The sequence below is a fragment of the Arenimonas metalli CF5-1 genome, from assembly GCF_000747155.1.
GTDB lineage: Bacteria > Pseudomonadota > Gammaproteobacteria > Xanthomonadales > Xanthomonadaceae > Arenimonas > Arenimonas metalli.
In genome coordinates, this window is sequence record NZ_AVCK01000063.1 from 1 (window position 1) to 112333 (window position 112333).

At 69.7% G+C, this 112333-nt stretch carries 106 protein-coding genes, 11 tRNA genes, 1 pseudogene and 1 riboswitch (2 of these 119 running past the window's edge); of the genes and pseudogenes, 48 read left to right on the forward strand and 70 right to left on the reverse strand.

Annotated elements, in window-relative coordinates; translation table 11 throughout:
• A partial coding sequence (locus N787_RS14515; protein WP_052575464.1) for a BrxR family transcriptional regulator occupies window positions 1–799 on the forward strand: 799 nt, incomplete at its 5' end.
• Here the strand turns inward: N787_RS14515 and N787_RS12915 are convergent.
• From N787_RS12915 to N787_RS13020, 22 genes are all read right to left on the reverse strand, one after another.
• Complete coding sequence (locus N787_RS12915) at window positions 778–2328, reverse strand: hypothetical protein (RefSeq protein ID WP_156969040.1); 1551 nt, start codon at window positions 2326–2328, stop codon at window positions 778–780. The genes N787_RS14515 and N787_RS12915 overlap by 22 nt on opposite strands.
• Window positions 2329–2584: 256 nt before the next feature.
• A complete protein-coding gene (locus tag N787_RS12920; protein WP_034215000.1) occupies window positions 2585–4531 on the reverse strand; it encodes a SurA N-terminal domain-containing protein in 1947 nt (648 codons plus the stop codon).
• An 83-nt stretch (window positions 4532–4614) separates the two neighbouring features.
• Window positions 4615–4691 (reverse strand) — tRNA-Asp (locus tag N787_RS12925).
• 14 nt (window positions 4692–4705) lie between these two features.
• Window positions 4706–4780: transfer RNA gene (locus N787_RS12930), tRNA-Val, on the reverse strand.
• 11 nt (window positions 4781–4791) lie between these two features.
• Entirely contained in the window at window positions 4792–5064 is a 273-nt protein-coding gene (locus tag N787_RS12935) for an HU family DNA-binding protein (RefSeq protein WP_034215002.1), read from the reverse strand.
• Between the two features lie 209 nt (window positions 5065–5273).
• Window positions 5274–7709, reverse strand: coding sequence for an endopeptidase La (lon, locus tag N787_RS12940; RefSeq protein WP_052575466.1), 2436 nt, complete (start codon window positions 7707–7709; stop codon window positions 5274–5276).
• Between the two features lie 140 nt (window positions 7710–7849).
• Complete coding sequence (clpX, locus tag N787_RS12945; RefSeq protein ID WP_034215004.1) at window positions 7850–9145, reverse strand: ATP-dependent Clp protease ATP-binding subunit ClpX; 1296 nt, start codon at window positions 9143–9145, stop codon at window positions 7850–7852.
• A 114-nt stretch (window positions 9146–9259) separates the two neighbouring features.
• Window positions 9260–9883, reverse strand: a complete 624-nt coding sequence (clpP, locus tag N787_RS12950; RefSeq protein ID WP_034215006.1) for an ATP-dependent Clp endopeptidase proteolytic subunit ClpP — start codon at window positions 9881–9883, stop codon at window positions 9260–9262.
• Window positions 9884–9908: 25 nt separating this feature from the next.
• The gene (gene tig / locus N787_RS12955) at window positions 9909–11210 is read right to left on the reverse strand and encodes a trigger factor (RefSeq protein WP_034215008.1); all 1302 of its coding nucleotides are present in this window, start codon (window positions 11208–11210) and stop codon (window positions 9909–9911) included.
• An 85-nt stretch (window positions 11211–11295) separates the two neighbouring features.
• Window positions 11296–11380: transfer RNA gene (locus N787_RS12960), tRNA-Leu, on the reverse strand.
• Window positions 11381–11412: 32 nt separating this feature from the next.
• Window positions 11413–11488 (reverse strand) — tRNA-Lys (locus N787_RS12965).
• Window positions 11489–11541: 53 nt separating this feature from the next.
• Window positions 11542–11618 (reverse strand) — tRNA-His (locus N787_RS12970).
• Between the two features lie 38 nt (window positions 11619–11656).
• Window positions 11657–11733: transfer RNA gene (locus N787_RS12975), tRNA-Arg, on the reverse strand.
• 71 nt (window positions 11734–11804) lie between these two features.
• Window positions 11805–11881 (reverse strand) — tRNA-Pro (locus N787_RS12980).
• 135 nt (window positions 11882–12016) lie between these two features.
• A tRNA-Arg gene (locus N787_RS12985) sits at window positions 12017–12093 on the reverse strand.
• Between the two features lie 137 nt (window positions 12094–12230).
• Window positions 12231–12323, reverse strand: a tRNA-Ser gene (locus N787_RS12990).
• 55 nt (window positions 12324–12378) lie between these two features.
• Complete coding sequence (csrA, locus tag N787_RS12995; protein ID WP_034215010.1) at window positions 12379–12597, reverse strand: carbon storage regulator CsrA; 219 nt, start codon at window positions 12595–12597, stop codon at window positions 12379–12381.
• A gap of 144 nt (window positions 12598–12741) precedes the next feature.
• On the reverse strand, window positions 12742–15474 hold the full coding sequence (gene alaS, locus N787_RS13000; RefSeq protein WP_052575467.1) for an alanine--tRNA ligase: 2733 nt from the start codon (window positions 15472–15474) through the stop codon (window positions 12742–12744).
• A 96-nt stretch (window positions 15475–15570) separates the two neighbouring features.
• Window positions 15571–16065: a regulatory protein RecX gene (locus tag N787_RS13005; RefSeq protein WP_034215015.1), complete on the reverse strand. Its 495-nt coding sequence runs from the start codon at window positions 16063–16065 to the stop codon at window positions 15571–15573.
• A gap of 28 nt (window positions 16066–16093) precedes the next feature.
• Window positions 16094–17128: a recombinase RecA gene (recA, locus tag N787_RS13010; protein ID WP_034215017.1), complete on the reverse strand. Its 1035-nt coding sequence runs from the start codon at window positions 17126–17128 to the stop codon at window positions 16094–16096.
• A gap of 182 nt (window positions 17129–17310) precedes the next feature.
• Window positions 17311–17967, reverse strand: a complete 657-nt coding sequence (gene lexA / locus N787_RS13015; RefSeq protein WP_034215020.1) for a transcriptional repressor LexA — start codon at window positions 17965–17967, stop codon at window positions 17311–17313.
• 56 nt (window positions 17968–18023) lie between these two features.
• Window positions 18024–18530: a CinA family protein gene (locus tag N787_RS13020; RefSeq protein ID WP_052575468.1), complete on the reverse strand. Its 507-nt coding sequence runs from the start codon at window positions 18528–18530 to the stop codon at window positions 18024–18026.
• A 117-nt stretch (window positions 18531–18647) separates the two neighbouring features.
• On the opposite strand from N787_RS13020, the gene N787_RS13025 reads away from it, so the two are divergent.
• The 4 genes from N787_RS13025 (at window position 18648) to N787_RS13040 (ending at window position 24394) form a co-directional block, all read left to right on the forward strand.
• Entirely contained in the window at window positions 18648–19016 is a 369-nt protein-coding gene (locus tag N787_RS13025; RefSeq protein WP_034215022.1) for a BlaI/MecI/CopY family transcriptional regulator, read from the forward strand.
• The gene (locus N787_RS13030) at window positions 19006–20205 is read left to right on the forward strand and encodes a TonB family protein (RefSeq protein WP_034215024.1); all 1200 of its coding nucleotides are present in this window, start codon (window positions 19006–19008) and stop codon (window positions 20203–20205) included. Before N787_RS13025 ends, N787_RS13030 begins: the two co-directional genes overlap by 11 nt.
• A gap of 132 nt (window positions 20206–20337) precedes the next feature.
• A complete protein-coding gene (gene mutS, locus N787_RS13035; RefSeq protein ID WP_034215026.1) occupies window positions 20338–22920 on the forward strand; it encodes a DNA mismatch repair protein MutS in 2583 nt (860 codons plus the stop codon).
• A 166-nt stretch (window positions 22921–23086) separates the two neighbouring features.
• Window positions 23087–24394 carry a metal-dependent hydrolase family protein gene (locus tag N787_RS13040; RefSeq protein WP_034215029.1) on the forward strand — a complete coding sequence of 436 codons (1308 nt, stop codon included), beginning with the start codon at window positions 23087–23089 and terminating at the stop codon, window positions 24392–24394.
• Window positions 24395–24401: 7 nt separating this feature from the next.
• Here N787_RS13040 and N787_RS13045 read toward each other — a convergent pair whose 3' ends face one another.
• From N787_RS13045 to ffh, 6 genes are all read right to left on the reverse strand, one after another.
• On the reverse strand, window positions 24402–24806 hold the full coding sequence (locus tag N787_RS13045; RefSeq protein ID WP_034215032.1) for an RNA-binding S4 domain-containing protein: 405 nt from the start codon (window positions 24804–24806) through the stop codon (window positions 24402–24404).
• Between the two features lie 86 nt (window positions 24807–24892).
• Window positions 24893–25249, reverse strand: a complete 357-nt coding sequence (rplS, locus tag N787_RS13050) for a 50S ribosomal protein L19 (protein ID WP_034215033.1) — start codon at window positions 25247–25249, stop codon at window positions 24893–24895.
• Window positions 25250–25364: 115 nt separating this feature from the next.
• Window positions 25365–26123, reverse strand: coding sequence for a tRNA (guanosine(37)-N1)-methyltransferase TrmD (trmD, locus tag N787_RS13055; protein WP_034215035.1), 759 nt, complete (start codon window positions 26121–26123; stop codon window positions 25365–25367).
• A 14-nt stretch (window positions 26124–26137) separates the two neighbouring features.
• Window positions 26138–26644, reverse strand: coding sequence for a ribosome maturation factor RimM (gene rimM, locus N787_RS13060; RefSeq protein WP_034215038.1), 507 nt, complete (start codon window positions 26642–26644; stop codon window positions 26138–26140).
• 34 nt (window positions 26645–26678) lie between these two features.
• Window positions 26679–26933, reverse strand: coding sequence for a 30S ribosomal protein S16 (gene rpsP, locus N787_RS13065; RefSeq protein ID WP_034215040.1), 255 nt, complete (start codon window positions 26931–26933; stop codon window positions 26679–26681).
• A 126-nt stretch (window positions 26934–27059) separates the two neighbouring features.
• Window positions 27060–28433 (reverse strand): signal recognition particle protein, encoded by a 1374-nt coding sequence (ffh, locus tag N787_RS13070; RefSeq protein WP_034215043.1) that lies wholly within the window; start codon window positions 28431–28433, stop codon window positions 27060–27062.
• 107 nt (window positions 28434–28540) lie between these two features.
• On the opposite strand from ffh, the gene N787_RS13075 reads away from it, so the two are divergent.
• Entirely contained in the window at window positions 28541–29338 is a 798-nt protein-coding gene (locus N787_RS13075; protein ID WP_034215045.1) for a cytochrome C assembly family protein, read from the forward strand.
• Window positions 29339–29487: 149 nt separating this feature from the next.
• Here N787_RS13075 and radA read toward each other — a convergent pair whose 3' ends face one another.
• The 9 genes from radA to murJ form a co-directional block, all read right to left on the reverse strand.
• Window positions 29488–30882: a DNA repair protein RadA gene (gene radA / locus N787_RS13080; RefSeq protein ID WP_034215047.1), complete on the reverse strand. Its 1395-nt coding sequence runs from the start codon at window positions 30880–30882 to the stop codon at window positions 29488–29490.
• A 66-nt stretch (window positions 30883–30948) separates the two neighbouring features.
• Complete coding sequence (locus N787_RS13085) at window positions 30949–31752, reverse strand: metallophosphoesterase family protein (protein ID WP_034215049.1); 804 nt, start codon at window positions 31750–31752, stop codon at window positions 30949–30951.
• Entirely contained in the window at window positions 31749–32726 is a 978-nt protein-coding gene (locus N787_RS13090) for a diacylglycerol/lipid kinase family protein (RefSeq protein ID WP_052575469.1), read from the reverse strand. The genes N787_RS13085 and N787_RS13090 overlap by 4 nt, the downstream gene beginning before the upstream one ends.
• Before the next feature lie 92 nt (window positions 32727–32818).
• Window positions 32819–32894, reverse strand: a tRNA-Thr gene (locus N787_RS13095).
• A 37-nt stretch (window positions 32895–32931) separates the two neighbouring features.
• Window positions 32932–33882, reverse strand: a complete 951-nt coding sequence (gene ispH, locus N787_RS13100) for a 4-hydroxy-3-methylbut-2-enyl diphosphate reductase (RefSeq protein WP_034215051.1) — start codon at window positions 33880–33882, stop codon at window positions 32932–32934.
• Window positions 33883–33889: 7 nt separating this feature from the next.
• Complete coding sequence (lspA, locus tag N787_RS13105; protein WP_156969050.1) at window positions 33890–34402, reverse strand: signal peptidase II; 513 nt, start codon at window positions 34400–34402, stop codon at window positions 33890–33892.
• On the reverse strand, window positions 34399–37176 hold the full coding sequence (ileS, locus tag N787_RS13110) for an isoleucine--tRNA ligase (RefSeq protein WP_052575486.1): 2778 nt from the start codon (window positions 37174–37176) through the stop codon (window positions 34399–34401). Before ileS ends, lspA begins: the two co-directional genes overlap by 4 nt.
• Window positions 37177–37235: 59 nt before the next feature.
• Complete coding sequence (locus N787_RS13115) at window positions 37236–38192, reverse strand: bifunctional riboflavin kinase/FAD synthetase (protein WP_034215056.1); 957 nt, start codon at window positions 38190–38192, stop codon at window positions 37236–37238.
• Window positions 38193–38215: 23 nt separating this feature from the next.
• Complete coding sequence (murJ, locus tag N787_RS13120; RefSeq protein ID WP_034215058.1) at window positions 38216–39775, reverse strand: murein biosynthesis integral membrane protein MurJ; 1560 nt, start codon at window positions 39773–39775, stop codon at window positions 38216–38218.
• 152 nt (window positions 39776–39927) lie between these two features.
• Between murJ and rpsT the strand changes: the two genes are divergently transcribed.
• Window positions 39928–40197, forward strand: coding sequence for a 30S ribosomal protein S20 (rpsT, locus tag N787_RS13125; RefSeq protein WP_034215061.1), 270 nt, complete (start codon window positions 39928–39930; stop codon window positions 40195–40197).
• 118 nt (window positions 40198–40315) lie between these two features.
• Here rpsT and cgtA read toward each other — a convergent pair whose 3' ends face one another.
• From cgtA to rplU, 3 genes are all read right to left on the reverse strand, one after another.
• On the reverse strand, window positions 40316–41389 hold the full coding sequence (cgtA, locus tag N787_RS13130; protein WP_034215063.1) for an Obg family GTPase CgtA: 1074 nt from the start codon (window positions 41387–41389) through the stop codon (window positions 40316–40318).
• A 148-nt stretch (window positions 41390–41537) separates the two neighbouring features.
• On the reverse strand, window positions 41538–41798 hold the full coding sequence (gene rpmA / locus N787_RS13135; RefSeq protein WP_034215066.1) for a 50S ribosomal protein L27: 261 nt from the start codon (window positions 41796–41798) through the stop codon (window positions 41538–41540).
• Between the two features lie 18 nt (window positions 41799–41816).
• Complete coding sequence (gene rplU, locus N787_RS13140; RefSeq protein ID WP_034215068.1) at window positions 41817–42128, reverse strand: 50S ribosomal protein L21; 312 nt, start codon at window positions 42126–42128, stop codon at window positions 41817–41819.
• A 288-nt stretch (window positions 42129–42416) separates the two neighbouring features.
• Here rplU and uvrA point away from each other — a divergent pair, with 288 nt between their 5' ends.
• Together uvrA and N787_RS13150 are read left to right on the forward strand one after the other, a co-directional pair.
• Complete coding sequence (gene uvrA / locus N787_RS13145) at window positions 42417–45353, forward strand: excinuclease ABC subunit UvrA (RefSeq protein WP_034215071.1); 2937 nt, start codon at window positions 42417–42419, stop codon at window positions 45351–45353.
• The gene (locus tag N787_RS13150; RefSeq protein WP_034215075.1) at window positions 45350–45748 is read left to right on the forward strand and encodes an acyl-CoA thioesterase; all 399 of its coding nucleotides are present in this window, start codon (window positions 45350–45352) and stop codon (window positions 45746–45748) included. Before uvrA ends, N787_RS13150 begins: the two co-directional genes overlap by 4 nt.
• A 3-nt stretch (window positions 45749–45751) precedes the next feature.
• On the opposite strand, the gene N787_RS13155 is transcribed toward N787_RS13150, so the two are convergent.
• Together N787_RS13155 and ltrA are read right to left on the reverse strand one after the other, a co-directional pair.
• Window positions 45752–46120, reverse strand: a complete 369-nt coding sequence (locus N787_RS13155; protein ID WP_169742312.1) for a copper chaperone PCu(A)C — start codon at window positions 46118–46120, stop codon at window positions 45752–45754.
• Window positions 46121–46295: 175 nt separating this feature from the next.
• Complete coding sequence (gene ltrA / locus N787_RS13160; protein ID WP_034215081.1) at window positions 46296–47987, reverse strand: group II intron reverse transcriptase/maturase; 1692 nt, start codon at window positions 47985–47987, stop codon at window positions 46296–46298.
• A gap of 911 nt (window positions 47988–48898) precedes the next feature.
• Here ltrA and N787_RS13165 point away from each other — a divergent pair.
• From N787_RS13165 to N787_RS14520, 3 genes are all read left to right on the forward strand, one after another.
• A complete protein-coding gene (locus N787_RS13165; protein ID WP_034215084.1) occupies window positions 48899–50368 on the forward strand; it encodes a DUF4139 domain-containing protein in 1470 nt (489 codons plus the stop codon).
• A gap of 10 nt (window positions 50369–50378) precedes the next feature.
• Entirely contained in the window at window positions 50379–51128 is a 750-nt protein-coding gene (locus N787_RS13170; RefSeq protein ID WP_034215086.1) for an enoyl-CoA hydratase/isomerase family protein, read from the forward strand.
• Window positions 51129–51253: 125 nt separating this feature from the next.
• Window positions 51254–51514: a hypothetical protein gene (locus tag N787_RS14520; RefSeq protein ID WP_052575472.1), complete on the forward strand. Its 261-nt coding sequence runs from the start codon at window positions 51254–51256 to the stop codon at window positions 51512–51514.
• Here the strand turns inward: N787_RS14520 and N787_RS13180 are convergent, their stop codons facing one another.
• The 3 genes and pseudogenes from N787_RS13180 to N787_RS13195 all read right to left on the reverse strand — a co-directional run bounded on the left by N787_RS13180 (window position 51515) and on the right by N787_RS13195 (window position 53946).
• Window positions 51515–52366: a sulfurtransferase gene (locus N787_RS13180; protein ID WP_034215089.1), complete on the reverse strand. Its 852-nt coding sequence runs from the start codon at window positions 52364–52366 to the stop codon at window positions 51515–51517.
• A pseudogene (locus N787_RS13185) lies at window positions 52363–53165 on the reverse strand (CoA pyrophosphatase). The gene N787_RS13180 and the pseudogene N787_RS13185 overlap by 4 nt, the downstream one beginning before the upstream one ends.
• Window positions 53166–53214: 49 nt before the next feature.
• Window positions 53215–53946: an FKBP-type peptidyl-prolyl cis-trans isomerase N-terminal domain-containing protein gene (locus N787_RS13195; protein ID WP_034215099.1), complete on the reverse strand. Its 732-nt coding sequence runs from the start codon at window positions 53944–53946 to the stop codon at window positions 53215–53217.
• A 161-nt stretch (window positions 53947–54107) separates the two neighbouring features.
• Between N787_RS13195 and N787_RS13200 the strand changes: the two genes are divergently transcribed.
• The 6 genes from N787_RS13200 to nth are packed head-to-tail and all read left to right on the forward strand — an operon-like array spanning window position 54108 to window position 59401.
• Entirely contained in the window at window positions 54108–54890 is a 783-nt protein-coding gene (locus N787_RS13200; RefSeq protein ID WP_034215102.1) for an enoyl-CoA hydratase-related protein, read from the forward strand.
• A 15-nt stretch (window positions 54891–54905) separates the two neighbouring features.
• A complete protein-coding gene (rsxC, locus tag N787_RS13205; RefSeq protein WP_034215105.1) occupies window positions 54906–56411 on the forward strand; it encodes an electron transport complex subunit RsxC in 1506 nt (501 codons plus the stop codon).
• Complete coding sequence (locus tag N787_RS13210; protein ID WP_034215108.1) at window positions 56408–57454, forward strand: RnfABCDGE type electron transport complex subunit D; 1047 nt, start codon at window positions 56408–56410, stop codon at window positions 57452–57454. Before rsxC ends, N787_RS13210 begins: the two co-directional genes overlap by 4 nt.
• Window positions 57451–58122 carry an electron transport complex subunit RsxG gene (rsxG, locus tag N787_RS13215; protein ID WP_052575474.1) on the forward strand — a complete coding sequence of 224 codons (672 nt, stop codon included), beginning with the start codon at window positions 57451–57453 and terminating at the stop codon, window positions 58120–58122. The genes N787_RS13210 and rsxG overlap by 4 nt, the downstream gene beginning before the upstream one ends.
• Window positions 58119–58757: an electron transport complex subunit E gene (locus tag N787_RS13220; protein WP_034215111.1), complete on the forward strand. Its 639-nt coding sequence runs from the start codon at window positions 58119–58121 to the stop codon at window positions 58755–58757. Before rsxG ends, N787_RS13220 begins: the two co-directional genes overlap by 4 nt.
• Window positions 58754–59401 (forward strand): endonuclease III, encoded by a 648-nt coding sequence (gene nth / locus N787_RS13225; RefSeq protein WP_156969042.1) that lies wholly within the window; start codon window positions 58754–58756, stop codon window positions 59399–59401. Before N787_RS13220 ends, nth begins: the two co-directional genes overlap by 4 nt.
• A gap of 77 nt (window positions 59402–59478) precedes the next feature.
• Here nth and N787_RS13230 read toward each other — a convergent pair whose 3' ends face one another.
• Window positions 59479–60789 (reverse strand): OprO/OprP family phosphate-selective porin, encoded by a 1311-nt coding sequence (locus N787_RS13230; RefSeq protein ID WP_052575476.1) that lies wholly within the window; start codon window positions 60787–60789, stop codon window positions 59479–59481.
• Between the two features lie 286 nt (window positions 60790–61075).
• Between N787_RS13230 and pstS the strand changes: the two genes are divergently transcribed.
• The 7 genes from pstS (at window position 61076) to N787_RS13265 (ending at window position 69493) form a co-directional block, all read left to right on the forward strand.
• On the forward strand, window positions 61076–62092 hold the full coding sequence (pstS, locus tag N787_RS13235; RefSeq protein WP_034215114.1) for a phosphate ABC transporter substrate-binding protein PstS: 1017 nt from the start codon (window positions 61076–61078) through the stop codon (window positions 62090–62092).
• Between the two features lie 92 nt (window positions 62093–62184).
• Window positions 62185–63150, forward strand: a complete 966-nt coding sequence (pstC, locus tag N787_RS13240; protein ID WP_034215117.1) for a phosphate ABC transporter permease subunit PstC — start codon at window positions 62185–62187, stop codon at window positions 63148–63150.
• Complete coding sequence (gene pstA / locus N787_RS13245) at window positions 63150–64013, forward strand: phosphate ABC transporter permease PstA (protein WP_034215120.1); 864 nt, start codon at window positions 63150–63152, stop codon at window positions 64011–64013. Before pstC ends, pstA begins: the two co-directional genes overlap by 1 nt.
• Window positions 64006–64821, forward strand: a complete 816-nt coding sequence (gene pstB, locus N787_RS13250; RefSeq protein WP_034215123.1) for a phosphate ABC transporter ATP-binding protein PstB — start codon at window positions 64006–64008, stop codon at window positions 64819–64821. The genes pstA and pstB overlap by 8 nt, the downstream gene beginning before the upstream one ends.
• Before the next feature lie 15 nt (window positions 64822–64836).
• Complete coding sequence (gene phoU / locus N787_RS13255; protein ID WP_034215126.1) at window positions 64837–65526, forward strand: phosphate signaling complex protein PhoU; 690 nt, start codon at window positions 64837–64839, stop codon at window positions 65524–65526.
• 143 nt (window positions 65527–65669) lie between these two features.
• Window positions 65670–65769: riboswitch (glycine riboswitch) on the forward strand.
• Window positions 65770–65813: 44 nt separating this feature from the next.
• The gene (gene gcvP / locus N787_RS13260) at window positions 65814–68699 is read left to right on the forward strand and encodes an aminomethyl-transferring glycine dehydrogenase (RefSeq protein ID WP_034215129.1); all 2886 of its coding nucleotides are present in this window, start codon (window positions 65814–65816) and stop codon (window positions 68697–68699) included.
• Complete coding sequence (locus tag N787_RS13265) at window positions 68699–69493, forward strand: alpha/beta hydrolase (protein ID WP_052575477.1); 795 nt, start codon at window positions 68699–68701, stop codon at window positions 69491–69493. The genes gcvP and N787_RS13265 overlap by 1 nt, the downstream gene beginning before the upstream one ends.
• Window positions 69494–69529: 36 nt before the next feature.
• On the opposite strand, the gene arsB is transcribed toward N787_RS13265, so the two are convergent.
• Window positions 69530–70591: an ACR3 family arsenite efflux transporter gene (gene arsB / locus N787_RS13270; protein ID WP_034215132.1), complete on the reverse strand. Its 1062-nt coding sequence runs from the start codon at window positions 70589–70591 to the stop codon at window positions 69530–69532.
• Between the two features lie 63 nt (window positions 70592–70654).
• Here arsB and N787_RS13275 point away from each other — a divergent pair, with 63 nt between their 5' ends.
• From N787_RS13275 to cysK, 11 genes are all read left to right on the forward strand, one after another.
• Window positions 70655–71077, forward strand: a complete 423-nt coding sequence (locus N787_RS13275; RefSeq protein WP_034215134.1) for an OsmC family protein — start codon at window positions 70655–70657, stop codon at window positions 71075–71077.
• A 57-nt stretch (window positions 71078–71134) separates the two neighbouring features.
• Window positions 71135–71473 (forward strand): ArsR/SmtB family transcription factor, encoded by a 339-nt coding sequence (locus N787_RS13280; RefSeq protein WP_034215138.1) that lies wholly within the window; start codon window positions 71135–71137, stop codon window positions 71471–71473.
• Between the two features lie 25 nt (window positions 71474–71498).
• On the forward strand, window positions 71499–72500 hold the full coding sequence (locus tag N787_RS13285; RefSeq protein WP_034215140.1) for an ArsJ-associated glyceraldehyde-3-phosphate dehydrogenase: 1002 nt from the start codon (window positions 71499–71501) through the stop codon (window positions 72498–72500).
• Window positions 72497–73738, forward strand: coding sequence for an organoarsenical effux MFS transporter ArsJ (gene arsJ / locus N787_RS13290; RefSeq protein WP_245594024.1), 1242 nt, complete (start codon window positions 72497–72499; stop codon window positions 73736–73738). Before N787_RS13285 ends, arsJ begins: the two co-directional genes overlap by 4 nt.
• Window positions 73739–73880: 142 nt before the next feature.
• Entirely contained in the window at window positions 73881–74396 is a 516-nt protein-coding gene (locus N787_RS13295; RefSeq protein WP_034215249.1) for an RNA polymerase sigma factor, read from the forward strand.
• Window positions 74397–74441: 45 nt separating this feature from the next.
• Window positions 74442–74870, forward strand: a complete 429-nt coding sequence (locus tag N787_RS13300; protein WP_052575478.1) for an HvfA family oxazolone/thioamide-modified RiPP metallophore — start codon at window positions 74442–74444, stop codon at window positions 74868–74870.
• 7 nt (window positions 74871–74877) lie between these two features.
• A complete protein-coding gene (locus tag N787_RS13305) occupies window positions 74878–75735 on the forward strand; it encodes an HvfB family MNIO-type RiPP peptide maturase (protein WP_034215142.1) in 858 nt (285 codons plus the stop codon).
• A complete protein-coding gene (locus N787_RS13310) occupies window positions 75722–76474 on the forward strand; it encodes an HvfC family RiPP maturation protein (protein ID WP_034215145.1) in 753 nt (250 codons plus the stop codon). Before N787_RS13305 ends, N787_RS13310 begins: the two co-directional genes overlap by 14 nt.
• A 13-nt stretch (window positions 76475–76487) precedes the next feature.
• Window positions 76488–77141, forward strand: coding sequence for an HvfX family Cu-binding RiPP maturation protein (locus N787_RS13315; RefSeq protein WP_052575479.1), 654 nt, complete (start codon window positions 76488–76490; stop codon window positions 77139–77141).
• A 45-nt stretch (window positions 77142–77186) separates the two neighbouring features.
• Window positions 77187–77807 (forward strand): ribonuclease T, encoded by a 621-nt coding sequence (rnt, locus tag N787_RS13320; RefSeq protein WP_084590815.1) that lies wholly within the window; start codon window positions 77187–77189, stop codon window positions 77805–77807.
• A 28-nt stretch (window positions 77808–77835) separates the two neighbouring features.
• Window positions 77836–78789, forward strand: coding sequence for a cysteine synthase A (gene cysK, locus N787_RS13325; RefSeq protein WP_034215150.1), 954 nt, complete (start codon window positions 77836–77838; stop codon window positions 78787–78789).
• Between the two features lie 109 nt (window positions 78790–78898).
• On the opposite strand, the gene N787_RS13330 is transcribed toward cysK, so the two are convergent.
• The 3 genes from N787_RS13330 to rnr are packed head-to-tail and all read right to left on the reverse strand — an operon-like array spanning window position 78899 to window position 82364.
• A complete protein-coding gene (locus tag N787_RS13330; RefSeq protein WP_034215154.1) occupies window positions 78899–79192 on the reverse strand; it encodes a CBU_0592 family membrane protein in 294 nt (97 codons plus the stop codon).
• Window positions 79189–79941 carry a 23S rRNA (guanosine(2251)-2'-O)-methyltransferase RlmB gene (gene rlmB / locus N787_RS13335; RefSeq protein WP_034215157.1) on the reverse strand — a complete coding sequence of 251 codons (753 nt, stop codon included), beginning with the start codon at window positions 79939–79941 and terminating at the stop codon, window positions 79189–79191. Before rlmB ends, N787_RS13330 begins: the two co-directional genes overlap by 4 nt.
• Window positions 79938–82364, reverse strand: coding sequence for a ribonuclease R (gene rnr / locus N787_RS13340; protein ID WP_156969052.1), 2427 nt, complete (start codon window positions 82362–82364; stop codon window positions 79938–79940). The genes rlmB and rnr overlap by 4 nt, the downstream gene beginning before the upstream one ends.
• 170 nt (window positions 82365–82534) lie before the next feature.
• Here rnr and N787_RS13345 point away from each other — a divergent pair.
• Together N787_RS13345 and N787_RS13350 are read left to right on the forward strand one after the other, a co-directional pair.
• Window positions 82535–82619, forward strand: a tRNA-Leu gene (locus N787_RS13345).
• Window positions 82620–82714: 95 nt separating this feature from the next.
• Window positions 82715–84790, forward strand: coding sequence for a tetratricopeptide repeat-containing sulfotransferase family protein (locus N787_RS13350; protein WP_156969046.1), 2076 nt, complete (start codon window positions 82715–82717; stop codon window positions 84788–84790).
• A 30-nt stretch (window positions 84791–84820) separates the two neighbouring features.
• Here the strand turns inward: N787_RS13350 and bla are convergent, their stop codons facing one another.
• The 7 genes from bla to miaA all read right to left on the reverse strand — a co-directional run bounded on the left by bla (window position 84821) and on the right by miaA (window position 91861).
• Window positions 84821–85681 carry a subclass B3 metallo-beta-lactamase gene (gene bla, locus N787_RS13355; RefSeq protein ID WP_156969054.1) on the reverse strand — a complete coding sequence of 287 codons (861 nt, stop codon included), beginning with the start codon at window positions 85679–85681 and terminating at the stop codon, window positions 84821–84823.
• A 71-nt stretch (window positions 85682–85752) separates the two neighbouring features.
• Window positions 85753–87045 (reverse strand): adenylosuccinate synthase, encoded by a 1293-nt coding sequence (locus N787_RS13360; RefSeq protein WP_034215165.1) that lies wholly within the window; start codon window positions 87043–87045, stop codon window positions 85753–85755.
• A 169-nt stretch (window positions 87046–87214) separates the two neighbouring features.
• The gene (gene hflC, locus N787_RS13365) at window positions 87215–88090 is read right to left on the reverse strand and encodes a protease modulator HflC (protein ID WP_034215166.1); all 876 of its coding nucleotides are present in this window, start codon (window positions 88088–88090) and stop codon (window positions 87215–87217) included.
• A gap of 1 nt (window position 88091) precedes the next feature.
• A complete protein-coding gene (gene hflK / locus N787_RS13370) occupies window positions 88092–89204 on the reverse strand; it encodes an FtsH protease activity modulator HflK (RefSeq protein ID WP_052575480.1) in 1113 nt (370 codons plus the stop codon).
• A 39-nt stretch (window positions 89205–89243) separates the two neighbouring features.
• Window positions 89244–90557, reverse strand: a complete 1314-nt coding sequence (gene hflX / locus N787_RS13375) for a ribosome rescue GTPase HflX (protein ID WP_052575481.1) — start codon at window positions 90555–90557, stop codon at window positions 89244–89246.
• Window positions 90558–90584: 27 nt separating this feature from the next.
• The gene (hfq, locus tag N787_RS13380) at window positions 90585–90857 is read right to left on the reverse strand and encodes an RNA chaperone Hfq (protein WP_034215168.1); all 273 of its coding nucleotides are present in this window, start codon (window positions 90855–90857) and stop codon (window positions 90585–90587) included.
• Between the two features lie 98 nt (window positions 90858–90955).
• Window positions 90956–91861, reverse strand: a complete 906-nt coding sequence (gene miaA, locus N787_RS13385) for a tRNA (adenosine(37)-N6)-dimethylallyltransferase MiaA (RefSeq protein WP_052575487.1) — start codon at window positions 91859–91861, stop codon at window positions 90956–90958.
• Window positions 91862–91989: 128 nt separating this feature from the next.
• Here miaA and N787_RS13390 point away from each other — a divergent pair, with 128 nt between their 5' ends.
• Window positions 91990–93066 (forward strand): alkane 1-monooxygenase, encoded by a 1077-nt coding sequence (locus N787_RS13390; protein WP_034215172.1) that lies wholly within the window; start codon window positions 91990–91992, stop codon window positions 93064–93066.
• A gap of 119 nt (window positions 93067–93185) precedes the next feature.
• Here N787_RS13390 and folP read toward each other — a convergent pair whose 3' ends face one another.
• From folP to rlmE, 3 genes are all read right to left on the reverse strand, one after another.
• A complete protein-coding gene (folP, locus tag N787_RS13395) occupies window positions 93186–94082 on the reverse strand; it encodes a dihydropteroate synthase (RefSeq protein WP_034215174.1) in 897 nt (298 codons plus the stop codon).
• 97 nt (window positions 94083–94179) lie between these two features.
• On the reverse strand, window positions 94180–96090 hold the full coding sequence (gene ftsH, locus N787_RS13400; RefSeq protein ID WP_034215175.1) for an ATP-dependent zinc metalloprotease FtsH: 1911 nt from the start codon (window positions 96088–96090) through the stop codon (window positions 94180–94182).
• Window positions 96087–96719 (reverse strand): 23S rRNA (uridine(2552)-2'-O)-methyltransferase RlmE, encoded by a 633-nt coding sequence (gene rlmE / locus N787_RS13405; RefSeq protein ID WP_034215176.1) that lies wholly within the window; start codon window positions 96717–96719, stop codon window positions 96087–96089. The genes ftsH and rlmE overlap by 4 nt, the downstream gene beginning before the upstream one ends.
• Before the next feature lie 81 nt (window positions 96720–96800).
• Here rlmE and yhbY point away from each other — a divergent pair, with 81 nt between their 5' ends.
• Both yhbY and N787_RS13415 read left to right on the forward strand, forming a co-directional pair.
• On the forward strand, window positions 96801–97106 hold the full coding sequence (gene yhbY / locus N787_RS13410) for a ribosome assembly RNA-binding protein YhbY (RefSeq protein WP_034215177.1): 306 nt from the start codon (window positions 96801–96803) through the stop codon (window positions 97104–97106).
• 13 nt (window positions 97107–97119) lie between these two features.
• On the forward strand, window positions 97120–97494 hold the full coding sequence (locus N787_RS13415; protein ID WP_034215178.1) for an Mth938-like domain-containing protein: 375 nt from the start codon (window positions 97120–97122) through the stop codon (window positions 97492–97494).
• Between the two features lie 80 nt (window positions 97495–97574).
• Here N787_RS13415 and N787_RS13420 read toward each other — a convergent pair whose 3' ends face one another.
• From N787_RS13420 to surE, 3 genes are all read right to left on the reverse strand, one after another.
• A complete protein-coding gene (locus N787_RS13420) occupies window positions 97575–98540 on the reverse strand; it encodes a peptidoglycan DD-metalloendopeptidase family protein (protein ID WP_034215179.1) in 966 nt (321 codons plus the stop codon).
• 86 nt (window positions 98541–98626) lie between these two features.
• Window positions 98627–99304: a protein-L-isoaspartate(D-aspartate) O-methyltransferase gene (locus N787_RS13425; protein ID WP_034215181.1), complete on the reverse strand. Its 678-nt coding sequence runs from the start codon at window positions 99302–99304 to the stop codon at window positions 98627–98629.
• Entirely contained in the window at window positions 99301–100080 is a 780-nt protein-coding gene (gene surE / locus N787_RS13430) for a 5'/3'-nucleotidase SurE (protein WP_034215183.1), read from the reverse strand. The genes N787_RS13425 and surE overlap by 4 nt, the downstream gene beginning before the upstream one ends.
• A 90-nt stretch (window positions 100081–100170) precedes the next feature.
• Between surE and N787_RS13435 the strand changes: the two genes are divergently transcribed.
• Entirely contained in the window at window positions 100171–100752 is a 582-nt protein-coding gene (locus N787_RS13435; protein WP_052575482.1) for a Smr/MutS family protein, read from the forward strand.
• A 4-nt stretch (window positions 100753–100756) separates the two neighbouring features.
• On the opposite strand, the gene truD is transcribed toward N787_RS13435, so the two are convergent.
• From truD to N787_RS13470, 7 genes are all read right to left on the reverse strand, one after another.
• Window positions 100757–101785, reverse strand: a complete 1029-nt coding sequence (gene truD, locus N787_RS13440; protein ID WP_034215184.1) for a tRNA pseudouridine(13) synthase TruD — start codon at window positions 101783–101785, stop codon at window positions 100757–100759.
• Window positions 101782–102264, reverse strand: a complete 483-nt coding sequence (ispF, locus tag N787_RS13445) for a 2-C-methyl-D-erythritol 2,4-cyclodiphosphate synthase (protein WP_034215186.1) — start codon at window positions 102262–102264, stop codon at window positions 101782–101784. Before ispF ends, truD begins: the two co-directional genes overlap by 4 nt.
• A gap of 89 nt (window positions 102265–102353) precedes the next feature.
• On the reverse strand, window positions 102354–103040 hold the full coding sequence (gene ispD, locus N787_RS13450; RefSeq protein ID WP_034215187.1) for a 2-C-methyl-D-erythritol 4-phosphate cytidylyltransferase: 687 nt from the start codon (window positions 103038–103040) through the stop codon (window positions 102354–102356).
• Complete coding sequence (gene ftsB / locus N787_RS13455; protein WP_034215189.1) at window positions 103037–103372, reverse strand: cell division protein FtsB; 336 nt, start codon at window positions 103370–103372, stop codon at window positions 103037–103039. Before ftsB ends, ispD begins: the two co-directional genes overlap by 4 nt.
• Window positions 103373–103382: 10 nt before the next feature.
• The gene (gene eno, locus N787_RS13460; protein WP_034215191.1) at window positions 103383–104669 is read right to left on the reverse strand and encodes a phosphopyruvate hydratase; all 1287 of its coding nucleotides are present in this window, start codon (window positions 104667–104669) and stop codon (window positions 103383–103385) included.
• Window positions 104670–104812: 143 nt separating this feature from the next.
• Window positions 104813–105649, reverse strand: coding sequence for a 3-deoxy-8-phosphooctulonate synthase (gene kdsA / locus N787_RS13465; RefSeq protein ID WP_034215193.1), 837 nt, complete (start codon window positions 105647–105649; stop codon window positions 104813–104815).
• A gap of 3 nt (window positions 105650–105652) precedes the next feature.
• Window positions 105653–107368: a CTP synthase gene (locus tag N787_RS13470; protein WP_084590810.1), complete on the reverse strand. Its 1716-nt coding sequence runs from the start codon at window positions 107366–107368 to the stop codon at window positions 105653–105655.
• A gap of 174 nt (window positions 107369–107542) precedes the next feature.
• Here N787_RS13470 and parE point away from each other — a divergent pair, with 174 nt between their 5' ends.
• Window positions 107543–109432, forward strand: a complete 1890-nt coding sequence (gene parE, locus N787_RS13475) for a DNA topoisomerase IV subunit B (protein ID WP_034215195.1) — start codon at window positions 107543–107545, stop codon at window positions 109430–109432.
• Window positions 109433–109799: 367 nt separating this feature from the next.
• Window positions 109800–110366: a hypothetical protein gene (locus N787_RS14525; protein ID WP_052575483.1), complete on the forward strand. Its 567-nt coding sequence runs from the start codon at window positions 109800–109802 to the stop codon at window positions 110364–110366.
• 82 nt (window positions 110367–110448) lie between these two features.
• Window positions 110449–111087, forward strand: coding sequence for a hypothetical protein (locus tag N787_RS13485; protein WP_034215196.1), 639 nt, complete (start codon window positions 110449–110451; stop codon window positions 111085–111087).
• Window positions 111084–111545, forward strand: coding sequence for a hypothetical protein (locus N787_RS13490; protein ID WP_034215198.1), 462 nt, complete (start codon window positions 111084–111086; stop codon window positions 111543–111545). Before N787_RS13485 ends, N787_RS13490 begins: the two co-directional genes overlap by 4 nt.
• Window positions 111545–112333, forward strand: the 5' portion of a protein-coding gene (locus tag N787_RS13495) for a COG1361 family protein (RefSeq protein ID WP_034215200.1). Its footprint extends 3 nt past the window's final position; 789 of the gene's 792 nt are visible here — the first part of the coding sequence; it begins with the start codon at window positions 111545–111547; the stop codon falls past the right edge of the window. The genes N787_RS13490 and N787_RS13495 overlap by 1 nt, the downstream gene beginning before the upstream one ends.
• Window position 112333, forward strand: partial view of a carboxypeptidase-like regulatory domain-containing protein gene (locus tag N787_RS13500; RefSeq protein ID WP_156969048.1) — a 1-nt sliver only. 1985 nt of this gene lie beyond the right edge of the window; only 1 of the gene's 1986 nt is visible here; its start codon straddles the right edge of the window (only 1 of its three bases is visible, at window position 112333); the stop codon falls past the right edge of the window. The genes N787_RS13495 and N787_RS13500 overlap by 4 nt, the downstream gene beginning before the upstream one ends.

Sequence of the window (112333 nt, forward strand, 5' to 3'; positions counted from 1 at the left end):
GCTGCAGCGCAAGGACATCTGCGAGGCTTTCGGTCTCACGCTCAACCATGTCACGCGGGAAATCACCGCTTATCGCAAGCTGCACAAGAACAACCTGGTCTACGATCCCGAGACCCGGGCCTGGCGGATCGGGCCGAGCTTCAAGCCAGCCTACGCCACCGGCGACCCCGGCGAATACCTGGCGATGTTGCATGCCTACGCCCTCAGTGGCGAGGCCGCGGTGATGGTGACGGCAGGCCCCGCCGTGAAGGCGGAAACCTTGCCTCCGGTGGCGGGCAAGATCGATCGCGCTGTCCTCAAGGACATCATCGGTGGGCTGCGCCGTCACGGTGGAGTGCTAGTGAAATACCAGTCGTTCTCCGACCCCGAACCTACGGAGCGAACCCTCTGGCCCCACGCGCTCGTCTTCGCGAACGAGCGCTGGCATGTCCGGGCCTATGACAGCCGCAAGCAGCGATTCTCTGACTTCGTGCTGGCCAGAATTCTCAAAGCCCGCCCGGCCACCGAGGCCGCGGCGCCGGCGTCAGCGGCGGATGACCGCGACTGGCAGACGCAGGTCACGATCGATGTCTTCCCTTCCCCGGGTCTATCCGCCTCGCAGCAGGCGGTGGTCGCGCGTGAGTTCGGCATGCGTCGTCAGGGCGAGCTCTGGAGCTGGAAAGTGTCCATGCGTCAGTGCCTGGTCAAGTACTTCCTACTGGCGCACCGCCTCGACCTGCCGGCCAGCGCCGCGCCCCACCGACGAGTGGCTCTGCGCGACCCGAAGCTGGCCAAGGACTATGCCTTCACGGACGACTGATCGCCGGGGAGGAACGCGATGATGTCCTCCAAGGTCATGGGCCGGGACGCAAGGCCCAACCGCATCGCCGGCGTTTTGCGGTCCTCCCCGACCAGGACGAAGTTGTACGTGACCCGGAAGATCTCAAGCAGCCGCATGACGACCGTGGGGTTGTAGACGGCATAGCCGTGCCACCGGGTGTTGGAGCTCGGCGAAAAGATGGGGCGTTCGAGCACGGAGAGCCGGCGCCGCACCTGCATGAAGAAGCGGTCAAGCGCGTGCATTCTCACATCCAGCAGATAATCGGCCAGGGTCGAAGGGTCCAGATCACCTCGGTCCGACAGGTAGCACATGGCCTTGGCCGGCTCGCCCATATTGGGCATTGGATGCGGCACCCACCGTTTCACCACCGGCAGGCCTAGAAACTCTGGGTGACCGATCGCAGACAGCAGCAGCTGTTTGGCGACGTCAAACTTGCGCATCCCCGGGTGTGCGGCTTGCGCTTTTGCCAAGGCGGCTTCGCTGGCGGCCAGGAGTCGCTTCTTCTGGTCCACAGATAGAGACTTATCGATCCTTACCCAAAAGGCTTCGACCGTTCCCGCCTTGACCCGAGGCCCGAACGCGGCGAAGCATCCGCCGTGCAGGCCGGGGTCCCGGTCGAGATAGAAGTGAAGCTGCTCAATCTCCGGCAGCAGCTGCCCAATGCGGTAGAAGTGGGCGTAGATCGTATAGGGCGAGTGGATGCGGACGCCGCGCGAGGGCAAGCGAGACTCCTCTGGCAAGGGATCCTCGGCCTCGTTCGGTCCATCCTCGAACGGCAAGAAGATGCGTGCGTACTTTCGAAACGCCGGCCGTTTCGCGGGATCGCCGCACGCTTGCGCGGCCATTTCCAGATCGTGCACGTCGTAACGCGGATCGTAGTCGAGATGGAGGCCAAGCACGAAACCTGATGAGGTCTCGGCGCTGGCCACCGCGCCCATCTGGGTGACCCGCCGGTCGAACTGGCTACTCCAGTTGAGGACGTGCTCCTGCCGATCCACTGCAATGCCAAGACGGGTCTTCTTCAGTGACTGCAACCGCTCATCATGCGCCGCGGCAACGCGCAGACACTGCTCATGAATGAATCCGATCCTCTGGTAGATGACAGGCGCCGTCACTTCCGCGACCTCGCAAATGCGGCGCATCGGGGACTTGTTGATCAGCAAGCGATAGATGATCGCCGTCTTGCCTGGCAGCCGTTGCCGAAGTGAAGATCGGATCGGGACAGTGAAGGTCTTGGCGCACGCCTTGCACCGGAAACGCCTCGACCCGGCGGCTGTGGTTCCGAAGGCCTGATAGCGCGTGGGTGGCGATGTGTCGGCCAGCCCGTTGTGAGTACAATTTTCGTTGCGGCAGGCTATCGAGCTAACCTGGGCCGGGGCGTGGGTGATCCGCTCCAGCTCTTCCACGACCGCCCGATTACTCTTGATGGCGTTCGTTTCGTTGCAGAGCTTGCATCGCAAGCCAGCCGTGTTCTTGCCCGACCCCACGGCAATGTAGTTGTCGACCACCTTCGGGTTCGGGCCCCTATCAACCCGAGCCAACGGGAGGACGCCGAAGTTCGCACAGCGCGGGTTGCGGCAGGAGTTCACCTGCACCCCCTGAACCATTTCGGGGCAACGTTCGCTCGTCGGTGGAATAGCGCGCAAAAAAGAACCCCCAGTCGGAATCGACCTAGGGATTATAGAGCCGGGAACCTATACCGTCAACACGTTAACGTAACGGCTGGGGGATTCCCGGGCCTTTTCCTTGGGTTCGGACGCGGGATCAGAGCCGGTCTTCGGCGACCCGCACCGTGTAGACCTTGCGCAGCGCCTTCGTGTACTCCTGGAACTCGACCAGGCCGCGGGCCTGCGCGAACTGGCCGAGGATCAGCGTGCGGGTGGCGTCGTCGAGCGTGGCCAGGTCGCCCGGGGTGACCGCGGTCACCTCGAACAGCACCTGGCGGTCCGCACCGACCTTGGCGATGCCGAACGAGGGCTTGCCCTCCTCCGGCGCGGCCACGCGGAAGGCCTCGGCCAGCAGCGCCGGCGGCAGCCCGGCCTGGCGGGGAATGTTCTCGAGCTCGGCCACGGTGCGGCCGACCTCGGTGGCCAGCGCATCGAGCGTCTCGCCGGCACGCGCACGCTCGAGCAGCGCCTCGGCCTGGGCCTGCGCGGCCTGGGCCAGGCGGTCGGCGTTGAGGTCGGAGAGCACGCGGTCCTTGACCTCGGCGAACGGGATCGCGGCCTCGGGCACGTGCTCGACGACATGGATGACCACGATGTGGTTGGGTCCGATCTCGATCGCGTCGCTGACCTGGCGCTCGGTCTTCTGCGCGTCGCTGAAGGCGGCCGCACGCACCGCCTCGATCGCCGACAGGCCCTGGTCCAGGCCCCCGCGGCCAAACAGCCCGGTGCGCTGCACCGGCAGGCCCAGCGCCTCGGCCGACGGCGCGAGCGCGGTCGGATCCTTGTAGGTGCGCTCGATCAGTCGGCCGCTGAGCTCGCTGAACAGACGCTCGGCTTCGTTCTCGAAATACTCGGCCTCGAGCTCGGCGCGCACGTCCTCGAACGGGCGCTCGGAACCCGGGGTGAGCTCGCGCAGCTGGATCACGTGCCAGCCATCCGGGGTGCGCACCGGGTCGGTGACCTGCCCGGCCTCGTCCAGCGCGAACAGCGCCTGCTCGAAGGCGGCATCGAACAGCCCGGCCTCGACGACGCCCAGGTCGCCGCCCTCGGCCTTGGAGCCGAGGTCGTCGGAGTTCTCGCGCGCCAGCGCCGCGAAATCGGCGCCCGGCGCCCGGGCCTGCGCGGCCAGGGCAGCGGCGCGCTCGCGCGCGGCGTCGTTGGTGGCCTGGTCGGCATCCACCGCGGCCGCCACCAGGATGTGCGAAGCGACGCGCTGCGGCTCGGTCACGTAGCGGGAGCGGAGCTCCGCGTAGCGCGCGCGCAGCGTGTCCTCGTCGACCGTGGTGGGGACATCGAGGCTGGCGCCGTCGATCTCCACGTACTCCACCGCCACCTTTTCCTCGCTGCGGTACAGCGACGGGTTGGCGTCGTACCAGGCCTGCAGCTCCGCATCGGTCGGCGGCTCGGCCGGCAGCGACGGCGTCGGCAGGTCGAGCAGGCGCAGCGTGCGGGTCTGCTGGCTGAGCTTGAGGAAAGCCTCGAGCTCGGCGTCGCTGGCGATCGCGCTCCCGATGATCTGGTTGGGCAGCATGCGGCTGGCGAGGTCGGCACGCACGGACGCCATGAACTGGGCGTGGGTCAGGCCCTGCCCCGCCAGCGTCAGCCGGTACTGGTCCGGGCTGTACACGCCGTTGACCTGGAACTGCGGCAGCGCCTTGAGCTGCTCGGCGACTTCCTGGTCGGAGATGGTCAGGCCCTCGCGCTCGGCGACCAGCGCCATCAGCGCGTCATCCACCATGCGGTCGAGGATATTGCGCTTGGATTCGATCGACTCGAACGCGGCGCTGTCGAAGGCCTCGCCCTGCTGCTGGCGCGCCTCCTGGCGGGCCTGCTCGAAGCGGCGGCGGAATTCCTCCTGGGAAATCTCGCGCTCCTGTTTGCCGAAGACCCAGAACTTGGCGGGGCCCTCGACCTTGGCGGCGTAGGTCTCGATTTTCGGCGAGAAATACGCCTCGAGGCCGAAGAACGCCATCGTGATGATGACGGCGCCGAGGATGAGGTAAGCGATCCAACCCGAGGACTTGTCGCGAATGCGCTGCAGCATGTGGGCTTTGCCGTTCGAAGGTGGAGCCCGGTTTCCCGGGCCGGAAAAAACGAAGGCGCCCTTGTGGGGCGCCCTCGAGGATATGGCGGAGTGGACGGGACTCGAACCCGCGACCTCCGGCGTGACAGGCCAGCATTCTAACCGACTGAACTACCACTCCGCTGAATCACTTACTGGTGGGTGCTGAGGGTTTCGAACCCCCGACCCTCGCCTTGTAAGGGCGACGCTCTACCGCTGAGCTAAGCACCCCTACAAGACGCTCAGTTTACAGCATCCTTTAGGGCTTTGCCAGCCTTGAACGCAGGATTTTTCGAAGCCTTGATTTTGATGGTGTCGCCGGTCTGCGGATTGCGGCCCTGGCGGGCGGCGCGCTTGCGGACGGAGAAGGTGCCAAAGCCCACCAGAGTGATGGTTTCGCCCTTCTTGAGCGCCTTCTTGATCACTTCGATCATGGCGTCGACAGCGCGGCCGGCGTCAGCCTTGGACAGCTCGGCGCCATCGGCGACGGCACTCGTAAATTCGGCTTTGTTCATTATTGACTCCCTGGGCGGGGGGTTACCCGCATTCTGAAAAACCGGACCGGCCCGGCAATGGCCTGGGGCGCGGCTCCGATCCACCTGTGCCAGCGCACCCGGAGGTTTCCGGTGCGAAGGTTGGATGATTTATACCAGTCGCATTTTGACCGCGCAATACGCGAAAGCCAGATATTTCGCGGGTTTCAGGGGCTTGCGGCGCTTCGCGATCAGTGCGTCATCGCGGCGCCGCCGGCGTCTTTACCACCCGGTTCGCTGCTGGCTTCCGGGGCGGGCTCGGAGCCCGCGCCCGGGGACAGCGGCCGCACCAGGGCGACATCCAGCACCTCGTCGATCCACTTGACCGGAATGATCTCAAGGCCTTGGGTGACGTTCTTGGGGATGTCCGCAAGGTCCTTCTTGTTCTCGTCCGGGATCAGCACCGTACGGATGCCGCCGCGCAGGGCCGCGAGCAGCTTCTCCTTGAGGCCGCCGATCGGCAGCACGCGGCCGCGCAGGGTGATCTCGCCGGTCATGGCGACGTCAGCGCGGATCGGGACGCCCGAGAGCACCGAGACCAGGGCCGTCACCATCGCGATGCCCGCGCTGGGGCCGTCCTTCGGGGTCGCGCCCTCGGGCACGTGCACGTGGGTGTCGAACTTGTTGTGGAATTCGGTGTCCAGGCCCAGCCGCTCGCTGCGCGAACGCACCACGCTGTAGGCGGCCTTCACCGACTCCTGCATCACGTCGCCAAGCTGGCCGGTGAGGATCAGCTGGCCCTTGCCGGGCAGCAGCGTGGCTTCGATCTGCAGCAGGTCGCCGCCGACCTCGGTCCAGGCCAGGCCGGTGACCAGGCCCACTTCGCTCTCCTGCTCCGCGCGGCCGAAATCGTAGCGCTGCACGCCCAGGTACTTGTCGAGGTTCTTGGGGGTGACGCTCATCGACAGCGGCTTGCCGTTCTTGCGCGGGCCGGCCAGCGCGATCTCCTTGACCACCTTGCGGCAGATCTTGGACACCTCGCGCTCGAGGTTGCGCACGCCGGATTCGCGCGTGTAGTAGCGCACGATGTCGCGCACCGCCGCCTCGCTGACCTTGAGCTCGGACGGCTTGAGGCCGTTGGCCTTGAGCTGCTTCGGGATCAGGTACTTCTCGGCGATGTGCAGCTTCTCGTCCTCGGTGTAACCCGGGATGCGGATCACTTCCATGCGGTCGAGCAGCGGGCCCGGGATGTTGAGCGAGTTCGAGGTCGCCACGAACATCACTTCCGACAGGTCCAGGTCGACCTCGAGGTAGTGGTCGTTGAACGAGTGGTTCTGCTCCGGGTCCAGCACTTCGAGCAGGGCCGAGGACGGGTCGCCCCGGAAGTCCATGCTCATCTTGTCGATCTCGTCGAGCATGAACAGCGGGTTCTTGCTGCCGACCTTGCTCAGGTTCTGGACGATGCGGCCCGGCATCGAACCGATGTAGGTGCGCCGGTGGCCGCGGATCTCGGCCTCGTCGCGCACGCCGCCGAGCGACATGCGCACGAACTTGCGGTTGGTGGCCTTGGCGATGGACTGGCCGAGCGAGGTCTTGCCCACGCCGGGCGGGCCGACGAGGCAGAGGATCGCGCCCTTCATGTTCTTCACCCGCGACTGCACCGCGAGGTACTCGAGGATGCGCTCCTTCACTTTCTCCAGGCCGTAGTGGTCGGCGTCGAGCACGTCGAGCGCGGCCTTGAGGTCCTTGCGCACCTTGCTGCGCTTCTTCCACGGCACGCCGACCAGCCAGTCGATGTAGTTGCGCACGACGGTGGCCTCGGCCGACATCGGCGACATCTGCTTGAGCTTGTTGAGTTCGGTGCGGGCCTTGGCCTCCACGGGCTTGGGCATGCCGGCGGCCGCGACCTTCTTGGCGAGCTCCTCGAGTTCGTTCGGCGCCTCGTCCAGCTCGCCGAGCTCCTTCTGGATCGCCTTCATCTGCTCGTTGAGGTAGTACTCGCGCTGGCTCTTCTCCATCTGCGACTTCACGCGGCCGCGGATGCGCTTCTCGATCTGCTGCACGTCGATCTCGCCGTCCACCAGGCCGATCAGCATTTCCATGCGCTGGCCGATGTCGAGGGTCTCGAGCAGCTGCTGCTTGTCCGACAGGCGCGCGCCGAGGTGGGCCGAGATGGTGTCGGCCAGCCGGCTGGGCTCGTCGATGCCCGACAGCGTGGTGAGCAGTTCGGGCGGCAGCTTGCGGTTGGTCTTGACGTACTGTTCGAACAGGGTCATCAGCGAGCGCTGGGTGACCTCGAGCTCGCGCGCATCGCGCTCGTGCAGCGAGTCCACCTCGACGCCGGTGGCGGTGAGCGCGCCCTCGCGGTCGCCGTAGCCGTCGATCGCCACGCGCGCGGAGCCCTCGACCAGCACCTTGATGGTGCCGTCGGGGAGCTTGAGCAGCTGCAGCACCTGCGCCAGCGTGCCGACCGAGTACAGGTCGTCGGCGGCCGGGTCGTCGGTGTCCGGGCTCTTCTGCGCGATCAGCAGGATTTGCTTGTCGCCGGCCATCGCCAGGTCCAGCGCCTTGATCGAGCGGTCACGGCCGACGAACAGCGGGATGACCATGTGCGGGTAGACCACCACGTCGCGCAGCGGCAGCACGGGCAGGTCGAGGCGGTTCGGGACGGGGGTCTTGTCTTCCATGGGATTGGCTCCGTCGGGGGCCGGGGGCCCCGCTATGGCTCAGGTTATGGGGGCCGCGGGCGCCGCTTGCAAGTTTTTCTTCCGGAAAAGAAACGGGCCGGAAAGACCGGCCCGGGATTCAAGCACTTGCAGCGTCCGGCTCAGTCGCCGGAGGCCGCCTTGGGCGCCGCGGCGGGCGCCGGGCTGCTGGAGTAGATCAGGTAGGGCTCGGTGGCATGGCTGATCACCGACTCGTCCACGACGACCTTGCTGACGTTCTCGAGCGACGGCAGGTCGTACATGGTGTCGAGCAACACCGACTCCATGATGGTGCGCAGGCCGCGGGCGCCGGTCTTGCGCTTGAGCGCGCGCTTGGCGATCGCCATCAGGGCATCCGGGCGAACCTCGAGCTCGACGCCCTCCATCTCGAACAGCTTCTTGAACTGCTTGGTGATGGCGTTCTTGGGCTCGGTGAGGATCTTGATCAGCGCGGTCTCGTCGAGCTCCTCGAGCGTGGCGACCACCGGCAGGCGGCCGACGAACTCGGGGATCAGGCCGAACTTGATCAGGTCCTCGGGCTCGACCTCGGCCAGCAGCTTGCCGACCTCGATCTTGCGCTCGGCGCTCTTCACCTTCGACGAGAAGCCGATGCCGCCGGCCTCCGTGCTGCGGGCCTGGATGATCTTGTCGAGGCCGGCGAAGGCGCCGCCGACGATGAACAGGATGTTCTTGGTGTCGACCTGCAGGAATTCCTGCTGCGGGTGCTTGCGGCCGCCCTGCGGCGGCACCGAGGCCACGGTGCCCTCGATCAGCTTCAGCAGCGCCTGCTGCACGCCCTCGCCCGACACGTCGCGGGTGATCGACGGGTTCTCGGACTTGCGCGAGATCTTGTCGATCTCGTCGATGTAGACGATGCCCTGCTGCGCCTTCTCGACGTCGTAGTCGCACTTCTGCAGCAGCTTCTGGATGATGTTCTCGACGTCCTCGCCGACGTAGCCCGCCTCGGTGAGGGTGGTGGCGTCGGCGATGGTGAACGGCACGTTGAGCAGGCGCGCGAGGGTCTCGGCCAGCAGGGTCTTGCCCGAGCCGGTGGGACCGATCAGCAGGATGTTGGACTTCGACAGTTCGATGTCGTCGTTCTTGATCCGGCTCTCGATGCGCTTGTAGTGGTTGTACACGGCGACCGAGAGCGTCTTCTTGGCGCGCTGCTGGCCGATCACGTACTGGTCGAGGACCTCGAGGATCTCGCGCGGCTTGGGCAGGTGGCTGCGGGCGGCGTGCGCCTTCTCCTCGAGCTCCTCGCGGATGATGTCGTTGCACAGCTCGACGCATTCATCGCAGATGAACACGCTGGGGCCCGCGATCAGCTTGCGAACCTCATGCTGGCTCTTGCCGCAGAACGAGCAGTACAGGATCTTGCTGCTGTCGCCGGTACGGCCCTGGCGGTCTTCGGTCATGCTCTGGTTGCCCTGGTGGAATGGGTCGGAATCGAGAATATCACAGGCCGCCAATGGTCAAGCCCCGACCCGGACGGGGCCGGATCGGGGCATGAAGGCGGCGTTCGGGGCCGGTCAACCGGCCTGGACGGTGTCGTCGGGCCGCGAGCTGATGACCGCATCCACGACGCCGTAGGCCTTGGCCTCTTCCGACGACATGAAGTAGTCGCGCTCGACGTCGCGCTCGATCTTGTCGATCGGCTGCCCAGTGTTGTCGGACAGCTCCTTGTTCAGGCGCTCGCGCAGGAACAGGATTTCCTTGGCCTGGATCGCGATGTCGCTGGCCTGGCCCTGGGCGCCGCCCGAGGGCTGGTGGATCATGACGCGCGAGTTCGGGAGGATGTAGCGCTTGCCCTTGGTGCCGGCGGCCAGCAGGAAGGAACCCATGCTGGCGGCCTGGCCGACGCAGATGGTGCTCACGTCCGGCTTGATGAAGCGCATCGTGTCGTAGATCGCCAGGCCGGCGGTGACGATGCCGCCGGGCGAGTTGATGTACAGGCTGATGTCCTTCTCGGGGTTCTCGGCCTCGAGGAACAGCAGCTGGGCGACGATCACGTTCGCCATGTAGTCGTCGATGGGGCCGACCAGGAAGATCACGCGCTCCTTGAGCAGGCGCGAGTAGATGTCATACGCCCGCTCGCCGCGGCTGGTCTGCTCGACCACCATCGGCACCAGGTTCAAGCCCTTGATCGGTTCCATGCGACGTCCTCCGTTTTGGCCGATCTTACGCGGCCGGGCGCATCAGTTCGGTGAAGCTCAGCGCCTGCTCGGTCGCGTCGGCCCGCTCGGCGATCCAGTCGATCACCTGCTCTTCCATCACGCGGTTCCGGAGGCCCTGCATGAGGTTGGGGTCGTTCTTGTAGAGTTCAACGACCTGCTCCGGCTCCTCGTAGGTCGAGGCGATCAGCTGCAGGGTCTCGTTCAGGCGGCGGCCGTCGAGCTTGAGGTTGTTCTGGCGGGCGACCTCGCCGACCAGCAGCGCCGCGGCGACGCGGTTGCGGGCGGCCGGCATGAACATCTCCGGGTCGGCCTTGGCGTTGGCCTGGCCCTGCTGGCGGGCCTGCTGCTCGGCGGCAGCGGCCATGTTGCGGGCCTCGGCCTGGACCAGGCGCGGCGGCAGCTCGACGCTGCTGTACGCGGCCACCAGCTTGGAAGCCACTTCCGCGCGCAGGCGCGCCATCAGCGTGCCCTTGAGCTCGCGCTCGAGGTTGGCGCGCACTTCCTTGCGGAACTGCTCGACCTTGCCGTTCTTGATGCCGAAGCTCTTGACGAAGGCTTCGTCGATCTCGGGCAGGTGCGGCTCGGAGACCTTGTGCACCTTGAGCTGGACCTTGGCGGACTTGCCGGCCAGCTCGGTGGCGCGCCAGTCAGCCGGGAAGGTCATGTCGACCTCGCGCTCGTCGCCGGCGGACATGCCGGCCAGCGCGGCCTCGAGTTCGGGCAGCATCACGGCCGAACCCAGCACGGTGTTGCCCTTGTCGCTGCCCTCGGCGGGCATGCGCAGCTCGCCGCTGGTGGCGACGGTCTCGACCGCCAGCAGGTCACCCGGCTGCGCCGGGCGCTCGACCGCGACCCAGGTGCGGCGCTGCGCGCGCAGGGTCTCGATCATGCCGTCGATGTCGGTGTCCTCGATGGACGAGGTGGTGCGCACGACCTTGAGCTGCTTCGGGTCGATGGTGCCGAAATCAGGCACGACCTCGAAGGTGGCGGTGAAGCGGATCTCGCCCTCGGCGGCGGCCGGGTCGGCCTTCAGCTCGGGGTTGCCGGCGACCAGCAGCTTCTGCTCGCGCAGGGCCTCGCCGAGGCTTTCGCGGACCAGCTCGCCGTAGGCCTCGCTGCGGACCTGCGGCCCGAAGCGCTGCTCGATGACCTTGGCGGGCACCTTGCCCTTGCGGAAGCCCTTGATGTTCGCTGTGCGCGCGATCTCGACCAGGCGCTTGCCGACGACGCCGTCGAGGCGCTCCGCCGGCAGGGTGATGGTGAGGCGGCGTTCCAGGTTGGCGGTGTTCTCGAGCGAAACTTGCATGTCAACTCCTGACCGCGCCGTTCCCGGGCGCGAAAATGAAAAAACCCGCAGAGCCCCGAATCATCCCCGCGCCTCCGTTGCCGGATGGTGCGAAAGGAGAGACTCGAACTCTCACGGGTTGCCCCACTGGAACCTAAATCCAGCGCGTCTACCAGTTCCGCCACTTTCGCATTGCCGCGCGGTGACGATTCAATCGGGAAGATGGTGGGCCGTGTAGGATTCGAACCTACGACCTATTGATTAAGAGTCAACTGCTCTACCAACTGAGCTAACGGCCCGTTATCTTCCCGCCGAAGCGGCTTGCGACGCGACATTATGCCGCGCTTGGAACTGGGGTGGAAGACGGGACTCGAACCCGCGACCCTCGGAATCACAATCCGATGCTCTAACCGACTGAGCTACATCCACCACATTGTGAACCTTAACCCGTTCCACCCCTCCCGGCCTGGCGCGCCCGGCAGGAATCGAACCTGCAACCGCCGGCTTAGAAGGCCGGTGCTCTATCCAGTTGAGCTACGGGCGCCTGCCGGGATGATACCGACCGCGTCCGCCCGCTTCCATGCGCGGTTACCGCAGGTGCCGGGAAAGCTGGCCTGGTCGGGGCAGAGGGATTCGAACCCACGACATCCAGCTCCCAAAGCTGGCGCTCTACCAGGCTGAGCTATACCCCGGCGGTGAAGCCCGGCACCCGGGAAGGCGCGCCGCACGAGTTACAACTTTACGGCCGCCCCGGCGGGAGGTGCAACGCACCCCCTGCCTGGGCCACCGAACAAAAAGGGTGCCGAAGCACCCTGTTTGCCGAAGAGTGGCGCGCCCGGAGAGATTCGAACTCCCGACCACCAAGTTCGTAGCCTGGTGCTCTATCCAGCTGAGCTACGGGCGCGCAGAAGCGAAATTATGGGGGACGCTGGCGAAGCCGTCAATGCCTTTGGTGAAACAAAATCCGAAGGCGACCCAAGCACACCTTTGTCCGTCGTTGCCGGGTGGAAAAAACGCCGCCTTTCGGCGGCGGATTCGACCTGGCGGAGTGAGAGGGATTCGAACCCTCGATCAGGCTTTTGACCCGATACTCCCTTAGCAGGGGAGCCCCTTCGGCCACTCGGGCATCACTCCGTTACGGACACCGACCCCACCCTCTCGGGCGAAACCGGCCGCATAGGATAGCCTTTCAATCGGGCTTCGGTAAACCCGCATCTGCGGCGGCGCCGGAGGGCGCATCGCCGTCGTCCTTTTGGATGCGCTGGAAGATTTCCTCGCGATGCACGGCCACGTCCTTGGGCGCCGTGATGCCGATCCGCACCTGGTTGCCCTTGACGCCCAGCACCGTCACGGTGACCGAGTCACCGATCATCAGGGTCTCTCCCACCCTACGCGTCAAAATAAGCATTGCTCTCCCTCCCGATACGTCCCTGCACCGGCCCGCGCGACCCGATGGCTGCGCGCGGTTCCCAGCCGCAAGATGGCGGCGTTTTCCGATGGTAGTGCGCGGCCGGGCGGGGCGCAATGAAACGCGCCCCGCGCGCGGCAGGACTCAGCCCAGGCGATCGGCCACCCAGGCCGGCACGCCCTGCAGGGCCGCCACCAGCGCCGGGCCGTCGGGACCGCCGCCCTGGGCCATGTCCGGGCGTCCGCCGCCCTTGCCGCCGATTTGCGCGGCGACATGGGCCAGCAGCTCACCGGCCTTCACCTTGCCCAGCGCGGCACCCTGCACGCCCGCCACCAGCGAGGCTTTCCCGCCATCGGCCGAGGCCAGCACGATCACGGCGTCGCCGAGGCGCGACTTGAGCTGGTCCACGGCATCGCGCAGCGACTTGGCGTCGAGGCCCTCTAGACGCGCCGCGACCACCTTGGTACCGGACACCTCGGGCGCGGAGGCCGCCAGGTCCGAGGTGGCGCCGGCGGCGGCCTTGGCCTTGAGCGATTCAAGCTCGCGCTCGAGCTTCTTCTGGCGGTCGAGCAGCTGGCGCAGCTTGTCGACCACGTCGCCGGCATTGCCGCCGAGCAGGCTGGCGGCCTCCTCGAGGCGACGCTCTTCGGCGGCGATGTGCGCCAGCGCGCCCTCGCCCGTCACCGCCTCGATGCGGCGCACGCCGGCGGCCACGCCGCCTTCGGAAAGGATCTTGAACACGCCGATGTCGCCGGTGTGGTGCACGTGGGTGCCGCCGCAAAGTTCGGTGGAGAACTCACCCATGCGCAGCACGCGCACGTGCTCGCCGTACTTCTCGCCGAACAGCGCCATTGCGCCGAAATCCAGCGCTTCCTGCATGCCCATGTGGTGCACTTCGGCCTCGGCGTTGCGGCGGATCTCGGCGTTCACCATGGCCTCGATGCGGGCGAGGTCGGCGGCCGGGATCGCCTGGAAGTGCGAGAAATCGAAGCGCAGGCGGTCGGGCGCGACCAGCGAGCCCTTCTGCGTCACGTGCTCGCCCAGCACCTTGCGCAGCGCGGCGTGCAGCAGGTGGGTGGCGGAATGGTTGAGCACCGTGGCCTGGCGCCGCGCCTCGTCCACGCGCGCCGAAAGGCGGTCGCCGACCTTCAGCGTGCCGCCCGCGAGGCGGCCCAGGTGGCCGTGGAAGGTGCCCGAGAGCTTGAGCGTGTCGCGCACGTCGAAGCGACTGCCGGCCGGATCGAGCAGCTGGCCGGCATCGCCGACCTGGCCGCCGGACTCGGCGTAGAACGGCGTGCGGTCCAGCAGCACGACGGCCTCTTCGCCCACCGCGAGCTGCTGCACGGGCTTGCCCTCGCGGACGATGGCGACGATGCGGCAGCCGTCGGCGTCCAGCGACTCATAGCCGAGGAACTCGGTGGGCCGCAGGGTGGCGATCAGGTCGGTCGGCAGCGCGGTGACGCCCGAGAACTTGCTGGCGGCGCGGGCGCGGTCGCGCTGCTGCTCCATCAGCGCCTCGTACTCGGCCAGCGCGCCGTCGGCCAGGGCCCAGCCCTTGTCGGCGTTTTCGCGCAGCAGGTCGGCGATCAGGTCCGGCGGGCAGCCATAGGTGTCGTGCAGCTGGAACAGCTGCTCGCCGCGGATGCGGTTGCCCGAGGCCGCCAGGTAGTCCTGCAGGCGCGCCATGCCGGCATCAAGCGTCTGCGCGAACGCGGCCTCCTCGCCCTTCAGCGCCTGTTCGACCAGCGTCTGCTTGGCGGCCAGCTCGGGATAGGCCTCGCCCATCACCTCGACCAGCGGCTGCACCATGCGCCAGAACTTGCCGTCGGCGCTGAGCCCGTCGAGCTTCCAGAAATGGCGGATGGCGCGGCGGATGATGCGGCGCAGGACATAGCCGCGGCCCTCGTTCGACGGCAGCACGCCGTCCACCACCAGGAAGCTGCAGGCGCGGATGTGGTCGGCGATCACGCGCAGCGACTTGTGCTCGAGGTCGGTGGTGCGGGTGAGCGCGGCGGCGGCCTTGATCAGGTGCTGGAACAGGTCGATCTCGTAGTTGCTGTGCACGTGCTGCAGCACGGCCGACACGCGCTCCAGGCCCATGCCGGTGTCCACGCAGGGCGCCGGCAGCGGCACCAGGGTGCCGTCGGGCTGGCGGTCGTACTGCATGAAGACGTTGTTCCAGATCTCGATGAAACGATCGCCGTCCTCGTCCGGGCTGCCCGGGGGCCCGCCGGCGATGTGGTCGCCGTGGTCGTAGAAGATCTCCGAGCACGGGCCGCAGGGGCCGGTGTCGGCCATCTGCCAGAAGTTGTCGCTGGCGTAGGGCGCGCCCTTGTTGTCGCCGATGCGGATGATGCGCTCGGGCGGCAGGCCGACGACCTTGTTCCAGATGTCGAAGGCTTCGTCGTCGGTGTGGTAGATCGTGACGAGCAGGCGCTCCTTGGGCAGCTTCCAGACCTCGGTCAGCAGCTCCCAGGCATAGGTGATGGCGTCGTGCTTGAAGTAGTCGCCGAAGCTGAAGTTGCCCAGCATCTCGAAGAAGGTGTGGTGGCGCGCGGTGTAGCCGACCTGGTCGAGGTCGTTGTGCTTGCCGCCGGCGCGCACGCAGCGCTGCGAGCTCACCGCGCGCACGTAGCTGCGCTTCTCGGCGCCCAGGAACACGTCCTTGAACTGCACCATGCCGGCGTTGGTGAACAGCAGGGTCGGGTCGTTGCCCGGCACGAGCGGGCTGGAGGGCACGATTTCGTGGCCCTTGGATCGGAAGAACTCGAGGAAATCCCGGCGGATCTGGTGGCTGGTCTTGGTCATGGACGGCGAAAGGCTCTGGGAACTCGGAAGCGGGGCCGCGGCGCGACCTGCCCGCCCTGCCCTGCACATGCGGGGCGGAGCCGGGGATCACAAGCCAATGGCGTGGCCGCCAAGATTAGCAGCCCGGGGCCGGGGTCCGGACGCTTGGGCCGGGCGACCAGCGGGTCAGAAGCCGTCGGGGTCGTCCGGCTCTTCCGCCCGGCCGCGCACGGCACCGTAGGCGCCGCCTTGGTCGAATCCCCGCCGGAGCAGGAAATCCACGGCCTTGCGGCGCCTCGCGGGATCCGCCAGGTCGACGGGCCGGAAGCGCTTGTCGATCAATGCCCTGGCCGAGGCCGCCCAGTCGGTCTCGCAGGCGTCGAGGGCCTGCAGCACGGCCTCCGCCGGCAGGCCATGCCCGGCCAGCTCCTGGCGGATGCGCACCGGGCCATAGCCCGAATGCGCCCGGTCACGGGCGAAGGCCGTGGCAAACCTCAGATCGTCCTGGTAACCGAGGCCGGCCAGTTTCTCGATCGCCGCCTCGGCCTCTTCGGGATCGGCGCCGCGCAGCCCGAGCTTGCGCTTGAGGTCGCGGCGGGAGTGCTCCCGCCGCACCAGCAGCTCCAGCGCTTTCTGGTAAGCGTCCGGCTTCGGACGCTCGGGGCGGTCACCGAATCCCATGCGCTCGCCCCGCGTCCCGCCTTCCGGCTCAGGCCTCGGCCGGCTCGGCGTTCTCGTCACCGATCACCAGGCCAGGCACGAACTTGTCGCGCAGCTTGCCCTCGAGGTCCTTGGCCACGGCCGGGTTGTCCTTCAGCCACTGGCGGACGTTCTCCTTGCCCTGGCCGATGCGCTCGCCGTTGTAGCTGTACCAGGCGCCGGCCTTTTCGATCAGCTTGGCGTCCACGCCCATGTCGATGATCTCGCCCTCGCGGCTGATGCCCTGGCCGTAGAGGATCTCGGTGACAATGACCTTGAACGGCGGCGCCATCTTGTTCTTGACCACCTTGATCTTGGTCTGGTTGCCGATCACTTCCTCGCCCTTTTTCACCGAGCCGATACGGCGGATGTCGAGGCGCACCGAGGCATAGAACTTGAGCGCGTTGCCGCCCGTGGTCACTTCCGGGCTCTGGCCCGGCATCATCACGCCGATCTTCATGCGCAGCTGGTTGATGAAGATGACCATGCAGTTGCTGCGCTTGATGTTGCCGGTGAGCTTGCGCAGGGCCTGGCTCATCAGGCGGGCCTGGAGGCCCGGCAGCTGGTCGCCCATCTCGCCCTCGATCTCGGCGCGCGGGGTGAGCGCGGCGACGGAGTCGACGACCACCATGTCCACCGAGTTCGAGCGCACCAGCATGTCCGCGATCTCGAGCGCCTGCTCGCCGGTATCCGGCTGGCTGACCAGCAGGTCGTCGATGTTGACGCCCAGCTTGACGGCGTAGGTCGGGTCGAGCGCGTGCTCGGCGTCGATGAAGGCCGCGGTGCCGCCGGCCTTCTGGCACTCGGCGATGGCCTGCAGGGTGAGCGTGGTCTTGCCCGAGGACTCGGGGCCGTAGATCTCGATGACGCGGCCCTTGGGCAGGCCGCCAATGCCCAGCGCGATGTCGAGCATCAGCGAGCCCGTGCCGATGACTTCGGCCGGCTCGGTGCTCTTGTCGCCCATGCGCATGACGGCGCCCTTGCCGAACTGCTTCTCGATCTGGCTCAGGGCAGCGGTGAGGGCGCGCTTCTTGTTCTCGTCCATCGTCGGGTTCCTCGGGGGTTTGTTTTCAGGTGTTGCGAGGTTAGAGGGGCGGGGTCTCACGGACTGAGAACCGGCGGCTGGCCCTGAATCTGCGGGACCGGCGGCTTCCGCGGCAGCCGTTTCCGCCTCGATGCGCTGTAGGGAAAGCGACTTCTTCGGGCCGGACTTCTTGCCACCGAAGCTCAACGGTTCGGCCTTACGAGGCCGCAGTACAGTCCTTCGATCGCGAAGTCCTGGTCGGGCTTCACCACGATGGGCGCGTAGTCGGGGTTGCGGGGCAGGAGGCGGATGCCGTCCTTGCCAATCTTGAGCAGCTTCACGGTGATTTCCTCATCAATGCGGGCGACGACGATCTGGCCGCTGCGCGCGTCGTTGGTGCGGTGCACGCCGATCAGGTCGCCGTGCAGGATGCCTTCGTCGCGCATGGAGTCGCCCTTCACCTTCAGCAGGTAATCGGGCGCGGGCGAGAAGAAGACGCGATCGAGCAGGACCATGTCGTGAAGGCCGGCGTCGGCGCCGATGGGCAGGCCGGCCGCGACCTGGCCGAGCACGGGCAGGCGAAGGAGGTCGTCCCCGGCCGCGGGGACGAGGTCCGCGGCCGGGGACGACACGTTCTGGGGGGACGCCGCCGGCGACACCAGGCGGATGCCGCGGGCCTGCCCCGGCACGCGGCGGATGGCGCCGGCCTGCTCGAGGGCTTCCAGGTGGTACTGGGCCGCGCGCACGCCCTTGAAGCCGAAGGCATGGGCGATCTCGACCTGGGACGGCGGCACGCCGTCGGCCTCGATGCGCTCGGTGATCATGGCCAGGATGGCCTGCTGGGTGTCGGTGATGTCCATTAGTAGTAATACTACTAACGAACCTCCCTGCCCTGTCAAGCGGTTTTTGGCGCGGACTAGCGGGCCAGCTCCAGCAGGCCGCGCAGCGCGGCTTCGACCGTCTGCCGGCGCACGGCTTCGCGGTCGCCGTCGAAGTGGAACAGTTCGGCCTTCGGATAGCCGCCGCGCCGCTTCCAGCCCAGCCAGACGGTGCCGACGGGCTTGCCGGGGCTGCCGCCGCCGGGGCCGGCGATGCCGGTCACCGCCACCGCGATGCTCGCGCCTGAGGTGACCAGCGCGCCGGACACCATTTCCACCACGGTTTCCCGGCTCACCGCGCCGTGTTCGATCAGGGTTTCCGGCCGCACGCCCAGCAGCGCCTGCTTGGCCTCGTAGCTGTAGGCCGCCATGCCGCAGTCGAACCAGGCCGAGCAGCCCGGGATGTCGGTGATCATCTTGGCGATCCAGCCGCCGGTGCAGCTCTCGGCCGTGGCCAGCATCAGGTGCCGGGCCTGGAGCGCGGCGCCCACCTGTTCGGCCAGGGCGTGCAGCAGGTCGTCTTCGGGGAGCGGTCGGGGGTCCATGCGCCAAGCCTAGTCCGCGGCGCCGGACGTGGCTACCGGTCGCCGCCCGGGCGAGTCGCTTGACATGGCCGTTTACACCTGTAGTCTGGAGACAGGATTACAGGCGTAGACAAACCCATGCAGATCAGTGAAGCCGAAAGCGTCGTGATGGAAGTGCTCTGGCGCGGCAGCCCCCGCAGCTCGGAGGAAGTGATCGCCGAACTGGCCCGCGACCAGGACTGGCAGGTCTCCACCATCAAGACCCTGCTGGGTCGCCTGGTGAAGAAGGGCGCGGTGAAGGCGGCGAAGGACGGCCGGCGCTTCAGCTACTCGCCCGTGCTGACCCGCGAGGCCTGGGTCCGCGGCCAGAGCAGCAACCTGCTCGATCGTCTGTTCGACGGCCGGCTGGCGCCGCTGATCGCGCACTTCACCGAGAGCCACAAGCTTTCGCGCAAGGACATCGCCGACGTGAAGCGGCTGCTGGAGGAACTCGATGATGGCAAGTGATGCCCTGGCGGAGCTGCTGCAGGCCACGGCCGCGATCACGTTCGCGCTGGTCCTGGTGCTGGGCCTGCGCAACCCGGTGCGCCGATGGCTGGGGGCGCGGGCCGCCTACGGGCTGTGGGCCGTGGTGCCCCTGGCCGTGGTGGCCGTGCTGTTGCCGGCGCGGCGCGCCGAGCTTGCTCCCGCCGCCTTCGGCGAGGCCCGCGGTTTACTGGCGACCTTGCCCGCCGCCGCCGAGGCCAGCGCCCTGTTGACGCCTGGATTGCTGGCGCTGTGGCTGCTCGGCGCCACGTCGCTGGCGCTGCTGATGCGGGTGCGCCAACGCCGATTCACCCGCGGCGTGGCGCGCCAACCGGAACGCGACCATGACCTGTCGGGGTGGGCGGCGCCCGCCGTCGTTGGCCTGCTCCGTCCGCGCATCGTGCTGCCGTCCGACTTCAGCGCCCGCTACACGCCCGACGAGCAACAGCTGGTCATCGCCCACGAGCAGCTGCACATCGAGCGCGGCGACATCCCCGCGCAGGCGCTGGCCTCACTGCTGCGCTGCCTGTTCTGGTTCCACCCGCTGGTGCACGTCGCCGCGACGCGCTTCCGCTTCGACCAGGAACTGGCCTGCGATGCGGCGGTACTGGCGCGATTCCCGGGCGCGCGACGCCGCTACGGCGACGCCATGCTCAAGACCCAACTGGCCGGTTTCGGCCTCCCCGTGGGCTGCCACTGGCAGTCCTGCCATCCCCTGAAGGAGAGAGTCCGCATGCTCAAGCAAACCCTTCCCGGCCCGCGTCGCCGCGGCGTCGCCTCGGCATTGGTCCTCGCGTTGGCCGCGGCCACGAGCCTGGCTGCCTGGGCCGCGCAACCGGCGACGCCCGCGCCCGAGGCCAAGCCCCTGAAGGCCCTGACGAACGATGATGTCCTGGATCCCCCGAAGTATCCGGCGGAGGCGATCGCCAGGGGCCTGGGTGGCCTGGTGGTCCTGGACGTGCTGGTGGGCGTGGATGGCGTGCCCAAGGAAATCAAGGTGCACCAGCCGTCCACCGACGGCGTGTTCGACCAGGCGGCCGTCGATGCGGCCTGGAACTGGCGCTTCAACGCCGGCCGGAACGGTGCGCGAGGCGAGAAGGTGGAGGGCTGGGTCCGCGTCCCGGTCAACTTCAGCCCCGACAAGCCGGCCGACGAGGCGACCGCAGGCTGAGCCACGCGGCCGGGCCGGCCCTGCGGCCCGCCCGGCCACGGCATCCCGCGGGGCAGGCCGCGGGCGCATGCGGCACAATGCAGCGGTCTCGACGGCCGGTCCTTCGCCGTCCTCCCCTTACTGCCTGCCTTCATGTCCACGCCTGATCCGAACAGCCCCGCCCACACGCCGCTGATGCGCCAGTTCTTCGCCGCCAAGGCGGAGCATCCCGACATCCTGCTGTTCTTCCGGATGGGCGACTTCTACGAGCTGTTCTACGACGACGCCCGCAAGGCCGCGCGCCTGCTCGACATCACCCTGACCCAACGCGGCGCCTCGGCCGGTTCACCGATCCCGATGGCCGGCGTGCCGGTGCATGCAATGGAGGGTTACCTGGCGCGGCTGGTGGCGCTGGGCGAATCGGTGGCGATCTGCGAGCAGATCGGTGATCCCGCCGCGTCCAAGGGCCTGGTCGAACGCAAGGTCGTCCGCATCGTCACCCCCGGCACCGTCACCGACGAGGCGCTGCTGCAGGAGCGGCGCGACACGCTGCTGCTGGCGGTCTCGCGCGGGAGGCACGGCTATGGCATCGCGTGGGCCGACCTCGCGGGCGGCCGTTTCCTGGTCTCGGAAGTCGCCACCGAAGACCAGCTCACCGCCGAACTCGCCCGCCTCGATCCCGCGGAAATCCTGCTGCCCGACGAGGATGGCTGGCCAACCGCCGTCACCGCGCTGCCCGGCCTGCGCCGCCGGCCGCCGTGGGGCTTCGACGCCGACGCCTGCCGCCGCCAGCTGCTGCGCTTCTTCGCGCTGCACGACCTCACCGGCTTCGGGCTGGAGGACAAGCCGCTGGCGATCGGCGCCGCGGGCGCCCTGCTGGCCTACGTCGAGGAGACCCAGAAGCAGCGCCTGCCGCACCTGACCGCCATCGCCTTCGAGTCGGCCGACGACGGCATCGCCATCAACGCCGCCACCCGCCGCCACCTCGAGCTCGACAGCCGCACCGACGGCCGCGTCGAGCACACGCTGCTGGGCGTGCTCGACGCCAGCATCAGCCCGATGGGCGGCCGCCTGCTTCGCCGCTGGCTCAATCGCCCGCTGCGCGACCGGCAGGTGCTTGGCGAGCGCCACCACGCCGTCGCCACCTTCATTGCCTCGGCTGCCGGCGACGAGCTCCGCGAGCGCTTCCGCGGACTGGGCGACGTCGAACGCATTCTTTCCCGCGTGGCCCTGCGCTCGGCGCGGCCCCGCGACCTGTCCACGCTGCGCGACGGACTGGGCATGCTGCCTGCGCTGCGCGCAGTACTGGCGCCGCTGGATTCGCCGCGCCTGCAGGCGCTGGCGGCCGAGCTCGGCGAACACGCGGGCCACGCCGCCCTGCTGGCCTCGGCCATCATCCCGCAGCCGCCGGTGCTGCTGCGCGACGGCGGCGTCATCGCCGGGGGCTTCGACGCGGAACTCGACGAGCTGCGCACGCTGTCCACGAACGCCGACCAGTTCCTGGTCGACCTCGAGGCCCGCGAGAAGGCCGCCACCGGCATCGCCACGCTGAAGGTCGGCTACAACCGCGTGCACGGCTATTTCATCGAGATCAGCAAGGGGCAGTCGGACCGGGCGCCCACGCACTACACGCGCCGGCAGACCCTGACCGGCGCCGAGCGCTACATCACCGAAGAGCTGAAGGCCTTCGAGGACAAGGTGCTCAGCGCCCGCGAGCGCTCGCTGGCGCGCGAGAAGCTGCTTTACGAGCAGCTGCTGGACGCCCTGAACGAGCAGCTGGAATCGCTCAAGCGCTGCGCCGCGGCGCTGGCCGAGCTCGACGTGCTGGCCGCCTTCGCCGAACGCGCGCAGGCGCTTGACTGGTCGCAGCCCGAACTCACCGACGCGCCCGGCCTCCGGATCGAACGCGGTCGCCACCCGGTGGTCGAGGCCGTGCGCAGCGAGCCCTTCGAGCCCAACGACCTGGTGCTGGACGACGGCCGCCGCATGCTGGTCATCACCGGCCCGAACATGGGCGGCAAGAGCACCTACATGCGCCAGAACGCGCTGATCGTGCTGCTGGCCCACGTGGGCAGCTTCGTGCCCGCGGCGCGCGCGGTGATCGGGCCGATCGACCGCATCCTCACCCGCATCGGCGCCGGCGACGACCTGGCGCGCGGGCAGTCGACCTTCATGGTCGAGATGGCCGAGACCAGCTACATCCTCCACCACGCCACCGCGAACTCGCTGGTGCTGATGGACGAGATCGGCCGCGGCACCTCAACCTACGACGGCCTGGCCCTGGCCGAGGCCTGCGCGCGGCACCTCGCGCACGCCAACCGTGCCTACACGCTGTTCGCGACCCATTATTTCGAGCTGACCGCGCTGGCCGAGCCCGGCAGCGGCATCGCCAACGTGCACCTGGACGCGATCGAGCACGGCGACAAGCTGGTGTTCATGCACGCGGTCAAGGACGGCCCGGCCAACCGCAGCTTCGGCCTGCAGGTGGCGGCGCTGGCCGGTCTGCCGCGCACGGTGGTCGAGCAGGCGCGGCGCACCCTGGTCGAACTTGAGCAACGCGGCGCGCCGCACGCGGTGGCGGAGATGAGCCCGGTGGCGCTGGAATCGCCGCAGCAGTTCGGGCTGTTCGCGCCGGCGCCCTCGCCGGCGCTGGAGGCGCTGGCCGCGATCGATCCGGACGAGCTCACGCCGAAGCAGGCGCTTGAAGCGCTGTACCGGCTGAAGCTGCTGCGCTGACGCGATCGCGCTGAAGCCGCGGCGCCGACAGGTTTTGCGGCGGGACGCTCACGGCACCCCGGTCCCCGCGCCGGCCCGCGAAACGCGACCGACGTCAACGGCCCGGGGACACGAGGTTTGCTAGGGTGGCCTCTTCCCCGCCACCTGAACCTCCCGGAGCGCCTGCATGACCCGCCGAACCCTCGCCCTCGCCGTTTCCCTGTTCGCCGCCTCGCTGGGAGCGCAGGCCCAGACCGTGGTCGTGCAGGCCGGCCAACTGCTCGATCGCCCGGGCCAGGCGCCGCGGGGCGCCGCGACGCTCTTCATCCGCGACGGCAAGGTCGAGCAGGTGCGCGACGGCCACCTCGACGCCGCCGCCTTCGGCGCGCCGGCCGACACGCGCGTCGTCTACCTGCGCCGGCACTTCGTGCTGCCCGGCCTGATCGACAGCCACGTGCACCTGACCAACGACCTCGGCGGCCTCGCCGGCCAGCTGGCCGAAGTGCAGCGCAGCCCCGCCGACAACGCGCTCGAAGCCGCCGCCAACGCCCGCAAGACGCTGCTGGCCGGCTTCACCACGGTGCGCAACCTGGGCGACGGCGACGGCGAGATCCGCGCACTGCGCGATGCCATCGCCGCGGGCAAGCTGCCCGGCCCGCGCATCCTCACGGCCAACACTTCGATCTCGGCCACGGCCGGCCATGGCGACCCGCGCCTGGGCTACCGCGCCGACCTGCACGACGCGCTCGACACCGGCGGCAACGTCTGCGACGGCGTCGAAAGCTGCCGCCGCGCCGTGCGCCGCCAGGTCGCGGAGGGCGCCGACGTGATCAAGCTGCTGATCACCGGCGGCGTGAACAGCCGCATCGGCGCCGGCCTCGGCGCGCAGATGTTCGAGGACGAGGCGCGCGCGGTGGTCGAAACCTCGCGCATGTACGGCAAGAAGGTGGCGGTGCACGCGCACGGTGCCGACGGCATCAACCTCGCCCTGCGCCTGGGCGTGGACTCGATCGAGCACGGCACGCTGCTGGACAAGGAAGGCCTGCGCCTGTTCCGCGAAAGCGGCGCGTATTACGTGCCGACCCTGTCGACGGTGAACGGCTATCGCGAGCGGCTCGCCGCCAACCCCGACGCCTACCGGGGCGACGTGCTGGCCAAGATCCGCTGGCGCATCGACATCACCGGCAAGGCGCTGGAGAACGCGGTGCCGGCCGGCGTGAAGATCGCCTTCGGCACCGACGCCGGCGTCAGCCTGCACGGCCGCAACGCCGACGAATTCGAACTGATGGTGGCGCACGGCATGACGCCGGCGCAGGCGATCGTCGCCGCCACCCGCAACGCGGCCGACCTGCTCGGGCTGGGCGATCGCATCGGCAGCCTCGAGCCCGGCAAGCAGGCCGACCTGATCGCGGTGTCCGGCAACCCGCTGGAGGACGTCACCGTGCTGAAGAAGGTGGACGTGGTGATGAAGGGCGGCGAAGTCCAGGCGCCCTGAGCGCGCCTCAAAGCGCGTCGAGGTCACCCAGCGCCTGGATCAGCCGGCGCGCGCGTTTGTCCGGCTTGCCGGCGGGCGCGCGGTAGCCGGCGTTGGCGGCGCGCCGCTCCTCGGCGAGCCGCAGGCGCTGTTCGCGCGAGGCCTCGGATTCCGCGTACAGCGCCTGCGCCACCGGCGCCGGGCCGCGTCGCTCGCTCAGCCCCAGCACCTGCACTTCGAAAAGATCCTCGCCGCGGCGCAGCGTCAGCTGCTCGCCGCCCTTGAGCAGGCGCGAGGCCTTCGCGCCCTGCCCCTGCACTTCGACCTTGCCGCCTTCGATCGCCTGCTTGGCCAGCGCGCGCGTCTTGTAGAAGCGCGCCGCCCACAGCCAGATGTCGAGCCGCACCGCGGCCAGCGTTTCCGGTTTTTCCATGCCCTGATCCTAGCGCCTCGCGGTCGCGGCACACCAATGCAAACGGCCGCCTTTCGGCGGCCGTTCGGGGTGCAGCCAGGCGGCGATTACTCGCCCTGGTAGCCCAGGTCTTCCTTGATGCGCGCCTTCTTGCCTTCCAGGCCACGCAGGTAGTACAGCTTGCCGGCGCGGACCTTGCCGCGGCGCTTCACCGTCAGCGAGTCAATGATCGGGCTGTGGGTCTGGAAGACGCGCTCGACGCCGAAGCCGTGCGAGATCTTGCGCACGGTGAAGGCGGAGTTGAGGCCGGCGTTCTTGATGGCGATGACCACGCCTTCATAGGCCTGGACGCGCTCGCGGTTGCCTTCCTTGACCTTGACGTTGACCACGACGGTGTCGCCGGGACCAAACGCGGGCAGCTTGCGCTGCGACTGCTCTTGCTCGAACTGCTGCAGGAAATTCATGGTTACACGCCTCTGATATTTATTGGATGTGCGCGCCAGAGGCCCGGTGACCGTGCTTGGCTTTGGAAAAGTTAGCGGGTAAGTATAGCCCGCCAAGCCCTTGAAGGGGAAGGGGTTAGGCGCCCGCGGGGTTTTCGGCCCGCCAGGCGGCGATGAACTCGGCCAGCAGGGCCCGGTCGGCCTTGTCCAGGCGGGCCCGGGCCAGCAGGTCCGGGCGCCGCAGCCAGGTCCGACCCAGGCTTTGCTGGCGGCGCCAGCGGGCAATGGCCGCGTGGTCGCCCGACAGCAGCACCGGCGGCACGCCCTCGGTGCCCGTGGCCTCGGACCGGGTGTAATGCGGGCAGTCCAGCAGGCCGTCCTCGAAGCTGTCCTGGGTGGCGGAGTCAGCGTGGTTCAGGGCGCCCTCCTGCAGCCGGCCGACCGCATCGACCAGCACCGCCGCGGCGAGTTCGCCGCCGGACAGCACGTAGTCGCCGATCGACAGCTCCTCGTCGACCTCGCGGTCGATGAAACGCTCGTCCAGGCCCTCGTAGCGACCGCAAAGCAGGATCAGGCGGGGCTCGGCGGCCAGTTGGCGCACCTTGGCCTGGGTCAGGCGCTCGCCCTGCGGGCTGAGGTAGATGACCCGCGCCGGAGCCGGATCGGCCGCCCGCGCCGCGGCCAGGCAGGCGCCCAGCGGTTCGGCCAGCATCAGCATGCCGGGGCCGCCGCCGAAGGGACGCTGGTCCACGCGCCGGTAGTTGTCGGTGGCGTAACCACGCGGATTCCAGCCGTGCACGGCCAGCAGGCCGCGCTCCTGCGCGCGCCCGACCACGCCCAGCGCAGCGGATTCGCGGATGAAATCGGGGAACAGCGTGACGACGTCGATGCGCACGGCGCGTCCTGGCGTCAGAAATCCGCGTCCCAGTCGACCACGACCAGGCCGGCGTCGAAGTCCACGGACTTCACGTACTGGTCGATGACGAAGGGGATCAGGCGTTCGCGCTCGCCCACCGCGACCAGCACGGGGTTGGCGCCGGTATCGAACAGGTGCGAGACCTGGCCGAAGTCCACGCCCTCGAGATTGCGGACCGCCAGGCCCTCGAGGTCCACCCAGTAGTACTCCCCGGGCTTGGGTGCCGGCAGCTGGCTGCGCAGGACCCAGATCTCGGCGCCCTTGAGCGCCTCGGCCTGCTCGCGGTTCTCCACGCCCGGGAAGCTGGCGATGACCAGCTTGCCGGTGTCGCGGCCGCGCACGCCGGAGACTTCGCGCTCGGCATTGCCGGCACGGAGGATCCAGGGCTGGTACCTGAAGATGGCGTCGCGGGGATCGGTCCAGGAGAGCAGCTTGAGCTCGCCCCGGACGCCGAAGTCGCCGGCGACCCTGCCCAGCAGGATGCGGCGATCGGTGCTCATGGCATCAGGCCTCGCGCGGGGCGAGGCCCGGGGCTCAGGCCGAAGCCTGGGCCGAAGCTTCCTTGAACAGCACGCGGACCTTGTCGGTCAGCTGCGCACCGTTGGAGATCCAGTGCTTCACGCGCTCGGTGTCGAGCTCGACGCGCTTTTCGGTCGGGGTGGCGATCGGGTTGTAGTAACCCAGGCGCTCGATCGAACGGCCGTCGCGCTTGTTGCGCTGGTCGGTGACGATGATGTGGTAGAAGGGGCGCTTCTTCGCGCCGCCGCGGGTCAGACGGATCTTGACCATGTCGATTTGCTCTGTAGTTCTGGGACAGGAAGCCCGGCCGCAACCCGGTCGGGGGAATCGCGAATTCTAACCCCTTGGCCGCCCGAAGGAAACCCCGGCGGCTGAACCGGGGTCCGGCGGCCCGCCTCAGCGACCCGGGAACCGCCCCGGGAAGCCGCCGCCCATCAGGCCCTTCATGCCCCGCAGCATGCCCTTCATGCCGCCCTGGGACAGCTTGGACATCATCTTTTCCATCTGCTGGAACTGCTTGAGCAGCTTGTTCACGTCGGCCGGGGTGGTGCCCGAACCCCGGGCCACCCGGGCCCGGCGCGAGCCGTTGAGCAGGCCGGGGTTGCGCCGCTCCTTCTTGGTCATCGAATTGATGATGGCCACCATTCGGGGGATTTCCTTGCCGGTGACCTGGGCCTTCACGTGGTCCGGCACCTGGCCCATGCCCGGCAGCTTGTCCATGAGGCCCGACAGGCCGCCCATGTTCTGCATCTGCTCGAACTGGTCCTTCATGTCGTTGAGGTCGAACTTCTTGCCCTTGGCGACCTTCTCGGCCAGCTTCTGGGCCTTGTCCTTGTCGACCTGCTGCTCGACCTGCTCCACCAGCGACAGCACGTCGCCCATGTCGAGGATGCGGCTGGCGGCGCGGTCCGGGTGGAAGACGTCGAGGCCGTCGGGCTTTTCGCCGACGCCGACGAACTTGATCGGCTTGCCGGTGATGTAGCGGACGCTGAGCGCGGCGCCGCCGCGGGCGTCGCCGTCGGTCTTGGTCAGCACCACGCCGGTCAGCGGCAGCGCCTCGCTGAAGGCCTTGGCGGTGTTGGCGGCGTCCTGGCCGGTCATGGCGTCGACCACGAACAGGGTCTCGACCGGCTTGACCTCGGCATGCAGCGCCTGGATCTCGGCCATCATCGCCTCGTCGATGGCGAGGCGGCCGGCGGTGTCGACGATCAGCACGTCGACGAAACTCTTGCGGGCGTCGTCGATCGCCGCGCGGACGATGTCGACCGGCTTCTGGTCGGCGCTCGACGCGAAGAACAGCACGTCCACCTGCTGAGCCAGCGTGCGCAGCTGCTCGATCGCAGCCGGACGGTAGACGTCGGCCGACACCACCATCACCTTTTTCTTCTTGCGTTCCTTCAGGTGCTTGGCGAGCTTGCCGACCGTGGTGGTCTTGCCCGCGCCCTGCAGGCCGGCCATCAGGATGATCGCCGGCGCCGGCACGTTGAGGTTGAGCTCGGCGGCGGCCGAGCCCATCACCGTCGCCATCTCGTCGCGCACGACCTTGATCAGGGCCTGGCCCGGGGTCAGGCTGGTCAGCACTTCCTGGCCGACGGCGCGCACCTTGATGCGCTCGATCAGGGCCGAGACCACCGGCAGCGCCACGTCCGCCTCGAGCAGGGCGATGCGCACCTCGCGGGTGGCCTCGCGGATGTTTTCCTCGGTCAGCCGGCCGCGGCCGCGAAGGCGCTGGAGGGTGCCGGACAGGCGTTGGGTGAGCGACTCGAACATGGGTCTGGGCGTCTGGCGTTGGGGCGCGAAGTATAGCGCGGGCGCCTGCGCCAGCCCTCCAGTCGAGAATGGTTCTCACCTTTCACGGGCTGTGCGACACTCGCCGGATGACCGCCCTCGCCTTCGCCCTGATCGCCTCCATCCTTTACCTGCTGGCCAGCCACCAGCTGGCCGGGCACGCCCAGCAGCCGCATCCGACCCCGCGGCGCTGGCTGCTGCTGGCGGTACCGGCGGTGCTGCTGCACGCCGGCGTGCACGTGCTGGCCTGGCGCCTGCTGGGCGGCGCGGACCTGCATTTCTTCGCGGCGCTTTCGCTGGTCGGCCTGGGCATGGCCGCGCTCACCACGGGCCTGGGCCCGGCGCAGCGCATCGAGGCGCTGGGCATCATCGTGTTCCCGCTGGCGGCGGCCACGCTGCTGGCCTACGCCGGCCTGGGCGGCGGCATGCCGCAGCGCGAGCTGGGCTGGCCGCTGCAGCTGCACGCGCTGCTGGCGCTGCTGGCCTACGCCACGCTGGCGGTGGCGACGCTGCTGGCGCTGATGCTGTGGTTCCAGGACCGCGCGCTGCGCCAGCGTCATCTCGGCGGCTGGCTGCGCGTGCTGCCGCCGCTGACCCAGATGGAAACCCTGCTGTTCCGCTGCCTGGGCGTCGGTTTCGCGCTGCTCAGCCTCACCCTGCTCACCGGCGTGCTGTTCGTGGAGAACCTGTTCGCGCAGGACCTCGGCCACAAGACCGTACTGTCGATCCTGTCCTGGGGCGTGCTGGGCCTGCTGTTGTTCGGCCGCTGGCGCTGGGGCTGGCGCGGCCCGCGCGCGGTGAAGCTGACGCTGCTGGCGATGGGGCTGCTGCTGCTGGCCTTCTTCGGCAGCAAGTTCGTCTACGAGCTGGTGCTGGGGCGGAGCTGAGTTTTTTGACGCGGATTTACGCGGATAAACGCGGATAGAGCAAAGGCGGGAGTGGTTCGACGCGCACCATCCCGTTTGCGAAAGCCCAATCCATTTTGCTTTTGCCCTATCCGCGTTTATCCGCGTAAATCCGCGTCAAAAGGCCCTGGCTAGTCCGCCGCCGCCTCCAGCGCCTCCGACAGGCGCTCGACGGCGATTACTTCCATGTCCTTGAAGGCGCCCTTCTTCGGCGCGTTGGCCTTGGGCACGATGGCGCGGCGGAAGCCGTGGGTGGCGGCTTCCTTCAGGCGCTCCTCGCCGTTGGGCACCGGGCGGATCTCGCCGCTCAGGCCGACCTCGCCGAAGGCGACGGTCTTCTCGGCCAGCGGCCGGTCGCGCAGCGACGACAGCACCGCCAACAGCACCGGCAAATCGGCCGCGGTTTCCTGCACGCGGATGCCGCCCACCACGTTGACGAAGACGTCCTGGTCGCCGGTCACCACGCCGCCATGGCGGTGAAGCACCGCCAGCAGCATCGCCAGCCGGTTCTGCTCCAGGCCCAGCGCCACGCGGCGCGGATTCGACAGCGGCGAGCTGTCCACCAGCGCCTGCACTTCGACCAGCAGCGGACGCGTGCCCTCGCGCGTCACCATCACCGCACTGCCGGCCTGCGCGGTGCTGCTGCCGGACAGGAAGATGGCCGAGGGATTGGGCACCTCGCGCAGGCCCTTGTCGCCCATCGCGAACACGCCGAGCTCGTTCACCGCGCCGAAGCGGTTCTTGAACGCGCGCAGCACGCGGAAGCGGCTGCCGGATTCGCCTTCGAAATACAGCACCGCATCGACCATGTGCTCGAGCACGCGCGGGCCGGCGATGCCGCCCTCCTTGGTGACGTGGCCGACCAGGAACACGCTGGTGCCGGTTTCCTTGGCGAAGCGCACCAGCCGCGCGGCGCTCTCGCGCACCTGGCTGACCGAGCCGGGCGCGGCGGTGAGCAGCTCGCTCCAGAGGGTCTGGATGGAATCGGCGACCAGCAGCTTCGGCGCCGGGCGCGCGGAGGCGGACTGGCCGAGGATCTTCTCGACGCAGGTTTCGGCCAGCGCATGCAGGTTCTCCAGCGGCAGCCCGAGCCGCTGCGCGCGGCCCGCGACCTGGGCCAGGCTTTCCTCGCCGGTGACGTAGAGCGCCGGCACCTTCGCCGACATCAGCGCCAGCGCCTGCAGCAGCAGCGTGGACTTGCCGATGCCCGGGTCGCCGCCCACCAGCACCACCGAGCCTTCCACCAGGCCGCCGCCGAGCACGCGGTCGAGCTCGCCGATGGTGGTGGACACGCGCACTTCGGCGTCCTGGCTGACGTCCTTGAGCGCGACCACGCCGGCCGCCTCGGGCCGCCCGGCCCAGCCACCCTGCCGCGCCGGCCCCGACCCGCCCTTGCCGGCGCTGGCCGGCTCGACCACGAATTCGCTGAGCGTGTTCCAGGCGCCGCATTCGCCGCACTGGCCCTGCCATTTACTGGAGGACGCGCCGCAGTCGGTGCACACGTACGCGGTCTTTGCCTTGGCCATGCCTGGGATCCGGGGAGATTCGAAGCCGACACTCTAACGGGGCCGGCTCGCAGGAGGTGAGACGAATCAGCCGCGGTCGAGGGTCAGCGCGAAGGATTCACCGCATCGGAAGCCGGCGGCCGGGTCGTGGTCCCAGCGCTCGACCCGCGCCGCGGCCGATCCCGCCGTGAAGTGGACCAGGTTCACCGAGTGCGGCAGCTCGCCCCGCACGCGGCTCGACACCGCCGTGCCGGCCTGCACGCACCAGGCCCGCCGCGCGAGCCCGGGATAACGATGCGAAAGCGGCCGCACGAACGGCAGGTGGATGTGGCCGCCCATCACGATATCGGCGCCGGCGGCGACCCAGGCGGGTGCCGCCAGCGCGTGGCCGCGCGCGAGGTCCACTTCACCCGTTGGTTCCGGCACGTCCAGCGGCTGGTGCGTGACCACGATCCGCAGCTGGCCGGCGCGGGCGGCGGCCAGTCGCTCCGCAACGCGTGCGAGCTGCTGCGGCGAGACTTCGCCGTGCTTGTGGCGGTAAGCGCGGGTGGTGTTCACCCCGATCACCAGCCAGTCGGGCGTGTCGAGCACGGGCTCGAGCTCGTCGCCGAAGGCCTGCCGGTGCCAGCGATACGGCGCCAGCAGGCGCGTGGGCAGGTCGAACAGCGGGATGTCGTGGTTGCCGGGAATCACCAGCTGCCGCGGGATGCCGAGCCGCGCGCAGAACGCGGCGGCCGCGCGGAACTGGGCACGTCGCGCGCGCTGGGTGATGTCGCCCGACAGCACCAGCACGTCGGGCCGGCAGTCCCGCGCCAACGCGACCAGGGCCTCGACCACCGGCGCCTGCTCGGTGCCGAAGTGCGGGTCGGACACCTGCAGCAGCAGGCTCATTCGACCGCCACCCGCAGCTCCGGCGGCGGCAGCATCAGCGGCAGCGGCTCGGGGGCCACTTCGAACACCAGCGGCGAACGCATCCACACGACCTCGCCATCGACCGCCACCTTGATGCGGCGCCGGCCGCGCGGCGCGACCGTCATGCGCCGGAACACGAAGCTCTCGATGTTCTCCGCCGCGCCCAGCCGGCCGAGCGCACCGCGCAGCGCCAGGCCCAGCAGCGCCAGCCGGCTGGCCGGCTTGATCATCAGACCGGCCAGCTCGCCCTGCCCCAGCACCGCGGCTTCGTCGATGCCGATGCGCGCGAGCTGCAGCGCGTTGTTGCCGACGAACAGCGTGGACGTGCGCACGCGGCGGTGGTCGCCGCCGGACGCGATGTCGAGCGCGAGGCGGCGGGCGCCGGAGGCCAGCGTCCGCAAGCCCGACAACAGCGCCACGCCGCGGCTGCGCCCGTATTCCTGCTTGGCCGCCTCGCGGTCCTCCAGCAGTTTCGGGTACAGCCCCAGGCTGGCGTTGACCAGGAACACGCGGCCATTCACCCGCCCGACCTGCACGGGCACCACCGACGCCTGCAGCAGGCCGCGCATCGCCGCCTCGAGATCCTGCGGGATGCCGTGCGTGCGGCCGAAATAGTTGAACGTGCCCTGCGGCAGCACCGAGTAGGCGCAGCCGCTGCCCAGCACCGCCTGCGCGACGGCATTGAGCGTCCCGTCGCCGCCCACCGCCACCACGATGCCGCCGTCGGCGCGGGCCCGGGCAACCGCCTCCGCCGCCACCCGGTCGATCGGGTCGGGCCCGGCAACGCGCAGGAACGAATGGCGGCGGCCCGCCGCCTGGCACAGGCGGGCCAGCGTGTCGCAGGTGGCATCGGCGTCCTGCTGGCCCGAGGCGCCATTGATCACGATGAAAAGCGGCGCATCCGGCGCGGGCCTCGTGCGGATGCGATCGGTGGCGGCGAGGGGGGCGTCCATGCCCCGGAGACTAGGGGGCTGCGCGTTAGCCTTCGATAAACGACCCACGGGCGCCACCAACTAAAAACCCGCCGGGCGGCGGGCTTTTGATGTGGTGCCGGAAACAGGAGTCGAACCTGCGACCTACGCATTACGAATGCGCCGCTCTACCAACTGAGCTATTCCGGCGTGAGGCGCGGATTCTAGGCCTTGGGGCCGGGCCGGGTCAATTTACCAGGCTGATCCGGAGCTCTTTCGGCAGGGCGAAGACCACGTTCTCGGGCTCGCCCTCGAGGTGCTCGACCTGGCCGGCGCCGAGTTCCTGCAGCCGGGCCACCACGCCCTGCACCAGCACCTCGGGGGCCGAGGCGCCGGCGGTCAGGCCGACGCGGGTGGCGCCGTCCAGCCAAGCCGGATCGATGCACTCGGCGCCGTCGATCAGGAAGGCGCGGGCTCCCTGCTTCTCGGCCAGCTCGCGCAGGCGGTTGGAGTTCGAGGAGTTCACCGAGCCCACCACCAGCACCACCTCGCAGCGGCCGGCCAGCAGGCGCACGGCGTCCTGGCGGTTCTGGGTGGCGTAGCAGATGTCGTCGTGCTTCGGGCCCTGGATGGCCGGGAAGCGGGCCTGCAGGGCGGCGATGATTTCCCGGGTGTCGTCCACCGACAGCGTGGTCTGGGTGGTGTAGGCCAGGTTGTCGGGCTGGGTGGGCGTGAGCGTGGCGACGCCGGCGACGTCCTCGACCAGGTGGATGTGGTTGTCGCCGTGCTCGCGACGCCACTGGCCCATCGTGCCCTCCACTTCCGGGTGGCCGGCGTGGCCGATCAGCACCACGTCGCGGCCGGCGCGGCAGTGGCGGGCCACTTCGATGTGGACCTTGGTGACCAGCGGGCAGGTGGCGTCGAACACCTTCAGCCCGCGGCGCTCGGCCTCGGCGCGCACCGCCTGCGAGACGCCGTGGGCGCTGAAGATGACGGTGGCGCCGGCCGGCACTTCGTCCAGCTCCTCGACGAACACCGCACCGCGCTGGCGCAGGTCCTCGACCACGAAGCGGTTGTGCACCACTTCATGGCGCACGTAGATCGGCGCGCCCAGCGACTCGATGGCGCGCTTCACGATCTCGATGGCGCGGTCGACGCCGGCGCAGAATCCGCGGGGGTTGGCGAGCAGGATGTCCATGCGCGGATTATCCCTTGCCCTGGGCCGCCGGGGGCGTGTTGAAGCTGAACAGCACCAGGCCGATCGCGCCGCCGACGATGCAGGCATCGGCCACGTTGAAGGCCGGCCAGTGCGGCAGCTGGGTGAAGCCCAGGTACCAGTCGACGAAATCCACCACGTAGCCGTAGCGCACGCGGTCGATGACGTTGCCGAGGGCGCCGGCGATCACCAGCGCGAACGGCAGCGCGGTGCGCCAGTCCGCGCGCGGCGTGCGCGCCAGCCAGGCCACCAGCACGCTGCTGATCACCAGGGCCAGCACGGTGAAGAACCAGCGCTGCCAGCCGCCCGCGTCGGACAGGAAGCTGAAGGCGGCGCCGTAGTTGTGCACCAGGGTCCAGTTCCAGAAGCCGTCGATGAAGGGCACGGGCTTGAGGTATTCGAGCCGCGTGACCGCGATCCACTTGGTGACCTGGTCCAGCACCAGCAGCACGGCCGACAGGCCAAGCCAGGCCAGCGCGTTCGGGCGCGGGCCGGCCATCAGAACCACCGCCGGGTTTCGCCGGTGCCGTTGACGTTCTCGACGCAGCGGCCGCACAGGCCCGGGTCGTCGGCGTGGCTGCCGACGTCGGCGCGGTAGTGCCAGCAGCGCACGCACTTGGCATGGGACGTCGACACCGCGTGGATCCAGGCGCCCTCGCGCGGTTCCACCGGCACCGGCTTGAGGTCGAAGCGCGAGGTGATGAAGAAGAAGCGCAGCTCGTTGGCCATCGGCGCCAGCTTCTGCGCCAGGTCATGCTCGACGAAGACCTCGACCTCGGCCTCCAGCGACGCACCGATCGCGCCGTCGGCGCGCATCGGCTCGAGCACCTTGCTGACCGCCTCGCGCATCGCCAGCAGGCGATCGAAGTCCGCCGGCGCCAGCGCTGCATCCGCCGGCATCGGCGCCAGCCCGTCGTACCAGGTGGTGAACAGCACGTTGCCCTCGCGCCCGCCCGGCAGGTGCTGCCAGATTTCGTCGGCGGTGAAGCTCAGGAACGGCGCCACCCAGCGCGCGAAGGCCTCGGCGATGCGGAACATCGCGCTCTGCGCCGAGCGGCGGCCGACGCTGTCCACCGGCATCGTGTACAGGCGATCCTTGGTCACGTCGAGGTAAACCGAGCCGAGGTCGTTGGTGCAGTAGTTCTGCACCATCGCCACCACCGCGGCGAAGTCGTAGCGCGCGTAGGCGGCCTTGATCTCCTCCTGCAGCGAATGGGCGCGGTGCACGGCCCACTGGTCGAGCAGCAGCAGCTTGTCGTTCGGCAGCAGGTTCACGGCCGGGCCGAAGCCGTTGAGGTTGCCCAGCAGGAAGCGCGCGGTGTTGCGGATGCGGCGATAGGCGTCGGCGGTGCGCTTGAGGATGTCGTCGGACACCGACATCTCGTTGCGGTAGTCGGCCGAGGCCACCCACAGGCGCAGCACGTCGGCGCCGAGCGCGTCGTTGACCTTCTGCGGCTCGACCACGTTGCCGATCGACTTCGACATCTTTCGGCCCTGCGCATCGACGGTGAAGCCGTGCGTCAGCACCTGGCGGTACGGCGCGGCGCCGTCCATCGCGATGCCCGTGAGCAGCGAGCTCTGGAACCAGCCGCGGTGCTGGTCGGAACCCTCGAGGTAGAGATCGGCCGGCTTGCGCAGGCCATCGCCTTCGCGCGCGGCCAGCACGCCCTCGTGGGTGACGCCGGAATCGAACCAGACGTCGAGGATGTCGGTGACCTTGAAGTAGTCGTCCGCCTCGGCACCCAGGAACTCGGCCGCATCGACCGCGAACCAGGCATCGGTGCCCTGCTGCTGCACGCGGTCGGCGACCTGGCGCATGAACTCGACCGAGCGCGGATGCGGCTCGCCGCTGACCTTGTGCACGAACAGCGCGATCGGCACGCCCCAGGTGCGCTGGCGGCTGATGCACCAGTCCGGGCGGCCCTCGATCATGCCGGCGATGCGGGCCTCGCCCCACTCCGGCACCCAGCCCACCTGCCTGATGGCGGCCATCGCGTCGCGGCGCAGGTTCGCCTGCTCCATCGAGATGAACCACTGCGGCGTGGCGCGGAAGGCCACCGGCGACTTGTGGCGCCAGCAGTGCGGGTAGCTGTGCTCGAGCTTGCCCGAGGACAGCAGCACGCCGCGCTCGGCCAGCAGCGCGGTGATGGTGTCATTGGCCTTCCAGATGAACTGGCCGGCGAACAGCGGCGTGCCCGGCAGGTAGACGCCGTTGCCGCCGAGCGGGTTGATCTCGGCCGGCGAGTACTTCTCCAGCAGGCCGTACTTCACGCCCACCACGAAGTCTTCCTGGCCGTGGCCGGGCGCGGTGTGCACGGCGCCGGTGCCGGCGTCGGTGGTGACGTGCTCGCCGAGGATCAGCGGGATCTCGCGCTCGCAGAACGGATGCCGGAGGCGCAGGTTCTCCAGCGCGGCACCGGTGGCGCGGCCCCGCACCGTCACGGCGTCGATGCCGTAACGCTTGAGCGCCCCCTCGGCCAGCGCCTCGGCCAGCACCAGCCACTGGCGGCGGCCGGCGCGCGCCGGGCCCTCGACCAGCACGTAGTCGATTTCGGCGCCCAGCGTGACGGCGATGCTGGCGGGCAGCGTCCACGGCGTGGTGGTCCAGATCGGCACGCCGACGATGGCGTCGCCCGCATCCACGCCGAACGTCGCCGCCAGGGCCTTCGGGTCCAGCGCGTCGTAGGCCACGTCGACCATCGGCGAGACCTTGTCGGCGTACTCGATCTCCGCCTCGGCCAAGGCCGAGCCGCAGTCGAAGCACCAGTGCACCGGCTTCACGCCGCGGCTCAGGTGCCCGCGCTCGATGATCTTCGCGAGCGAGCGCAGCATGTCCGCCTCGAAGGCGAAATCCATGGTGCGGTAGGGGTTGTCCCAATCGCCGAGGATGCCCAGGCGCTGGAAATCCTTCGACTGGCCGGCGATCTGCTCGGCGGCGTATTCGCGGCACTTGGCACGGAAGGCGCCGGCGTCGAGCTTGTCGCCGACCTTGCCGTGCTTCTTCTCCACCACCAGCTCGATCGGCAGGCCATGGCAGTCCCAGCCCGGCACGTAGGGCGCGTCGAAGCCCGAGAGCAGCTTCGACTTCACCACCATGTCCTTGAGGACCTTGTTCACCGCGTGGCCGATGTGGATCGAGCCGTTGGCATACGGCGGGCCGTCGTGCAGTACGAACAGCGGCCGGCCCTTGGCCTTCGCGCGCACCTGCGCGTACAGGCCCTGCTGCTGCCAGCCGGCCAGCATCGCCGGCTCGCGCTTGGGCAGGTCGCCGCGCATCGGGAATGCCGTCTCCGGCAGGCTGATGGTGTGCTTGTAGTCCTTGCCGCCGTTATCGGTCACGCCAACGCTCCGCTGTCCTGCCTATCGTGGCGCAAAACGCGCCGGGCTTGCGCCGAATCCTGGTCCATCTGCCGGACCAGGGCGGGCAAGTCATTGAATTTTTCCTCGTCGCGCAGCTTGGCGACGAACTCCACCTCGAGCCGGCGCCCGTACAGGTCGCCCTCGAAGTCGAACACATGCGCCTCGAGCAGCGGCTCCACGCCCTGCACCGTCGGCCGCGTGCCCAGGCTCGAGACGCTGGCCATCGGCCGCGGCCCGATGCCGTGCACCCACGTGGCGTAGATGCCCGACAGCGCCGGGCGCTTGCCGGCCAGACGGATATTGGCCGTGGGATAGCCCAACGTGCGGCCCAGCTGCTTGCCGCGCACCACCTTGCCGCTGATCGCGTAGCGCCGGCCCAGCTCGCGCGCGGCGCCGTCGAGGTCGCCCGCGGCCAGCTGCTGGCGCAGCGCGGTGCTCGACACCCGCTCGCCCGCGGCCACCACCGGCGCGATCGCGCCCGCGCTGAAGCCGTGCGATTCGCCCAGCGACTGCAGCAACGCAAGGTCACCGGCACGGCGGTGGCCGAAGCGGAACTCGGGGCCGACCCAGACGTCGCGGGCCGACAGCCGTTCCACCAGCACCCGCCGCACGAAATCCTCCGGCGACATCGCCGCCATCGCCGCGTTGAAGCGCAGCAGGCCGACCACGTCCATGCCCAGGGCGCGCAGCCCTTCGAACTTCGCGCGCGGCAGCGACAGGCGCGCCGGCGCCTGGTCGCGCCCGAAGAATTCCCGCGGCAACGGCTCGAAGCTCAGCGCCACCGCGGCCAGCCCGGCGGCGCGCGCACGGGTCCGCACGTGGCCGACCAGCGCCCGATGCCCCTGGTGGAGGCCGTCGAAGGCACCGATGCAAACCACGCTGCCCTGCGGGCAAAGTGATTCGCCCTCGACGTCCCGGAACAGCCTGCTCATGCCCGAATTATAGCCAGCTGCGGTCACGGCCCGCGCAGTTGCCGCGGCCGCCAGCCGCTGGCGAGCAGGCCGAGGCCGTACGCCGCGGCACCCGCGGCGACCACGCCCAGCATCAGCAGCCAGCGCAGCTCGCCCGACCAGGCCCGCCAGTCGCCCACCGCGTGGTTGGCGGCCAGCACCGCCGCCGCCAGCGCCAGGCTGGCCACGCCGATCCGGAGCAGGTGCCGTCCCCAGCCCGGGGACAGGCTGAAGCTGGCCTCGCGGCGCAGCGCCCGCCACAGCAGCCAGGCGTTCGCCAGCCCGGCCAGGCCGGTCGCGAGGGCGATGCCGGCGTGGGCGCCCGGCACCTTGCCCAGCCACAGCGGCGTCACCAGCGCAGCGGTCAGGGCCACGTTGATGAGCACGGTGCGGATCGCGGCCTTCATCGGCGTGCGGGTGTCCTGCCGGGCGTAGAACGCGGACAGCAGGACCTTGCTGGCCATGAAGCCCGGGATGCCCAGGCTCATCGCCACCAGGCTCAGCGCGGTCATCCGGCTGTCGGCGGCGCTGAATTCGCCGCGCTCGAAGATGGTGGCCGACAGCGGCTCGGCCAGCAGGGCCAGGCCCAGCGCCGCCGGGATGGCCAGCAGCAGCACCGTGCGCAGGCCCCAGTCGAGCGCGGAGGCATACCCTTCGGCGTCGGCATCGGCGCTGCGGCGCGAGAGGTGCGGCAGGATCACGGTGGCCAGCGCCACGCCGAACAGGCCCAGCGGGAATTCGATCAGCCGGTCCGAGTAATAGAGCCAGCTCTGGCTGCCGTCGACCAGCAGCGACGCGAAGATGGTGCCGACGATCAGGTTCAGCTGGGCCACCGACGAGGAGAACAGGGTCGGGAGCATCAGGCGGCCGACCTTGCGCACGCCCGGATGGTTGAGCTTCAGGCGAAGCCGCGGCCGCAGGCCGAGCCGGCCCATCGCCGGCCACAGCAGCACCAGCTGAAGCACGCCCGCCGCCAGCACGCCCCAGGCCAGGGCGGTGATCGGGGTCTCGAGCCGCGGCGACAGCCAGATCATCGCCGCGATCACGGCCAGGTTGTGCAGCACCGGCGTCACGGCCGGCAGGGCGAAGCGCTGGAAGGAATTCAGCACCGCGCCGGCCAGCGCCGTCATCGAGACCAGGGCGAGGTAAGGGAAGACGATCCGCAGCAGGTCCGACGTGAGCTGGAACTTGGCCGGATCGTCCAGGCTGCCCGGGGCGATGGTGGCCACCACCAGCGGCGCCGCCAGCATGCCCAGGCCGCTGACCACCAGCACCGCGGCGCAGAGGGCGCCGGCGACGTGGTCGAGGAAGTCCTTCAGGGCCGCCGGGTCGTTCTTCTGGCGCAGCTCGGACAGCACCGGCACGAAGGCCGAGGCGAACGAGCCCTCGGCGAAGATGCGCCGCAGGTAGTTCGGGATGCGGTAGGCCACGGCGAAGGCATCGACGATGCCGCCGGCGCCGAACAGCTGGGCCTGGACCACGTCCCGGACGAAGCCGGCGATCCGGGACAGCAGGGTCATGGCGCTGAACACCGCCGTGGACCGCAGCAGGCCGCCCCGGCTCATGCCCTGCCCCCGGCCGGCGCGAGGGGTAATTGACTCAAGCTACTGAATCCCCCATAATTTCGGGTCTTTCCAGCTCCACCCCTGCCGGCACCCCAAATTTCCCGCCGGTTTCCAACGACCCGGCTAACAACCCTCGATTTCAGGAGCCCTCCGTGGCCAACATCAAGTCCGCCAAGAAGCGCGCCAAGCAGACCGTCGTCCGCAACGCCCGCAATGCCAGCCAGCGCTCCATGCTGCGCACCGCCGTGAAGAAGGTCATCAAGGCCCTGGAAGCCAAGGACGCCGCCGGCGCCGAAGCCGCCTTCGCGACCGCCCAGCCGATCCTGGACCGCTACTCGGCCCGTGGCCTGATCCACCGCAACAAGGCCGCCCGCCACAAGAGCCGCATCAGCGCCCACATCAAGGCCCTGAAGCAGGCCTGATCCCGCGGCGCCCCCGGGCGCCCGGCCGATCGGCGAGAAAAGGCCGGCGAAAGCCGGCCTTTTTGCTGCCTGGAATTTGTCGCGGCCGGCGGTGCCGGCGTGCTGCTGCAGGCCGGCCTCAGGCATTGCGGGACATCTCCGCGCGCGCGGCCGCGTCTTCGGCGGCCTCCAGTTCGGCGGCCTTCTTGTCGTCGAAGAACTGCTGGATCTTGAGCACGATCGGCCAGGTGCCGTCGCGGCCGATGGCCGAGGCCATGAACCACGGCTCCTTCCAGTCCAGCGCCTTCACCACGGCCTCGGCGCGCGCCTGGCGCTCGTCCTCCGGGATCAGGTCGCACTTGTTGAGCACCAGCCAGCGCGGCTTCTCGAGCATGGCCGGGTCGTACTTGCGCAGCTCGTTCTCGATCGCGCGCACCTGCTGCACCGGATCGACGCCATCGTCGAACGGGGCCATGTCAACGAGGTGCAGCAGCACGCGGGTGCGCTGCACGTGGCGCAGGAACAGGCTGCCGAGGCCGGCGCCGTCGGCCGCGCCCTCGATCAGGCCGGGGATGTCGGCGATCACGAAGCTGCGGTCCATCTCGACGCTGACCACGCCGAGGTTCGGGTACAGCGTGGTGAACGGGTAGTCGGCCACCTTCGGCGTCGCGGCCGAAACGGCGCGGATGAAGGTGGACTTGCCGGCGTTCGGGAAGCCCAGCAGGCCGACGTCGGCCAGCAGCTTAAGCTCGAGGCGGATCTCGCGCTCCTCGCCCGGGGTGCCGGTGCCGGCCTTGCGCGGCGCGCGGTTCACCGAGCTCTTGAAGTGCACGTTGCCCTTGCCGCCGACGCCGCCCTGCGCCACCAGCAGGCGGTCGCCGTGGTCGGTGAGGTCGCCGATGATCTCGTCGGTCTCGACGTTGATGACCTCGGTGCCGACCGGCACGCGGATCACCACGTCCTCGCCCGCCTTGCCGAAGGCCTGGCGGCCCATGCCGTTCTGGCCGCGCTGGGCGCGGAACTGGCGCTGGTGGCGGAAGTCGATCAGGGTGTTGAGGTTCTCGTCGGCCTCGAGCCAGACGCTGCCGCCGTTGCCGCCGTCACCGCCGTCGGGGCCGCCGAGCGGGATGAACTTCTCGCGCCGGAAGCTGATGCAGCCGTTGCCGCCGTCGCCGGCGATGACCAGGATCTGGGCTTCATCTACGAATTTCACTGGGTGCTTCCCGGGCGGCGGAACGGGACGTTCGCCGCGATTGTGGGCCGTCCGCGCCGCGCCGTGAAGGGCGCGGGCCGGGACCGGCAGGATACTGAAACGAAAAGCCCCGCCGAAGCGGGGCCCTTCAGGCGGTGCCGGGCGGGGTTCAGGCCGCCGGGACCACGCTCACGGTGCGACGCTTGTTCGGACCCTTGACCGAGAAGTCGACCACGCCGTCCACCAGGGCGAACAGGGTGTGGTCGCGGCCGAGGCCGACGCCCATGCCCGGGTGGAACTCGGTGCCACGCTGGCGGACGATGATGTTGCCCGCTTCGATGGCCTGGCCGCCGTAGATCTTGACGCCCAGGTACTTCGGGTTCGAATCGCGGCCGTTGCGGGACGAGCCTACGCCTTTTTTCTGTGCCATGACGTTATCTCCTCGGGCTTAGCCGGCGATGCCGGTGATTTCGATTTCGGTGAAGTACTGCCGGTGGCCCATCTGCTTGCGATGGTGCTTGCGGCGGCGGAACTTGACGATGCGGACCTTGTCGAGGCGGCCGTGCGACTTGATGGTCGCGGTGACCTTGGCGCCGGCGACGGTCGGGGTGCCGACGGTGACCTTGTCACCATTGCCCACCATCAGGACGCTTTCGATGTCGAAGGACTTGCCTTCTTCGAGGTCGAGCTTCTCGACCTTCAGGGTCTCGCCCTGCATCACGCGGTACTGTTTACCGCCGGTAACGATGACTGCGTACATGACCGGGATTCCTCTGTAGTTATTTTGACCAATGCCTGCCCGCGGTCAACGGACAGAAGCGGAATTATGGTCAAAAACCCCTTTCCGGTCAAACCTTTCGATGAAAAGCGGTACCGGGTTCATTTTCTCCCGCCGGTGAGACGCAGTCTCATTGGCGGGAGAAAATGAACCCGGCACCGCTTTTTGCTGCTAAGCCCTTGATGGGCTTGGGGGAACGGGGAGTCACGGTGTGCCGACGGCGGGCTGGTAGACTGCCGGGTTCCTCCCTCCGGAGCCGCCCCCAGGCGCATGGACACGATCCGCATCCGCGGTGCCCGCACCCACAACCTCAAGAACATCGACCTGGACCTGCCCCGGGACAAGCTGATCGTGATCACCGGCCTGTCCGGATCCGGCAAGTCCTCCCTGGCCTTCGACACCATCTACGCCGAGGGCCAGCGCCGCTACGTCGAGTCGCTCTCGGCCTACGCCCGGCAGTTCCTCAGCGTGATGGAAAAGCCCGACGTGGACCACATCGAGGGCCTGTCCCCGGCCATCTCGATCGAGCAGAAGTCCACCTCGCACAACCCGCGCTCGACCGTCGGCACCATCACCGAGATCTACGACTACCTGCGCCTGCTGTTCGCCCGCGTCGGCAGCCCGCGCTGCCCGGACCACCACTACCCGCTCGAGGCCCAGACCGTCGGCCAGATGGTGGACCAGGTGCTGGCCCTGCCCGCCGAGCGCCGCTACATGCTGCTGGCCCCGGTCATCCGCGACCGCAAGGGCGAGCACGCCCAGGTCTTCGACCAGCTGCGCGCCCAGGGCTTCGTGCGGGTGCGGGTGAACGGCGTGCTGCACGAGCTCGACGCCGTGCCCACCCTCGCCCTGCGCCAGAAGCACACGATCGAAGCCGTGATCGACCGCTTCAAGCCGCGCGAGGACCTCAAGCAGCGCCTGGCCGAAAGCTTCGAAACCGCGCTCAAGCTCGGCGACGGCCTGGCCCAGGTCCAGGACCTGGATGACGAAAGCGCCCCGCCGCTGCTTTTCTCGTCCAAGTTCAGCTGCCCGGTCTGCGACTACGCCCTGCCCGAGCTCGAGCCGCGCCTGTTCTCGTTCAACTCGCCGATGGGCGCCTGCCCCACCTGCGATGGCCTGGGCATCACCCAATTCTTCGATCCCGCGCGCGTGGTCGTGCACCCGGAGCTCAGCCTCGCCGCCGGCGCCGTGCGCGGCTGGGACCGCCGCAATGCCTACTACTTCCAGCTGATCGCCTCGCTGGCCAAGCACTACGGCTTCGACCCCGACACCCAGTGGCAGGAGCTGGCCGAACAGGTGCGCCAGGCCGTGCTGTACGGCAGCGGCGACGAGATCGTCACCTTCACCTACCTCACCGAATCCGGCGGCCGCACCCAGCGCAAGCACGCCTTCGAAGGCATCCTGCCCAACCTCGAGCGCCGCTACCGCGAGACCGAGTCGCAGGTGGTGAAGGAGGAGCTGGCCAAGTTCATCTCCGACCGCCCCTGCCCGGACTGCGGCGGCGCGCGCCTGAACCGATCCGCCCGCAACGTGCTCGTGGCCGACCGCAACCTCTCGCAGCTGACCCAGCTGCCGGTGGACGAGTCGCTGGAGTTCTTCTCGCACCTGAGCCTGGCCGGCTGGCGCGGCGAGATCGCCGCCAAGATCGTCAAGGAAATCCGCGACCGCCTGCGCTTCCTGGTCGACGTCGGCCTCGACTACCTCACGCTCGAGCGCAAGGCCGACTCGCTCTCCGGCGGCGAAGCGCAGCGCATCCGCCTGGCCAGCCAGATCGGCGCCGGCCTGGTCGGCGTGATGTACGTGCTCGACGAGCCGTCGATCGGCCTGCACCAGCGCGACAACGAGCGCCTGCTCGGCACCCTCACCCGCCTGCGCGACCTCGGCAACACCGTGATCGTGGTCGAGCACGACGAGGACGCCATCCGCCTCGCCGACCACATCGTCGACATCGGCCCCGGCGCCGGCGTGCACGGCGGCGAAGTCATCGCCCAAGGCAGCTACGAGGACGTGCTGAAGGCCCCGCGCTCGATCACCGGCGCCTTCCTTTCCGGCCGCCGACGGATCGAGATCCCGAAGCAGCGCCACAAGCCCAACCCGAAGATGATGCTGCGGCTGCTCGGCGCCAGCGGCAACAACCTCAAGGACGTGGACCTGTCGATCCCGGCCGGCCTGTTCACCTGCATCACCGGCGTGTCGGGCTCGGGCAAGTCCACGCTGATCAACGACACGCTCTACCACCTGGCCGCGAACGAGCTCAACGGCGCCTCGCACACGCCGGCGCCGTATCGCGAGCTGCAGGGCATGGACCTGTTCGACAAGGTCGTGGACATCGACCAGAGCCCGATCGGCCGCACGCCGCGCTCGAACCCGGCCACCTACACCGGCCTGTTCACGCCGCTGCGCGAGCTGTTCGCGCAGGTGCCGGAGGCGCGCGCCCGCGGCTACTCGCCGGGCCGCTTCAGCTTCAACGTGCGCGGCGGCCGCTGCGAGGCCTGCCAGGGCGACGGCCTGATCAAGGTCGAGATGCACTTCCTGCCCGACGTGTACGTGCCCTGCGACGTCTGCCACGGCAAGCGCTACAACCGCGAGACGCTCGAGATCCGCTACAAGGGCTACACCATCCACGACGTGGTGGAGATGACGGTCGAGGACGCGCTCAGGCTGTTCGAGCCGGTGCCCACCCTAGCGCGCAAGCTCGAGACCCTGGTGGACGTCGGCCTGAGCTACATCAAGCTCGGCCAGTCGGCTACGACGCTGTCGGGCGGCGAGGCCCAGCGCGTGAAGCTGTCGAAGGAGCTCAGCCGCCGCGACACCGGCCGCACGCTCTACATCCTCGACGAGCCCACCACCGGCCTGCACTTCCACGACATCGAGCACCTGCTGGCGGTGCTGCACAAGCTGCGCGACGACGGCAACACCATCGTCGTGATCGAGCACAACCTCGACGTGATCAAGACCGCCGACTGGGTCATCGACCTGGGCCCGGAGGGCGGCCACCGCGGCGGCCGGATCCTGGCCGAAGGCACGCCGGAGCAGATCGCCGGCGTCGCTGCCTCGCACACCGGCCGCTTCCTGGCCAAGATGCTGGCGCCCGACGCGGTGCTGCCGACGAAGAAGGCCGCCACCCCCAAGCCCACCGGCCTGCCGCCCCGCGCGGCCGCGAAGAAATCCGCGCCGGCCAGGAAGACTCCCAGGAAGAGCGCATGAACCCGACCGTCCACACCCTCGACATCGAGTCGCGCTGGCGCGACATGGACGCGTTCAACCACGTCAACAACGCCAGCTACCTCGGCTACATCGAGGAAGCGCGCGTGCGCTGGTTCAAGTCGCTGTCCAGCGACTGGGCCGGCGAGACCTCGGCGCCGGTGATGGCCTCGGTGACGGTGAACTACCGCCGCCCGGCGCACTGGCCGGAGACGCTGCGGATCGAACTGTTCGCCGAGCGCGTGGGCGGCAAGAGCCTCACGCTCGGCCACCGCATCCTGTCGGCGGCCGATCCGTCCATCGTGTACTGCGACGGCCACACCGTGCTGGTCTGGATCGAACGCAGCGGCCAGTCGGTGCCGCTGCCGGACAACGTGCGCGCCGCCTGCGGCGGCTGAGCCTCAGGGCGCCGCGGGCGCCTCGCGCCGCACCGGGAATTCCGCGAACACGCGCCGCCCGTCCGCCAGCACCAGGCGGATGCGCGCGACGTCGCCCCCGGCCAGCGGCCGCAGCGGACGCATCAGCATCAGGTGCAGCCCGCCCGGCTCGAAGCGCAGCACGTCGCCGGGCGCGACAACCAGTTTTCCCGCCGACCGCATCCGGCTGACGCCGTCCTCGACCACGGTGCGGTGGATCATCGGCATGCCGAAGTCCTTGCTTTCGACGCCGGCCACCTCGACCGCCGCCTCGCAGGGATTGCGCAGCACCAGGTAGCCGGCCAGCGACGTGGCGCCGGGCGGCGCGGCGCGCACCCACGGCGATTCGATCACCGGCGTGCAGTCCGGCGTGGCCCCAACGGCGGCTGAAGCCGACAGGACTGCCATTAACCCCAGGGCAAGGCGCAGTGCGTGTCGGGTGGGAGGGCTCATTTGCATGAGCCCTCCCCCCTAAGAACCGTACGTGCGAGTTTCCCCGCATACGGCTCAAGCCTGTGATAAGCCTTCGTTAGAAGGCCGGCTTCACTATCTTCAAACCAAGCTGGTGAACACGGGTATGGCATATGGGATGCAATAGTACGCGATTGATCAGACTGTCTGAACCACCCTCCACCCTAGGGATGAGGTGGTGGTCGTGCCAGCCGGTTTCTCGCGTAATCGCCCCTTCACACAGCGCACACCGACCGAACTGCGAGCGATACAAGCTCATCCACTCCTTTCGGCGACGCATGCTGTTCAGCATGCGTGCCTGATGAAGCGTCTCACCGTACAACTCATCGGCCGGGTCGAAGGGGTTGTAGCTACCCTTGACCTTTTTATGGCGCCGGATCGGCGTCTCGGGCAGCTTGTACAAAGCCAACCGAACCTTGCGACCATCCGCCTTGTTCACTGTGGTGGCGAACACCCAGCTCCGAAAGCCTTCTGACCGGAAATACCGCTTCCTCAGCCAGGCAACCTTCTTGCCGGGATGCCGCCGCTTGACCCACCGCCAGATCGCCCTGAACAACAGATGATCCATGCGGCTGAACGCCTCCTTCGCGACCACGGGGCAGTGGTAGTTGGCCCAACCCCGCAACAACGGATTCAACAGGCGGATCAACGTCTCCTGCCGAACCGTTTTGTGGCTGCTGATAGCCTCCTTGACCTTGCGATAGAACGCTTCCGCGTTCTTCTTGCTCGGCTTGATGAGCAGAGTCCCCGAGTATTTCCGGAAGTTCCACCCCAGGAAGTCGAACCCGTCGTCTATGGTGACGATGCGCGTTTTCTCCGGAGCCAGCTGAAGTCCCCGTTGTTGCAGGAACCCAACCACCCACGGCTTCACTTCATTCTCAAGCAGCTCTTGCGAGATACCGGTGATCACGAAGTCATCCGCATACCGCACCACATTGATTTTCAGGTTCTTGGCTTTCGTCCTGCCCAGCTTTGCACCGAGGTGCGCAACCAGACCCGACTCCAGCCCATTCAGCGCCATGTTCGCCAGCGTGGGACTGATAATCCCACCCTGAGGCGTACCGGCCTCGCTTGCCTGCAACATTCCTTTGTAGATCACGCCAGCTTTCAGCCACTTCCGAAGCACCGCGGTGTCCATCGGGACATTGCGGAGCAGCCAGTCGTGGTTGATGTGGTCGAAGCACCCCTTGATGTCCGCCTCCAGCACCCAGCGAGCAGAAGTCCGCCGGGACATGGTGATGAACAGCTGGCCTATGGCGTCATGCGTCGAACGATTTCGCCGAAAGCCGTAGCTGTTCGGATCACTCGTTGACTCTGAGACCGGTTCCAGCGCCAACAGGTGGAGCGCTTGCATGGCCCGATCCAACATCGTCGGGATACCCAGCGGACGCTCTTTCCCATTGGCTTTCGGAATGAAAACGCGACGTAACGGCTTTGGCCGGTACCCGCGCCGCTCCAACTTACCAACTGCTTCCATGCGCTTTTCAGGTGTATTCCACAGCTCACGATCGACACCACTGGTCCGTGAACCCTGGTTTTCAGTCACTCGCCGCACGGCCAATGCCTTGCCGCAGAACGAGCGGGTCAGCAAGCGTTGCAGGACTTTCACCCGCCGCCACTTGCCTTCCTGTGTTGCCTTCGTGATTCGAGTCTGTATTCCTCGGACGTTCCTCTCGACCAGACGCCAATCAATGGCGTGCCAGCTTTGCGGCGCGTCGGAGCGTGCAGACTCTTGAGAGAGTACTTCCATGCTTCGCTCCTTCCAGACACCCGGACGACGACGCACGAAAGCCCCTTGGGGCAATGCGCCCCGTCAGGGAGTAGTGATACGGACCCGAGGTGCAGGTCCGCGTGGTAGAGGTCAATCAGTCAGAACACGATTCCAGACCAGCCGAAAGTGGGCTTATCCGCGCCATTACAGCGGGGCGTTTGCTTTCTTCGGCCTCCCTTACCCGCACTCCTAACAGCGTTCCTTGCGGTCGGCCTGCCTGACGGCAGGAGGGCGGGCTTACCACGTTCCTCGCGAGTCACACGACTGAGGCAGGGTCTGTCTATTCGCCGGTGGTCTTTATCGGTGACGCACCCCGTCCATGAAGCGGGATGACCGACCACGAAATACGCGTTCAGCAGCTTGCGTATCGCCATAGTTACGACGTTTATCGACAGTTCAGATTTCTTACCCGTTTCAGCCAGTCCGGCCTCTCATCCAGCCTGCTGCTGCCAGAATCTGCGCAAAACCTCACGGCCTTGGCGCACCAAAAAGGGAGACTTATTCAAGCGGGCTTCGCACCCCTCCGTTGCCGGAAACGCACGCCGCTCTAGACTACCGATGGTCACGCATCGGGTCTCACTTCCCGTCATCCAGACGGGTGAGACAATGACTCACGAAGCACGAGCTCGTGATGTTGGTGGATAACTGCATTGCGCAGAAATCGCTTATTTTTGCGGGTCAACAGCAGGGCTGCGGGGAAATTCCATGCACCCCGAACCTCACCGTTGCGGTGTGGTCAGAAAGTACTTTCCCAACCTCACTCGCAAATTTTTAGTAGAAACGTACCGCTAGTGTGGACGGTTTAAGCCCCGTCGGTGCTAGAGCGATCACGAGCTCTCGTGTCGCACTCATGGGCCTATGATAATCCCACGCGCCTCAAGGAGTTGTTGATGAAACGCACCCTGCTCGCCGCCGCCATCACCCTGGCCACCGCCACCGCCGCGCACGCCGCCGACACCCGCCTGACCGTCTACAGCGGCGACTACGATGCCGTGGTGCAGTCCGACGCCCAGCCAGGCGGCCCCGGCTACGCGCTGGTGGCCTCCAGCCTGCGCTACGAGCTGGCCAGCGGCAGCAACCCCGTGTCGCTTGGCGGCCTGCCCGCCGCACTCGACGCCAGCTCGGTGCGACTGCGCCCGCAGGGCGACGCCCAGGTGCGCAGCCAGCGCTTCGACTTCGCGCTCGCCGGCCAGGACGACCTGCTGCGCCGCGCGCTCGGCCAGACCGTCACGGTCGAGCAGTCCGTCGGCGATGCCCGGCAGTCGTACACGGGCGTGCTGCTGGCGGCCGGCAACGGACTCACCCTGCGCCTGCCCGACGGCCGGGTGAAGGTGCTGGCCAACTATTCGAACTTCGAACTGCCGCGCCTGCCCGCCGGCCTGGTGAGCGAGCCCACGCTGAGCTGGGAGCTCGTCGCCAACCGCGCCGGCCGGCAGGCCTTCGACCTCGGCTACGCCACGGCCGGCCTGGCCTGGCGCGCCGACTACCAGGTGGACGTCGCCGGCGGCGCGCGCGCCTGCCGCATGGATCTCGAAGGCGCCGCGATGGTGGCCAACCGCGCCGGCGCCGACTTCAACGGCGTGGCGCTGACGCTGGTGGCCGGCGAACCGAACCGCACCCAGGCGTCGGGCCCGCGCATGGCCAAGGCCTATCGCACCGAAGTGATGATGGACGCGATGGCGCCCGCCGCGCCCGAGCCGCAGGCGTCCGGCGAGTACCACGCCTACCGCATCCCGGGCAGCGCCGACCTGCCGCAGGGCAGCGTGCAGCGCATCCCGCTGCTGCCCCCGGCGCGCGGCGTCGCCTGTGAGCGCCATTACGAAACCCGGGCGCCGATCGGCACCTGGCGCCCGCCGCAGCCGATGATCGACGCCAATTTCAACGCGGTCGAAGGCGAGCAGCCGGTCATCGCCAGCCTGGGCTTCACCAACGCCAAGGCCGCCGGGCTGGGCGCGCCGCTGCCGGCGGGCCGTGTGCGCGTGTTCGACGGCGGCAACCTGCTCGGCGAGGCGATGCTGGGCCACACGCCCGCCAACGCGGAGGTCGAGCTCGCGCTGGGCACCGTGTTCGACCTCACCGCCGAGCGCAAGCGCGAGGCATTCAGCGTCGACCGCGCCGGCCGCCAGATGGAGGAACGCATCAGCGTCGTCGTCCGCAACGCGAAGGCCGAGGCCGCCACCGTGCGCATCCACGAGGCGATGCCGCGCTGGAGTGACTGGGACATCACCAGCACCAGCGTGCAGCCCGGCGAACGCGACGCCCAGTCCGCATGGTTCGACCTGCCGGTGCCGGCCAACGGCGAGGCGCGCCTGACCTACACGGTGCGGTATCGTTGGGCCCCCGACGTACGCATCGACTGAAGGCCCGGCCATGATCGAACTCCACCGCCACGGACCCATCCACGAGATCCGGCTGGCCCGCCCGCCGGTCAACGCGCTGACGCCGGAACTTCTGGCCGCGCTGCGCACCGCGGTGCAGGCGGCGCCGGCCGACGGTGCCCGCGCCATCATCCTCACCGGCGGCAGCAAGGTGTTCTCGGGCGGCATGGACGTGCCGCACCTGATGGGCCTGGACCGCGCCGCGCTCGGACCGGGCTGGGCCTCGCTGTTCGCCGCCGCGCGCGCGATCGCCAACTGCCCGGTGCCGGTGGTGGCCGCGATCGGCGGCCACAGCCCGGCCGGCGGCTGCGTGCTGGCGCTGTGCTGCGACTACCGCATCATGGCCCGCGGCCCCTTCCGCATCGGCCTGAACGAAGTGCAGGTCGGTCTGGTCGCGCCCGACGCCATCCAGCACCTGATGCGCCGCGTGGTGGGCCCGTATCGCGCCGAGCGCCTGCTGGTGTCCGGTGCGCTGGTGGAATCGGAGATGGCGCAGGCCATCGGCCTGGTCGACGAACTCACCGACGCCGAACACGTCCTGGTGCGCGCCAGGCACTGGCTCGAGGAGCTGCTGGCGCTGCCGTCCGCCGCGATGCTGGCCACGCGCCGCATCGCCCGCGCCGACCTGGTGGCCGCGCTGGAGGGCTTCGACGACCGCCAGCTCGACGGCTTCATCGACGCCTGGTACGCCCCCGACACGCAGGCCGCCCTGCAGGCGCTGGTGGCCCGGCTGAAGAAGTGAGCGCGCGGCCGTCATCCCGCTGGCTGTGGCTGGCCGCCTGCCTTTGGCTGGTGGCCTGCGCGAAGCCGGTGCCGGTGGACTACGCCAACTAAGTCGGCCACTGGCGCGGCGACGGCACCCTGCTGGTGATCCGCGCCGACGGCCACGCCGACTACGAACGCGTGACCGGCAAATCGCGACTGAGCATCGAGGGCGCCTGCCACTCGTTCACCGAGCGCGGCTTCAAGATCGGGATGGGGCTGCTCAGCGCCAGCTTCGAAGTGAGCCAGCCGCCGCGGCGGGTCGATGGCCGCTGGCGGATGACGGTGGACGGCGTCGAGCTCACCCGCGTGGACATCCTGCCGGTGGTGCCCGCCCGCGGAGCGGACGACAGCCTCCGGCTCTGATCAGCCGCCGGTGGCCACCGGCCGCGCGCGATCGCTGACCCAGCCGCTCCACGACGGCGCATAGAGACGCGCCCCCGGCAATCCGGCGTGCGCCATCGCCAGCGCGTTGTGGCAGGCGGTCACGCCCGAGCCGCAGGACAGCACGACCTCGGACGCGGCGCGCCCGCCCAGCAGCGCCTTGAATTCAGCGGCAAGCACGTCCGCGGGCTTGAAACGACCGCCGGCAAGATTCGCGCCGAAGGGGCGGTTGAGCGCGCCCGGGATGTGTCCCGCCACGGGATCCAGCGGCTCGACGTCGCCGCGGAAACGCTCGGGCGCGCGCGCATCCAGCAGCCAGCCCGCGGGATCGGCGAGGCGCGCGACGATTTCGTCGGTGCCGACGATCTGGCGAGCGTCGAATTCCGCCGCGTACCGGCCGGGCGTGGGCGGCACTACCTCGGCAGACACCGGCAGGCCCTGCGCGGTCCACGCCGCGAACCCGCCATCGAGCACCGCCACCCGCGCGTGCCCGCACAGCCGCATCAGCCACCAGAAGCGCGCCGCCGCCATCGCGCCGTCGCCGGCGTCGTAGGCCACGACCTGGTGCGCGGGCGTGATCCCCAGGCGCACCAGCAGCGCACCGAACGCCGACGCCGCCGGCAGCGGGTGGCGGCCGAGCGCGGGCGGCTTGCCGTGGTCGCTGAGGTCGCGGTCGAGGTGGGCGTGCGCGGCGCCGGGAAGGTGCGATTCGCGCCAGGCGCGCTCGCCCCCGTCGGCGTCGGCGAGCGAATGCCGGCAGTCCACCACGACCAGGTCGGCGCGGCCGAGCTCGGCCGCCAGCGCTTCGGGCGAGACCAGGGTTTGCCAGTTCACGCCGCCTGCTCCAGGCGCTGGCGGAAATTGACCAGCATCGCGGCGGTGGCGCCCCAGATGCGGTGGCCTTCGTAGCGGTACTCGAGCAGGCGGCGGCGACGGCCCTGCCAGTCCACTTCGAGTTCATGCACGTTGGCCGGATCGAGCAGGAAGCCCAGCGGCACTTCGAAGGCTTCCGCGACTTCGGACGGATCCACGACCGGCTGGTAGTCATCGCCCACCGTCGCCACCACCGGATAGACGTGGAAGCCGGTGATGGTCACGAAGGGATCGAGGTAGCCCAGCGGCGACGAGTGCGAGGAGGCCAGCCCGACTTCCTCTTGCGCTTCGCGCAGGGCGGCGGCGACCGGATCGGTGTCGCTGGCTTCGATGCGCCCGCCGGGGAAACTCACCTGCCCCGCGTGCAGCCTCAGCGCTTCGGTGCGGCGGGTCAGCAGCACGCGCGGGCCGGCGGGGCGCTGCACCAAGGCCACCAGCACGGCGGCCAGGCGCAGGGGCACGTCCAGCGGCAGCAGGTCGGCGAGTTCGGCGTGGTTCCAGCCGGGCCCGGACGGGGGCTGGTCGAGCGGATGCAGCGCGCGGGGCAGGCGTTCGAACGGATCGAACGGCGGGCTCACACCCGTTGCGCCTCGCGACGCGGCAGGACGACATCCATGAGCTGCAGGCGCTCGTCGTCGTTCATCTGCGACCAGCGCGCGATCTCGGCGCTGGTGCGGTGGCAGCCTTCGCACAGGCCTTGGGCATCCAGGGAACAGATCCCGACGCAAGGGCTGAGGACGGCGCGGAAAGGGGTTTGCATGCAGGCGACGCCAGTCCGCCGCGCCCCGGGGGCGCGGCGGACCGCGGGATTACTTGATGCCAACCAGCTTGATGTCGAGGATCAGGGCCTGGCCCGGACCCAGCGGGCGCGGGTTGTCGCCGAAGGCCTTGTTCGGCGGCACGAACACTTCCCAGCGCGAACCGGTCGGCATCATCATCATCGCCTCGCGACCACCCTCGATCGGGAACTGCGAAAGCTCGAACGAAGCCGGCTGCGGGTTCGGGTTGTTCTGGGCGTAGGTGTTGAAGAACTCCTGGCCCGTGGTGATCGAACCGCGGTAGTGCACCTGCACCGTGCTGTTGGCCGTCGGCTTCGGGCCGGTGCCGGTCTCGATGATGCGGTACTGCACGCCGCTCGGCAGGGTCACGACGCCGGTCTTGGTGCGGTTCGCGGCCAGGAAGGCCTCGGACTTGGCGCGGTTTTCGCGCGCGGCGGTCTCGAGCTCGGCGCGCATCTTGGCGCCCATGCGCTGCTGCAGGCCGGCCAGCTGCGCTTCCATCTGCGGCTGCGGGTAGGCGGCCGGCTTCTTGGCATAGCCGTCCTGGATCGCGCGGATCACGGCGTTGATGTCGATGTCGTTACCCAGCTGGGCGAGGCCGGCACCCTGGTCGTAACCGACGGCGTAGCTGAGGACGGCCTTGTCCAGCGGCGCCGGCGCGGGGGCCTGCTGCTGGGCGGGGGCCGGGGCGGTCTGGGCAACGGCGACGCCGGCTCCGAGACCAAGGGCCGCCAGGGAGGCAGCCAACAGACGCAACTTCATCAGGAAATCTCCGGTGGTGGAAAGGGGGCGCTGTGGCGTCCCAAAGGCCGCGCTAGGATATCCCCCGCACGGCTGAACCGCTACTGACACGGGCCAGTCGCCCTCGTCCGACCCGCGCGGACGCCAAGAGTTCCCTGAATCCCCGCCCGAACGGAGCCCCCATGACCTTCCGCAACCTGCTCGTCGAGGACGCCGGCGCCGTCCGCCGGATCACGCTCAACCGCCCCGACAAGCTCAACGCCCTGAACCACGAGACCCTGTCCGAACTGCACGAGGCCTTCGCCGCCGCCGCGGGCGACGCCGCCGTCCGGGTGGTGGTGCTGACCGGCGCCGGCCCCAAGGCCTTCGTCGCCGGCGCCGACATCGCCGAGATGAACGGCCTGACCCCGGCCCAGGCGCGCGACTTCTCCCGCCATGGCCAGCGCCTGATGAGCCGCATCGAGCAGCTGGGCAAGCCCGTGGTGGCGATGGTGAATGGCTTCGCGCTCGGCGGTGGCCTGGAGCTGGCGATGGCCTGCCACCTGCGCATCGCCGCCGACACCGCCAAGGTCGGCCAGCCCGAGATCAACCTCGGCCTGGTGCCTGGCTTCGGCGGCACCCAGCGCCTGTTGCGCCTGGCCGGCCGGTCGGCCGCGCTGGAGCTGTGCCTGCTGGGCCAGCCGATCGACGCCGCCCGCGCCGCGGCCCTCGGCATCCTGACCCGCGTGGTGCCGGCCGCCGAGCTCGAGGCCGAGACGATGAAAGTGGCGAACCAACTGGCCAACGCCGCGCCGCAGGCACTGCGCGGCATCCTGGACGCGGTGCTGGTCGGCGGCGAAGCCGCGCTCGACGCCGGCCTCGAGTTCGAAACCCAGGTGTTCGCGGTCACCTTCAGCACCGAGGACATGAAGGAAGGCACCAGCGCCTTCCTCGCCCGCCGCAGCCCGACCTTCAGCGGCCGCTGAGGGCGACCACTGGCCGTGCGCCTGCACTCCTTCCCCGGCGGCCTGCGCCTGCCCGGCCACAAGGACGCATCGCGCGCGGGCGGACTGCAGGCGGTGCCGATGCCGCCCGAGCTCCACCTGGCGCTGCAGCAGCACGCAGGGCTGCCCGCCCTGCCCTGCGTTTTGCCGGGCGAGCGGGTGGCGCGCGGCCAGTGCCTCGCCCGCGCCGACGGCGAATTCAGCGCCGACCTGCATGCGCCCTGCGCCGGCCGAATGCTGGCGATCGCACCGGGTGACCCGTCCGCCCCGCCGGGCCGCCAGGGCGCGCACCTCGTGCTGGCCTGCGAGGGCGATGACACCGTCGCGCCGTGGCCCGCGCTCGATCCGGCGACCGCCTCGCCGGACGCACTGCGCGAGCGCATCCGCGCCGCGGGGCTGGTGGGATTGGGCGGCGCCGGCTTCCCGACCGCGGAAAAGCTTTCGGTGGGCCGCGACCTGCTGGTGCTCAACGGCGCCGAGTGCGAACCCTGGATCGCCTGCGACGACGCGCTGCTGCGCCACCACGCCGAGGAAGTCGTGCTGGGCGGAAGGATGCTGGCGCGCATCGTCGGCGCGCCGCGGGTGCTGCTGGCGATCGAGGACAGCATGCCGGAGGCGCTCGCGGCGGCGCGCGCCGCCTGCGACGCGCATGGCGAGGGCGTCGTCGAGGTGGTGTCCGTACCGACCATTTACCCGGAAGGCGGCGAGCGCCAGCTCATCCGCGTGCTCACCGGCCGCGAGGTGCCGCGCGGCGGCCTGCCGCGCGACCTCGGCGTGATCGTGCAGAACGTCGGCACCGCGCGCGCCGCGTGGCGGGCCGTGGCGCACGGCGAACCGCTGCTCGAACGCATCGTCACCGTCACCGGCCCGGGCGTCGCGCGACCGGGCAACTTCATCGTGCCGCTGGGCACGCCGGTTTCGCACCTCGTGGCGCAGGCCGGCGGCTACACGCCGCAGGCGCGCCGCCTGCTGCTGGGCGGGCCGATGATGGGCCTGGCGCTGCCGCACGACGGCTTCGCGATCGGCAAGCCCGACAACTGCGTGCTGGTGCTGGGCGACGCCGAGCTGCGCCCCGCCGGCGACGAGATGCCCTGCATCCGCTGCGGCGACTGCGCCTCCGCCTGCCCGGCCCGCCTGCTGCCGCAGCAGCTGCTATGGCAGGTGCGCGCCGACCGGCTCGACGACGCGCGCGAACAAGGCCTGTTCGACTGCATCGAATGCGGCTGCTGCGACCTGGCCTGCCCCAGCCACATCCCGCTGACCGCGCACTTCCGGCACGGCAAGTCGGAGCTGCGCGCCCGCGCCGTTGAAACCGAACGCGCCCACGCGGCGCGCGAGCGCTACGAAACGCGGCTGCAGCGCCTGCAGCGCGAAGCCGCCGAGCGCGAGCAGCGCCTGGCCGAGCGTCGCGCCGGCGCGGCGAGCGCCGACGCGGTGGCGGCCGCGTTGGAGCGCGCTCGCGCCCGCCGCGCCGCCGGCACCGAGGGCGGCACCGACGCATGAAGACCTTCGACACCGCCCCCGCGCCGCACCTGCCCGCGCGCCGCAGCGTGCGCGAGTTGATGGGCCTGGTGCTGCTGGCACTGGTGCCTGGCACGGCCGCGCACGCCTGGTTCTTCGGGCCCGGCGTGCTGGTGCAGGCGCTGCTGGCCGTCGCGTTCGCGCTGGCCTTCGAGGCGGCGATGCTGAAGCTGCGCGCGCGGCCGCTGCGTCCCTTCCTCGGCGATCTGAGCGCGCCGCTGACCGCGGTGCTGTTCGCGCTTTCCCTGCCGCCGCTGGCGCCGTGGTGGGTGGCGGCGATCGGCCTGTTCGCGGCGATCGTGTTCGCGAAGCATCTTTACGGCGGGCTGGGCCACAACCTGTTCAATCCGGCGATGGTGGGCGTGGCGGTGGTGCTGCTGTGCTTCCCTCGCGAGTTCACCCAGTGGCTGCCGCCGGCCGGGCTGGACCCGGCGCTGGTGGCGCCGGGGCTGCTGGATTCGCTGCGCGCCATCCTCACCGGCGAACTGCCCGCGCCGTGGCGCTGGGACATGCTGGCGCAGGCCACGCCGCTCGACACCGTGCGCACCCTGGCCAACGAAGGCGCGACCCTGGCCGAGATCCGCGGTGCGCCGCTGTTCGGCGACTTCGGCGGCCGCGGCTGGGAGTGGGTGGCGAATTTCTACGCGCTGGGCGGGCTGTTCCTGCTGTGGAAGCGCGTGATCCCCTGGCAGGTGCCGGTGGCGACGCTGGGCACCGTGGTGCTGGTGGCGCTGCCGTTCTGGCTCTACGACCCGGACCTGCACCCCTTCCCGCTGCAGCACGTGTTCTCGGGCGCGCTGGTGCTGGCGGCGTTCTTCATCGCCACCGATCCGGTGAGCGGCTGCACGACGCCGCGCGGGCGGCTGCTGTTCGGCGCCGGCGTGGCGCTGCTGACGCTGGTGATCCGGCGCTGGGGCGCGTTCCCCGATGGCGTGGCGTTCGCCGTGCTGCTGATGAACTGCGCGGCGCCCTGGCTCGACCGGGTCTCGCGCCCGCGCATCTTCGGCGAAGGCAAGGCGCCGTGAACGAAGCCACCCGCGAATCGCTGCGCGCCGGCCTGCAGCTCGGGCTGGCGGCGCTGGTGGCCACCGCCCTGCTGGCGGGCACCTATTTCCTGACCCGCGACCGCATCGGAGCGGCCGAGCACCGCGCGCGCATGCAGGCGCTGGAAGTGGTGCTGCCGGCCGCGCGCTACGACAACGACCTGCTCGCCGACACTGTGCAGGTGCAGGCGCCTGCGTGGCTCGGCGACGAGGCCACCACCGTGCATCGCGCGACGCTCGCCGGCGCGCCCAGCGCGCTGGTGTTCGAAACCGTGGCCCCCGACGGCTACGGCGGCCCGATCCGGCTGCTGCTGGCGATCGCCACCGACGGCCGCGTGCTGGGCGTGCGGGTCACCACCCACCGGGAAACCCCGGGCCTGGGCGACGACATCGAGGCCGGGCGCAGCGACTGGATCACGCGCTTCCAGGGCCGCGCGCTCGGCGACCCGCCCACCGCCGGCTGGGCCGTGCGCAAGGACGGCGGCGACTTCGACCAGTTCGCGGGCGCGACGGTGACGCCGCGCGCCGTGGTGCGTGCCGTGCATCGGGCGCTGCAGTTCACGCAGCGCCACGGCGACGCGATCCGCGCCGCCGCGCCGGGCGATACACTGCGCTTTCCCACCGCCCCCGACGCCCCGCGCGCCCGATGAGCTCGCCCCGCGCCATCCTCGAGTACGGCCTGTCCAGCGGCAACACCGGGCTGGTGCAGCTGCTGGGGCTGTGCCCGCTGCTGGCGGTCTCGAACAACGCGGTGAACGCGCTCGGCCTCGGCCTGGCCACGGTGCTCGCGCTCACCTGCACCAATGCCGCGGTCGCCGGCGTGCGGCGGCTGACGCGGCGCGACGTGCGCATCCCGGCTTTCGTGATGATCATCGCCGCCGTGGTCACCTCGATCGAGCTGGCGATGCGTGCCTGGCTGCCGGAGCTGCACGCGGTGCTGGGCCTGTTCATCCCGCTGATCGTCACCAACTGCGCGCTGATGGGGCGGGCCGAGGCCTTCGCCTCGCGCCACTCGCCCGGGCTGGCGGCGCTCGACGGCTTCGCGATCGGGCTCGGCTTCCTGTGGGTGCTGCTGGCGATCGGCGCCGTGCGCGAGCTGGCGGGCGAAGGCAGCCTGTTCGCCGGTGCCGGCGCACTGCTGGGCCTGCCGGCGCTGGAAGTCTCGGTGCCGGGCTACCCCGGCTTTCTGCTGGCGGTGCTGCCGATCGGCGCCTTCGTGGTGCTGGCGGTCCTGGTGGCGATCCGCCAGGCCTGGCGACTGCGCCGCGCGGAGGCCGCGCGATGATGAAGGCGGACCAGCGCCGCGAACTGTTCGCGCGCCTGAAGGAGCTCAACCCCAAGCCCACCACCGAGCTCGAGTACTCGACGCCGTTCGAGCTGCTGGTCGCGGTGACGCTGTCGGCGCAGGCGACCGACGTGGGCGTGAACAAGGCGACCCGCAAGCTCTTCCCGGTCGCCAACACGCCGGCCGCGATCCTGGCGCTGGGCGAGGACGGGCTGAAGAAATACATCTCGACGATCGGGCTGTTCAACGCCAAGGCGGCGAATGTGATCGCCGCCTGCCGGATCCTGGTCGAACAGCACGGCGGCGAGGTGCCGCGCGACCGCGAGTCGCTCGAAGCCCTGCCCGGCGTCGGCCGCAAGACCGCCAACGTGGTGCTCAACACCGCCTTCGGCGAGCCCACCATCGCGGTGGACACCCACATCTTCCGCGTTTCCAACCGCACCGGCCTGGCGCCGGGCAAGACCGTGCGCGCGGTCGAGGACAAGCTGCTCAAGGCCGTGCCGGCCGAATACCGCCTCGACGCCCACCACTGGCTGATCCTGCACGGCCGCTACGCCTGCAAGGCCCGCAAGCCCGACTGCCCCCAGTGCGTCATCCGCGACCTCTGCCGCTACCGCGACAAGACCCCGCCAGGCCGGGACTGAAAGCTTCTTGACGCGTCAAAAAAAACACCCCCGGCCAAGGCCGGGGGTGTCCGGGAACCCATCCCTTTACGCGCGGATCAGAAGTTGAACTGGGTGCGGATCGCGTACTGGCCGGTTTCGTCGCCGGTCACTTCGTTCTCGCCCTGGGTGTAGTTGAACATCAGGCGCAGGTTCGGGTTGATGTAGTAGTTCACGCCCAGGATCATCGAGGTGGCCTCGCGATTGACGAGGTCGTTGTTCTCGATGTGGTCGTAGCGCGCGGTCAGCTCCCACAGGCCGTCTTCGCCGACCTTGGGCGAGCCGAACACGCCGGTGCCCGGCTTGTAGGTCTTCACGCCGCCGTTGAGCATCCAGCTGCCCTGCACGTAGAAGGTCTCGACGTCCTGGTCCGCGCCGATCGGCTGGGCGAAGGTGGACGTGACGTACTCGGACTGGAAGAACAGCGGGCCGTACTGGCCGGCCAGCTCCAGGCCGTAGGCGTCCACGGTGTCACCGCTGGCGCCGGTGGTGGTGGCGATGGTCTGCGACGGGCCGCGGCGGCCGGCGTAGTTGGCCGAGGCGGCGAGGTTGCCCGAACCGGCGTTGGCGTTCTCGTGGCTGATCCAGCCGCCCACGTGCAGGATCCGGTCGCCGTTCATGATCGGCGCCCAAGTGCCGCGGCCGGCGAAGCCCATGCCCTCGGTGCGCGAGCTGGCGGCGCCGCGCAGGTTGAAGGCGGTGGCGCCCAGCGAGTAGTTCAGGCCCTGGACCTGGTAGCCCACGCCCTGCTGGAACTGGCGGCCGCTGAACAGGCCGGTGGCGGAGGCAAACGGGCGCTCCATCACCAGGATCTCGTTGGAGCTGGTCAGCTCCTCCATCGAACGGTAGGGCTTGAAGTGGCCGATCGTGAGCTTGCCCGGGCCGAACTGCTTGGCGATGTAGAGGTCGCGCAGGCCGTCGAGGTTGCTGCCGGCGGCGAAGTCCTGCTCCATCTTGTATTCCCAGCCCCAGGCGGTGCCGCCGAGGGTCAGGCGGGCGCGGCGGAACTCGGTGGTGCCGGTGGTGGCGGCGATGTCGCGGTCCCAGGCGTAGCCGTCGAAGTGGATGCGGCCGCCGGCGCTGAAGGAGAAGGCGTTGTCGGCCGAGGTGACCTTCAGGCCGCCCTTGGTCTCGACCTTGGGCTGGGTCATGGCCTGGGCCTTGAGGGCCTCGGCGGTGTCGAGGTTGATGCCGGTCTGGGCCTCGTCACGGGCCTCGAGGTCGTCGATGCGGGCCATGAGGGCCGCGACCTGCGCACGCAGTTCGGCGATCTCCTGCTCGCTGGCGCCGGCATTCTGGGCGAGGGCGGTATCGGTGCTGAGGCCGGTGATCGCGAGGGCGACGGCGGCGGCCAAGGTGGTCAGACGCATGACGGTAACTCCTGGTAGGTAATGTTCAGTCCGGCGCAGCGCCGTGATCGACGGCCCCTGCCCCGGACCGTTACGGGGCGGTTAAGCGTGCACAGGCTGCTCCCGGGATGTGACGGCCCGTTGTGCTTTTCATGACAGCCGGGTTACGGCCCCGGGGCCGACCCAAGCGTCACTGTCATACGCCTGTCATGTTCGAGCAACAGGCTTGTCACCCAAGCGACCTGTAATGGCCGCCATCGGGGGACCCCCTCCGACGCCGTCCATACCATCCCGAGGAGTCGTTACCGTGCTCAAGAACTTCAAGCGCAGCCTGGCCACCCTGGCCCTCGCCGCCAGTCTCACCACCGCCGCCCAGGCCGCCGACATCACGGGCGCCGGCGCGACTTTCGTGTTCCCGGTCATGTCCAAGTGGTCGGCCGACTACAACGCCGCCACCGGCCACCGCATCAACTACCAGTCCATCGGCTCGGGCGGCGGCATCGCCCAGATGAAGGCCAACACCGTCGACTTCGGCTCGACCGATGCCCCGCTGAAGCCGGAAGACCTGGCCGCCTCCAACCTCGTGCAGTTCCCGCTGGTCATGGGCGGCATCGTGCCGGTCGTGAACCTCGCCGGCGTGCAGCCGGGCCAGATCAAGTTCACCGGCCCGCTGCTGGCCGACATCTACCTGGGCAAGATCACCAACTGGAACGACCCGGCGATCGCCGCGATCAACCCGGGCCTGACCCTGCCGACCCAGCGCATCACCGTCGTGCACCGCTCGGACGGCTCGGGCACCACCTTCAACTACGTCAACTACCTGTCCAAGGTCAGCCCGGAGTGGAAGACCAAGGTCGGCGAAGGCACCTCGGTGCGCTGGCCGGTGGGCGTGGGTGGCAAGGGCAACGAAGGCGTGACCGCCTACGTGAAGCAGATCAAGGGCGCCATCGGCTACATCGAGCTGTCCTACGCGCTGACCAACAAGGTCTCGTACGGCCAGCTGCAGAACGCCGCCGGCAACTTCATCACCCCGTCGAATGCCTCGATCCAGGCTGCCGCCGCCAGCGCCGAGTGGACCAAGGCCAAGGATTTCTTCCTGGTCGTGACCAACGCCCCGGGCGAGCAGGCCTGGCCGATCACCGCCACCAACTTCGCGCTGCTGTCGAAGCGCCCGAAGAACGTCGAGAACAACCGCCACGCCCGTGAGTTCTTCGCCTGGGCCTACGCCAATGGCGCCCAGCAGGCCACCGACCTCGGCTACGTGCCGCTGCCGGCCCCGCTGGTGGAGCAGATCAAGGCCTACTGGGCCGCGTCGCTGAAGTAATCCGCCGCACCCGGACGCGCGCGCCCTCACCGGCGCGCGCGTTCTTGTAAGCAAGACCGCAACGCCGCGCCCCACCCCAGAGAACGCCGCGAATGACCACCGCCACCGCCAAGCCCGCCCCGCCCTCGCGCTTCATCGACGGCGCCGGCGACTGGATCTTCCGGAACATCGTCGCGATCGCCGGCTGGTTCGTGCTGATCACGCTGTTCCTGGCCGCGATGTCGATGTACTGGGGCGGCCGCGAGGCCTTCAGTGAATTCGGCTGGGGCTTCCTGACCTCCACCGACTGGAACCCGGTCACCGAGGAATACGGTGCCCTGGTCGCGATCTACGGTACCGTCGTCACCACCGCCATCGCGATGATCATCGCCGTGCCGGTGAGCTTCGGCATCGCCCTCTTCCTCACCGAGGTGGCGCCGGCCTGGATCCGGCAGCCGCTCGGCGCCGCCATCGAACTGCTGGCCGGCATCCCCTCGATCATCTACGGCATGTGGGGCCTGTTCGTGCTCGCGCCGATCCTGGGCAACCACGTCTATCCCTGGCTGGACGAGAACGTCGGCACCCTGCCGGGCATCGGCTTCCTGTTCGCCGGCCCGCCGCTGGGCATCGGCATGCTGACCGCCGGCATCGTGCTGGCGATCATGGTCATCCCCTTCATCTCCTCGGTGATGCGCGAGGTCTTCCTCACCGTGCCGACCCGCCTGAAGGAGTCGGCCTACGCGCTCGGCTCCACCACCACCGAGGTGGTGTGGGACATCGTGGTGCCCTACACCCGCTCGGCGGTGATCGGCGGCATCTTCCTCGGCATGGGCCGCGCCCTCGGCGAGACCATGGCCGTCACCTTCGTGCTCGGCAACGCCCACCGCATCTCGGCCTCGCTGCTCGAGCCGGGCAACTCGATCGCCGCCTCGATCGCCAACGAGTTCGCCGAGGCCACCACCCCGATGTACCAGTCGGCGCTGCTGGCCCTGGGCTTCCTGCTGTTCGCGGTCACCTTCATCGTCCTGGCCATCGCCAAGCTCATGCTCATGCAGCTCAAGAAGCGGGAGGGCAACTGATGTCCGCCGTCGCCGACCGCCTGTTCCTCAAGCGCCGCATCATCAACGGCCTCACCCTGGTGCTGTCCGGGCTGGCCGCGCTGTTCGGCCTGTTCTGGCTGGTGTGGATCCTGTGGACCACGTTCACCAAGGGCGTGGACGCGATGAGCCTGCAGATGTTCACTGAGATGACCCCGCCCCCGGGCCAGGACGTCGGTGGCCTGAAGAACGCCATCGCCGGCAGCCTGCTGATCAGCGGCCTGGCCGTGCTGCTGGGCGCGCCGGTCGGCGTCGCGGCGGGCACCTACCTCGCCGAATACGTGAACCACCGCAAGCTCGGCGAGGTGATCCGCTTCGTCAACGACATCCTGCTGTCGGCGCCGTCGATCGTGCTGGGCCTGTTCGTGTACACGCTGGTGGTGCGGACCACGGGCGGCTTCTCCGGCTTCGCCGGCGCGGTGGCCCTGGCCTTCATCGTGCTGCCCGTGGTGGTGCGCACCACCGACGAGATGCTGCGCTTGGTGCCGACCCAGATGCGCGAGGCGGCGCTGTCGCTGGGCATCCCGCAGTGGAAGGTGACCACCCAGATCCTCTACCGCGCCGCGGCGCCGGGCATTGTCACCGGCATCCTGCTGGCGCTGGCGCGCATCAGCGGCGAGACCGCGCCGCTGCTGTTCACCGCCTTCAACAACCAGTACTGGAGCATGGACCTGACCGGCGCGGTGCCCAACCTGCCCGTCACCATCTTCCAGTTCGCGCTCAGCCCGTTCGAGTACTGGAACCAGCTGGCCTGGGCCGGCGCCTTCCTGATCACGGTCTTCGTGCTGCTGGTCAGCCTCACCGCCCGTTATTTCCTGCTGCGCAAGAAGATGAGCCATGACTGACGTTTCGATCGCCTTCAACACGGCCGTGAAGGTCGCCGACGAGCTGGCGCCGCGCGCGGCCAAGCTCGAGGCCCGCAACCTCGCCTTCCACTACGGCGACTTCGCGGCCCTGCGCGACATCAACCTGGTGGTGCCGGAGAAGCGCGTCACCGCGCTGATCGGCCCTTCGGGCTGCGGCAAGTCGACCCTGCTGCGCATCTTCAACCGCATCTACTCGATCTACCCGGGCCAGAAGGCCAGCGGCGAGGTGATCCTGGACGGCGAGAACATCCTCGACGCCAGGTACCCGCTCAACAAGCTGCGCAGCAAGATCGGCATGGTGTTCCAGAAGCCGGTGCCGTTCCCGATGTCCATCTACGACAACATCGCCTACGGCATCGGCCACTACGAGAAGCTCTCGCGCGCCGACATGGACGCACGCGTCGAGGGCGCGCTGCGCCAGGCCGCGCTCTGGGACGAGGTCAAGGACAAGCTCAAGCAGAACGCGCTCGGCCTCTCCGGCGGCCAGCAGCAGCGCCTGTGCATCGCCCGCGCGGTGGCGCTCAAGCCCGAGGTGATCCTGTTCGACGAGCCGACCTCGGCGCTGGACCCGATCGCCACCGGCAAGATCGAGCAGCTGATCTCCGAGCTCAAGCAGCAGTTCACGATCCTGATCGTGACCCACAACATGCAGCAGGCGGCCCGCTGCTCCGACTACACCGCCTTCATGTACCTGGGCGAGCTGGTCGAGCACGGCGTCACTTCCACCATCTTCACCAAGCCGACCAAGCAGCAGACCGAAGACTACATCACCGGCCGTTTCGGCTAAGGACAGGACACCGCCATGAACGACCACATCGTCAAGAGCTACGACAGCGAGCTCAAGCGCCTGGACGGCGAGATCAAGCGCATGGGCGAGATCGCCACGGCCCAGCTCGACGCCGCCGTGGACGTGTTCCAGCGCCGCGACAGCCAGGCGGCGATGCGCGTGGTGGCCAACGACGAGGCCATCGACGCCCTCGAGCACGAGGTCAGCCACGACGTGCTGCGCCTGCTGGCCCTGCGCCAGCCGATGGCCCGCGACCTGCGCGAGGTCTATGCCGCCCTGCGCATCTCGGCCGACATCGAGCGCATCGGCGACTATGCCGCCAACGTGGCCAAGCGCAGCATCGTCCTGAACCAGACCGCCCCGGTCTCGGCCGGCCGCGGCCTGCCGGCCCTGGCCCACCTGGCCAACACCCTGGTCCGCGAGGCCCTGGCCGCCTACACCCTGCGCGACGCCGAGCGCGCCATGGCCGTGCGCAGCCGGGACGCCGAGCTCGACGCCCAGTACACCGGCCTGTTCCGCGAGCTGCTGACCTACATGGCCGAGGACCCCCGCCAGATCACGGCCTGCACCCACCTGCTGTTCATGGCCAAGAACATCGAGCGGATCGGCGACCACGCCACCAACATCGCCGAGAACACCTGGTTCCTGGTCCACGGCGAGCAGCCCGAGGGCGAGCGCGAGAAGCGCGACCTGACCTCCCAGTAAGGGCCCCGGGGGCTTCATGCCCCCAAATTCACCCGGCCGGGGGGTAGAATGGCGGGGCTCGATGCGTGGTGCGGGAGAGGGTGGCGCAAGCCACCGCCGAAGGCGTAACGCCCGTAATCGCTCAGGACCCGGAACCGTACCGCGCGAGCAACTCTGGAGAGACCGGAACCGACCGGCGCCGAAGGGGCATGGGACCGCAGGACGCGGCCCAAAACTCTCAGGCAAAAGGACAGAGGGGCGCCCCCGTGCATCCGTGCGCGGCCCTCCCCTATCGGTCCGGACCTGCCATGACCCGCGAAAGCCTGCGCTCCCTCGAGCACCACGACGCCTTCCTCGAACGCCACATCGGCCCGAACGACGCCGAGATCGCGCACATGCTGCGCGTGGTCGGCCAGCCCAGCCTCGACGCCCTGACCGACGCCATCGTGCCGGCCAGCATCAAGTCGCCCGGCCCGCTGGCCCTGCCGGCCCCGGTCACCGAGGTCGAGGCGATCGCCAAGATCCGCGCCATCGCCGACAAGAACCAGGTCTTCCGCAGCTTCATCGGCCAGGGCTACTACGGCACGCACACGCCGAACGTGATCCTGCGCAACATCCTCGAGAACCCGGCCTGGTACACCGCCTACACGCCCTACCAGGCCGAGATCTCCCAGGGCCGCATGGAGGCGCTGATCAACTTCCAGACCATGTGCGCCGACCTCACCGGCATGGAGATCGCGAACGCGTCGCTGCTCGACGAGCCGACCGCCGCCGCCGAAGCCATGACGCTGGCCAAGCGCTCGTGCAAGAGCAAGTCCAACCTGTTCTTCGTCTCCAGCGGCGTGCACCCGCAGACCCTGGAAGTGCTGCGCACCCGCGCCGAGCCGCTGGGCATCGAGCTGGTGGTGGGCGACGACGCCGATGCCGGCAACCACGACGTCTTCGGCGTGCTGCTGCAGTACCCGAATACCTTCGGCCAGCTCAACGACTACCAGGCCCTGGCCGACGCGGTGCATGCGCGCGGCGGCCTGGTCGCGGTGGCCACCGACCTGCTCGCACTCACCCTGGTGAAGGCGCCGGGTGAATGGGGCGCCGACATCGTGGTCGGCAACACCCAGCGCTTCGGCGTGCCGTTTGGCTTCGGCGGTCCGCACGCGGCCTTCATGGCCTGCAAGGACGCCTTCAAGCGCTCGATGCCGGGCCGCCTGATCGGCGTCTCCATCGACGCCGAGGGCAAGCCGGCCTACCGCCTCACCCTGCAGACCCGCGAGCAGCACATCCGCCGCGAGAAGGCCACGTCCAACATCTGCACCGCGCAGGTGCTGCTGGCGGTGATGGCCTCGATGTACGCCGTCTACCACGGCCCCGAAGGCCTGACCCGCATCGCCCGCCGCACCCACCGACTGGCCAGCCTGCTGGCCGCGGCGCTGCGCGGCGCCGGCATCACCGTGGGCCCGGATTTCTTCGACACCCTGCACGTGGTCGGCATCGACGCCGCCGCGATCCACGCCAAGGCCGAGGCCGCGCGCATCAACCTGCGCCGCATCGACGCCAGCAGCCTGGCCATCAGCCTCGACGAAACCAGCACCCGCGACGACGTGGTCGCGCTGGCCGCGCTGTTCGGCGTGAAGGCCGACGTGGACGCGCTCGATGCCAATACCCCGGACGCGCTGCCGGCCTCGCTGGGCCGCACCAGCAAGTTCATGCAGCACCCGGTGTTCAACACCCACCACAGCGAGCACGAGCTGCTGCGCTACCTGCGCCAGCTGTCCGACAAGGACCTGGCCATGGACCGCACCATGATCCCGCTGGGCAGCTGCACCATGAAGCTCAACGCCACCGCCGAGATGATCCCGGTGACCTGGCCCGAGTTCGGCAATATCCACCCGCTGGCCCCGGCCGCGCAGGCCGAAGGCTATCGCCAGCTGATCACCGAGCTCGAGGCGATGCTGGTCGAGTGCACCGGCTACGACGCCGTGAGCCTGCAGCCGAACTCCGGCGCGCAGGGTGAATACGCCGGCCTGCTGGCGATCCGCGGCTACCACCGCAGCCGCGGCGAGGCCCACCGCGACATCTGCCTGATCCCCGATTCGGCCCACGGCACCAACCCGGCCAGCGCGCAGATGTGCGGCATGACCGTGGTGGTGACCAAGACCGACGCCAACGGCAACGTCGACGTGGAAGACCTGCGCCGCGCCGCCGAGAAGTACAGCGACCGCCTGGCCGCGCTGATGGTCACCTACCCGTCCACGCACGGCGTGTTCGAGGAGGACATCGTCGAGATCTGCGAGATCATCCACAAGCACGGCGGCCAGGTGTACACCGACGGCGCCAACATGAACGCGCTGGTGGGCGTGGCCAAGCCCGGCAAGTGGGGCTCGGACGTCTCGCACCTGAACCTGCACAAGACCTTCTGCATCCCGCACGGCGGCGGCGGCCCGGGCGTCGGCCCGTGCGCGGTGAAGTCGCACCTGGCGCCGTTCCTGCCGCGCCCGCTCAACGACGCGGCGCTGCGCACGCAGGGCCTCGGCGCCGGCGACGTGGGCATGGTCTCGGGCGCTACCTTCGGCTCGGCCTCGATCCTGCCGATCAGCTGGATGTACGTGGTGATGATGGGCGCCGAAGGCCTGCGCCGCGCGACCCAGGTCGCGCTGCTCAACGCCAACTACATCGCCACCCGCCTCGCCCCGCACTACAAGACGCTCTACACCGGCCGCAACGGGCTGGTGGCGCACGAGTGCATCCTCGACCTGCGCCCGCTCAAGGACGCCACCGGCATCGGCGCCGAGGACGTGGCCAAGCGCCTGATCGACTTCGGCTTCCACGCGCCCACGCTCAGCTTCCCGGTCTCGGGCACGCTGATGGTGGAGCCGACCGAGAGCGAGTCGCAGCACGAGCTCGACCGCTTCATCAACGCCATGATCCAGATCCGCGACGAGATCCGCGCCGTCGAGGAAGGCAAGCTCGACCGCGAGGACAACCCGCTCAAGAACGCGCCGCACACCGCCACCTCGGTCACGGCCAGCGAGTGGACCCACGCCTACCCGCGCGAGCTGGCCGCGTTCCCGCTGCCTTCGCTCAAGCTGGTGAAGTACTGGCCGCCGGTGGCGCGCGTGGACAACGTCTACGGCGACAAGAACATCATGTGCGCCTGCATCCCGGTGGATGCCTACAAGGACGAGGCCGAGGCCTGATGGCAACGGGCAAGCGCGGCGCCAGGAAACTCCTTCTCGCCGCGCTTGCCCTGCCGCTGCTGGGCTACCTGGCCCTGTGCGGGCTGATGTACGGCCAGCAGCGGGACTTCATTTACTACCCGCAGGCCACGCGGCTCGACCCGATCCACACCGATTTCGAGCTGCGTCGCCCGGACGCCACGCTCCGCGGCTGGCTGCTCCAGCCGGGCGAGCGCGATGCGCTGGTTTACTTCGGCGGCAATGCCGAGGCGGTGGAAGGCATGCGCACGCGGCTCACGCGCTGGTTCCCCGACCGAAGCATCTACCTGGTCGCGTACCGCGGCTACGGCGCCAGCGACGGCTCGCCCAGCGAGGTGGCGCTACTCGCGGATGCGCTCGCCGTGTTCGACCACGCCCGGCGCCGGCACCCCGACGGCGAAGTCACCGTGATCGGCCGCAGCCTCGGTTCGGGCGTGGCCAGCTACGTGGCCGCCGAACGGCCGGTGTCGAAACTCGTGCTGGTGACGCCGTTCGACAGTCTCGCCGCCGTCGCCGCCGGCCACTACCCGTGGCTGCCGGTGGACTGGCTGATGCAGGACCGCTATGACTCGGACCAGCACCTGCCGCGCTTCAAGGGGCCGGTGCTGGTGATCCGCGCCGGCAACGACCGCGTGGTGCCGCCCGCCCGCACCGACGCCCTGATCGCCGCCCTGCCCAACCCGCCCGACGTGGTGGCCGTCGAAGACGCCAGCCACGACACCGTGCTGTCTGATCCGGCGCCGGGCGAGGCCATCGTCCGCTTCCTGGCGCGCTGACCGGCCCCAGCCATGGCCTGCCGGCCTCCGGGCCCGCTAGGTCGCCGCCACGCGCGCCGCGCGCTCGTACCAGCCCTTGCTGCGGTTGATGCTCCGCACCAGCCACAGCATCACCGGCACCTCGATCAGCACGCCGACCACGGTGGCGAGCGCCGCGCCGGAGTCGAATCCGTAGAGGGCTATCGCCACGGCCACGGCCAGCTCGAAGAAATTCGAGGCGCCGATCATGGTCGAGGGACCGGCGATATCGTGCCGCACCCGCAGCCTCCGGTTCAGGCCGTACCCCAGCGCCGCGATGAACAATGTCTGCAGCAGGATCGGCACCGCCAGGATCGCGATGACCAGCGGCTGGGCGACGAGCGCCTTGCCCTGGAATGAGAACAGCAGCACCAGCATCGCCAGCAGCGCGAGGATGGACAGTGGGTTGAACCTCGCAAGCGCCGACTCGAGTGCCGCGGGGCCCGTCCGAAGCAGGCGCGCGCGGAGGGCCTGCGCGATCGCCAGCGGGATAACGATGTACATCAGCACGGACAGCAGCAGCGTGTCCCAGGGTACGGGAATGGAGGACACGCCCAGCAGCAGCGCCACGATCGGCGCGAACGCGAACACCATCACCAGGTCGTTCACCGCGACCTGGGTCAGGGTGAAGTTGGCGTTGCCGCGGCACAGGTTGCTCCAGACGAACACCATGGCGGTGCAAGGCGCCGCGCCCAGCAGGATCAGGCCAGCCATGTAGCTATCCAGTTGCCCGGCCGGCAGGTAGCCGGCGAACACGTGCTTCACGAACAGCCAGCCGAACAGCGCCATCGAGAACGGTTTGACCGCCCAGTTCACGAACAACGTCACCGCCATCCCGGCACGTTGCTCGTAGATCTCCCCCAGCGCGCCGAAGTCGATCTTCATCAGCATCGGGATGATCATCACCCAGATCAGCAGGCCGACCGGCAGGTTTACCCGGGCCAGCTCCATGCCGCCGACGGCCTGCGCCAGGGCCGGCACCTCGAGGCCCAGCAGCGTGCCCAGGCCCATGCAAAGGAAAACCCAAACGGTCAGGTAGCGCTCGAAAAAGCCGATGGAGGCGGGACGGGATTCGGACATGGGGTCAAGCTAGCAAAGATCGGCAGGCACTATCATGGGACCAGTCCACCGGAGCGGCGACGCATGGAAACCAACAAGCCGAAGCTCACTTTCCTGGTCGCGGCCAGCCGCGAGGACGCGCACGGCAGCCACGCCGACTGCAAGGACGCCCGGATCACCCTCGACACCGACCTCGCCGGCCGCCGCGACGCGTTCAACCCGGCCGAACTGCTGCTCGCTGCCCTGTCCGCCTGCATGATCAAGGGCATCGAGCGCGTGGTCCCGATCCTGAAGTTCCAGCTCCGCGGCGTGGAGGTCCGGGTCGAGGGCGTTCGCCAGGACGTGCCGCCGAAGCTGGAGTCGATCCGCTACGAGATCGTCGTGGACACCGACGAGTCGGACCACCGGCTGGCCCTGCTGCACGAGAACGTGCGAAAATACGGCACCGTGTTCAACACCGTGGCCCCCGGCACCGACCTGTCGGGCAGCCTGCGCCGCAAGGACTGAGGACCCGGGCCGCGCGACTGCCAAGAATCCGTCACATTGTTCTACTATTCTCGAACAATGGAAACTAACTCCGCCCTCGCCGCCCTCTCGGCCCTCGCCCAGCCCCATCGACTGGCCGTCTTCCGCCACCTGGTGCAGCTCGGTCCGGACGGGGCGTTCGCCGGGGACCTGGCCGCCCATCTGGCCATCCCGCCGAACACCCTGTCCTTCCACCTGAAGGCCCTGCAGCAGGCCGGGCTGATCCAGCCCGAGCCGCTCGGCCGGAACATCCGCTACCGGGCCGACTTCGAAGCCATGCGCGGGCTGGTGGGCTTCCTGACCGAGAACTGCTGCGGGGGCGACGCCGCCCTTTGCGCGCCCGCGGACGGCCCGGCCAAGGCCTCGGGCTGCTGCTGACCCCTTTCCCCTCAGAGACCCCACCATGACCCTCAAGATCGGCATCAACGGCTTCGGCCGCATCGGACGCCTGGCGCTGCGCGCGGCCTGGCATCAGCCCGACGTCGAGTTCGTGCGCATCAATGACCCGGGCGGCGACGCCGCCACCCTCGCCCACCTGCTCAACTTCGACTCGGTGCACGGGCGCTGGCAGCGCGAAGCCGGCCATGACGGCGATTCGATCGTGATCGACGGCCAGCGCATCGCGGTCACCCGCAACAAGGCCATCGCCGACACCGACTGGTCCGGCTGCGACGTGGTGATCGAGGCCAGCGGCAAGATGAAGACCACCGCCGCGCTGCAGGCCTACCTGGACCAGGGCGTGAAGCGCGTTGTCGTCACCGCGCCGGTGAAGGAAGCCGGCGTGCTGAACGTGGTGATGGGCGTCAACGACCATCTGTTCGATCCGGCGAAGCACCGCATCGTCACCGCAGCGTCCTGCACCACCAACTGCCTGGCGCCGGTGGTGAAAGTCATCCACGAAAACCTCGGCATCCGCCACGGCAGCATCACCACCGTGCACGACCTCACCAACACCCAGTCGATCCTCGACCAGCCGCACAAGGACCTGCGCCGCGCCCGCGCCTGCGGCATGAGCCTGATCCCGACGACCACCGGTTCGGCCACGGCGATCACCGAAATCTTCCCGGAACTGAAGGGTCGCCTGAATGGCCACGCCGTGCGCGTGCCGCTGGCCAACGCCTCGCTCACCGACGCCGTGTTCGAGGTCGAGCGCGCCACCACCCGCGAGGAAGTGAACGCGCTGTTCCAGGCCGCCGCCGACGGCCCGCTCAAGGGCATCCTCGGCTACGAAACGCGCCCGCTGGTGTCGATCGACTACCGCACCGACCCGCGCTCCTCGATCGTCGATGCCGACTTCACGATGGTGGTGAACGGCACCCAGGTGAAGGTGTTCGCCTGGTACGACAACGAATGGGGCTACGCCAACCGCACCGCCGAGCTGGCGCTGAAGGTGGGCCGCGCGTGAGCGAAGCCGCCGCCCGCACGATGGCGCGCCAGTACCTGGTCATCACCGGGAACTACTGGGCCTTCACCCTCACCGACGGCGCGCTGCGGATGCTGGTGGTGCTGCACTTCCACCAGCTGGGCTACTCGCCGCTGCAGGTGGCGATGCTGTTCCTGTTCTACGAAGTGTTCGGCGTGGTCACCAACCTGGTCGGCGGCTGGCTCGGCGCGCGGCTGGGCCTGAACCGCACGATGAACCTCGGCCTGTTCCTGCAGATCGGCGCGCTGGTGATGCTGGCGGTGCCGGCGGCGATGCTGACCGTGCCCTGGGTGATGGCGGCGCAGGCGCTGAGCGGCATCGCCAAGGACCTCAACAAGATGAGCGCCAAGGGCGGCATCAAGCTGCTGGTGCCGGGTGCGGAACAAGCGCGGCTGTATCGGTGGGTGGCGGTGCTGACGGGCTCGAAGAACGCGCTCAAGGGCGTCGGCTTCTTCCTCGGCGGCGTGCTGCTGGCGGCGCTGGGCTTCGACGGCGCGGTGATTGCGATGGCGGCGGCGCTGGGCGCGGTGTGGCTGCTCAGCCTCGTGCTGCTGCAGAAGGATCTGGGCAAGGCCAGGGCCAAGCCGAAGTTCACCGAGCTGCTGTCCAAGAGCGCGGCGATCAACCGGCTGTCGGCGGCGCGGCTGCTGCTGTTCGCGGCGCGCGACGTCTGGTTCGTGGTGGCGCTGCCGGTGTACCTGGCCACCGCGCTGGGCTGGTCGCACGCGGCGATCGGCGGCTTCCTGGCCACCTGGATCATCGGCTACGGCGCGGTGCAGGCGCTGGCGCCGGCGGTGACCGGCCAGCGCGGCGGGCATCCTCCCGGCGGCGGCGCGGCCTTCGGCTGGGCGCTGGGCCTGGCGGTGCTGACCGCGGGCCTGGCCTGGGCGCTGGGCGCGGGCTGGCCGGCGCAGACGGTGCTGGTGGCCGGGCTGCTGGCCTTCGGCGCGGCCTTCGCGGTCAACTCCGCCCTGCACAGCTACCTGATCGTGGCCCATGCGCGCGAGGACGGGGTGTCGCTGGACGTCGGCTTCTACTACATGGCCAATGCCGGCGGCCGGCTGCTGGGCACGGTGCTGTCGGGCGCGGTGTACCAGCAGCTCGGACTGGCCGCCTGCCTCTGGTTCTCGGCGGCGTTCCTGGTGCTGTCGGCGGCGGTGGTGCTGGCCCTGCCCCGGCCAGCCGGTGGCACGGTCGACCCGGGCGGCGCCGCCGACTGACCCCGGGCGAGCCCTGAAACTGAACCCGGAATAAATTTGGCACCACCCCCGCCGCACCCTCCGCCGCGGCGGTAGTCTCTTAGGGGTCATGACGACTTCATTGTCCTCCCCGATGCTCGTGACGACCTTGCCGGCGGTGACCATGCAAAACCAGGCCTGGCTCGACGACCTCGATGCCGCCCGCGCCGGCGACCGGCCGGCGCTCGAGCGCGTGCTCACCCGCTCGCGCCAGGACCTGCGCCGCTACGCCGAGCACCACTGCGTCGTGAACGACGTCGAGGACGCGGTGCAGGAGTCCCTGTTCACCGCCTCGCGCCGCCTGGTCGACCTGCGCCAGCTCGAGTGCTTCGCGTCCTGGCTGTTCCGCATCGTCAAGCGCGAGTGCAACCGGCTCAAGCGCGGCATGCGCACCTTCCTGCACGAGCCGATCACCGAGGACATCGCCGCGGTTTGCGTGATCGAGCACCGCGGCCTGGCCCGCGACCTGGCCGCCGCGCTGGAGTCGCTGCCCGCCCACTACCGCGAGATCGTGCTGATGCGCGACCTCGAGGGCCTGACGATCGAAGAGCTCTCGGAACGCCTCGGCCTCACCCGCGAGGCCACCAAGGCCCGCCTGCACCGGGCGCGTTCACTCGCGCGCGAATACCTGAAAGACTGAACCCACCCCGCGGGCCCGCCCGCAACCCACAGAGAGAGAAGCACCATGTCGAACAAAACCTCCAAATCCGTCGTGATGGTCGCCGGTGCCCTGGTCCTGGGCAGCATGGCGCTGGCCAACTCCGCGTTCGCGATGAGCCCGCTGGGCCAGGGCTATGCGCTGGCCGCCAGCGACCACGGCGACCACGCCGAGGGCAAGTGCGGCGAAGGCAAGTGCGGCGAAGACAAGGCCGAGGGCGAAGGCAAGTGCGGCGAAGGCCACTGCGGCGCCGAGAAGGGCGAGCACGAGGGCAAGTGCGGTGAAGGCCAGTGCGGCGCCGACAAGGCCGAGGGCGAAGGCAAGTGCGGCGAAGGCAAGTGTGGCGAGGGCAAGTGCGGCGCCGGCATGGCCGAGGGCGAAGCCGCGGCGGAAGGCGAAGCCAAGGCCGACCACGAAGGCAAGTGCGGCGAAGGCAAGTGCGGCGGCCAGGCCTGAGATCGGAATGACGGCCATCCCCTCCCTCTCTCCGGTGGCCGCCGGCCTCGGCCTGCGGCGGGCCCTGATGGGCCCGCTGCAGGCCGCTGCGCCGGGAGACTTCGATTTCCTCGAGTGTGCCCCCGACAACTGGATCGGCGTCGGCGGGCGCTTCGGCGAGGGCCTGCGCGAACTCAGCGCGAAGCACCCGCTGGTCTGCCACGGGCTGTCGCTCTCGCTGGGCGCGGTCGAACCCTTCGATGAAACCTACCTGCTCAAGCTGCGCCGGTTCCTGGACGAACACCGGGTGCCGATCTACAGCGAGCACCTCTCTTACTGCAGCGACGACGGCCAGCTCTACGACCTGATGCCGATCCCCTTCACCGAGGAAGCCGTGCACCACGTCGCCGGCCGCATCCGCCAGGTGCAGGACGCGCTGGGCCGCCGCATCGCGGTCGAGAACATCTCCTACTACGCCGCGCCCTACCAGGCGATGCCCGAGATCGATTTCATCAACGCCGTGCTGGCCGAGGCCGACTGCGACCTGCTGCTGGACGTGAACAACATCTTCGTCAACGCGGTGAACCACCGCTACGACGCCCACGATTTCATGCGCCGCCTGCCGGGCGCGCGCATCGCCTACTACCACGTCGCCGGCCACTACGACGAAGCCGAAGACCTGAAGGTCGACACCCACGGCGCGCCGGTGAAGCCGGGCGTGTGGGAGCTGCTCGACACCGCCTGCGCCATGTTTGGCCCGCGGCCGGCGCTGCTGGAGCGCGACTTCAATTTCCCGCCCTACGCCGAGCTGGTGGCGGAAGTGGCGACGGTGCGCGACACGCTGCGCCGCCACGCGCCGGCCGAGGTCCGCCATGCCCGCGCCTGAGGCGCTGCGACGCCAGCAGTTCACGCTGGCCGCGCACATCCGCGACCCCGAACACGCGGCGCCACCGCCGGACATCGAGGACCGCCGGCTGCAGGTCTACCGCGACCTGTTCTTCAACAGCCTCGAGGGCCTGCTGGCGGGCAACTTCCCGGTCATCCGCAAGATCCTCGACGGCGGGCGCTGGCAGGCGCTGGTGCGCGATTTCTACCGCGAGCACCGCTGCGCGACGCCAATCTTCCCGGAGCTGCCGCGCGAATTCCTGCAGTACCTGCAGGCGCGCGACGCCGGCGACCCGCCCTGGCTGCTGGAGCTGGCGCACTACGAATGGGTGGAGCTGGCGCTGGACCTGAGCGACGCCGAAGTCGCGCCGCACGACCCCTCGGGCGACCTGCTGCAGGGTCGGCCGCTGCTGTCGCCGCTGGCCTGGCCGCTGGCCTATGCCTGGCCGGTGCACCGCCTCTCGCCGTCGCACCAGCCAAGCGAGCCGCCGCCGCAGCCGACCTTCCTGCTCGTGCAGCGCGGCGCCGACCATCGCGTGCGCTTCAACGAACTCACCGCGCTGAGCTTCCGCCTGCTGCAGCGCCTGGCCGACGAGCCGTTGCTCAGCGGCCGCGAGCAACTGCTTGCGCTGGCCGCGGAAGCCGGTGCCAGCGACATCGACGCCTTCCTCGCGCAGGGCCTGGCCATGCTCGAACAGTTCCGCGCCGCGGGCATCGTCCCCGGCACCGCCACTTCCTGACGGAGACACCCCGATGCGCACTTCCCTCGGCGACCGCTGGGTCGCCCTGACCGAACGGCTGGACGGCGCCGGCCATTGGCTCGCGCCGCTGGGCCTGCGCCTGGTCCTGGCCTGGGAATTCTGGGAGGCCGGGATACAGAAGTATCGCGGCGAGAACTGGTTCGCCGGCATCCAGGACAAGTTCCCGGTGCCCTTCAACCTCGCGCCGGTGGACCTGAGCTGGACCCTGGCGACCTGGGCCGAACTGATCGGGGCGGTCGCGCTGCTGCTGGGTCTGGGCACGCGCTTCTTCGCCTTCGCGCTGCTGGTGCTGACGGCGGTGGCGACGGTGTCGGTGCACTGGCCGGCGGACTACGGCAGCCTGTCGGAGCTGTGGCGCGGCTATGCGATCACCGACAAGGGCTTCGGCAACTTCAAGCTGCCGCTGCTGTTCGCGCTGATGCTGCTGCCGCTGGTGTTCCAGGGCGGCGGCAAGCTGAGCCTGGATGCCGCGCTGGCCGCGCGCACCGGTACCACGCCGCGCGAGCCGGTGCAGGACGTGCTGGCCTGGGGGCTGGCATCGATGGTGCTGGGCCTGCCGTTGGCGCTGCTGGTGCCCACCGTGGGCATGGCCCTGCTGGTCGCCGGCGTGGCGCTGGTCGCGGTGGATCGCCTGCTGCTCGCCTGACCCTCTGCTATCCTGCGCGGCATGGATTCCTCCTCCCCGCCGCGCATGGCCGAGCGTTTCCGCGGCTTCCTCCCCGTGGTGGTGGACGTCGAGACCGGCGGCTTCGACTGCAACCGCCACGCCCTGCTCGAGATCGCCGCGGTGCCGATCGAACTCGACGGCGACGGCTGGTACGTGCTCGGCGAAACCGTCAGCACGCACGTGGAGCCTTTCGAAGGCGCCGTCATCGACCCGCGCTCGCTGGAGATCACCGGCATCCGCCTTGATTCGCCGCTGCGCGGGGCGCTGGAGGAGCGCGCCGCGCTCGACCACATCTTCGCCCCGGTGCGCGCCGCCGCGAAGCGCCACGGCTGCCAGCGCGCGATCCTGGTGGGCCACAACGCCCACTTCGACCTCGGCTTCCTCAACGCGGCGGTCAACCGCGTGGGCCACAAGCGCAATCCCTTTCATCCCTTCAGCACTTTCGACACCGTAACCTTGGCCGGCATGGCCTACGGGCAGACGGTGCTCAGCCGTGCCGTGCAGGCCGCCGGCCTGCCCTGGGACGGCGAGCAGGCCCACTCGGCCGTGTACGACACCGAGCGCACGGCGCAGCTGTTCTGCGCGGTGCTCAACCGCTGGCGCCAGTTCGCCGAGAAGGACCTGGAAGCCGCGCACGAGGATTGATCGCCGCACCCCCACCGGGAGTCACGCCATGATCCACGACAGCATCCTCGGCACCGTCGGCGACACGCCGATCGTCCGCATCAACCGCCTCGCGCCCGCGGGCATCACGATGTACGCCAAGCTCGAGTACTTCAATCCGATGTCCTCGGTGAAGGACCGGCTGGCGCTGGCCATCATCCTCGACGCCGAACAGCGCGGCGAGCTCAAACCCGGGCAAATGGTGGTCGAAGCCACCTCCGGCAACACCGGCGTGGCGCTGGCGATGGTGTGCGCGGCGCGCGGCTATCCCTTCGTCGCCTTCATGACCGAGACCTTCTCGGTCGAGCGCCGCAAGCTGATGCGGGCGCTGGGCGCGAAGGTGATCCTGACGCCGGCGGCCGAGCGCGGCAGCGGCATGGTGAAGCGCGCGGCGGCCTTCGCCGAAAAGCACGGCGCCTTCCTCGCGCGCCAGTTCGAGAATCCCGCCAACCCCGCCTACCACCGCAGCACCACCGGCCCCGAGATCCTGCGCGACTTCGCGGCGAGGCGGCTGGACTGGTTCGTCACCGGCTACGGCACCGGCGGCACGCTAACCGGCGTAGGCGAAGTGATGAAGGCCGCGCGCCCCGACCTGAAGATCGCGGTCACCGAGCCCGACGGCGCCGCGCTGCTGAGCGGCAAGGACTGGCAGCCGCACAAGATCCAGGGCTGGACCCCGGACTTCATCCCGGCGGTGCTCAACCGCGACATCTTCGACCTGATCGTGCCGGTGACGGACGTACTGGCCCGCGACACGGCGCGCGCGCTGGCGACGCAGGAAGGCATCTTCTGCGGCCTCTCCGGCGGCGGCACCTTCGCGGCGGCGCTGGAAGTGGCCAGGACGCTGGATCCGGGCAGCGTGGTGCTGGCCATGATCCCCGACACCGGCGAACGCTACCTCAGCACCTTCCTCTTCGAAGGCATCAACGAAGGCACCGACGAAGACTGGGCCGCCGCGCTTTAGAGCCTTAATTTAGCCACTGATGAACACAGATCAACACGGATAAAGCGAATTGAGCTGCTTCTTATCTGTGTTTATCAGTGTTCATCCGTGGCAAAAAACAGCCCTTCGATTACGCCGGATCTTTGGGCTTGCGGAAGCGGGCGGCGCGGGCCTTGAGGCCTCGCCAGAGGCCGTAGACGCTGATCGCGATCCAGGCCAGCTGCATGATGGTGGTCGAGATGACGTCGCGGAAATCCGGCGACGGGCCGAAGATCGACACCAGGATGAAGATGGCGCCGAAAAGGTTGGCCAGCTGGTAGCCCAGCGCATCGCTGGCCAGCTTGCCGGCCTGCAGCAGGAAGAACGAGCCCAGCACGAAGCCGACGCCGGCCAGGCCCACGAAGTCGTACCACTGCAGGCTCATGCCTTCGCTCCCCGCTGGCGGACCACCTCGAACAGGGCCACGCCGGTGGCCACGGAAACGTTGAGGCTCTCCATCTCGCCCGGCATCGGGATTTTCACCAGCCCGTCGCAGTGTTCGCGGGTGAGGCGTCGCATGCCCTCGCCTTCGCCGCCCATCACGATGGCGACGTTGCCGGTGAAGTCGATCGCGTGGATGGACTGGGTGGCGGCGCCGTCCAGGCCGTAGATCCACACGCCCAGCTCCTGCAGCGCACGCAGCGTGCGCGCCAGGTTGGTGACGCTGACGACCGGGATGCGGTCGGCGGCGCCGGCCGAGGTCTTGCGCACCGTGGCGTTGATCGGCGCGGCCTTGTCCTTCGGGATCACCACCGCGGTGACGCCGGCAGCGGCCGCGCTGCGCAGGCAGGCGCCGAGGTTGTGCGGGTCCTGCACGCCGTCGAGCACCAGCACCAGCGCCTTGCCGCCGGCGGCTTCCACCAGGCCCGGCAGTTCCTTCTCGTCGGTCGGCTTCGCCGCCTCGTAGCGGGCGATCACGCCCTGGTGGCGCAGGTTGCCGACGATGCCTTCCAGCGACTGCAGCGGGATGCGCCGCACCGAGACGTCGCGGCGGCGCGCGGTCTCTTCGATCTCGGTCAGCCGCGCGTTCTTGCCGCCCGCCTCGATCAGCACCTCGCGCACGTGCTCGAGGTCATGCTCGAGCGCCGACGCCACCGCGTTGATGCCGGCGATCCAGTTGTCCTTCTTGCTCATCCGATCCTCTTGCGCTTCTTCGGCGGGCCGTCCGGCACCACCAGCTTGAAATCAATCCGCTTGTCCTCGACGCTGGCCTTGAGCACCAGCACCCGCACCGGATCGCCCAGGCGGAACTTCAGCCCCTGGCGCTCGCCGGCCAGCGAACGGCGCAGCGGATCGAAGTGGTAGAAATCGTGCGGCAGCTGGGTCACGTGCACCAGGCCGTTGACCTTGGAGCCGGCCAGCTCGACGAACAGGCCGAAGTTGGTGACGCCGCTGACCACGCCGTCGAACTCGTCGCCGACGTGCTTCTCCATCCAGGCGCCGCGATAGCGCTCGTCCACTTCCCGCTCCACCTCGTCGGCGCGCCGCTCCATGGTCGAGCAGTGCAGCGCCAGCGACGACATCTCGCTGGCCGAGTAGCGGTAGCCGTCCGGGTCGCCCTTGAGCAGCGCGTGCTTGATCGAGCGATGCAGCAGCAGGTCGGGATAACGGCGGATCGGCGAGGTGAAGTGGCCGTAGGCCTCGAGCGCCAGGCCGAAGTGGCCGAGGTTCTCGGTCTGGTACACGGCCAGGCTCTGCGAGCGCAGCAGCACGGTCTCAAGCAGCGGCGCGTCGGGGCGCTCGCGGATCTTGCGCAGCAGCTGGGTGAAGTCCTTGGGCTTGACCTTCGACCACGGCGGCAGGCTCAGGCCGAACTCGCTGAGGTACTCGAGCAGGTCGGCGTACTTGCCTTCCGGCGGACGCGGGTGCACGCGGAACGGCGCCGGGATCTGCTTGGCGGTGACGTACTTCGCGGCTTCGACGTTCGCCGCGATCATGCATTCCTCGATCAGCTTGTGCGCGTCGTTGCGCTCGAGCATGCCGGCCTGGATGACCTCGCCGCTGTTGTCGAGCACGAAGCGGACTTCGCCCGACTCGAACTCGATCGCGCCGCGGCGGCTGCGGGCCTTGGCCAGCACCTTGTAGAGCTGGTGCAGGCGCTGGACCTGCGGCATCAGCGAGCCGATCTGGGCAATGGCCTCGGCGCCGGCCTCGGTATCGGCCTCGCCCACGGCCTTCCACACCTGGGTGTAGGTCAGGCGCGCGTGCGACTTCATCACCGCCTCGTAGAACTCCGAGGAAGTGACGTTGCCCTCGAAGTCCACCTGCATGTCGCAGGCGAAGCACATGCGCTCGACCTTGGGCATCAGCGAGCAGATGCCGTTGGACAGCGTCTCGGGCAGCATCGGCACCACGAAGCCCGGGAAGTAGACCGAGGTGGCGCGCTTGATGGCCTCGTCGTCGAGCGCCGTGCCGGGGCGCACGTAGTGCGACACGTCGGCGATGGCGACGATCAGGCGGAAGCCGTCCTTGTTCGGTTCGCACCAGACCGCGTCGTCGAAGTCCTTGGCGTCCTCGCCGTCGATGGTGACCAGCGGGACCTGGCGCAGGTCGACGCGGTCGCGGGTCTCGGCGGCGGGCACTTCCACCGGCACCAGCGCGGCCTCGGCCAGCGCTTCGCGCGGGAACACGTGCGGCAGGTCGTGGCCGTGGATCGCGGCCTCCACCACCAGCGAGGGCGTGAGCTTGTCGCCCAGCACCAGCAGGATGCGGCCGATCGGCGGGCGGCCGTTCTCGGGCGGCGCGGTCACTTCGACCACGACCAGCTGGCCTTCGCGCGCGTCGTTGCGCTCCTCAGGCGGAATCAGCACTTCGGTCAGCACGCGGCGGTCGTCGGGCACCACCATGCCGATGCGCGAGCGCTCGGAATAGCGGCCGGTGAGGCGCGTGAGGCGGTGCTCGAGCACCTCGACGATCGCGCCTTCGCGGCGGCCGCGGCGGTCGATGTTGGTGACGCTGGCCAGCACGCGGTCGCCGTGCAGGGCCTTGCGCATCTCGGCGGGCGGCAGGAACAGGTCCTCGCCGCCGTCGTCGGCCTTCATGAAGCCGAAGCCGTCGGGATTGGCGATCACGGTGCCGGCGATCAGGTCGAGCTTGCGGGCGGCGGCGTAGCCCCCGCGGCGGTTCATCAGCAGCTGGCCGTCGCGGACCATGGCGTTGAGGCGGCGCGAGAGCGCATCGAAGCGGTCGGGCGCGGTCAGGTCCAGGGCCCGGGCCAGGTCCTCGGCGGTGAGCGGGCCGTCGCTGTCGCTCAGGAATTCGGCGATGGCCTCGCGGCTGGTGATCGGCTGCTCGTACTTTTGCGCCTCGCGGGCCGCGAAGGGGTCGTGGGGCCCCTGCGCGGAGCGTGCGGCGTGCGCGCCGGGGTTGCGGCCGCCGGGTCCGCCGGCCCTGGCCGGCTTCGGGCCGCGGCCCGCGGGCGCGGCGCCGGGCTTGCCGGGCCGCGGCGGCCTGGGGCCGGCCGGCTTCCCGGACTTGCCGGGTTTGCCGGGCTTCCCGGCGGTGGATTTCGCGGCCGGCTTCTTTCCCGGGGCGGACGTGCTTGCGCTTTCAGGCATCCACGGCGGCAGTTTGCCGCCGGTGCCGCGCTTCTTGGCAGGGGGTGTCATGGCGGCCATGGTACACCGGGCCGCCTGTACCGGACCGCGCGGATGCACGGAACAATTGACAAGCCCCGCGCCCGCGACTAACTTATGCGGCTTCCTCGCGGCTTCGCCGGGAAGCACCTGCCCAGGTGGCGGAATTGGTAGACGCACTAGTTTCAGGTACTAGCGGGTAAAACCGTGGAGGTTCGAGTCCTCTCCTGGGCACCAAATCAGAAAGGCCCGCTTCGGCGGGCCTTTTTCTTTGCCCGTCGCGCACATGCCCTGCCCTACAATCGGGCCGACCCGCCGGGACGGACGTGCCGATGCCCCCTGATTCCAAACGAGTGGAACACGCGCTGTCCCTGGCCGAGGCCGGACGGCACGACGAGGCCGACACGCTGCTGGCCCACCTCGCCCGCGAGCTCCGCGACCCGATGGCGGCCTGGCACCTGGCCTGGCTGCGGATCGGCCAGGGCGACACCGACGGCGCGCTGGCCGCGCTCGCCGACTTCCCCGACGACGCCCTGTGCAACGAGCGCGCGCGCGAACTGCTGGTGGGCCAGCGCCGCAACGACGAGGCCCTGGCCCTGCTCCAGCGCGTGCCGCGGCAGCCGCCCAGCCCCGCGGGCTGGGTGGCCACCGCGATCGAGCGCCACCTGGGCAGCGACTATGCCGGCGCCGTGGCCGCCTGTCGGCAGGCCCTTGCGCTGGCGCCGGCGCATGCGCCGGGCCACAACCACCTCGCCCGCGCCCTGCACAATCTGGGCGACACCCCGGCGGCGATCGCCGAGTTCGAGCGCGCGGTCGCGATCGATCCGCACTACCCCGAGGCCTGGCACAACCTGGGCCACGCCCTGCGCGCGGTCAACCAGTTCGAGCGCGCCTGCGAGGCGCTGCGGCGCGCGCTGAAGATCGCGCCGGGCTACCTGTCGGCGCGCCAGGGCCTGGGCGTGACCCTGCTGGCGATGGATCGCCCGGCCGAGGCGCTCGAAGCCTTCGACGACGTGCTGCGCCGGGACCACGACCACGCCGAGGCCCTGCTGCATTCCGCGCTGAGCCTGCAGGCGCTGGCGATGCCGGCCAAGGCGCGCCAGCGCTTCGAACGCGCGGTCGAACTGGCCCCGCAGAACCCCTGGGCGCACTACTGCCTCGGCCTGCTGCTGCACGAACTGCGCGAGCTGCCGGCCGCGCGCGCCGCGCTGCAGCGCTCGCTGAAGATCCATTCCAGCAGCCCCGACGCCTGGGCCGCGCTGGCCGCAGTGGCCGAGGAAGCCGGCGACCCGGCCCAGGCCGCGATGGCGGTGAACACCGGCCTGACGCTGGCGCCACACCACGCGGTGCTCAACCTCGAGGCCGCGCGCATCGAGCGTCGCGCCGGCAAGCCGGCCGAGGCGCTGCGCCGCCTCACTGCCGTGGACCCGCGGCGACTGATCCCGCGCGTGCGCCAGCGCTTCCACTACGAGCGCGGCAAGGCGCTGGATGCGTCCGGCGCGGGCGCGGGCGCCGAGGCCTTCGCCTCCTTCGCCGAGGCCAATGCGCTGGCGGTGCAGGAAGTGCGCGGTCCGCGCCGTGCGCCGGAGGCGCTGGCCCGGGAGTTCGCCTCGATCACCCGCTGGGCGGCCGCCGGTGCACCGGGGGCGCAGGCGGGCGAGGACGGCGGCGACCTGGGCGCCGACCTGTGCTTCCTGGTCGGCTTCCCGCGCACCGGCCAGTTCCTGGTCGAACGCCTGCTGCGCGGGCATCCGGGCCTGGCCCTGGCCAGCGAAGCGGGCACGCTCGAGGGCGTGGTGGGCACGGTGGCCGGGCTGCCGGGCGGCTACCCCGACGCCATCGCCGGACTCGACAAGGCCGACCGCCAGGTGCTCAGGCGGAAGTATCGGCTGGCGCTGGAGCGCGCCGGCGCGAAGCCCGGGCAGGCGGTCGTGGACATCGCCTCGCTGCGCGCCGCGCATGTCGGCCTGGTCCAGGCGCTGTTCCCGCGCGCGCGCCTGCTGCACACGCTGCGCGACCCGCGCGATGCGGTGCTGCGCAATGTCATGGAGCCGCAGGCCACGCCGGCGGCCTTCCCCGCCTTCCAGACCCTCGAGGGCGCCGCCGCGCTGTACGAGGCGCACGAAGCCGCGTGGCAGGCGCTGCAGGCGTCGTTGCGCCTGCCGGTGCATGCGATCCGGCACGAGCAGGTCGTGGCCGCGCCGTCGGAAACGCTGGCGGCGATCTGCGGATTCCTGGGCCTGGACGCCGATGACGACTGGCTGGCCGGCGCGCGCTCCCGGCTCGAAGCCGGCCGCCGGCCGGCGACGAATGCATCGGAGCCGCACTGGCTGCGCTATCGCGAGCCCCTGGCGTCGGTCCTGCCGGCGCTCGACGCGCACGCCCTCAGGCTGGGCTACCCGCGCTAGCCCGCGGCACGCGCCGGCGCCGGGCCTTCGTCAGGGCGAAGCCTCGCGCTGTTTCGCCAGTTCGGCATCCAGGGCGCGCTCGGCGCCATCCGCGTAGGCCGCGCAACCCATCGGCCGGGCGTGGGGCGCGCGCGTCTCGGCCGGCGTCCAGCCGCTGGCGCCCGGGTGCGGCGTCAGCAGCAGGTCGCAGGGCAGCGCCCGCACCGCGGCGAAGGTGCGCCGGTAGTCTTCGACGATCCGCGGATAGCGCGGGTTTTCGAGCAGCCGGTAGCCCGGCGCGCTCAGGCTGTCGACATACGCGATGCGCAGCGGCTGGCCGTCGCGCTGGTCCTGCCAGGTCCAGCTGGTGCTGCCGGGCGTGTGGCCAGGGGTGAAGTGCGCCGTGAACGCCATGCCGCCGAGCGAGACGACCTCGCCATCCATGACGATGCGGTCAATCGCCACCGGCGGGAACACCAGCTCGTCGCCATAGTGGATGTCGTCGCCGCCGCCGCGCGCCAGCAGCACCGCGGATTCCGCGCTGCCCACCATGCGCGCGCCGGTGGCGCGCTTCACCGCCGCCAGCGGGCCGATGTGGTCGATGTGCGCATGGCTGTGCAGGATCAGCTTGAGGTCGGCCGGCGCCACGCCCAGCGCGCGCATGCGCTGCAGCAGCATGTCCGCCGCCTGCGGCAGGCCGCCGTCGATCAGCACGGCGCCGTCCGGCGTCTTCACCAGCACCGCGCTGAGGCCTTCGGTGCCGATGTACCAGCTGCTGTCGGCCAGCGCGAACGGCGGCACCGGCTGCCGCCAGCTGTCCACGGTTTCGTAAGCCTTGAGCTGGGGCAGCACGGGCTCCGACGCGATCGCGCCGCCGCCGAGAAGCAGGCATGACGTAAGGAGGGTTCGCAGCAAGGGCATGGCCCGGGCTCCTGGTTTGGGAAAGCCGGGCCCTCGAACCACCCGGCAGGGGACCGCTCGCCTCAGGCGAACGGATCCTGCAGCACGATGGTCGACTCGCGGCCGGGGCCAGTCGAGACGATCGCCAGCGGGCAGCCCGCCAGCTCCTCGAGCGCGCGCAGGTAGGCGCGCGCGGCGGGCGGCAGCTTGTCCCACTCGGTCACGCCGGCGGTGGACTCCTCCCAGCCCGGGAACTCGAGGTACACGGGCGTGCACTCGTCCCAGCCGGCGGCGTCCAGCGGCGCGTACTCGGTGCGCTTGCCGCGGTATTCGTAGGCGATGCAGATCTTGAGCTTCTCCATCCCGTCGAGGATGTCGAGCTTGGTGATGCACAGGCCGGTGATGCCGTTGATGGCCACGGCACGCTTGAGCGCGACGATGTCCATCCAGCCGCAGCGGCGCGGGCGGCCGGTGGTGGCGCCGAACTCGGCGCCCTTCTGGCGGATCAGCTCGCCGGTGGCGTCGTTGAGCTCGGTCGGGAACGGGCCGCCGCCGACGCGGGTGGCGTAGGCCTTGGCGATGCCCAGCACGTAGTCGATCGCGTCGGCGCCGACGCCGGTGCCGGCCATCGCGCCGCCCACCGTGGTGTTCGACGAAGTGACGTAGGGATAGGTGCCGTGGTCGATGTCGAGCAGCGAGCCCTGCGCGCCTTCGAACATCACGCGCTTACCCTGCTTGCGCAGCTCGTGCAGGATGCCGGCGACGTCGGCCTTCATCGGGTCCACGTAGGCGCCGAAGGCCAGGGCTTCGTCCAGCGTCTTCTGGTAGTCCACGGCGTCCACGCCCAGGTACTTCGTGAGCACGAAGTTGTGGTAGTCCATCGTGGTGCGCAGCTTCTCGGCCAGCTCCTTCGGGTAGGCCAGGTCGGCCACGCGCACGCCGCGGCGGGCGACCTTGTCTTCGTAGGCCGGGCCGATGCCGCGGCCGGTGGTGCCGATGGCGGCGCCGCCGGCGGCCTTCTCGCGGGCCTGATCCAGGGCGATGTGGTACGGCATGATCAGCGGCGTGGCCGGGCTGATCTTCAGGCGCGAACGCACCTCGACGCCGTTGCCCTCGAGCTCGGCGATTTCCTTCTGCAGGGCCGCGGGGCTGAGCACCACGCCGTTGCCGATCAGGCAGAGCGCGTCGGCGCGCAGGATGCCGGACGGGATCAGGTGCAGCACGGTCTTCTTGCCGCCGATCACCAGGGTGTGGCCGGCGTTGTGGCCGCCCTGGAAGCGCACGACCGCGCCGATCTCCTCGGTCAGCAGGTCGACGATCTTGCCCTTGCCCTCGTCGCCCCACTGCGCGCCCAGCACCACCACCGACTGACCCATGACCCTGACTCCAAGAGTGAATTGAGACCCGGGGGCGACGGTCGCCGGGCGCCTTCGCGGGGCCCAGACGTGCAAAAAGCCGGAGGTCGCCCCGGCTTTGCGAAATTATCCTCGGAATGGCGGGCCGGGGCCAGCCCCGCGTGGCGGCCCCGGGGGGCCGCCCGCCGGCTCAGCGCTTGTCGGTGCCGAAGTGGCGCAGGAACTCCGATTCCGGGTCCAGCACCAGCACGGTCTGGCCGTCGGCCATGGACTCGCGGTAGGCCTCGAGGCTGCGGTAGAAGCCGTAGAACTCGGCGTCCTGGCCGTAGGCGCGGGCGTAGATCTCCGCGGCCTTGGCGTCGCCCTCGCCTCGCAGCTTCTGGGCATCGCGCTCGGCCTCGGCGATGGTCACCTGGCGCTGGCGGTCGGCCTCGGAGCGGATGGTCTCGCTCTGCTCGACGCCCTCGGCGCGCAGCTGGTTGGCCACCTGCGTGCGCTCGGTGCTCATGCGGCTGTAGACGGTGCGCAGGATGTTGCTGTCGTCGGGCAGGTTGATGCGCTTGATGCGCACGTCCACCACCTCGATGCCCAGCGACTTGGCGCCGCGGTTGACGACCTCCAGGAAGCTGCCGGAGAGCTCGGCGCGGCCGGCCGACACCACTTCCTGCAGGGTGCGCTGGTTGATCTCGTTGCGCAGGGCGTTCTTGACGATGGGCGTCAGGCGCTGGCGCGCGGCGTCCTCGTTGCCGCCGTTCGCGGAACGGTAGTAGGTGGCGACGTCGGCGATCTTCCACTTCACGAAGAAGTCGACGCTGACGTCCTTCTTCTCGGAGGTGAGGTAGCGCTCGGGCGCGTCGTCGAGGGAGAGGATGCGCTGGTCGAAGCGGCGCACCTCTTCCACCAGCGGCCACTTGAAGTGCAGGCCGGGCTCGAGGTCGGCGCGCACGACGCGGCCGAGGTTGAGCACGATCGCGGTCTGGGACTCGTTGACCACGAACACCGAGCCCATGGCGGCGAGCAGCGCGGCGACGGCGAGCAGGACGATCAGGGTGAAATTGCGCGTCATCTCAGCGGCCTCCCGGACGGCGTTCGTTGCGCGTGGGCGCGGCGTCTTCCGGCGCGGCCGGCGCGGCCTGGGTGGCCGGCAGGCGCACCACCGGCGCCTCCATCGGCGCGCCAGCGCGGGCCGGGGTGCCGCCGATCGGCAGGTACAGGATGTTGTCGCTGCCGCCGACGACCTTCTGGTTGCTGGCCATCACCTGCTGCATGGTCTCGAGGTAGAGGCGCTTGCGGGTCACTTCCGGTGCCTGGCGGTACTCGGCGGCGAGCAGGCTGAAGCGCTCGGCGTCACCCTCGGCGCGGGCGATGGTGGCGACGCGGTAGCCCTCGGCCTCGGTGCGCAGGCGCGCCGCGACACCGCGGGCTTCCGGCAGCACCTTGCTGGCGTAGGCGCGGGCTTCGTTCTCGATGCGGTTCTTGTCTTCGCGGGCGCTGATGGCGTCGTCGAAGGCTTCCTTCACCTCTTCCGGCGGGCGCGCGTCCTGCAGGTTGAAGTTCACGACCGTCAGGCCGGTCTGGTAGAAGTTCAGCGACTCCTGCAGGCGCTCCTGCGAGGCGATCACCAGGGCGGCGCGGTCGAACAGCACCGTGTCCATGGTGCTGCGGCCCACGACCTCGCGCACGGCGCTCTCGGCGGCGTCGCGCAGGGTCTGCTCGGGGTTGACCGAGCCGTACAGGAACAGGCGCGGGTCGTCGCGGCGGTACTGGGCGTTGAACTTGATGTCGATCAGGTTCTCGTCCTGGGTCAGCACGCGCACCTGGTCGCTGAGCTCGACCACCTGGGTGGCGTCCACGATCGTCACCGTCTCGATCGGCCACGGCCACTTGAAGTTCGGGCCCGGGGTCATGATGCGGTTGAACTCGCCGAAGCGCAGCACGACGCCGCGCTGGCGCTCGTCCATCAGCTTGAAGCTGTTGAACACCAGCCAGATGCCGACCAGTCCGATCACCCAGGGCACGGGGTTGAAGCCGCCCGCCGCGGGGCCGCCGCGGCCGGAACCGCCGCCACTGCCGCCGCCGAACATGCCCTTGAGGCGATTCACGAAGGCGTCGACCTCGTTGCCGGGGTCTTTCCCCTTCCAGGGATCTTGGTTGCCTTTTCCAGGCTGGTTCCAGGCCATGCTTGCTCCGTCGCGCGCCGCGGGAGGCGGCGTGCTTTATCAGTCTTCCGGATTGTAGGTAGGGGCGCCGGGGGCCACAAGCAAGAGCGCGTGAAGCGGATGGCCGCCGGATTCCTCCGCCAGCCGCTCCGCCGCGGCCAGCGGCAGGTCCAGGTCCAGCACCCAGCCGGACTCGTCGCCCTGCTCGGCCTTCACCGCGCCGAGCGCGTGCAGGCGCGCGCGCAGCCGGCCGTCGGCCGGCCCCAGGCGCAGCTGGCCGGACAGGCGCCGGTCGACGAAGCGGCGGGCCAGCAAATCGCGCAGGAGCTCCAGGCCGTCGCCGGTCCGGGCCGAGAGCCAGATCCGCTCGCGCCCCTCCACTTCCGGGTCGTGGCGCGGGGTGGCGCCCTCGATCCGGTCGATCTTGTTGAACACCAGCACCTGCGGAATGTCGCCGGCGCCGATTTCCTCCAGCACCTTGTCGACCTGGCCGATGCGCTCGTCGCGCAGTTCGTCGGCGGCGTCGATCACGTGCAGCAGCAGGTCGGCCTCGCGCGCCTCGGCCAAGGTCGATCGAAACGCGGCCACGAGCTCGTGGGGAAGATCGCGAACGAAACCGACGGTATCGGACAGCACCAGCGGAGCCACGCCCTCCACGCGCCGCACGGTGGGGTCCAGCGTCGCGAACAGGCGGTCGTCGGCATAGACGCCCGAACCGGTGAGCGCGTTGAACAGCGTGGACTTGCCGGCGTTGGTGTAACCCACCAGGGCCACGCGCGGCACTTCGTTGCGCATGCGCGCGCGCCGCATCTGGGTGCGCTGCACCTCGACCTTGTCCAGCCGCGCCTGCAGCGATTCCAGGCGCTTCTGCAGCATGCGCTTGTCGAGCTCGAGCTGGGTTTCGCCGGGGCCGCGCAGGCCGATGGCGCCGCCGCGCTGGCGCTCGAGGTGGGTCCAGCCGCGCACCAGGCGCGTGGCCCAGTGCTTGAGCTGGGCCAGCTCGACCTGCAGCTTGCCTTCGTGGGTCGCGGCGCGCTGGGCGAAGATATCCAGGATCAGGCCGGTGCGGTCCACGACGCGGCGCTTGAGCGCGCGCTCGAGGTTGCGTTCCTGGCCGGGCGTGAGCAGGTGGTTGACCAGCACGAGGTCGGCGCCGGTCGCTTCGCAGGCCGACTGCGCCTCCTCGAGCTTGCCGGTGCCGATGTAATAGGCGGCGTTGGGCTTCTCGACGCGCGCCGTGAGCGTGCCGACCACGGTGGCGCCGGCCGAGCGGGCCAGCTCCGAGAATTCCTCGAGCAGGGCCGGGTCCTGCTGGCCCGGCGCATACGGCTGGATCAGCAGGGCCCGTTCGCCCTTGCGGGCGCGCTCAAACATCAGCGGTCACGCCGGGAGCCAGGGCGGTCAATCGTCCTGGCCCGCCTCGTCCTCGTCGCCGCTGCCGGCCACGGCGCCGCCGCCCGGGCCCACGCGCACGTTGCGCGCCGGCACCACGGTGGAGATCGCATGCTTGTAGACCATCTGGCTGACGGTGTTGCGCAGGAGCACGACGAACTGGTCGAAGCTCTCGATGGTGCCCTGGAGCTTGATGCCGTTGACCAGGTAGATGGACACGGGGATGCGCTCGCGGCGCAGGGCGTTCAGGAAAGGATCCTGCAGGGATTGGCCTTTGGACATACGGACTCCGTTTTTCTTGTTGTGGCGCGCCAGCTGGCGCGATTTGCGGCCAAAAGGGTCCGTGGCCGCGAATGCCGGGATTCTAGCAGCAGTGGGCGTCAGGGTCGGGCGATGAAGGCCGCGAGCGCCTGCTCCAGTTCAGCCTGGTCGCGGCCCGGGTCGAGCCAGCGCGCGTCCTGCTGGCCGCGCAGCCAGGTCAGCTGGCGCTTGGCCAGCTGGCGGGTCGCGGCGATGGCTTCGTCGCGGAAGCTGCCGGCGTCGGTGAGCCCGTCGAGATGGCGCCAGGCCTGCCGATAGCCGACCGCGCGCATGGACGGCAGGTCCGGATGCAGGCGCGGGTCGGCCCTCAGGCGCCGCACTTCGTCGAGGAATCCGGCCACGAGCATCTGGTCGAAGCGCCGCGCGATGCGTGCGTGCAGCACCGCGCGGTCGGCCGGGGCCAGCACCAGCTTCAGCACGCGGAAAGGAAAACGCCGCGGCGCATGCTCGGCCTGCCAGACGCTGATCGGGCGGCCGGTGAGGCGGAAGACTTCCAGCGCACGCGTGATGCGCTGGGCGTCCTGCGGCTGGATGCGGCGGCCGGCGGCGGGATCGGCCGCGGCCATTTCGGCGTGCAGCGCCGGCCAACCGCGCGCCGCAGCCTCGGCGGCGATGGCCGCGCGCTGCGCCGGGTCGGCCGTGGGCAGGTCGGAGAGGCCCTCGAGCAGCGCGCTGAAGTAAAGCCCCGTGCCGCCCACCAGCAGCGGCACCCGGCCGCGAGCCGCCAGCGCCTGCATCGGCGGCAGCGCCTCGCGGGCGAAGTCGGCGGCCGAGAAAATTTCGTGCGGATCGCGCACGTCGACCAGGTGGTGGCGCACCCGGGACAGCTCCTCGGCCGATGGCTTGGCGGCGCCGATGTCGAGGCCGCGGTAGACCAGGGCCGAGTCCACGCTGACCACCCCGGTGTCCAGCCGCGCGGCCCAGTCCAGCGCCAGCGCGGTCTTGCCCGACGCGGTCGGGCCCATCAGGGCGATGGCGAGCGGGCGGGTGTCGTGCAAGCGCGGGGCTCCGGCGGCGGGGACGGCAAGCTTAGCCTGCCCGATGCAGTCCGGCCGCGGCTGGCCTATGCTGGGCGCGGACTCCGGGAGCGACCATGTCACGCACCAAGGCCCTCGCCTTCCTGCTCGTGTTCCTGGTGCCGGCGCTGATGCCGGCCGCCGCCTGGCTGGGCCTGGCCACGGGCCGGCCCGACGCCATGGCCTGGTTCCCGCTGTTCTTCCTGTTCGTGCTGCTGCCCGCCGCCGATTACGCGCTGGGCCACGACTCGGTGAACGTACCGGCCGAGCGCGAACGCGAACTGGCGCTGCGGCCCTGGTTCAGGGCGCTCACCCTCGCCTGCCTGCCGGTGCAGCTGGCGCTGCTGGCGTGGTCGGCGCACTGGTTCACGAATGCCGGCTTCGGGCCCACCGGCGTGGCGGGCTGGCTGCTGTCGCAAGGCATCGTCGGCGGCATCCTCGCCATCAACACCGCGCACGAGCTGGTGCACAAGGACGGCCGGCTCGAGCCCTTCGTCGGCGGCATGCTGCTGGCCAGCGTCGGCTACCACGGCTTCAAGATCGAGCACCTGCGCGGGCACCACGTGCACGTGTCGACGCCGGAAGATGCGTCCAGCGCGCGCTTCGGCCAGTCGCTGTGGCACTTCCTGCCGCGGGCGATGTGGCGCAACACGCTCAACGCCTGGCGGCTGGAGGCGCGGCGGCTGCAGGGGCTGGGGCTGCCGGCGCTGCACTGGCGCAACGAGATGATCGGCTGGACGGTGCTGTGGCTGGGCTTCGCCGCGGCGTTCGCGCTGTGGCTGGGGCCGGTGGGGCTGGCGTTCTTCCTGCTGCAGGGGCTGTTCGCGGCCGGGTCGCTGGAGATCATCAACTACATCGAGCACTACGGGCTCGAGCGCCGGCGCGGCGCCGACGGGCGCTACGAGCGCACCACCCACCTGCACAGCTGGAATTCCGACTACGCGCTGTCGAACCTGCTGCTGTTCCAGCTGCAGCGGCACTCCGACCACCACGCCTTCCCCAAGCGCCGCTACGCCATCCTGCGCCACCATCCGGACAGCCCGCAGCTGCCGGGCGGCTACTCGGCGATGTTCGTGCTGGCGCTGGTGCCGCCGCTCTGGCACCGCGTGATCGATCCGCGGGTGCAGGCCTTCCGGCGCGCCGCCGCCGGCTGAGGCGCGCGATGTCCACACAGCCTGTGGACAAGTGTGGGAGAAGTCCTGTGGACGGATTCACGCGAGGCCCGCGGGGCGCGGGTGTCAACCGGGTTGGTCAATTCATGACCAGCGTGTGACTAATCCTCGTCCGGCCAGCGGATCGTGGCCTTGGCGGCTGCCGGCTTCGGCGCCGGATGCGCGGCCACCGCCGCCCAGACCTTGACGGCATCGACGGTGGCGGCGACGTCGTGCACGCGCAGGAGGCGCGCGCCGTATTCCGCCGCCAGCACCGCCGCGGCCACCGAGGCGTGCAGGCGCTCGCCCACCTCGCGGCCGGTCACTTCGCCCAGGCTGCGCTTGCGCGACAGGCCGGCCAGCAGCGGCAGGCCGAGGTCAAGCAGGCGCGACTGCTGCCGCAGCAGCAGGAAATTGTGCTCGGTGGTCTTGCCGAAGCCGTAGCCGGGGTCGAGCACGATCCGCGCCTTGGGGATGCCGGCCATCTCGCAGGCGAAGATGCGTTCGGCGAGGAACCGGTGCACCTCGCCCACCACGTCGTCGTACTGCGGCGCGGCCTGCATGCCGCCGGGCTCGCCCTGCATGTGCATCAGCACCACCGGCACGCCCAGCGCGGCGGCGGCATCGAGCGCGCCTTCGCGTCGCAGGGCGTACACGTCGTTGATGAGGCCGGCGCCCGCGGCGACCGCGGCGCGCATCACTTCGGGCTTGGAGGTGTCCACCGAGATCGGCAGCGACGTTTCGCGGGCCAGGCGCTCGATGACGGGGATGACGCGGCGCAGCTCGTCCTCGAGCGACACCGGCGTGGCGCCGGGGCGGGTGGATTCGCCGCCGACGTCGAGCAGGTCCGCGCCCTCCTCCGCCAGCTTCAGGCCGTGCGCGACCGCGGCGTCGACGTCGGCGTGGTGGCCGCCGTCGGAGAACGAGTCGGGCGTGACGTTGACGACGCCCATGACCCGCGGGCGGTCGAGCTTGAGCAGGCGGCCGGCGCAGTCGAGCTGCGGCGTGAGATCAAACATGGCGTAGTCCCAAAATGTAGGAGGGCCTTCAGGCCCGAAGCTCTTCGCGGAGAGCTTCGGGCCTGAAGGCCCTCCTACACAAGCGTTGCCGCCGGGATCAGGTCTGCGGCATCGGGCCGCCGAGCGGGCCGGCGGCGCTGCCCGGGCCCGGGTCGTCCTTGGAGATGCGGCCGGACTTGGCCCAGTCGGCCGGCGGACCCGGGCGACGGCCTTCCATGATCGCGTCGATCTGCACGGCGTCGATGGTCTCGTAGGTCAGCAGCGCCTCGGCCATGATGTGCAGCTTGTCCATGTTCTCGGTCAGGATCGTCTTGGTGCGCGCGTAGGCGCGGTCCAGGATGCCGCGCACCACTTCGTCGATCTTGCGGGCGGTGTCGTCCGAGACCGACTTGTGCTGCGTGACCGAACGGCCCAGGAACACCTCGTCCTCTTCGTCGCCGTAGGCTATCGGGCCGAGCTCGTCCGACAGGCCCCACTTGGTGGCCATGTTGCGGGCCATCTTGGTGGCGCGCTCGATGTCGTTGCTGGCGCCGGTGGTGACCTTGTCGGCCCCGAAGATCAGCTCCTCGGCGACGCGGCCGCCGTACAGCGAGCTCAGCATCGACTCGATGTGGGTGCGGTTGTAGCTGTACTTGTCGCCTTCCGGCAGGTACATGGTGACGCCCAGCGCGCGGCCGCGCGGGATGATCGTGACCTTGTACACCGGGTCGTGGTCGGGCACGACGCGGCCGACGATGGCGTGGCCGGCCTCGTGGTAGGCGGTGAGCTTCTTCTCGTCCTCGCTCATGATCATCGAGCGGCGCTCGGTGCCCATCAGGATCTTGTCGCGGGCGCGGTCGAAGTGCTCCATGCGCACGGTCTTGGCGTTCTCGCGGGCGGCGAACAGCGCGGCCTCGTTGACCAGGTTGGCCAGGTCGGCGCCGGAGAAACCCGGGGTGCCGCGGGCGATCGTCATCGCCTCGACGTCGCCGTCCAGCGGCACCTTGCGCATGTGCACCTTGAGGATCTGCTCGCGGCCACGCACGTCCGGCAGGCCCACGGTGACCTGGCGGTCGAAGCGGCCCGGGCGCAGCAGGGCCGGGTCGAGCACGTCCGGGCGGTTGGTGGCGGCGATGATGATCACGCCCTCCCCGCCCTCGAAGCCGTCCATCTCGACCAGCAGCTGGTTCAGGGTCTGCTCGCGCTCGTCGTGGCCGCCGCCCAGGCCGGCACCGCGGTGGCGGCCGACGGCGTCGATCTCATCGATGAAGATGATGCAGGGCGCGTGCTTCTTGGCGGTCTCGAACATGTCGCGCACGCGGCTGGCGCCGACGCCCACGAACATCTCGACGAAATCGGAGCCCGAGATCGAGAAGAACGGCACCTTGGCCTCGCCGGCGATGGCGCGGGCCAGCAGGGTCTTGCCGGTGCCCGGCGGACCGACCATCAGCACGCCGCGCGGGATCTTGCCGCCCAGCTTCTGGAAGCGGCCCGGGTCGCGCAGGAACTCGACCAGCTCGCCCACTTCCTCCTTGGCCTCGTCGCAGCCGGCGACGTCGGCCAGGGTGACCTTGACCTCGTTCTCGCCCTGCATCTTGGCGCGCGACTTGCCGAAGCTCATGGCGCCCTTGCCGCCGCCCTGCTGCATCTGGCGCATGAAATAGATCCAGACGCCGATCAGCAGCAGGATCGGCAGGAAGCTGGTGACCAAGCTCCAGAACAGCGAGCGCTCGGAAGGCTTCTCCTGGACCGTGACCACGTCGTTCTCGAACAGCGTGTCCACCAGCAGCGGGTCGCGCGGGTTGGCGGTGGTGAAGCGGCTGCCGTCCTTGCGCTCGCCGACGATGCCGATGTTGTTGGCGTCGATGTTGACCTTGGCCACGCGGTCGGCCTTCACCTCGTCGATGAACTGGTTGTAGGTCAGTTCGCTGGACGGGGCGTTCACGGGCGCGGACATGCTCTGGAACACCGCCATCAGCACGACGGCGACGATCAACCAGAGCAGGAGGTTCTTGGCCAGGTCATTCATTTAGTGCTTCCTCGGCGCTTGCCCAAAGCCAGCGCATAGACTTCGTTCGATCGGCGACGGGAGGCCGCCGGCTTGCGGATGACCAACTTGTCGTAGCGGGTCCTGAGGTCCTTGACGTAGGCATCGAAGCCCTCGCCCTGGAACAGCTTGATCAGGAAGTTGCCGCCCACCTTCAAGTGGCCTTCCGCGAAATCGCGGGCCAGTTCGGACAGGTACATCGCCCGGGCTTGGTCCACGGTATCCACACCCGTCATGTTGGGGGCCATGTCGGAAAGGACAAGGTCCACCGGCTTGCCGCCGAGCAGGGATTCCAGCTGGGACAATGGCCCGTCCTCTCTGAAATCGCCGTGAATGAATTCGACCCCCGCGATCGGCGGCATGTCGAGGATGTCCAGGGCGATCACGCGGCCCTTGTCACCCAGGTCGCGGCGCACCACCTGGGACCAGCCGCCCGGGGCGGCGCCGAGGTCCACCACGACCATGCCGGGCTTGAGCAGGCGGTCGCGCTCGATCAGCTCCTCGAGCTTGTAGGCCGCGCGCGAGCGCATGCCCTCGGCCTGGGCCTTCTTCACGAAGGGGTCGGCGAAGTGTTCCTGGAGCCAGCGGGGGCTGCTTTTGCTGCGTGCCATGGGGCGGCCGGACGGCCTCGGGAGAGGCGGAAGTGGCCGCCATGATACCCTACGCCCCCTTTCGAACCCGTCCGGAATGTCATGGCCGCCGCCCTCAGCAACCCCCAGAAGCGTTACCTGCGCGGCCTGGCCCACGACCTCAAGCCGGTCATCCTGGTCGGCGCCAAGGGCATCACCGACAGCCTGGTCGCCGAGACCGGCCTGGCCATCGAGCGCCACGAGCTGATCAAGGTGCACGTGGCCGCGGGCGACCGCGAGCTGCGCGACGAGTGGATCGCCGAGCTCTGCACCCGCGCGGATGCCGCGCTGGTGGCGCGCATCGGCAACATGGCCGTGCTGTATCGCCGCAGCCAGGACAATCCGCTGATCGTCCTGCCCAAGGCCTGAGCCCGCCGCCCACGTGCAGCTTTCCCAGGAAAACCCGGACTTCATCTACGTGCTGCGCGGCATCAGCCCCGCCGGCGTGCTGGTGAACCAGGAAACCCTGGCCACCAGCTTCGTGCTGACCCCGAACCAGCTGGTCCAGGACTGGCGGCCGACAGCGGTGGACGACCTGCAGCCGCAGGACATGGACGCCGTGCTGGCGCTGCAGCCCGCGCTGGTGCTGCTCGGCACCGGCCCCCGCCAGCGCTTCCCCGCGCCCGCGGTGATGGCCGCCCTGCTCACCCGCGGCATCGGCCTCGAAGTGATGGACAGCGCCGCTGCCGCCCGCACCTTCAACGTCCTGGCCACCGAAGGCCGCAAGGTCGTCGCCGCCTTCCTCGTCCCCGGCTAAGCTCCCCTGTGGGAGGGACTTCAGTCCCGATGCTCTTCGGCGAACCCCATCGGGACTGAAGTCCCTCCCACAGGGGGACGCTACAGCGGCGGGAGGACGGTGAGCGGGTCGACGGGCTTGCCGTTGCGGCGGACTTCGAAGTGGAGCATGTCGCGGCTGGTGCCGCTGCGGCCGAGTTCGGCGATCTGCTGGCCGGCGGTGACCGCGGTGCCCTCGCCCACCAGGCGCTGGCGGTTGTGGGCATAGGCCGAGAGCCACTCGTCGCTGTGCTTGACGATGATCAGCTCGCCGTAGCCGACCAGGCCCGCGCCGGAATACACCACCACGCCGTCGGCCGCGGCCAGCACGGGTTGGCCCGCGGTGCCGGCGATGTCGATGCCCTGGCGCTTGGGGTCGCCCGCGGCGAAGCGGCCGATCAGCTGGCCGCGCGTGGGCCAGCGCCAGCCGCCGGCGCTGACCGCGGCAGGCACCACCGGCGCCGAGGGCACCACCACCGGCGTGCCCTGCACCGTGCCGGCGCCGGCCGACGACGCCGGAACCGCGGGTCGTGTCGCAGGCGCCGCAGCCACCGCACCGGCGGACGGCGAGGCCGCAGGCGTGCTGGCTGGCGAGGTGGCAGCGGGTCGCGTCGGCGCCGTGGCCGTCGCAGAAGCGCCGGCCGACGGCCGCGCCGGGCTGACGGTTTCGAAGCCCTGGGTCGCCGCGGGTCGCGGCGCGGGCATGCCGGTCACGGAGGCGGTGGCGGCGCCGCGGCCACCCGCCGGCGCCAGGCGCAGCGTCTGGCCGGGGTAGATCGTGTAAGGCGCGGGGATCCGGTTCCAGCCCGCGACCTCGCGGTAATCGAGGCCGTGCCGGAACGCGATGCCGTAAAGCGTGTCGCCGGCGCGCACGCGGTAGTCGCCGCTGCGCGGCGGCGCCTGCACCGACCGCTGGGCCGGCGCGGCGCTGGCCGGGCCTTCGCGCTTGACCACGCGGGAATGGCCGCAGGCCGCCAGCACCAGCGCGGCAGCGAGCAAGACCAGGGCGCGGGCGGGCGAAGGCTTCATTCGTGCATGCTCGTCCAGTCGATGCCGCCCAGGATGACTGCCGGCACAACGCGGCGGGCGGAGCGCAGTGGCCGGGGCGACCTCACTCAGAGCGTCCCGGGCAGCAGCGGCACGAAGACGACGCCGCCGAGGTCTTCCTGCACCAGCGCGCCGTCGATGCGGCGCACGCGCAGCAGGCGCTGGCCGCTGGCGCCGCCGATCGGCGCGACCAGCGTGCCGCCTTCCGGCAGCTGCTCGAACAGCGCCGGTTCGAGCGCCGCGGCGCCGGCGGTGACGATGATGCCGGGGAACGGCGCGTACTCCGGCCAGCCGGCGCGGCCGTCGTCGTGCTTGGTGCGGATGTTGAGGCCGAGGTTGCGGAAGCGGCGGCGCGCCACCCGCAGCAGTTCCTCGATGCGCTCGACGCTGTAGGTTTCCAGCCCCAGCGTGGCCAGCACCGCGGCCTGGTAGCCCGAGCCGGTGCCGACTTCGAGCACGCGCGAAGGCAGGCCGTGCTCGATCAGGGCGGCGGTCATGCGCGCCACCACCCAGGGCTGGGAGATGGTCTGGCCGTTGCCGATCGGCAGCGCGGTGTCTTCGTACGCCCGGCTGGCGAGGGCTTCGTCGATGAACAGGTGCCGCGGCACGGTGCGCATCGCGGTCAGCACGCGCTCGTCGCTGATGCCGCCCTCGGCGCGCAGGCGCTCGATCATGCGGTCGCGCGCGCGCGGCGAGGTCATGCCCAGGCCGTGGGCGGCCGGCTGGGTGTGGAAACGAGGGGTCATGCGCCGGGCTTCATGCCTTCGCCGAGGCCGCCGACCCAGCTGGCCACCTTCTCGAGGGCCTGGTAGCGGGTGAGGTCGACGTGGATCGGGGTGATGGAAATATGGCCCGTGCGCACGGCGTGGAAATCGGTGCCGGGGCCAGCGTCCTGCTCGGGGCCGGCCGGGCCGATCCACCACAGCGGCCGGCCGCGCGGGTCCACCTGCTCGATGCAGGCCTCGGCGCGGTGGCGGTGGCCCAGGCGCGTGACTTCGTAGCCGCGCAGTTGCTCCCACGGCAGGTCGGGCACGTTGACGTTGAGGATGGTGTCGGCCGGCAGCGGGTCCACCAGCAGGCGCGCGGTGATCTCGAGCGCGGCGCGGGCGGCGGTGTCGTAGTGGCGGCCGGAGTGCTCGCTGGTCACCAGCGACATCGCCACGGCGGGCAGGCCCAGGAAGCGGCCTTCCATCGCCGCGGCGACGGTACCGGAGTAGATGACGTCATCGCCGAGGTTGGCGGCGGAGTTGATGCCGCTGACCACGATGTCCGGGTCATCGGCCAGCAGGCCGGTGAGTGCGAGGTGCACGCAGTCGGTGGGCGTGCCGCCGACGCGCCAGACGCGGTCGCCCAGGTCCTTGACCCGGATCGGCGCGTCCAGCGTCAGCGAATTGCTGGCGCCGGACCGGTCGCGGTCGGGGGCCACCACGGTCACGTCGTGGCCGGCGGCCCTCAGGCCTTCGGCCAGCACCCGGATGCCCGGGGCTTCCACGCCATCGTCATTGCTAACCAGTACGCGCATTCGGGGTCCCGCGGAAAGTCCACATGATAACGGATGCACCCGCACCCGCGGCCACCTTGCCATCACCGCGGCGCGGGGTAGTCTGTCCCAATGAAGCGCAAGCCGCCCCGCCCGCCCGCCGTGGCCCCCGAAGACGTCGCGCTGTTCCGCGAGGCGATCGGCGAGGTGCGGGAGATCGCGCCGCCGCCGGCCGCGCCCGAGCGGCCGCGGCCGGCGCCGGTGCCGCGGATGCAGGCCCGCGACGAGGAACTGGCGCTGGTGCAGTCGCGCACCGCCAGCTACCTGGAGGCCACGATTGATGCCGCCGAGGCCCTGGCCTACCGCCGCGACGAGGTTCCGGAAAAGGTGCTCAAGGCACTCAAGCGCGGCCAGTACAGCCTGGGCGGCGAGCTCGACCTGCACCAGCTGCGGGCGGTCGAGGCCGAGCGCTGGCTGCGCGAGTTCCTGCACGAATCGCGGGCCCTGGGCCACGCCTGCGTGCGCGTGATCCACGGCAAGGGCCTGCGCACCGCCGAAGGCGGCTCGGTGCTCAAGGCGATGGTGGACCGGATGCTGCGCCACCGGGCCGACGTGCTGGCCTTCGCCTCGGCACCCGAGGCGATGGGCGGCACCGGCGCCGTGCTGGTGCTGCTGGCGAAGAAGCGGCCCGGCGAGCGCCTGGGCCTGGGCTGAGGCCTCAGCGGCCGCCGCTGGCGTCGGTGACCGCGCCCAGTTCGTCCAGCAGGCCGGTGGCGTAGGCGCCGGGGGCCAGCGCGAAGCGCAGCTCCAGTTCATCGGCCGCCGGCCACTGCCACTGCAGGTCGTGCACGCGCACCCGCAGCGCGCGCCGCTCCTGCTTCATGCCGGCGCCCTCGAGGCCTGCGCGCAAGTCGGCGAAGGGTTCGACCGCCGCTTCCTCCAGCGCCCGCACCGCATCGCGCGAACGCAGCTCGCCCAGGCCCCACTGCGGGCCGGTCGGATGGATGTCCTGGCCCGCGGCGCGGGCACGGGTGGCGTCATTGATCGGCTCGGGGCCGAACACGCTCTGGCTGCCGTCGAGCATCCAGACCTCGCCGGCGTCGCCGGTGGCCCAGGTGCCCGCGGCGATACGGGCCGCGAGCACGGCGTTGAAGATCTCCGAGCGCGCGGCCGAAAGGTAGATCGAGCGCTGCTCGCGCTGGACCCGCTGGCCGGCGAACATCCGGCGCGCCGCCTCGACGTTGTCGCCTTCGCGGCCAAAGCGCTGCGCGCCGAAGTAGTTGGGCAGGCCGTGTGCCGAGATCGCCTGCAGGCGCCGTTCGATGGCGTCGCGATCGCCAATGACGTCGCGCAGGCGCAGCACGAAGCGGTTGCCCTTCAGCGCGCCCTTGGGCAGCTTGCGGTTGTGCCAGTGCGAGGCCAGCACGCGCAGGTCGTCGGACACGAGCGCGTCGAGCGCCGGCGCCACGCGCTTGGGGAAATGCACCGAGAAGCGCTGCCGGGTGACGGCGTGGCGGTCCTTCATGCCGGCGTAGCCGACGCCCATCTCGGGGATGCCGGCCCAACGCGCGATGCGCTTGGCGGCGAAGGCGGTGTTCATGCCGCGCTTCTCGACGGTGAGCAGCAGGTGTTCGCCCTCGCCGGTCGGCTCGAAGCCGTCGATCTCCTCGACCTGGAAATCCTCGGGCTCGACCCGGAAGCGGGCCTGCAGCACCGGCGCGCCGTGGGCGCGCGGCAGCCCGCTCACGCGCGCACCAGCAGCGCCACGGCCATCGCGGCCAGGCCTTCGCCGCGGCCGGTGAAGCCGAGCTTCTCCGAGGTGGTGGCTTTCACGCTGATGGCGTCGACGTCCACGCCGAGATCCCCGGCGAGGTTGGCGCGCATCGCGGCGGCGTGCGGCGCGACCTTGGGCCGCTCGCAGACCACGGTGACGTCCGCATTTCCCACCTCCCAGCCGCGCTCGGCCAGCAGCGCGCGGCAGTGGCGCAGGAACTGGCGGCTGTCGGCATCCTTCCAGCGATCATCCGACGGCGGGAAATGCACGCCGATGTCGCCCAGCGCCAGCGCACCCAGCAGCGCGTCGCACAGCGCATGGATCACCACGTCGCCATCCGAATGCGCCACCACCCCGCGCTCATGCGCAATCCGCACCCCACCGAGCACGACATGGTCGCCCTCGCCGTATGCGTGCACGTCGTAACCCTGGCCTACTCGAATGTCTTTCATTGTTTTCTTTTAGCCACTGATGAACACAGATGAACACGGATAAGAGCGAATGAATCTGTGTTCATCTGTGTTCATCCGTGGCAAAAAAATTAGGCCCCGTTCGACAGCAGGAACTCGGCGAGGGCGAGGTCGGCGGGGGTGGTGATCTTGAGGTTGTCTTCGCGGCCTTCGACGAGGCAGGGGCGGAGGCCGAGGCGTTCCATGGCCATGGCTTCGTCGGTGGGGCGGACGCCGGCGCGCAGGGCGGCCTCGAGGGCGCGGGTCAGGCCGCCGCGGCGGAACAGCTGTGGCGTGAGCGCGCGCCAGAGATGCTCGCGCGGTTCGGTGGCCTGGCTCTTGCCGAGGTCGTCGGCGCGCTTGAGCGTGTCGCGCACCGGCGCCGCCAGCAGCGCGCCCACCGGGTCGGCCTGGCCGATCTGCAGCAGGCGCGCCAGGTCCTGCGCGCGCAGGCAGGGCCGCGCCGCGTCGTGCACCAGTACCCACTGGTCGGCATCCACCGTGGCCGGCAGCGCGTGCAGCGCGGCCAGCACCGAGTCGGCGCGCTCGGCGCCGCCGACGCAGGTGAGCACCGGCTTGCCGCCGATCTCCCGCCATCCCGGCCAGTCGGCGTCTTCCGGCGAAAGCGCCACCACCACGCCGTCCACGTCGTCGTGCGAGAGCACGGCGCGCAGGCTGTGTTCGATCACCGTGCGGCCCGCGAGCGGAAGGTATTGCTTGGGGCGTTCGCCGCCGAAGCGCGTGCCCCGGCCGGCGGCGGGCACGATGGCCCAGGTCATTCCCCGCCCTCGCCGGCATCGCGCGGCGCTTCTGCCGCCGGCGGCGTCGCGCCCGCCGGCTCCACCACGCGGTAGAAGGTTTCACCGGGCTTGATCATGCCCAGCTCGCTGCGGGCGCGGTCCTCGACCGCGGCCTCGCCCGACTTGAGGTCCTCGACTTCGGCCGACAGCGCGTCGTTGCGCTGCTGCAGCCGCGCGTTCTCGCGCCGCTGGTCCGCCACGCGCTCTTCCAGCACCCGCGCCTCGCCGAGGGCGCCCTCGCCCAGCCACAGCTTGAACTGCAGGCCCGCGAGGGCCAGCAGCAGCAGGGCGAAGGGCCACCAGCGGCGCAAGCGCGTCGGCTCAGCGCTTGAGGCTGATGAAGGCGTCGCGGCCGGCGTAGCGGGCCTGGGCCCCCAGCGCTTCCTCGATGCGCAGCAGCTGGTTGTACTTGGCCACGCGGTCGCTGCGGCAGAGCGAGCCGGTCTTGATCTGGGTGGCCGTGGTGGCGACCGCGATGTCGGCGATGGTCGTGTCCTCGGTCTCGCCCGAGCGGTGCGACACGATCGCGGCGTAGCGGTGCGCGTCGGCCATCGCGATGGCCTCCAGCGTCTCGGTCAGCGTGCCGATCTGGTTGACCTTGATCAGGATGGCGTTGGCCACGCCCTGGTCGATGCCGTCCTTGAAGATCTTCGGGTTGGTCACGAACAGGTCGTCGCCGACCAGCTGCACCTTGCCCGACAGCCGCTCGGTCAGCAGCTTCCAGCCGGCCCAGTCGTTCTCGGCCATGCCGTCCTCGATCGTGATGATCGGGTACTGCGCGCTCCAGCCGGCCAGGAAATCAACGAACTGCTCGGGGGTGAGGCGCTTGCCCTCGCCCACCAGGTTGTACTTGCCGTTCTCGAAGAACTCCGAGCTGGCTACGTCCAGGCCCAGCAGCACGTCTTCGCCGGCCTTGTAGCCGGCCTTGCCGATCGCCTCGAGGATGACCTCGATCGCTTCCTCGTTCGAGCGCAGGTCTGGCGCGAAGCCGCCCTCGTCGCCGACCGCGGTGCCCAGGCCCTTGCCCTTGAGCACGGCCTTGAGCGAATGGAAGACCTCGGTGCCGCAGCGCAGCGCCTCGGCGAAGCTGTCGCAGCCCACCGGCAGCACCATGAACTCCTGCATGTCGACGTTGTTGTCGGCATGCGCGCCGCCGTTGATGATGTTCATCATCGGCACCGGCAGCGACACCGCGCGGCTGCCGGCCAGGTGCTGCCAGAGCGGCTGGCGCTTCGACGCCGCCACCGCGTGCGCGTTGGCCATGGACACGCCGAGCAGCGCGTTGGCGCCCAGGCGGCCCTTGTTCTCGGTGCCGTCGAGGTTGATGAGCTTGGCGTCCAGGCCGGCCTGGTCGGCGCCGTCGAAGCCCTTGAGCGCGTCCGCAATCGTCGTGTTGACGTTGGCCACGGCCTTGCGCACGCCCTTGCCGAGGTAGCGGCTCTTGTCGCCGTCGCGCAGCTCCACGGCTTCCTTGGTACCGGTGGACGCGCCCGAGGGCACCATCGCGCGGCCAAAGCTGCCGTCGGCCAGCGTGACTTCCGCTTCAAGAGTGGGGTTGCCGCGGCTGTCGAGGATTTCGCGGGCGTGGACTTTGCTGATCGTGGTCATGTTGGCTCTTGGCAAGGTGTGGGTTTACGTGTCCGAACGCGGATAAAGGCGGATGCGCGCGGATAAAAGCGGATGAATCAACTAAAATTTCAGGCTTTATCCGCTCTTATCCGCGCGCATCCGCCTTTATCCGCGTTCAATACTCAGCGGTCGGTCATCTCGAGGAATCCGGCCTGCTTAGTAACGCGGTCGAGCTCCAGCAGGGTCGTGAGCAGCGCTTCCATTTTCGGCAGCGGCCAGGCATTGGGGCCGTCGGAAAGGGCCTTGTCCGGGTCCGGGTGGGTTTCCATGAAGAGGCCGCTGATGCCGACGGCCACCGCCGCGCGCGACAGCACCGGCACGAACTCGCGCTGGCCGCCGCTCTTGCCGCCCATGCCGCCGGGCAGCTGCACCGAATGGGTGGCGTCGAACACCACCGGGCAGCCGGTGTCGCGCATCACGCTCAGCGAGCGCATGTCGGACACCAGGTTGTTGTAGCCGAAGCTGACGCCGCGCTCGCAGGCCATGATTTGCGTGTTGCCCGTGGCGCGCGCCTTGTCGGTGACGTGCTTCATCTCCCAGGGCGAGAGGAACTGGCCCTTCTTGATGTTCACCGGCTTGCCGGCGCTGGCGACCTTCTGGATGAAGTCGGTCTGGCGGCAGAGGAAGGCCGGCGTCTGCAGCACGTCCACCACCGAGGCCACTTCGTCCATCGGGGTGTATTCGTGCACGTCGGTGAGCACGGGCACGCCGAGCTGGCGCTTCACTTCGGCCAGCACCTTCAGGCCCGCTTCCATGCCGGGGCCGCGGAAGCTGGTGCCGGAGGTGCGGTTGGCCTTGTCGAAGCTGGACTTGAAGATGAAGTTGATGCCGAGCCGGCCGGTGATTTCCTTGAGCTGGCCGGCCACGTCGACCTGCAGCTGCTCGGATTCGATCACGCAGGGGCCGGCGATCAGGAAGAAGGGCTGGTCGAGTCCGACCTTGAAGCCGCAAAGATCCATTAGTCAGTTGCCTCCTGTAGGAGCGGCTTCAGCCGCGAATGCCGCGTTCTGGCCCAAAGGCTTCGGGCCTGAAGGCCCTCCTACAAGGGCACGGGCCTTGTGTTCGCGGGCGGCGCGGATGAAGCCGATGAAGAGCGGATGGCCGTCGCGCGGCGTGGAGAGGAACTCCGGATGCGCCTGGCAGGCCACGAACCACGGGTGCGAGGGCAGCTCGATCATCTCCACCAGCAGGTCGTCCATCGACTTGGCGCTGATCACCAAGCCGGCGTCCTCGAGCTGGGTGCGGTAACGGTTGTTGAACTCGTAGCGGTGGCGGTGGCGCTCGCCGACCACGTCCTTGCCGTAGATCTCGCGGGCCCGGGTGCCGGGCTTGAGGCGCTGGTCCTGCAAGCCCAGGCGCATGGTGCCGCCGAGGTCGGACTTCTCGTCGCGGCGCTCCACTTCACCGCTGGCGGTACGCCATTCGGTGATCAGGCCGATGACCGGGTGCGCGCAGTTGCGGTCGTTCTCGGTGCTGTTGGCGCCGGCCAGGCCGGCCACGTGGCGGGCGAAGTCCACCACCGCCGCCTGCATGCCGTAGCAGATGCCGAAGTACGGGATGCCCTGCTCGCGCGCGTGCTTGACCGTGAGCACCTTGCCCTCGAAACCGCGGTCGCCGAAGCCGCCGGGCACCAGGATGGCGTCCACGCCGGCCAGCACGCCCACGCCTTCCTTCTCGACCTGCTCGGACTCGAGCCACTTCAGGCGCACGCGGGTGCGCTGGCGCAGGCCGCCGTGCTTGAGCGCCTCGGACAGCGACTTGTAGGCGTCCTGGTGGTCGATGTACTTGCCGACCACGGCCACGGTGACTTCATCCACCGGATGCTCGACCGCGTCCACCACCGCCTGCCACTCGGACAGGTCGGCCGGCCTGGCCTTGTCTTCCAGCCGCAGGCGCTCGACCGCGATCTGGTCGAGCTGCTGGCTGTGCAGCCACAGCGGCAGCTTGTAGATGTTGTCCACGTCCACGCAGCTGATGACGGCCTTCTCGTGCACGTTGGTGAACAGCGCGATCTTGCGGCGCTCGGAGTCCGGCAGCGGCTTCTCGCTGCGGCAGACCAGGATGTCGGGCTGGATGCCGATCGAGCGCAGCTCCTTCACCGAGTGCTGGGTGGGCTTGGTCTTGAGCTCGCCGGCGGCCGCGATGTAGGGCACCAGGGTCAGGTGCATGAAGATCGCCTGGTCCGGGCCGCGCTCGGTGCGGATCTGGCGGATGGCCTCGAGGAAGGGCAGCGACTCGATGTCGCCGACCGTGCCGCCGATCTCGACCAGGCCGACGTCGAAGCCGTCGGTGGCCTCGAAGATGGCGCGCTTGATCTCGTCGGTGATGTGCGGGATCACCTGCACGGTGCCGCCGAGGTAGTCGCCGCGGCGCTCCTTGCGGATCACGTTCTCGTAGATGCGGCCGGTGGTGACCGAGTTCTTGCGGCTCAGGCGCACGCGCAGGAAGCGCTCGTAGTGGCCCAGGTCCAGGTCGGTCTCGGCGCCGTCGTCGGTGACGTAGACCTCGCCGTGCTGGAACGGGCTCATGGTGCCCGGGTCCACGTTGATATAGGGATCGAGCTTCATCATGGTCACGCGCAGGCCGCGCGCTTCCAGGATGGCGGCCAGCGAGGCCGCGGCGATGCCCTTGCCTAGCGAGGACACCACGCCACCGGTAACGAAGATAAGACGAGTCATGGGATGTGGGGGCGCTGGAAAACCGCATTCTACCGGCTCGGCCGCCCCGGGGCGAGAAACTTTTTCGCATCAATGACTTGAAACGGCAGGCCGGCGGCCCCGCCTTGACCGACCGGGGCGCGACGCCCATCCTGCGGCCTCCCGCCGCCCTGCCCCACCCGAGCCCACCCCCGGATGAACACCCGCTACAACGCCGCCGACATCGAAGTCCTCTCGGGCCTGGACCCGGTCAAGCGCCGCCCCGGCATGTACACCGACACCACCCGGCCGAACCACCTGGCCCAGGAAGTGATCGACAACTCGGTGGACGAGGCGCTGGGCGGCCACGCGAAGACGGTCGAGGTGACGATCTTCGCCGACGGCAGCTGCGAGGTGATCGACGACGGCCGCGGCATGCCGGTCGACATCCACCCCGAGGAAAAGATCCCGGGCATCGAGCTGATCATGACCCGCCTGCATGCGGGCGGTAAGTTCAGCGGCAAGAACTACACCTTCTCCGGCGGCCTGCACGGCGTCGGCGTGAGCGTGGTGAACGCGCTGTCGAAGCGGGTCGAGGTGTTCATCCGGCGCGAAGGCCAGGAGCACCGGATGGAGTTCCGCGACGGCGACCGCAGCTCGGCGCTCGAGGTCGTGGGCACGGTGGGCAAGCGCAACACGGGTACCCGCCTGCGTTTCTGGCCGGATCCGAAGTACTTCGACACCCCGAAGATCCACGCCAAGTCGCTGCGCCACCTGCTGCGCGCCAAGGCCGTGCTCTGCCCCGGCCTGACCGTGAAGCTGTACGACGAGGCCACCGGCGAGCGCAACGAGTGGTACTACGAGAACGGCCTGCGCGACTACCTGCGCGGCGAACTGGTGGGCCGCGAGCTGCTGCCGGCCGACCTGTTCGTGGGCCACGTGGCCAAGGACACCGAGGTCGTGGACTGGGCCGTGGCCTGGGTGCCCGACGGCGAGCTGGTGCAGGAAAGCTATGTCAACCTGATCCCGACCGCGCAGGGCGGCACCCACGTCAACGGCCTGCGCTCGGGCTTCACCGACGCGCTGCGCGAGTTCTGCGACTTCCGCAACCTGCTGCCGCGCGGCGTGAAGCTGGCGCCCGAGGACGTCTGGGACCGCGTGAGCTACGTGCTCAGCATCAAGATGACCGACCCGCAGTTCAGCGGCCAGACCAAGGAGCGGCTGAGTTCGCGCCAGGCCGCGGCCTTCGTCGAGAACGCCTCGCACGATGCGTTCTCGCTCTGGCTGAACCAGCACGTCGAGACCGGCCTGCAGATCGCCCAGCTCGCCATCGACCGCGCCGCGGCGCGCCTGAAGACCGAGAAGCAGGTCACCCGCAAGAAGATCACCCAGGGCCCGGCCCTGCCCGGCAAGCTGGCCGACTGCATCAGCCAGGACCTGGGCCGCACCGAGCTGTTCCTGGTCGAGGGCGACTCGGCCGGCGGCAGCGCCCGACAGGCCCGCGACAAGGAGTTCCAGGCCATCCTGCCGCTGCGCGGCAAGATCCTGAACACCTGGGAAGTCGAATCCAGCGGCGTGCTGGCCTCGAACGAAGTGCACGACCTGGCCGTGGCCATCGGCTGCGACCCGGGCGTGGAGAACATCGACGGCCTGCGCTACGGCAAGGTGATCATCCTGGCCGACGCCGACTCCGACGGACTGCACATCGCCACCCTGCTCTCGGCCCTGTTCCTGCGCCATTTCCCGGCATTGGTGCGGGCCGGCAACATCTTCGTGGCGATGCCGCCGCTGTTCCGCGTGGACGTGGGCAAGCAGGTCTTCTACGCGCTGGACGAGGAAGAGAAGCGGATCCTGCTCGACCGGATTGAGAAAGAGAAGATCCGCGGCCAGGTCAACGTCACCCGCTTCAAGGGCCTGGGCGAAATGAACCCGGTGCAGCTGCGCGAATCCACCATCCACCCGGATACCCGCCGGCTGGTGCAGCTGACGGTCGACGACGCCGACGAGACCCGTTCGCTGATGGACATGCTGCTGGCCAAGAAGCGCGCCTCGGACCGCAAGGCCTGGCTGGAAGCCAAGGGCGACCTGGCCTCGCTCGAGGTCTGAGCCGCCTGCCGCGCCGGCCGGCCCGCGCCGGCACCCGGGCCGAAACCGTGACCCAGTCTCCAGAAATGTGACGCACCGCGTCACATTCCGCGCCCGCTCGCTCCCGAAATGCCGCCGTTCGTCGGCCCCGACGGGCGGCGATGGCCGGTATCGCGCCCGGACTGCGTCGGCCGCGAACCTTCACAAATGTGACGGAATCGCCATTTCCGAGCTCCGCCCGAACGGGACCCGGCGCGGCGGCGCCGTTGGCACGCTTCCTGCTTCCACCCTCCTGCCCGCAACTGCGCGCCCCTGGTCGGCCCTCCGGCCCGGATTGTCCAGCCACACCAAACCAACGCCTTCCGGCGCTAACCAAGGAAACCGCATCATGAAGAACGTCCGTGCCATCCGAGGCCTTGCTCTGACCAGCCTGGCGTCCCTCGGCCTGATCGCTGTCACCCCCGCCTTCGCCGAGTCCGACTTCGACATCGGCACCGATCCGTCGGTCGCGGCCCGCGTCGACTTCGAGGTGGTGATCCCGCGCTTCATCTCGTTCCAGGTCGGCACCGCCGGCGCCAACGTGGACCTGGTCCAGTTCGACGTGGCCGATCCGAACAGCGGCACCGCGGTCGCCCGCAGCAACGGCGGCGCGCTCGACGTGGCCATCCTGGGCAACGTCGGCAACATCGAGATCACCACCACCACCACCCTGCTGCAGGATGCCGTGTCCGCCGACACCCTCGACTGGGCCGAGATCGACACCACCAGCACCGACGCCGTGAACCTGCCGGCCCCGGTCCTGGGCAATGGTCCGATCGCCGCCGTCACCGTCACCCCGACGGCCGGCCGCATCGTCAACCGCAGCACCACCTGGAGCTACGAGTACGCCAACTCGGCGCTGGTCGGCGCCGGTACCTACGAGGGTACCGTCACCTACACCGCCTCGGCCCCGTAATCCAGGACCGCCCCGGGCAAGCTTCCATCGCGGCGCCACCCTCCGGGGCGGCCCGCGATGGAGCCTCCCGAATCGCGCCGCCATGCCCTTCCCCGCCGCCCTCCGACGACTGCTGGTACTGGCCGCCCTGGCCTGGGCGCCGGGCGCCGCCGCCTACATCGTGCCGATCGATGCCGGCGACGAAGCGGTGTACCTGCGCGTCGGCGACGGCACCTTCGTCGGCACCTACGCCAACGGCGGCACCCCGGTGGAAGGCGTCACCGGCGCCATCAGCCGCGTCAGCGTCACCGTGCCCCAGGCCAGCGTCGGCAACGGCACGCCCCAGGTGATGAGCGCCAACGGGCGGCTCACCAGCGACTGGGACAACTTCCTGTTCTGCGAGCCCGGCCAGCTCTACATCGGCGGCTTCTACCGCCGGCCGAACAACGGCAACTTCAACGCCACCCTGAGCGTCACGGTGCCGGCCAACCTCGTCAACGAATCCGGCGACACCATCCCGATGTCGCAGCTGAGCTGGACCTCCAGCGGCAATGGCGACGGCGCCGCCGCGCAGCCGATCCCGTCGGGCAGCTTCAACCCGGGGACCACGCCGTTCCCGAGCGAGACCTTCCGCCGCAACACCTGGCGCGAAAGCTGCCTCACCTTCCGCTACGCCAACAGCGCCGTCGTGCCCGGCGGCACCTACACTGCGCGCGTCACCTTCACCCTGGCCTCGCCATGAGCCTTCGCATCCTCGCCACGCTGGCGGTCCTGCTCGCCCTGCTTCTGCCGGCCGGCGCACGGGCCGAGCGCATCGACGACAGCGGCACCCAGGTGCTGGGCAGCCTGGTGCGCCTGAAGTGGCAGAAGGCCGCGCCCCAGCCCGGCGAACCCAACCTGCTCGTCGGCCAGATCACCGTGCTGGTGCGCCTGGACATGTCTCCCTGGAAGGGCCGGCGTGGCCGCATCTACCACCAGCTGTCGCGCCAGGGGAACCCCGTCACCGTCAGCTGGACCACCCGCGGCGCGCTGCTGCCCGGCGAAGTGCGCGACGGCGAACGCACCCTCGTGTACGCCGGCCTGGTGACCCACGACCTGATCGAGGACACGTTCTTGCTCACGCTGACCGCCAACGCCGACCAGCTCTCGCGCCTGGAGCAGCTGGAATTCAGCTTCGAATTCGAGCCGGAGGGCGGCTGATGGACCTGCGCGCCTGGTTCCTGGCCGGCCTGGCCTGCATTGCCGCGGCGCCGTGGGCGGGCGCGGCCGCGCAGGGCTTCCAGGCGCAGATCTCGCCGCCCCGCTTCGAGGACACCGCCAAGCCAGGCACCGTGTATCGCAACGTGGTCGAGATCTCCAATGCCTCGCCCACGCCGATGCGCCTCACCGTCAGCACCGCGGACTGGGTGCTCGACGCCACCGGCACCGCGCAGTTCTCCGGGCCGCTGGCGCCGGGCAGCTGCCGCCCGTGGACGGCGCTGGAAGCCACCCAGCTCGAAGTGCCGCCGAACGGCCGCCGCCGCTTCCGGTTCGAAGTGCGCGTGCCCGCGGACGCGACCGACGGCCAGTGCCGCTTCGGCCTGATGTTCGAGGGCGAGCCGACCTCCGTCGAAGGCATCGCGCTGCCCGTCGCGGGGCGCATCGGCGTGATCGTCTACCTGGATATCGGCAACGCACGCGCGGAGCTCGAGATCGCGGGCACCGCCACCCAGGTCGTCGCCGGCCAGACCCTCCCCGTGATCTCGGTCCGCAACACCGGCAACGCACACGCCAGGCTCAACGGCCTGCTCGATGCCATCGACGCGGCGGGCGAGCGCTGGACGCTGCTGCCGGCGAGCTTGCCCATCCTTCCCGGCACCACCCGCGAGATCACGCTCACGCCCGTGGTCGCCGAGGGCGAACCGTCCACCCTCGCGTTCCCGGTGCGCATCACCGGGCGGCTGGATTGGCGGGACCTGCGCCTCGACGTCGACGCCAGCGCCGGCCAG

Excerpts from the sequence above, each read along its gene's own strand:
- N787_RS12920 (WP_034215000.1), bottom strand. The coding sequence starts at position 4,531 with ATGCTGCAGCGCATTCGCGACAAGTCCTCGGGTTGGATCGCTTACCTC.
- N787_RS12935 (WP_034215002.1), bottom strand. The coding sequence starts at position 5,064 with ATGAACAAAGCCGAATTTACGAGTGCCGTCGCCGATGGCGCCGAGCTG.
- lon (WP_052575466.1), bottom strand. The coding sequence starts at position 7,709 with ATGGAAGACAAGACCCCCGTCCCGAACCGCCTCGACCTGCCCGTGCTG.
- clpX (WP_034215004.1), bottom strand. The coding sequence starts at position 9,145 with ATGACCGAAGACCGCCAGGGCCGTACCGGCGACAGCAGCAAGATCCTG.
- clpP (WP_034215006.1), bottom strand. The coding sequence starts at position 9,883 with ATGGAACCGATCAAGGGCTTGAACCTGGTGCCGATGGTGGTCGAGCAG.
- tig (WP_034215008.1), bottom strand. The coding sequence starts at position 11,210 with ATGCAAGTTTCGCTCGAGAACACCGCCAACCTGGAACGCCGCCTCACC.
- csrA (WP_034215010.1), bottom strand. The coding sequence starts at position 12,597 with ATGCTTATTTTGACGCGTAGGGTGGGAGAGACCCTGATGATCGGTGAC.
- alaS (WP_052575467.1), bottom strand. The coding sequence starts at position 15,474 with ATGTGCAGGGCAGGGCGGGCAGGTCGCGCCGCGGCCCCGCTTCCGAGT.
- N787_RS13005 (WP_034215015.1), bottom strand. The coding sequence starts at position 16,065 with ATGGGATTCGGTGACCGCCCCGAGCGTCCGAAGCCGGACGCTTACCAG.
- recA (WP_034215017.1), bottom strand. The coding sequence starts at position 17,128 with ATGGACGAGAACAAGAAGCGCGCCCTCACCGCTGCCCTGAGCCAGATC.
- lexA (WP_034215020.1), bottom strand. The coding sequence starts at position 17,967 with ATGGACATCACCGACACCCAGCAGGCCATCCTGGCCATGATCACCGAG.
- N787_RS13020 (WP_052575468.1), bottom strand. The coding sequence starts at position 18,530 with ATGGACCCCCGACCGCTCCCCGAAGACGACCTGCTGCACGCCCTGGCC.
- N787_RS13025 (WP_034215022.1), top strand. The coding sequence starts at position 18,648 with ATGCAGATCAGTGAAGCCGAAAGCGTCGTGATGGAAGTGCTCTGGCGC.
- N787_RS13030 (WP_034215024.1), top strand. The coding sequence starts at position 19,006 with ATGGCAAGTGATGCCCTGGCGGAGCTGCTGCAGGCCACGGCCGCGATC.
- mutS (WP_034215026.1), top strand. The coding sequence starts at position 20,338 with ATGTCCACGCCTGATCCGAACAGCCCCGCCCACACGCCGCTGATGCGC.
- N787_RS13040 (WP_034215029.1), top strand. The coding sequence starts at position 23,087 with ATGACCCGCCGAACCCTCGCCCTCGCCGTTTCCCTGTTCGCCGCCTCG.
- N787_RS13045 (WP_034215032.1), bottom strand. The coding sequence starts at position 24,806 with ATGGAAAAACCGGAAACGCTGGCCGCGGTGCGGCTCGACATCTGGCTG.
- rplS (WP_034215033.1), bottom strand. The coding sequence starts at position 25,249 with ATGAATTTCCTGCAGCAGTTCGAGCAAGAGCAGTCGCAGCGCAAGCTG.
- rimM (WP_034215038.1), bottom strand. The coding sequence starts at position 26,644 with ATGAGCACCGATCGCCGCATCCTGCTGGGCAGGGTCGCCGGCGACTTC.
- rpsP (WP_034215040.1), bottom strand. The coding sequence starts at position 26,933 with ATGGTCAAGATCCGTCTGACCCGCGGCGGCGCGAAGAAGCGCCCCTTC.
- ffh (WP_034215043.1), bottom strand. The coding sequence starts at position 28,433 with ATGTTCGAGTCGCTCACCCAACGCCTGTCCGGCACCCTCCAGCGCCTT.
- N787_RS13075 (WP_034215045.1), top strand. The coding sequence starts at position 28,541 with ATGACCGCCCTCGCCTTCGCCCTGATCGCCTCCATCCTTTACCTGCTG.
- radA (WP_034215047.1), bottom strand. The coding sequence starts at position 30,882 with ATGGCCAAGGCAAAGACCGCGTACGTGTGCACCGACTGCGGCGCGTCC.
- N787_RS13085 (WP_034215049.1), bottom strand. The coding sequence starts at position 31,752 with ATGAGCCTGCTGCTGCAGGTGTCCGACCCGCACTTCGGCACCGAGCAG.
- N787_RS13090 (WP_052575469.1), bottom strand. The coding sequence starts at position 32,726 with ATGGACGCCCCCCTCGCCGCCACCGATCGCATCCGCACGAGGCCCGCG.
- ispH (WP_034215051.1), bottom strand. The coding sequence starts at position 33,882 with ATGGACATCCTGCTCGCCAACCCCCGCGGATTCTGCGCCGGCGTCGAC.
- ileS (WP_052575486.1), bottom strand. The coding sequence starts at position 37,176 with ATGCGCGGCGACCTGCCCAAGCGCGAGCCGGCGATGCTGGCCGGCTGG.
- N787_RS13115 (WP_034215056.1), bottom strand. The coding sequence starts at position 38,192 with ATGAGCAGGCTGTTCCGGGACGTCGAGGGCGAATCACTTTGCCCGCAG.
- murJ (WP_034215058.1), bottom strand. The coding sequence starts at position 39,775 with ATGAGCCGGGGCGGCCTGCTGCGGTCCACGGCGGTGTTCAGCGCCATG.
- rpmA (WP_034215066.1), bottom strand. The coding sequence starts at position 41,798 with ATGGCACAGAAAAAAGGCGTAGGCTCGTCCCGCAACGGCCGCGATTCG.
- rplU (WP_034215068.1), bottom strand. The coding sequence starts at position 42,128 with ATGTACGCAGTCATCGTTACCGGCGGTAAACAGTACCGCGTGATGCAG.
- uvrA (WP_034215071.1), top strand. The coding sequence starts at position 42,417 with ATGGACACGATCCGCATCCGCGGTGCCCGCACCCACAACCTCAAGAAC.
- N787_RS13150 (WP_034215075.1), top strand. The coding sequence starts at position 45,350 with ATGAACCCGACCGTCCACACCCTCGACATCGAGTCGCGCTGGCGCGAC.
- ltrA (WP_034215081.1), bottom strand. The coding sequence starts at position 47,987 with ATGGAAGTACTCTCTCAAGAGTCTGCACGCTCCGACGCGCCGCAAAGC.
- N787_RS13165 (WP_034215084.1), top strand. The coding sequence starts at position 48,899 with ATGAAACGCACCCTGCTCGCCGCCGCCATCACCCTGGCCACCGCCACC.
- N787_RS13170 (WP_034215086.1), top strand. The coding sequence starts at position 50,379 with ATGATCGAACTCCACCGCCACGGACCCATCCACGAGATCCGGCTGGCC.
- N787_RS13195 (WP_034215099.1), bottom strand. The coding sequence starts at position 53,946 with ATGAAGTTGCGTCTGTTGGCTGCCTCCCTGGCGGCCCTTGGTCTCGGA.
- N787_RS13200 (WP_034215102.1), top strand. The coding sequence starts at position 54,108 with ATGACCTTCCGCAACCTGCTCGTCGAGGACGCCGGCGCCGTCCGCCGG.
- N787_RS13210 (WP_034215108.1), top strand. The coding sequence starts at position 56,408 with ATGAAGACCTTCGACACCGCCCCCGCGCCGCACCTGCCCGCGCGCCGC.
- N787_RS13220 (WP_034215111.1), top strand. The coding sequence starts at position 58,119 with ATGAGCTCGCCCCGCGCCATCCTCGAGTACGGCCTGTCCAGCGGCAAC.
- nth (WP_156969042.1), top strand. The coding sequence starts at position 58,754 with ATGATGAAGGCGGACCAGCGCCGCGAACTGTTCGCGCGCCTGAAGGAG.
- N787_RS13230 (WP_052575476.1), bottom strand. The coding sequence starts at position 60,789 with ATGCGTCTGACCACCTTGGCCGCCGCCGTCGCCCTCGCGATCACCGGC.
- pstC (WP_034215117.1), top strand. The coding sequence starts at position 62,185 with ATGACCACCGCCACCGCCAAGCCCGCCCCGCCCTCGCGCTTCATCGAC.
- pstA (WP_034215120.1), top strand. The coding sequence starts at position 63,150 with ATGTCCGCCGTCGCCGACCGCCTGTTCCTCAAGCGCCGCATCATCAAC.
- pstB (WP_034215123.1), top strand. The coding sequence starts at position 64,006 with ATGACTGACGTTTCGATCGCCTTCAACACGGCCGTGAAGGTCGCCGAC.
- phoU (WP_034215126.1), top strand. The coding sequence starts at position 64,837 with ATGAACGACCACATCGTCAAGAGCTACGACAGCGAGCTCAAGCGCCTG.
- gcvP (WP_034215129.1), top strand. The coding sequence starts at position 65,814 with ATGACCCGCGAAAGCCTGCGCTCCCTCGAGCACCACGACGCCTTCCTC.
- N787_RS13265 (WP_052575477.1), top strand. The coding sequence starts at position 68,699 with ATGGCAACGGGCAAGCGCGGCGCCAGGAAACTCCTTCTCGCCGCGCTT.
- arsB (WP_034215132.1), bottom strand. The coding sequence starts at position 70,591 with ATGTCCGAATCCCGTCCCGCCTCCATCGGCTTTTTCGAGCGCTACCTG.
- N787_RS13275 (WP_034215134.1), top strand. The coding sequence starts at position 70,655 with ATGGAAACCAACAAGCCGAAGCTCACTTTCCTGGTCGCGGCCAGCCGC.
- N787_RS13280 (WP_034215138.1), top strand. The coding sequence starts at position 71,135 with ATGGAAACTAACTCCGCCCTCGCCGCCCTCTCGGCCCTCGCCCAGCCC.
- N787_RS13285 (WP_034215140.1), top strand. The coding sequence starts at position 71,499 with ATGACCCTCAAGATCGGCATCAACGGCTTCGGCCGCATCGGACGCCTG.
- N787_RS13295 (WP_034215249.1), top strand. The coding sequence starts at position 73,881 with ATGCAAAACCAGGCCTGGCTCGACGACCTCGATGCCGCCCGCGCCGGC.
- N787_RS13300 (WP_052575478.1), top strand. The coding sequence starts at position 74,442 with ATGTCGAACAAAACCTCCAAATCCGTCGTGATGGTCGCCGGTGCCCTG.
- N787_RS13305 (WP_034215142.1), top strand. The coding sequence starts at position 74,878 with ATGACGGCCATCCCCTCCCTCTCTCCGGTGGCCGCCGGCCTCGGCCTG.
- N787_RS13310 (WP_034215145.1), top strand. The coding sequence starts at position 75,722 with ATGCCCGCGCCTGAGGCGCTGCGACGCCAGCAGTTCACGCTGGCCGCG.
- N787_RS13315 (WP_052575479.1), top strand. The coding sequence starts at position 76,488 with ATGCGCACTTCCCTCGGCGACCGCTGGGTCGCCCTGACCGAACGGCTG.
- rnt (WP_084590815.1), top strand. The coding sequence starts at position 77,187 with ATGGCCGAGCGTTTCCGCGGCTTCCTCCCCGTGGTGGTGGACGTCGAG.
- cysK (WP_034215150.1), top strand. The coding sequence starts at position 77,836 with ATGATCCACGACAGCATCCTCGGCACCGTCGGCGACACGCCGATCGTC.
- N787_RS13330 (WP_034215154.1), bottom strand. The coding sequence starts at position 79,192 with ATGAGCCTGCAGTGGTACGACTTCGTGGGCCTGGCCGGCGTCGGCTTC.
- rlmB (WP_034215157.1), bottom strand. The coding sequence starts at position 79,941 with ATGAGCAAGAAGGACAACTGGATCGCCGGCATCAACGCGGTGGCGTCG.
- rnr (WP_156969052.1), bottom strand. The coding sequence starts at position 82,364 with ATGCCTGAAAGCGCAAGCACGTCCGCCCCGGGAAAGAAGCCGGCCGCG.
- N787_RS13350 (WP_156969046.1), top strand. The coding sequence starts at position 82,715 with ATGCCCCCTGATTCCAAACGAGTGGAACACGCGCTGTCCCTGGCCGAG.
- N787_RS13360 (WP_034215165.1), bottom strand. The coding sequence starts at position 87,045 with ATGGGTCAGTCGGTGGTGGTGCTGGGCGCGCAGTGGGGCGACGAGGGC.
- hflC (WP_034215166.1), bottom strand. The coding sequence starts at position 88,090 with ATGACGCGCAATTTCACCCTGATCGTCCTGCTCGCCGTCGCCGCGCTG.
- hflK (WP_052575480.1), bottom strand. The coding sequence starts at position 89,204 with ATGGCCTGGAACCAGCCTGGAAAAGGCAACCAAGATCCCTGGAAGGGG.
- hflX (WP_052575481.1), bottom strand. The coding sequence starts at position 90,557 with ATGTTTGAGCGCGCCCGCAAGGGCGAACGGGCCCTGCTGATCCAGCCG.
- hfq (WP_034215168.1), bottom strand. The coding sequence starts at position 90,857 with ATGTCCAAAGGCCAATCCCTGCAGGATCCTTTCCTGAACGCCCTGCGC.
- miaA (WP_052575487.1), bottom strand. The coding sequence starts at position 91,861 with ATGGGCCCGACCGCGTCGGGCAAGACCGCGCTGGCGCTGGACTGGGCC.
- N787_RS13390 (WP_034215172.1), top strand. The coding sequence starts at position 91,990 with ATGTCACGCACCAAGGCCCTCGCCTTCCTGCTCGTGTTCCTGGTGCCG.
- folP (WP_034215174.1), bottom strand. The coding sequence starts at position 94,082 with ATGTTTGATCTCACGCCGCAGCTCGACTGCGCCGGCCGCCTGCTCAAG.
- ftsH (WP_034215175.1), bottom strand. The coding sequence starts at position 96,090 with ATGAATGACCTGGCCAAGAACCTCCTGCTCTGGTTGATCGTCGCCGTC.
- rlmE (WP_034215176.1), bottom strand. The coding sequence starts at position 96,719 with ATGGCACGCAGCAAAAGCAGCCCCCGCTGGCTCCAGGAACACTTCGCC.
- yhbY (WP_034215177.1), top strand. The coding sequence starts at position 96,801 with ATGGCCGCCGCCCTCAGCAACCCCCAGAAGCGTTACCTGCGCGGCCTG.
- N787_RS13420 (WP_034215179.1), bottom strand. The coding sequence starts at position 98,540 with ATGAAGCCTTCGCCCGCCCGCGCCCTGGTCTTGCTCGCTGCCGCGCTG.
- N787_RS13425 (WP_034215181.1), bottom strand. The coding sequence starts at position 99,304 with ATGACCCCTCGTTTCCACACCCAGCCGGCCGCCCACGGCCTGGGCATG.
- surE (WP_034215183.1), bottom strand. The coding sequence starts at position 100,080 with ATGCGCGTACTGGTTAGCAATGACGATGGCGTGGAAGCCCCGGGCATC.
- N787_RS13435 (WP_052575482.1), top strand. The coding sequence starts at position 100,171 with ATGAAGCGCAAGCCGCCCCGCCCGCCCGCCGTGGCCCCCGAAGACGTC.
- ispF (WP_034215186.1), bottom strand. The coding sequence starts at position 102,264 with ATGAAAGACATTCGAGTAGGCCAGGGTTACGACGTGCACGCATACGGC.
- ispD (WP_034215187.1), bottom strand. The coding sequence starts at position 103,040 with ATGACCTGGGCCATCGTGCCCGCCGCCGGCCGGGGCACGCGCTTCGGC.
- eno (WP_034215191.1), bottom strand. The coding sequence starts at position 104,669 with ATGACCACGATCAGCAAAGTCCACGCCCGCGAAATCCTCGACAGCCGC.
- kdsA (WP_034215193.1), bottom strand. The coding sequence starts at position 105,649 with ATGGATCTTTGCGGCTTCAAGGTCGGACTCGACCAGCCCTTCTTCCTG.
- N787_RS13470 (WP_084590810.1), bottom strand. The coding sequence starts at position 107,368 with ATGACTCGTCTTATCTTCGTTACCGGTGGCGTGGTGTCCTCGCTAGGC.
- parE (WP_034215195.1), top strand. The coding sequence starts at position 107,543 with ATGAACACCCGCTACAACGCCGCCGACATCGAAGTCCTCTCGGGCCTG.
- N787_RS14525 (WP_052575483.1), top strand. The coding sequence starts at position 109,800 with ATGAAGAACGTCCGTGCCATCCGAGGCCTTGCTCTGACCAGCCTGGCG.
- N787_RS13485 (WP_034215196.1), top strand. The coding sequence starts at position 110,449 with ATGCCCTTCCCCGCCGCCCTCCGACGACTGCTGGTACTGGCCGCCCTG.
- N787_RS13490 (WP_034215198.1), top strand. The coding sequence starts at position 111,084 with ATGAGCCTTCGCATCCTCGCCACGCTGGCGGTCCTGCTCGCCCTGCTT.